Origin of the sequence: Streptomyces smyrnaeus, assembly GCF_017676345.1 — a bacterium.
GTDB lineage: Bacteria > Actinomycetota > Actinomycetes > Streptomycetales > Streptomycetaceae > Streptomyces > Streptomyces smyrnaeus.
The window spans coordinates 1-114,448 of record NZ_JAFFZM010000006.1 but is presented as its reverse complement, the minus strand read 5'-3'; the positions used below and the strand labels follow the sequence as shown (position 1 = coordinate 114,448).

Genomic DNA, 114,448 nt, shown 5'->3' with positions numbered 1-114,448 from the left:
GCCGTCGAGGCGGAGCTCCAGTTCGCCCGCGACCTGTGCGGTGAGGGGCTGCCCGGGATGAACACCGAGTCCATGCGCCAGTACCTCCAGGCGGTCGCCGACCAGCGGCTGCGCCGGCTCGGCTTCGCCGAACGCTACGGGGCGAGCAACCCGTTCTCGTTCATGGAGCTCCAGAACGTCCAGGAGCTGACCAACTTCTTCGAACGGCGGGCGTCGGCCTACCAGGTCGCGGTGGAGGGTTCGGTCTCCCTCGACGACGACTTCTGACCGCCCCGTCCCCGTCGCCCCTGCGGGCGACGGGGACGTTCGAGGTGCGGCCCGCACATGGCCCGCACAGGCGGTGGTGGCCCCTGGCCCCTACTCGTTGGGAACCGTCTCGTAGCGGGGCGTGCCCTCGGCCATCTGCTTGAGCACGTCCTTGCGCTCCCGCTTGGAGAGCCGGTCGATGTACAGATACCCGTAGAGGTGATCGGTCTCGTGCTGCAGACACCGTGCGAAGTACCCGGTGCCCTGCACCACGATCGGCTTGCCCTGCGCGTCCTGGCCGCGCACCACGGCGTGGTCCGGCCGTGCGAGCGGGTGGTAGGCACCGGGCACGGACAGGCAGCCCTCGCTGCCGTCGTCCAGTACCCGCCGCTCGGCCGGGAGCTGTTCGAGCACCGGGTTGCAGACGACGCCCACGTGCCGCACGCCCTCGTCGTCGTAGCAGTCGTAGACGAAGACCTTCAGATCGACACCGATCTGGTTGGCGGCGATACCGACCCCTTCGGCGGCGCGCTGGCTGGCGAACATGTCGTCGATCAGCTCGGCCAGCCCGTCGTCGAACTCCGTCACGTCCTTGCACTCCCGGTGCAGCACCGGGTTGCCGACGACGGTGATGGGCCGGGCCGTGCCCCGGGCGGTGTGGGCCTCCTCGCGGGCTGCCGCGTCCGTCACGTCGTCGACGAACTCACCCTCGGCGGTGGCGGCCGACTCCGCCGTCGTTTCCTGCTGCTGCGCCATGCCGTCGTACGCCTTCCTGCGACCCGTTGACCGTGAACCGGTGAGAGCTGAGATCCGCCGTCGGTACGGCTGAGCGCCGTGCCGGAACAGCCGAGGACCGTGATGGCTCGCCCTACAGGGTACGGGCCCTCCGCCGGAGGCTCAGCAGACCTCCTCCAGATCCCGCCACTCACGGGTGTCGGGACTGTCGGCGACCCAGCCGTCCAGCAGCCCGCGCACCAGCGCGGCAGGTGCCGCCAGCCCGCACTCGCGCTCGGGGACCCACAGCTCACCGGGGCCGCCCTGCGTCATATGGCCCAGTGGCCCGGGGTGGCCGGGCGAGCTGTGGTCGTGCGGGTCCAGATGCACGGTGCCGTCGCCCTCGTCGGCGGGCATGGCGCTCTCCGAGCAGGCGCGGCACAGCAGCCGCACCGAGGAGGACCAGTCCTCGGCGGCGAACCCGGCGTCTGCCGCCAGCCGCTCCAGCGCGTCCCGGTCGCTCTCCGTGGCGGCCTCCACCAGCACCACCCAGGTGGGTACCGGGGACGGGGCCCACAGCTCGATCTCGTCGAACACCGGGTAGGAGGGCCCCGCAGCCGTGGTGCGCTCGCCGTGCGGAACGCCGTCGTGCAGCACGACCTCGCCCCAGCGGCGCCCCGAGGAGGGCAGCGGAATGCTCTGGATCTCCATGCGGGCCGGGTCGATACGGCGGCCCCACACGACCTCCGCCTCGCCCTCCGGGGAGAGCCGCACCGCGGCACTGCCCAGCTGCATACCGGTGGGCTCCTCGGCCGCGGCAGCGCCGTGCGAGGGCCCGGACACGTGCAGCCCGTACGCCTGCCAGGCCCGGCGCGCCAGGGGCCAGTCCTGCAGCGCGGTGGCCGCGATGCCCACGTTCCACCAGTCGGGCGCCCCGGCCTCCCGGTCCAGCAGCGCCACGGCACGCAGGCCCGCTGTACGCGCCTGCTCCCAGTCGTGCCGGAACTTGTGCAGCAGCGCGAGGTTGAACCAGGACTCCGAAAGCCACGGCTCCAGGTCGGCGGCACGGGTGAGCAGAGCGCCCGCGTCCTCGTAGCGCCCGTCGCCGATAAGCGTGAACGCACGGTCCGTCGCCTGCCGCCACGAGGCGGAGGGACGGTGCCGCACCTTGCCGAAGATCCTCACTGTGCTCCCGCCGATCCCGCCGTTCCGCCTGTCCTGAGGCCCGGCTCTGCGCCCGGCCTGCTGTCTGCCGATGGGTCCCGTATGCGGAGGGCGCCACGCGCCCTCCCCCGGCCTTCGGCCGGAGGTGTCTCCACGCCTGTCGCGGTTCCCCCCTTCGCATCCAACCATGCCCGCTCGGGTGCTCGCTCATTACCCGTGCGTCAGACATCCGCAGCCCGGGCCACCACCCGCGACAGCGCCTCCACCACGCGTGGTTCGTGGTCACGCCCGGTGGCGGTACGCAGTGCGCGCAGGGCCTGCTCGCGCGCCGCGGCGTCCGCCGTGTGACTGCCCGCGAGGAGGTCGTCGTACGCGTTGACCGTACGGAGGACACGAGCAGTCACCGACTGTTCGCGGTACGGGTCCGCCTGGGCCTCCACCGCGGACGCCACCCGCCAGCGGACGCCGGCCTGCCGCAGCACCGCGCCGCCGAGCAGCGCGATACGGCGCTGTCTGCCCGGTTCCAGTGCCGTCGTGGCACCGCCGGGCACCGGCTCGGCCAGCGAGAGCTGCCCCACGTCGTGCGTGAGGGCCGCGTACTCCAGCGCGGTGAGTTCCCCGCCCGCCAGCCCCAGCTCGCGCCCCACCGCACGGCTGAGCTCCGCCACGCGGCGCGCATGCCCGTGCGGCGTGCAACCGGCCACCTCGGGGGCGCGTGCGAGGGAGGCGAGGGTGCGCCGGTGGGTCGCCCGTACGGAGGCGCGACGGCACAGGGCGAACTGCATGACGAGCAGCGGCGCGCAACACAGCGGCAGCGCCCACAGCCCGGCCACCGCCACGGCCAGCGCGAGCAGCACGGCGGTGGCGGCGAGGGCGGGCACGGTGCCGAGGCGGGCGAGCAACTCCTCCCGCACCGCCCGCCCGTAGCACCCCTCGGAGCCCAGCGCGGCGGTGGCGGCGGCGAGCAGGGCGTCGAGACACCCGACGCACAGTGCCAGGGCCAGCAGACACAGCGTGAACAGCCCGCCCGGCTCGACGGTACGGCCCAACCAGCCCGACCCGTACAGCGCTTGGCCGCACACCGCGGCACCTCCCACTCCGAGTGCCAGCCGGGCGGGTGCCTGGGGCGGCGGGGCCTGGCCGAGCGCGACATGCGGAGTCAGCCCGACGAGGGAGCCGACGAGGGCCACCGCGACGGCCTGTGCCGCGCCGTGCCCCGCCGGGGTACCACCCACCTGGCCGCAGAGCGCGTAGCCGAGCGCCCCGGCGCCGGACAGCAGCCCTGTGGTACGTACGCCCACGCGGTCTTCGGACAGCCGCACGCGGGCCAACTCCCCCACGGCGACGACCAGTCCGAACGCCAGCGCCACTCCGGGCCGGGTCACCCCGTGCCACAGGACGATGCCCAGCGCGGCGCCGGCCACCAGCACGGCCGCCCCGTAGGCGGCTGCGACCAGCCGTGCGGCCGTCCGCCGCGTCATACCGCGACGCCGCTGCCGGCCGCCGCCCCGGCCGCGCGATCCGCGCCCCGATCCGCTTCGCGGTGTGCTTCCGGGGCCGTGGGCGGCTCCTGGCAGGGGTCGGGAGCCTCGGCGAACGGCCAGCCGTGGCGGCGCAGCGCGCGGGTGAGGGCCGCGACCATCCGGGGGTCGAACTGCGTGCCGGCGCACCGCTCCAACTCCTCCAGGGCCGCCGCGACAGGCCGGCCGGGGCGGTAGCAGCGGGTGGAGGTCATCGCGTCGAACGCGTCGGCCACGGCCACGATCCGCGCCGCCTCCGGGATCTGCTCCCCGGCCAGCCCGCGCGGATAGCCGGTGCCGTCCATCCGCTCGTGGTGGTGGAGGACCGCCGCGCGGGCCTCACCCAGGAAGTCGAGTCCGCGTACGATCTCGGCCCCGTGCTCGGGGTGCTGTTCCATGACGCGGCGCTCGGCGGGGGTGAGCGGGCCCGCTTTGCGCAACAGCCGGGCGGGAACGCCGAGTTTTCCGACGTCGTGCAGGATCCCCGCGCAGCGCAGCGTCTCGGTCCGCTCCTCGTCCAGGCCCAGCTCGCGGGCGATCAGCACGGCCGCGAGGCCGACCCGTTCGCCGTGGCCCCGGGTGTAGCGGTCCTTGATCTGCACGGCCTGGGAGAGCGCCTGTACGGCGGCCTGCCGGGCCAGATGTTCGGGGCGGTGCCGTCGCAGGCTCCACCAGGCGAGCCAGACGGGTCCCACCGCGAGCAGCGCGGCGAGCGCCCCGTAGGCGCTGCGCCACAGGACGACTGCCACGGGCACGGTCAGCACGCACGTCACAGCGAGCGCCGTGCGGCTCTCCTCCGGCGCGCTCTCCCCCAGCCTCCGACCGCGGGGTGCTCCCCGCCCGGCGGCTGCTGCCGTCGCGGCTGCAGCCGCCTGCCCCACCCGTCCCGCCGACCTGGCCGTCGCTGCTGTTCGGGCTGTTGCCGCTGTTGCCGCGGTTGGCGGCGCCGGTGCTGTCGGCGGTGTTGCCGCGGTCGCCGCCGGTCCCGCCGCTCCGCCCGTTTCGGCCGTACGCATCGTGAGCCGCATCGCGAGCCTCCTCCCCACCTCTCACGTGGCGGGGAGACTAGGAGCGGCGTGCGGACCGGTTGGCGGCCTTCGGGCGCGTTCCCCCGTACGAGACGGCAGGCACTCACCCGAAGGAAGGAGAAAAGGAGGAACCGCTGGCGGTTGTGCGCCCGATGCGCACCATCGGGTCAGGCGGGGTTCTTGTCGTCCTCGGAGCCGACGGCGTCGACGGTCTCCATCTCGGGGGCATCGGCGGTCCCGGACCCGGCGGAACGCACGCCCTCGGCCGAGGCCCCGTCCGCGTCCGCATCCTCGGGGGCCTGGCCCTGCCGGATCACCTCGATCCGGCCCATCACCTTGGCCCGCAGGTCCGACGGGACGTCGTCGTGCCCGCAGCAGCGCTTGACGAGCTTCTTCACCTCGCGCTCCAGCCCGTACTTCTCGAAGCAGGGCGAGCACTCGTCGAAGTGCTCCTTGAACTTGGCGCAGTCGCCCTCGGGCATCTCCCGGTCGAGGTACTCGTAGAGGTGGTCGAGGACCTCAGAGCAGTCCGTCTCGTGCGGCTCTCCGCAACTCATGAGCCCGAGCCTTTCCGGTCTTGCGACCCGTCCGCCGCGGCACCGGCCGGGACCAGGCCGCGCTCTTGCGCATAGCCCTCCAGCATCTCCCGAAGCTGGCGCCGCCCACGGTGCAGACGGGACATCACCGTACCGATGGGTGTCCCCATGATGTCGGCGATCTCCTTGTACGCAAAGCCCTCGACGTCGGCGAGGTAGACGGCGATGCGGAACTCCTCGGGGATGGCCTGGAGTGCTTCCTTCACATCGGAGTCCGGCAGGTGGTCGAGCGCCTGCGCCTCGGCCGAGCGCAGCCCGGTCGACATGTGCGACTCGGCGCGCGCCAGCTGCCAGTCCTCGATCTCCTCCGCGGCGCTGCGCTGGGGCTCGCGCTGCTTCTTGCGGTAGGAGTTGATGAAGGTGTTCGTCAGGATGCGGTACAGCCACGCCTTGAGGTTGGTGCCCTCACGGAACTGGTGGAAGGACGCGTACGCCTTCGCGTAGGTCTCCTGCACAAGGTCCTCGGCGTCGGCCGGGTTCCGCGTCATGCGCAGCGCGGCGGAATACATCTGGTCGAGGAAAGCGAGCGCGTCCCGCTCGAAGCGCGCACTGCGCTGCTCCTCGGTCTCCGACGCCTGTGTCTCCTGCTGTGCGCTTGAGCCGCCTTCGGTCCCGGTGACCGGACCCACCTCCTCCAACGTCGTGGCGAGCCCGAACGAGGACCCGCTCGAATCGGAGAATAGACGACGATCGCCACCGCCCGCCGCTTGAATCTTCACGCCTGAGGACAATGCCATGGTGGCCCAGTCCAGGTCAGCGGCCCGCGGACGCTGGGGGCAAGCGACAGAACCCATCTGGGCGGCTCCCTTTCCTTCGGCTGGAGAGGTGTGGATGCATCTCACATTCGTCTCCGGTCGCGGATCGCCTCCGCAGCCGGATATCGGGTCCAACCACCGGAGCCCGCCGATCATTCCCGATCCGCCACCGGTCTTCCGGGACCCGTCTTCCGGCCCGCGGACGTTCTCACCCGCCGACGAGCCACCGGGTGACGGCGCCGGTGACCACGCCCATCGCCTCCTCCTCGGTCAGCGCGGCCGACTTCGGCAGCGCGAAGCCGTGGTCGGCGTAGGGCACCTCCACCAGGCTGGTGCCTTCCGGGAACTCGGCGGGTCGCCCGAACGGGTCGCGCCCACCCTGGACGACCAGCACCGGCAGCCCGACCCCGGCCAGCTCGTCGGCACGGGACTTCTCCGGCTTGCCCGGCGGATGCAGCGGGAACGACAGCGCGAGCACCGCCTGGGCGCCCAGCTCCCCCGCTGTACGGCAGGCGACACGGGCGCCCGCGCTGCGCCCTCCCGCGACCACCGGCAGCCCCGGCAGCGTCAGTGCGGGCCACAGGGCGCTCCAGGCGGCGTCCAGCGTCCGGGGGGCCGGTGCCACCTTCTTGCCCGCCACCCGCCAGGGCTGCTCCACCAGTGCCACGGTGACGCCCTCGGCGGGCAGCGCCGCGGCCAGGGCCCGCAGGTCCCGCGCCTCGATCCCGCCGCCCGCACCGTGCCCCAGGGCCAGCACCGTGTGCGCCTTCCGCCCGGCGGGGTGCCAGGTGATCCGGGCCTCCCCCACGGGCGTGGCCACCTTCTCGACCCGCTGCTTGCCGTCCTGCCCGGCTCCGTCGCCGTCCTTGTGACCGTTCATACGCGCATCGTGCCCCAGAGAAGCGCGCCGCAGAGAAGCGTGCCCTGGAAAGCCTCAGAGAAGCGCGCCCTAGAAAAGCGTCTCCTCTTCGGGAGCGGGCAGTTCCTTGAGCAGATGGGGGCCGTTGTTGCGGACGTTGCTGACGTCCGTGGAGACCGGGTGGGCGCGCAGCAGCCCGCTCGGGGGCGGGGCCAGCAGTTCGCGCAGCTCCTCGCTGTCGGTGCGGGAGGGGTCCAGCCAGGCGTCCCAGCGGTCGGGGGTGAGCATCAGCGGCATCCGGGGGTGGATGTCGGCCAGCGACCGGGGGCCGCCCTCGCTCAGCTCCTCCGCGTTGGCCAGCGGGGTGGTCTCCGCCGCCGTGGTGATGACGGTGCACGTCGTCCACCAGGCCCGCGGATGGTCGTCCGGCAGCGTCTTGTCCCGCCAGAACTCGTACAGCCCGGCCATCGCCATCACCGGCTGCTCGTTCGCGGAGCCGTCGGCCGCCGCCGGAGCGATGAAGTACGGCTGTTTGCGGGGACGCTTGCGCTTGCCCTCCTGTTCGAGCTTCAGCTCACCCTGTGCGGTGACCCACTCGTAGTAGCCGTCGGCGGGCAGCAGGCAGCGGCGCGCGGCGAACGGGCGGCGATAGGCGGGCTTCTCGTGCACGGTCTCGGCGCGGGCATTGATCATCTTGACGCCCATGTCAGGCGTCTTGGCCCACCCTGGCACCAGGCCCCACTTCAGGGGCCGCAGCTGCCGTACGGGCCGCTGGTCGTCGCTGCCCTTGACAGGGCGGTCGAGCACCGCGTGCACCTGCTTGGTGGGTGCGACGTTCCAGTCCGGCGCCAGAGCCTCTTCGGGCTCCCACTTCTCCACCTCGAACAGCCGGGCCAGATCCTCGGCCCCCCGGCTCGCTGCATACCGTCCGCACATGCCTGCAAGACTGCCACGGCACGACGGGCCGTCGCCGTGCGTTGACGGACACGGAGGGGACACGCACCCCACAGCAGGCGAGGAGAACACCCCGAACATGGACAACGCGAGCATCACGGACGTGTGGGACCGGGTCGTGGGCAGCCAGCCGGACCCCGAGCAGTGGCTGGTGCTGGTCACCGGCCTCGTCGCGCTGCTCGCGGTGGCACCTCACGGGGTGTGGCGCATATCGCGGAACGCGGTCACGATCGCGCACGAGGGCGGGCACGGCCTCATAGCCCTGGTCACCGGTCGCCGGCTGGACGGTATCCGGCTGCACTCGGACACCTCCGGGCTGACGGTCTCGCGCGGCAAGCCGCACGGCATAGGCATGGTGCTGACCGCCGCCGCGGGCTACACCGCTCCCCCGCTGCTGGGTCTGGGCGGCGCCTGGCTGCTGGCCGCCAACCACATCACCGCGCTGCTGTGGGGTGCCACGGCGCTGCTGGTGGCCATGCTGGTGATGATCCGCAACGCCTACGGGGTGCTGACCGTCGTCCTGGCCGGCGGCGCCTTCCTGCTCGTCTCCTGGCTGACCGGTCCCCAGGTGCAGGCGGCGTTCGCCTATGTGGTCGTGTGGTTCCTGCTGCTGGGCGGGGTGCGGCCGGTCTTCGAACTCCAGGGCAAGCGCCGACGGCAGGGGATACGGCGCGGAGCGTTCCGCTCCGGTGGCGCGGTCGCACCGGGCATGCCGGACTCGGACGCCGACCAACTCGCGCGGCTCACCCACGTCCCCGCCGCCGGCTGGCTGTTCCTCTTCCACGCGGTCTCGCTGTGCTCCCTCATCGGCGGCGGACGCTGGCTGCTCGGCCTGTGAGGCGGGTCGGCGGTCGCTGATCAGGCCGTACGGCAGCCATTACAGTGGCCCCATGACCGACCAGCGCACCAGCCCCGCAGACTCCGCACTCTGGCCCGCCCCCTCGGCTCCGGGCCGTATCGAGGCGACCGTCACCGTGCCGGGATCCAAGTCGGTCACCAACCGGGCCCTGGTGCTGGCCGCGCTCTCCTCCGAGCCGGGCTGGCTGCGCCGCCCGCTGCGCTCCCGCGACACCCTGCTGATGGCCGGCGCGCTGCGCACCATGGGCGTGCAGATCGAGGAGACGGTCTCCTCCGCCTCCTCCGCCGTCGCGGCCCACGGCGAGCACGCCGCCGGCGGGCGCCCCGGCGGTGAGGCGTGGCGGGTCATCCCGACCACGCTGCGCGGCCCGGCGACGGTGGACGTCGGCAACGCGGGCACCGTGATGCGCTTCCTGCCCCCGCTGGCGGCACTGGCCGAGGGCCCGATCCGCTTCGACGGCGACCCCCGCTCCTACGAGCGCCCCCTGCACGGCGTCATCGACGCCCTGCGTACGCTCGGCGCGCGGGTCGAGGACGAGGGGCGCGGCGCGCTGCCGATGACGGTGCACGGCAACGGCTCGCTGGCGGGCGGCCCGGTCGAGATCGACGCCTCCTCCTCCAGCCAGTTCGTGAGCGCGCTGCTGCTGTCCGGTCCGGGCTTCAACCAGGGCGTCGAGGTCCGTCACACCGGCCGCACGCTGCCCTCCATGCCGCACATCCGGATGACGGTCGACATGCTGCGCGCCGCGGGCGCCCAGGTGGACGCGCCCGAGGACGGCGGAGCACCGAACGTGTGGCGGGTGACGCCCGGCGCGCTGCTGGGCCGCGACCTGACGATCGAACCGGACCTGTCCAACGCGCAGCCCTTCCTCGCCGCCGCGCTGGTCACCGGCGGCCGGGTCACCGTCCCCGACTGGCCCGAACACACCACACAGCCCGGTGACGCGCTGCGCGAGATCTTCACCGCCATGGGCGGCTCCTGCGTGCTGGACGAGCGCGGTCTGACCTTCACCGGCAGCGGCCGGATCCACGGCATCGACATCGATCTGGGCGAGGTGGGCGAGCTGACGCCGGGCATCGCCGCCGTGGCGGCGCTGGCGGAGGGCGAGTCGGTGCTGCGCGGCGTCGGCCATCTGCGGCTGCACGAGACGGACCGGCTGGCGGCGCTGGTGAAGGAGATCAACGGCCTGGGCGGCGATGTCACCGAGACCGAGGACGGTCTGCGGATCCGGCCCCGCGCGCTGCACGGCGGTGTCTTCCACACCTACGACGACCACCGGCTGGCCACGGCGGGTGCGGTGCTCGGCCTGGCGGTCGAGGGCGTCGAGGTGGAGAACGTCGCGACGACGTACAAGACCCTGCCCGACTTCCCGCAGATGTGGGGCGGCATGCTCGGCCTTCCGGCGGCAGCCGGGGCCGGAGCCCGAGCCGGAGAGAGAGCCTGAGAGGGCGCCCGCGATGCGCCGCTACGGCAAGCACACCGACGAGGACGACATCCGCGTCCGCCCCTCCCGCCGCGGCACCCGCCCGCGTACCCACACCCGGCCCAAGCACGAGGACGCGGCCGAGGGCCTGGTGCTGACCGTCGACCGGGGCCGGTTGACCTGTCTGGTGGAGGGCCGCACGATCACCGCGATGAAGGCCCGCGAGCTGGGCCGCAAGGCCGTGGTGGTGGGTGACCGGGTGGCCGTCGTCGGCGATCTGACCGGTGCCAAGGACACCCTGGCGCGCATCGTGCGGGTGGCGGAGCGCACCTCGGTGCTGCGCAGGACGGCGGACGACAACGACCCGTACGAGCGCGTCATCGTGGCCAACGCCGACCAGCTCGCCGTCGTCACGGCGCTGGCCGACCCCGAGCCGCGTCCCCGGCTGATCGACCGCTGCCTGGTCGCCGCCTTCGACGCGGGGCTGGAGCCGCTGCTCGTTCTCACCAAGTCCGATCTGGCGCCTGCCGAGCCGCTGCTGGAGACGTACGCGCCGCTGGGGGTGCGCTATGTCGTCACCAGCAGGGACGACTTCACCCCCGACGGCTCGGGGGCCGAGGCCGTCCGCGAGATGATGCGCGGTCAGATCACGGTGTGCGTGGGACACAGCGGCGTCGGCAAGACGACGCTGGTCAACGCACTGGTGCCGGAGCGGCAGCGCGCCACGGGCGTGGTGAACGCGGTGACCGGTCGCGGTCGGCACACCACGACCTCGGCGCTCGCGCTCCCGCTGCCGCCCTCCCCCGTCGGCGAGGACGGCTGGGTCATCGACACTCCAGGCGTGCGTTCCTTCGGGCTGAACCACATTCAGCTCTCGCGCGTCATCCACGCGTTCCCCGACCTGGAGGCGGGCACCGCGGAGTGCCCCCGGGCGTGCAGCCACAACGAGCCGGGCTGCGCGCTGGACCAGTGGGTCGCCGACGGGCACGCCGACCCGGCCCGACTGCACTCGCTGCGCCGCCTGCTGGCCACACGGGAGAGGCGCGAAGGGGACTGATCGCTTCCGTCCGGCCGCCGCTGCATACTGGTTTGCCTGCGCTTGACCTTGCCCCCGGAAGGGGCCCCGGCGGGAGCGACGAGAGGAAGTGCCCATGGCGTGGCTGCTGGTGATAGTCGCGGGGTTGCTGGAGACCGGCTTCGCCGTGTGCCTGAAGCTCTCGCACGGCTTCACCCGGCTGTGGCCCACGGTCGCCTTCTGCGCCTTCGCGCTGGGCAGCTTCGGTCTGTTGACCCTCTCGCTGAAGCGGCTGGACGTGGGGCCCGCCTACGCGGTCTGGACGGGGATCGGCGCCGCGGGGACGGCGATCTACGGAATGGTCTTCATGGGCGACGTGGTCTCCGCGCTCAAGCTGGTCTCCATCACACTGGTGATCGTCGGCGTGATAGGGCTGCAGCTGTCCGGCAGCGCGCACTGAGGTGCCGCCTCCGACCGCCGCTGTACGGGCTTACGCCTGATGGGCCAGCAACGCACGGACGACCTCGTCCACGCGCCCACAGGGCTCCTCGTCCCCGGGGCCCTGCAAAGGAGCGACGACGTACGAGAGGGCAACCCGTAACCCCACCTCGTAGGCGCGCTCCACCTCCCCCCGGTCGAAGCCCTCCCGCAGCGGCCCGCCCACGGGCACGCGGCGGGCCTCCTCCAGGCCCGACACCACCCGGCCGTGCAACGCGGCAGCGAGCTTCCCGGGCGCCGTACGGGTCGGCAGCGGCATCCGCGTCTCCAAGCAGCCGGTGAGCGCCGCACCCACGATCGGCTCCGTGCGCGCCGTGCGCAGCACCCACTGCGCGGCGGCGGCGCAGCAGCCGGCCGGGGCGTGGCCGCTGCGGCACGCTTCTGCCGCGGCGCGGGCCGCACCGTCCAGGAAGTCCTCCAGCACCCGTTCGACGAGCGCGGCGCCCAGCCCCTCCTTGCTGCCGAACTCGTTGTAGAGCGTCTGCCGTGACACCCCGGCGGCCGCGGCGACATCGACCATCCGCACGACCGACCAGGGGCGTGACCGCACCGCCACGTGGGCGGCGTCCAGCAGGGTCTCGCGTGCAGCAGGCATCGTCGCCTCCACAGACCGACAGCCCGGAGTGCGGCAAAGAATTGACGCACCGCCAAGAGGTGTCAATACGCGGCGCACGCGCATGGCCCTGTGGTGGGGGGATTCCTCGCTCGATACTGTTCGGCCATGCTGGACTATCACGATGATCTGCGTCTCGCCCATGTGCTGGCCGACGCCGCCGACGCCGCGACCATGGAGCGGTTCAAGGCTCTCGACCTGAAGGTCGAGACCAAGCCGGACATGACGCCGGTGAGCGAGGCCGACAAGGCGGCCGAGGAGCTGATCCGCACCTCGCTCCAGCGCACCCGGCCGCGGGACGCGGTGCTGGGCGAGGAGTTCGGCAGCGAGGGCCACGGGCCGCGCCGCTGGGTGATCGACCCGATCGACGGTACGAAGAACTATGTGCGCGGTGTGCCGGTGTGGGCGACGCTCATCGCCCTGATGGAGATGGGCGAGGGCGGCGACCGGCCGGTCGTCGGCGTCGTCTCGGCCCCCGCGCTCAACCGCCGCTGGTGGGCGGCGAAGGGCGCCGGCGCCTACAGCGGCCGCAGCCTGTCCAAGGCCACCCGGCTGGAGGTGTCCAAGGTCGCCGAGGTGCGGGACGCCTCGTTCGCCTACTCCTCGCTGCACGGCTGGGAGGAGCGCGGCATGCTGGGCGGTTTCATGGACCTGACCCGGGACTGCTGGCGGACCCGCGGCTACGGCGACTTCTGGCCGTACATGATGGTCGCCGAGGGATCGGTGGACATGTGCGCTGAGCCGGAGCTGTCGCTGTGGGACATGGCAGCCAGTGCGGTCATCGTCGAGGAGGCGGGCGGCAGCTTCACCGGGCTCGACGGGAACCCGGGACCGCACAGCGGCAATGCGGCGGCCTCCAACGGCCTGCTGCACGAGGCGCTGCTGAACTATCTGACGGCCTGAATCGCACTGACGGCCGGGCGGATCCGACCACTCGTCCGGGTGGTCCGTACACGCGTCCTTGTTGTGGCCTCCCTCACATGTGAACATGAGAATTCGCTCGCTTGTGACCTTGTGAACCACTTCCCGAGCAGCGCTCCGCTCCTCGGGAAGCCGTTCCGCCAAGGAGGTAGCCCCCTCATGTCCGGACACGTCCAGCACGCCATGAGCACCGTGGTCCTCACCATCGGCCCAGCGCACACCCTCCGTCAGGCAGCCCAACTGATGTCGGCCCGCCGGGTCGGCGCCGCCGTCGTCCTCGACCCCGACACCAGCGGGGTCGGCATCCTCACCGAGCGCGACATCCTCGACTCCCTCGGCGCCGGCCAGGACCCGGACCGGGAGCGCGCACACGACCACACCACGACGGACGTGGTCTTCGCCTCGCCCCACTGGACGCTGGACGCGGCGGCGCGGGCCATGACGCGTGGCGGCTTCCGCCATCTGATCGTGCTCGACGAGCGGGAGCCGGTGGGCGTCCTCTCGGTCCGCGACATCGTCCGCAACTGGTCCGACAGCCGCGTCCCGGTTGCGCCGGAGACCGCGGAGGAACTGGCGGTCTAGCGCACCCGGCCACCCCGCCGGGCCCCAAAGGGTCCGGCGGACCCACCGGAGGGACCAGGACGCACCGGAGGGACCGGAGCCCCATGGCGTCCGGTCCCTCCGGGTTCGTACGGCGAGCGGTCGGTCAGCCGCGCAGGGCCTGGACCGCGGCCTCCAGCCGCTTGCCGTAGTCGGGGTCCGCCTTGCGGAAGTTCTCGATCGCGCGCTGGGCGATGTCGTCCCGGGAGACCCCCGCGATGGCGTTCGCCAGGTTGTCGATCAGCCGTGCCTTCTCGTCCTCCGACATCAGCCGGTAGAGGTTCCCGGCCTGGACGAAGTCGTCGTCCTCGGCGTGCGAGGGAGCCGGGCGCTCCTCGGTGGTGCCGCTGACCGGCAGCGGCTGCCACAGCGCCCGGCCGGTCTCGGTCGGCGCGCCGAAGCTGTTCGGCTCGTAGTTCTTCGCCCCGCCGTGCCGGCCGTCGTACATCACACCGTCCCGGCCGTAGGAGCGGGCCTTCGTCGCCTTGGGCTCGTTCACCGGCAGCAGGTCGGCGTTGATGCCGACGCGGTAGCGGTGGGCGTCGCCGTAGGCGAACAGCCGGCCCTGGAGCATCTTGTCCGGGGACGGGCCGATGCCCGGCACGAAGTGGTGCGGGGAGAAGATCGACTGCTCGACCTCGGCGAAGATGTTCCGCGGGTTGCGGTTGAGCTCCAGCTTGCCGAACTCGATCATCGGGTAGTCCTCGTGCGGCCACACCTTGGTCAGGTCGAACGGGTTGAAGCGGTAGTTCGCCGCCTCGGCCGCGGGCATGATCTGGACGTACGCCGTCCAGGTCGGGTACTCGCCCCGCTCGATGGCCTCGCGCAGGTCGCGCTGGTGGCTGTCGGGGTCCTTGCCCGCCAGGACCTCGGCCTCCTGGGCCGTCAGGTTCTTGATGCCCTGGTCGGTCTTGAAGTGGTACTTGACCCAGAAGACCTCGCCGGCCTCGTTGGTCCACTGGAAGGTGTGCGACCCGAAGCCGTCCATGTGCCGGTAGGACGCCGGGATGCCCCGGTCGCCGAACAGCCAGGTCACCTGGTGGGTCGACTCGGGCGACAGGCCCCAGAAGTCGAAGACGTTGTCGGGCTCCTGCGAGCCGGTGTACGGGTCGCGCTTCTGCGTGTGGATGAAGTCGGGGAACTTGATGGCGTCCTTGATGAAGAACACCGGCGTGTTGTTCCCGACCAGGTCGTAGTTGCCCTCTTCGGTGTAGAACTTCAGCGCGAAGCCGCGGGGGTCGCGCACCGCGTCCGCCGCGCCGAGGTTGCCCGCCACCGTGGAGAAGCGCAGGAAGACCTCGGTCTCCTTGCCGATCTCGGAGAGGAACTTCGCCCGGGTGTACTTGGTCACATCAGCGGTGACGGTGAACTTGCCGTACGCGCCCGCGCCCCGGGCGTGCACGATGCGCTCTGGAATGCGCTCGCGGTTGAAGTGGGCCAGCTTCTCCAGCAGGTGCTGGTCCTGAACGAGCACGGGGCCGCCCGCGCCGGCGGTCTGGCTGTTCTGGTTGTCCGCGACCGGAGCACCGGCTTCCGTCGTCATGGGTCCGGCCGTCTCGTCCTGCACGGTCACGTGCGCCTCCTGTGCTTCACATCTGTCCTGTGGGCCAACCACCCGCAACTCTACATTGGACTTTGTCTAAGTCAAGAAGGGGCCGAATTCCATACGCATTCTGCTCATGGACATACCACTGCTAGGCTGGAGGCATGAGTGACCTGCTGGAACGGCTCCGTGATCGCGGTTGGCGACTCACCGCACAGCGGCGCGTCGTCGCCGAGGTGCTCGACGGCGACCATGTGCACTACACGGCGGACGAGGTGCACGCCCGCGCGGCGGACCGCCTGCCGGAGATCGCCCGTGCGACCGTCTACAACACGCTGAGCGAGCTGGTCGCTCTCGGGGAAGTACTCGAGGTGAGCACCGACGGCCGCGCCAAGCGCTACGACCCGAACGCCCGCCACACCCATCAGCACCTGGTCTGCTCCCGCTGCGGGACGATCCGCGACGTCCATCCCACGGGCGACCCGCTGGCGGCCCTGCCGGAGCAGGAGCGCTACGGCTTCGCCATCGCCGAGGCCACCGTCACCTACCGGGGCGTCTGCCCGAACTGCAACGACTCCTGAACGCCTGCCGCGCCTCGGCGCGGAACCGCGAGACGGCCCGCACCCTGGCAAGGGTGCGGGCCGTCTTGTCGAAGGGCGTGGGCCGCTCTCGCGAAGGGCGCGGGCCGCTTTCGTTCTGTGAAAGGGCGTGGACTCAGACATGACGAAGGCCCGGATCCTTGGATCCGGGCCTTCGTCCTTCAGTAGCGGGGACAGGATTTGAACCTGCGACCTCTGGGTTATGAGCCCAGCGAGCTACCGAGCTGCTCCACCCCGCGCCGTTGTGTGCACAACTCTAACGCGGGCCGACGACCAGTGCAAATCGAGGTCCCAGGGGCTGCTGGGGCAGCCGGTGGAGCACAGCTGAGGGGCAGGTGGGGCTCAGGCCGTCAGTTCCGAGCGGAGCGCGTCGCGGAGCCTGGCGGCGCGTTCGGCCACCTCCGCCGGACCGAGCTCCACGGCACGGGCGCACCAGAACTGTCCCTCGTCCAGTTCACCCTTACGGGCACTGATCAAAGCCAACCGCAGCGCCGCCCTGCCGTGCCCGGCCTCGGCGGCGCGGGTCCACCACAGTGCCGCCTCCGGCTCGCTGCCCTCGCGGGCCAGCAGCAGCCCCAGGTTGAACGCACCGTTCGGGCTGCCCGCCTCGGCCGCGGCGCGGTACCAGCGTGCGGCGTCGACGACCTCGCCCCGCGCGGCGGCGCACATGCCCAGCCGCACCTGGGCGCGGCGGTGGCCGTGCTCGGCGGCCCGCTCGTACCACTCCTCGTACTCGGGTCTGGCGCCGTCCGGGCGGCCGAGCTCGTGTTCCGAGCCCAGCTCGCCGCTGCCGCGCCGGGTGACCCGCTCCAGCAGAGCGCCCAGCCGGAAGGCCCCCTCGACACTGCCGCCGCCCGCCGCGCAGCGCAGATGCCGCTCCGCGGTGTGCAGTTCGCCCTCGCGCAGCAGCGCGATGCCGACCTGCAGCGCGGCCTCCGCGTGACCGGAAGCCGCCGCACGCTCGTACCAGGCGCGCGCGGTGCGCTCGTCGCCGCGTCCCGCGTGCAGGATGCCGAGGTTGAAGGCGGCGTCCACGCTGCCGGCCTCGGCGGCCTTGGAGAACCACGGCTCCGCGCCCTGCGAGTCACCGCGCTGCAGCAGCAGCACGGCGAGCGCGTTGGCGGCCTCCCGGTGCCCGGCGTAGGCGGCCCGGCGGTACCACTGTTCGGCCTGCGCGGTGCGGCCCTGCGCCGCGCACAGCAGGCCCAGATTGAACGCGCCGTTGTCGGAGCCGGCCTCCAGCGCGACGCGGTACCACCGCTCGGCGGCCTGCCGCTCGCCGCGGTCGGCGTGCAGCGCGCCCAGCGCGTTGGCCGCGTTGCCGTCGCCGTTCTCGGCGGCGCGACGCCACCACACGGCGGCGCTCTCCTCGTCTCCCGCGTCGCGCAGCAGAAAGCCCAGCGCGCAGGCGGCCCGCGCCTCCCCGTCCTTGGCGGAGGTCAGATACCACCGGCCGGCTTCCTTGAGCTCACCACGGCGTTCCAGGACCGCGCCCAGCCGCAGCGCCGCCCTGCGGTGGCCGCGGGCGGCGGCCTGCCGGAACCAGCGCTCGGCCTCCTCCTCGGCCTCCTGTGCGGCTGCTGCGCCGCTCTCGCCCTTGGCGGCCAGTTCTTCGGCTCGTGCGCTCACCAACTGCGCCACGCGGTAGGCGGCTTCTCTGTGCCCCCGCTCGGCGGCGGCCCGGAACCACTCCTCGGCACCGTCCTCACCGTGGTGCTCCAGCAGGTCCGCGAGCGCGTACGCGCCCAGCGCGTGCCCGGATTCGGCGGACTGCCGCAGCCAGTAGTGCGCCGCGGGTTCGTCGCCGCGCTCCCGGTGGTAGCGGCCGAGCGCGTGCGCGGCGGCGGCGGAGCCGGCGACGGCGGCGGTACGCCACCATCCCGCGGCCTCTTCCGTGTAGCCCCTCTGGTGCAGCAGTACGCCGAGATTGTTGGCGGCCGCGCGGTCCCCCGCCGCGGTGGCGGCACGCAGATGCGGCTCGGCGCCGTCCAGGTCTCCCCGGCGCAGCAGTTGAGCGCCCAGCACACTGTCGGCCCCGGCCTTGTCCGCCGTCACCGTCGCGGTCGTGTCCGCCGTCTTCCTCCCGACTGTCGCCGCCCTCTCGACTGCCGCGGTCTGCATGGCTGCTGCGGTCTGCTCGGCTGCGGTCTGCTCGGTGTACTCCTCCACACTCAGGCCCGGACCGGGACGTACCGGGTCCGTCAGCCTTGCTTTCTCCCCCATAAGCTCCATCGTCGCACCACCTGCAACCCGCGTACACCTGGTAAACCGCAGCCAGTGAGGTCACTTCAGAGGTTTGTCGACTTCCCGACGTAGAGATACTCCAAACCCATGGGCCCGACTGTCCCCCGGACAAGCGAAGAGGCCCGGAGTCAGTTGACTCCGGGCCTCTTACCTGTGGTAGCGGGGACAGGATTTGAACCTGCGACCTCTGGGTTATGAGCCCAGCGAGCTACCGAGCTGCTCCACCCCGCGCCGTTGTGTGTACAACTCTACACCACTCCACGGGGTGATCCGACCAGCTACTCGTTGCCGGCGGACGCCTCCTTGTCGCCGGACCCGTTCTTGTCCTCGGACCCGTTCTTACCGTCGCCCTTCTGCTCGGCCTCGGCGGCCTCGCGCAGCGCGTCCTCCAGCGCCTTCTGCTGCTTTCCGTACTCTTCCCAGTCGCCCTTCTCGCGGGCCTTCTCGCTCTTGTCCCACGCGGACTGGGCGTCCTGAAGAGCCTCCTCGACCGTGGCGTTGGGCGGCGTCTCTTCCTTGTCCTGGTCGTCTCCCGGCCCGGTTCTCTCGCCGCCCTTGTCCCGGCCCTCGGTGTCGAAGATCTTGTTCAGCGCCTGATCGAGACTGTCCTCGAAGGCGATGCGCTCGTTGTAGGCGACGAGCACCTTGCGCATCCGTGGGTAGTTGGTGTCTGCACCCCGGACGTAGACCGGCTCCACATAGAGCAGCCCTCCCGCCATCGGCACGGTCAGCAGATTGCCGTACTCGACCTCGGAGTCACCTCGCTTGAGAATGTTGATCTTGTCCGCGATGACCGGGTCGGAGTTGAACTTGCTCTGCACCTGCGACGGTCCGGCGACCGTCGTGTTGGGTGGCAGACGCAGGATTCTCATCTTCCCGTAGTCACTGCTGCGCGCTTCCGCGTCGACGGCCATGAACGCACCGAGCGTCTCCCGCTTGTTCGGGTTGAACGTCGTCGTCAGCTGGAACTGCTGTTCCTTCTGCCCCGGCATCTTCATGCTCAGGTAGTACGGCGGTACCGCGTTGCCCTTGTGCGTCGGGTCGTCCGGGACCTGCCAACGCTCACTGCCGCTGTAGAACTGCGACGGCGAGGTCACGTGGTAGGTCTGCAGCAGATCACGCTGCACCTTGAACAGGTCCTGCGGGTAGCGCAGGTGATCCATCAGATCGTCGCTGATGGCGCTCTTGGGCTTCACCGTGTCGGGGAACGCCTTCATCCACGTCTTCAGTACCGGGTCCTTCTTGTCCCACTGGTACATGTCGACCTTGCCGGTGTAGGCGTCCACCGTCGCCTTGACCGAGTTGCGGATGTAGTTGACGCGGTTCTGCTGCGCGACGACCGCGCGCTGCCCGTCCGTCAGCGAGTCCTCCGTGGTGTCCCCCAAGGTCGTACGCGACGAGTAGGGGTAGCCGTTGGAGGTGGTGTAGGCGTCGACGATCCACTTGATGCGGCCGTCGACCACCGCCGGATACGGGTCGCCGTCGATGGTCAGCCAGGGTGCGACCGCCTCGACGCGCTCCTTCGGGGTGCGGTTGTACAGGACCCGGGAGCCCTCGCCGATCGCCCCCGAATAGAGGATCTGCGGCTCGTTGAAGTTGACCGCGTAGGCGGCCCGGTTGATCGGGTTGGAGAGGTTGACGCCGCTGTCGCCCTTGTAGGTGTAGGTCTTCTCCCCGTTGTCGTCGGCGTAGTCGAGCTCCTTCTGGGGCCCGCCGACGATGGAGTACTGCGTCGTCTTCTCGCCGTAGTAGATCCGGCCCTGGTACTTGCCCAGATCGCCCTCGGGCGGCAGGTCCTTCTCCGTGAAGTCCGGAGCGCCGTCCTTGTCCACCGAGGTGCCCTTGGCGGCGACCATGCCGAAGCCGTGGGTGTACTTGAAGTGCTCGTTGATCCAGTTCTTCTCCGGGATACCGCTGGTGTTGATCTCCCGGAGGCCGACGACGGTGTCCTGCTCCTTGCCGTCCTTCTCGTAGCGGTCCACATCGAGCGTCGCCGGGAACTGGTAGTACCCGCGCACCTGCTGCTTCTGCTGGAAGGTCGGGGAGACGACGTTCGGGTCCAGCAGCCGCATGCTGGCGGTGGTGTCGGCCGCGTCCCGCAGCTCCTCGTTGCCGGCCTTGCTGGTGCCCTTGTAGTCGCGCACCTCGGCGTCATCGATGTCGTACGCCTTGCGCGTCGCCTCGATGTTCTTCTTGATGTACGGCGTCTCCTTGGCCTGCTCGTTCGGCGCGACCTGGAACTTTTGCACCAGCGCCGGGTAGAGCCCGCCGATGAGGATGGCCGAGAGCACCATCAGCCCGAAGCCGATCACCGGAAGCTGCCAGGTGCGGCGCCAGATCGTCGCGAAGAACAGCAGTGCGCAGATGATCGCGATGATGAACAGGATCGTCTTCGCCGGCAGATAGGCGTTGGCGTCGACGTACTTGAGGCCCGTCCAGCTGTCGGTCGACTTGAAGTCACCCGACTTGACCGCCAGTCCGTACCTGTCCAGCCAGTAGGCCACCGCCTTCAGCCCGACGAAGATCCCCAGCAGCACCGACAGGTGCCCGGTCGCCTGCGCCGTCGCCCGCGCGCCCGGGGTCGTCACACGCAGCCCGCCGTAGAGGTAGTGCACCAGCGCGGCCGCCAGCAGCGAGAGGATCGCGGCGGCGAAACCGAAGCTCAGCAGGAAGCGGTAGAAGGGCAGATCGAAGGCGTAGAAGGAGATGTCCTTGTGGAACTGCGGATCCTTCGAATGGAACGAGACGCCGTTGACCCACATCAGCCAGGTACGCCACTGGCCTGCCGCGGAGGCACCGGAGATCAGCCCCACCAGGGCCGTGATCCCCAGCAGCACCCACTTCTTGTAGGGCGCCAGCCCCATGCGGTACCGGTCGAGGCTCTGCTGCTCCAGCGACATCGCACTCAGCGGCGGACGCAGCCGGTGGGCCAGCCAGATGTTGAAGCCCACGGCCACAGCCATCAGCACACCGAAGACGGCGAACAAGCCGATCTTGGTCCACAGGGTCTTGGTGAAGACCGAGCTGTAGTCGACGGAGCGATACCACAGCCAGTCCGTCCAGAACCCGGAGAACATGACGAAGAGCATGGCCAGAACGACCAGCACGCCCGCTGTCATCAACAGCGTCCGGGCACGCCGGGAAGGCCGGCCCACTCTGATCCGTGGCCCGGAGGGACCCCCTGAGCCCCGGTCCGGCATCTGGAAAGCCAAGGTGCGCACCTCAAAGATTCGCAGTTTATGAAGCGATGATGCTGGGCCCGCATCGTAAGGCCCATCTAGGCAACTTACTCAAGCTTTACCCAGTTCCCGTTTCCGGGGTCCGAGTCATGTTTTCCGGAGCGGAGACGGCACGATATGGGGATGGACAACCTCTCTCCCGAGGGCACGCCCCTCGCCTCCGGCCCCCTGACCCGCGCGGTGCTGGAGATCGACGAGTACGCGTCCGGGCTCGGCTGGGACCAGCCGGCGCGGCTCTTCGCCCTGGTGGACACCGAACGGCTGCGGACCGAGGAGCCCGGCCTGGCCGGTCAGCTGGGCCTGGACCAGCAGCCCGACGGCGACCGGGGAACCTCCTTCACCCCCGTCGAACAGGACGAGATCCCCGCCGACGCGCCGCTGGACGAGTTCCTGGGCACCATCGCCTGGCCGGAGGCCGTCGACGGCTGCGCGGTGACCGTGGAGCGGCTGATGCTGCCGCCGTCGGCAGAGGCCGCCGTGCCCGAGGACCTGGACGACGACCAGCTCGCGCGCTGGGTCGCCGAGCACCCCGAGCGCAGCGAGGTACGGATGACGGTGGCGGTCCTACGGGGCGGTGAGCGGGAGTCGGCGCTGCGGCTGCGGGAGAAGGACTCCCCCACCGAGGTGCTCACCGGCGCCGACCTGGTCCCCGGCCTGGCGGAGGCACTGGCCGCGACGTTCGAGGAGTGACGCTGCGCGAGCGGCGTCGCACAGCGGGGTGACGCCGAGCAGCGGCGCCTCCGCGGAACGGACCGGGGGCACCTCCGCGAGCCGGCGCGGGGCAGGCTCGCAGCGGTGCGGGCCGGACGGCAGCAGCCTGTTCGGACTTGGGGCGGGGGTGGCGGACCGGGCGGGGAGAGGGCGGCGGCTCAGTGCGCCTTGCACTGGGTCAGCTCGTCCGTCTTGCCGCTGCGGATCTTCTTCAGCGAGCTGAGCGCATCGTCCATGGAGGAGGTCTTCACCAGGGTGAGCCCGTCGGGCTTGTCCTTGGCGGCCGTGGCGCAGTTGCCCGCCGGGGTCAGGAAGTACTCGGCGCCCTTGTTGCGCGCTCCGACGGTCTTCATCTGGATCCCGCCGATCTCCCCCACCTTGCCGGTGTCGTCGATCGTGCCGGTACCGGCGACGAACTTCCCACCGGTCAGATCGGTGGGCGTGAGCTTGTCGACGATGCCGAGCGCGAACATCAGTCCGGCGCTGGGGCCGCCGATGTCGGCGAGCTTGATGTCGACGTCGAACGGGAAGGTGTGCCCCACCGCGGGCTGGATCCCGACGACCGCACGACCGTCGTCCGCGGCCTTCCTGGTGCCGACGGTGATCTTCTCGGCGTCCTTGGAGGACGGCTTCTTGCCCTTCTTCTGGGCCGCCTTCGCCTTGGCCGCCGGGATCACCGTGAAGGTGACCTTCTCCCCCGGCTTGTGCTGGGTGACCAGCTTGCCGACGCTCTCCGGCCTGCCGACCGGGGTGCCGTCCACCGCCGTGATGACGTCGCCTGCGTGCAGCCGCTTGTGGGCGGGAGCGCCCTTCTCGACGGAGCCGACGAGAACATGGGTGCTGACCGGGACGTTCAGTTCCTTGAGGGCCGCGGCCTTGGCGCTCTCTTGGGAGGCCGTGAACTCCTCGGCGTTCTCCTGGTCGACCTCCTTGGCCGACTTGTCGTCCGGGTAGAGCGTCTCGTGCGGGACGACCAGGCTGTCGTGGCGCACCCAGCCGGAGAGCGCCCCGAAGAGGGTCATCCTGTACTCGGCGCCGGTGACGCGGACGGTCGTCATGTTCAGATGCCCGGAGGTGTCGTACTCCTCCGGGCGCCCGTCCCGGCCGGGCTTGTCCTTCACATTGAGTACGGGATCGCCGTCATGCTCACCCAGCGTGTTCACTGTCGGGCCCGGTGACATCTCGGCGTAGGGCACGTTGATCAGTGCTCCGACGCAGAACATCGTTATGAGCAGCAGCGCAGAGGTCAGCAGGGTCGCGGTGCGGCGAGGCATGGCACGACAGTACGGGAAGGGTCTGTCAGCCTGCTTCCCGGGCCGGTCCGTCCGTGGACGAGTGGGCCGACGCACCCGCGGAGGCGAGTTCGGCGTCCCGCCGCAGTCTCCACCGCCGGGCACCGCGCCGCGCTTCCGTACCGTCCGCACCGTCCGCCCCGGCTGCGACATCGGCCCCCGTTCCGGTGCCCGCCGCGGCGTCGGGGGCGGTGCCTGCCGCACTGGAACGTTCCATCGCGGCGCGGAAGCGTTCATAGCCGGCGACGCCCGCGGCGTCGGGCGTCTTGGTGCGGCGCCGCCCGACCCAGCTTCCCCACAGGCTCGCGGCCACAGCGGCGACCAACGGAATCAGCAACCAGGCGAGAGCCGCCATCTGGAACCTCCCGACCCCTCGTAGGTGCCTCCGGGCACACGGCCCGGCGACCGGCAGACCGGCCGATGAGCAGATTAACCGTCGGTTTCTCAACGGTCCGGTGCCGGAACCGGTTACGCAACCGGAACGAGCCGCACTCGCGTGCGCTCTCGTAGTCAGTCGAACGGTCCCGGGCAGCGGAGAGTTCCCCGGCGGGAGCTGCTCCCCCGGCGGGACCGGGCAGCCGTCAGCGGGACCGGGAGGCTGCGCGGCGCGCTAGACGCCCACCCACTCCTCGGTACCGTCGGAGAACGTCTGGTGCTTCCAGATCGGAACCTCGTGCTTGAGGTCGTCGATGAGTGTGCGGCAGGCGTCGAACGCCTCGGCACGGTGCGGACAGGAGACGGCCACCACCACGGCCAGGTCCCCCACCTCCAGGTCACCGACCCGGTGCACGGCCGCGAGGGCGCGTACCGGATGGTCGGCGACGACCTTCTCGGCGACCCGGCGCAGCTCGGCCTCGGCGCTGGGATGCGAGGAGTAGCCCAAACGAGCGACGTCGGTGCCACCGTCATGGTTGCGGACGGTACCGACGAAGAGCGCCGTGCCCCCTGCGGCCTGGTCGCCGACCGCGGCGAAGACCTCGTCCACGGACAGGGGCGCCTCGCGGATCGCCAGCAGCCGGATGGGGTCCTCGGTCCCCAGCTCGCCCGGGTGGTCGGAGTGCTTGCCCCGGCGGCCGGAACCGTCGGCAGCGTCGTACGTCTGTGCCATGCCGGTCATGCTGCCCTACCTGTCGCCGATCCGGAACACCCGACTGCTGCACCGCTCGCGGGTCGCCTCGGGCGCCATTCCGGCCCACGTCGACCCCGTCCGATTCCGTGCCGTCCGGGTCCTTCTCGTCCGGGCCCTTCCAGTCGGTTCGTTCCCGTCCGGTTCGCCGGTTGCTGCTGCGCCGTTTTGCTCGCGTCGGCTCGCTGTTGCCTCGTCGCTCACAGCCCGCGCCGCTTGCGCGCCCTGCGCACCAGTGCGGCGGTGCCCAGCAGTGCGACTGTCGCGCCCGCGGCTCCGGCCGCTGTCGCCGCCTCCGTACGGCCCAGCCGCCGCCCGGCGACCGTGTGCCTGCCCGAGACCTCCTCCAGGAGCGCGGCCAGGACCTCCTCGTTCGTCCAGCGGGGACGCCAGCCCGCGTCGTGCAGCCTGCTGCCACTGATGACCCAGGGATACATGGTGTAGGCGAGGTCCGCCGCGGGGGACGGAGTCAAGCCGAGACGGTGCAGCCGGGAGGCGGCGCCCAGGGCGACGGTGGAGGGCAGCTCCATGCGCCGCATGCCGGTCAGCTGCTCGACCTCCTCCTGTTCCAGCCAGCCGTCGCAACCGACCACCATCTCGCCCTCGACCTTCTCCAGCGCCGCGTACTCGAGCGCCGTGACCAGGTCCTCGACATGGCAGAACTGCCAGCAGGGCCGCGATCCGGCGACCACCAGGAGACGCGGCGACTCGAAGTGCCGGGTCAGCGTGGTGTCCGATCCGGCGCCGACCAGCACGGTGGGGCGCAGGACGGTCACATTGAGACCGGGGTGTGCGCGGGGCGCGCGGTGAGCCAGGCGCTCGATCTCCAGCAGGTCGCCCACGCCCGTCGCATCCGCGGTGGCCCGCAACTCGGCGTCCTCCGACAGCGGCACGTCGTTGTCCTGCAGCGCGCCGTACACCATCGCCGAGGTGCACAGCACCACCCGGTGCACACCCGCCGCTGCCGCCGCGGTCAGCACCGTCTGGGTGCCCCGCACGTTGTAGGCGGTGCGGGCCGCCGGGTCGGTCTCCAGGTCCAGGTCGAGCGCCAGATGGACGACGACGTCCACCGGGTCCCCGTCGCCGCGCAGCCGGTCGGCGATGGCCGGGTCCCGTACGTCCAGGGTGTGCCACTGGGCCTCGGTCACCTCGCCGCGGCGTTCATCCAGGGCGATGACCTGCTTGATCTCCTCGGAGGCCGCGAGCCGCTCGGTGAGCAGCGCGCCGACCCCTGCGGCGGCGCCGGTAACGGCGACGGTCGGGGTTCGCGCTGCGCGAACGTGGGACTCGGAGGAACTCACCGGGCGTCTCCAGTGGTTGTTTCTGGTACGAGGTGCGCAGGCTCCATCCTGCCTGACTGGTGTCTAGGCTGGGGGCAGAGCCGACAGATCGCACCCAGGACATACCGACGCAGACCCAGACCGCACCCAGGACACGCAGACCGTCCCGGAACCACAAGACCGTCCGACGAGACAGAGCCGAGGAAACCCGTGAGTGACACCCCATTCGGATTCGGCGTACCTCCTGAGGAGCCCGAGGACGGGGACGACGGCAAGAAGAAGCCGGACGGCGGCCAGCCGAACCCGTTCGGTTTCGGCGGCCCGGGCTCCGGTGGCGCCGACAACCCGTTGGCAGCCATGTTCGGCTCGCTGGGCGGCGGGCAGGGCCAGCTCGACCCGAGCGACCTGGGCGCCGCCTTCCAGAAGCTCGGCCAGATGCTCTCCTACGAGGGCGGCCCGGTGAACTGGGACATGGCCAAGGACATCGCGCGGCAGACCGTGGCCGCGGGCGCCCAGGACGGCTCCAAGGACGCCTCGGTCGGCCCGCACGACCGTGCGGCCGTCGAGGAGGCCGTGCGCCTGGCAGACCTGTGGCTGGACGGCGTGACGTCGCTGCCGTCCGGTTCCGGCTCGGCGGTGGCCTGGAGCCGCGCGGAGTGGATCGAGGCCACCCTGCCGGTCTGGAAGGACCTGGTCGACCCGGTCGCCGAGCGCGTCGGTGCCGCCATGGGAGATGTGCTGCCCGAGGAGATGCAGGCCATGGCCGGCCCGCTGCTCGGCATGATGCGCTCCATGGGGGGCGCCATGTTCGGCACGCAGATCGGGCAGGCGCTCGGCGTGCTCGCCGGCGAGGTCGTCGGCTCCACCGACATCGGACTCCCGCTGGGACCGGCCAACAAGGCGGCACTGCTGCCGGTCAACATCGAGGCACTGGGCAAGGGCCTGGGCGTCCCGCAGGAGGAGGTGCGCCTCTACCTGGCGCTGCGGGAGGCCGCGCACCAGCGGCTGTTCGCGCACGTCCCGTGGCTGCGCTCGCACCTCTTCGGCGCCGTCGAGGGGTACGCGCGCGGCATCAAGGTGGACACCGCCAAGCTCGAGGACGTGGTCGGCCAGATCGACCCGCAGCGCCCCGAGGAGCTGCAGGAAGCGCTGCAGCAGGGCATGTTCCAGCCCGAGGACACCTCGGAGCAGAAGGCGGCTCTCGCCCGGCTGGAGACGGCGCTGGCGCTGGTCGAGGGCTGGGTGGACGCGGTGGTGCACGCGGCGGCCGAGCCGCACCTGCCGTCCGCCTCCGCGCTGCGGGAGACGCTGCGCAGGCGGCGCGCCTCCGGCGGCCCCGCGGAGCAGACCTTCTCGACGCTGATCGGTCTGGAGCTGCGCCCCCGTCGGCTGCGTGACGCCTCCAGGCTGTGGGCCTCGCTGGCGGACGCCCGGGGCGCCGAGGGGCGGGACGCCCTGTGGGAGCACCCCGACATGCTGCCCACGGCTGCCGACCTGGACGACCCGGACGCCTTCGTCCACCACGAGCACGCGGACTTCTCCGAGCTCGACAAGATGCTGGGCGACGCGGCCGCGGGCTCGGCGGAGGAGCGGTCCGACGAGCGGTCCGACAAGCACTCCGGGAGCACCAAGGGTGACGCCGAGGGCGCCGCGGGCGAGGGCGACGGCGACACCGAGGGCGGCGAGGGCAGCGAGGGCGAAGGCCGGCGGTGAGCGCACCTGCGGACGGTCTCCGCGCGGACGCGGAGCGCGTGCTGAAGCAGTGGCGGAGCCAGGCCGCCGACCCGGAGCAGGAGCAGCTGCGGCAGGAGTATCTGCGCCACATCGCCGACCGGCCCGACGGCATGTGGAAGGCGTGCTCGGCGGGGCACATCACCGCCAGTGCGCTGGTCGTGGACCCGCTGAACGACCGTGTGCTCCTCACGCTGCACCGCAAGCTGGGCATGTGGCTCCAGATGGGCGGTCACTGCGAACCCGGCGACACCACCTTGGCCGGGGCCGCGCTGCGGGAGGCCACCGAGGAGTCGGGGATCGCCGGACTCACACTGCTGCCCGGCGGCCCGCTCCGGCTCGACAAGCACCGCACGCCCTGCGCCTGGCACCTGGATGTCCAGTACGCGGCCCTCGCGCCCGAGGGGGCCGTCGAGACGATCAGCGAGGAGTCGCTCGACCTGCGCTGGTTCGGCTACGACGAGGTGGCGGAGGCGGCGGACGAGTCGGTGGTGCGGCTGGCCCGGCTCGCGGCCACAGCGGCCACCGTCAGCCCTCGTCCGGACCCTCTCCCCTGACCGGCTGGTGCGGCAGCCGGTCGGCTGCCGCGACACCTTCCAGATAGCCACGAGCCCGCTCCGTGCGCGGATACGCCTGCAGCAGCCGCCAGAACCGCGGGCCGTGGCCGGGCACGAGCAGATGCGACAGCTCGTGCAGCAGCACATAGTCGATGACGTACTCGGGCATGCCCTGCAGCCGGTGGGAGAGGCGGATACTGCCCTCGGCCGGGGTGCAGGAGCCCCAGCGGGTGTTCTGGTTGGTCACCCAGCGGACCGAGGCCGGCCTGGCGTGGCCGTCGAGATACTGCTCGGACAGCTGCTCGGCGCGCCGGGCCAGGTCGCTGTCGTCGAGCATGCGCCTGCTCTCCTGGGCGGCGAGCTTGTCGAGCATCACACCGACCCAGCGCGCCTCCTCGTCCGCCGTCATGCGCGCCGGAAGCAGCACAACAGTGCGGTCTCCCTCCCGATAGGCGGAGACCGTGCGGCGTCGGCGCGTGCTTCGGCGCACCTCGACCGCGCTCTGGCTGGTGCTGTTCAGCGGCTCGGCGGACACGCCAAGACGTTACCCGCTGCCAACGGCGGAAGTCCCGCCTCCAGAGTTGTTCGAGCGGGAAAGGCGACAAGAGTCGTGGCACGGCCGGAGCGAGCGACCCACGGTCGTATGACTAATGCCGGTACCTGTGGACAACCGGCTCCGCCGAATCGGCCGGTGAAGGCATGCTGTCCGCAGTGATCGACGGCCGAGCCGGGTCGAGTCCCGGCACCTCAGGGGGGAACGTGCACCCGATGATCAAGCCCGCGCTGCGGCGGGGCTGGCGAGACAGGCAGACGGTGCAGTGCGGAATGGCACCCGCCCACGCGGTGCTGCTGGGGCCGGTGAGCGACGCGACGGCGGCCTTCATCGAGCTGATGGACGGCACCCGCAGCATGGAGCGGCTGCAGCAGGAGGCCCGCCTGCTGGGGCTGGCGCCCCAGACGCCGGCGAAACTCACCGAACGGCTCGCCGCGGCCGGTGTGCTGGACGACGCCACGGCCGACCGCGAGGCCGCGGCGAGCGTCACCGACCGGCTGCGCCCCGACCTGGCCTCGCTGTCGGTGGTGCACCGCGAGCCGGGCGGCGGCGTGCGCAGACTGGCGGCACGGCGGGCCGCACGAGTCCAGGTGCGCGGGCTCGGCCGGGTGGGCGCCACGGTGGCCGCCACCCTGTCGGCGGCCGGGGTGGGCCAGGTGGATGTGGTGGACGGGGGCGTGGTGGAGGAGTGGGACACCGCGCCGGGCGGGGTGCCGCCGGAGCACGTGGGCACGCGCCGCGATGTGGCGGCACGCGGCGTGGTGCGCACCTCCCGCCCCTGGCGCAGCCGCTCGCGATCCGAGGTCGGCCTGGTCATCGTGGCGCCACGGGACGGGCTGGACGCCTACGCGCCGGACCCGGAGACCGCCGAGCGGTTCATGGACGCGGGCACTCCCCATCTGTACGGCGGGGTGGTCGAGGCCACCGGAGTGGTGGGGCCACTGGTGCTGCCCGGCTCCTCGCCGTGCGCCCAGTGCCTGGCACGCACCCGCGCGGAACGCGAGCCGAGCTGGCCGATGCTGGTGGGGCAGTGGCGGACGGGCAGCAGGCGGCGCACGGGGGTCCCCGCCTGCGACACCGCGCTGGCCACCATGGTGGCGGGCGCCACGGCCTCCTACGCGCTGAGCTATCTGGACGGGGACGGTGCCTGCGCGGTCGGCTACCGCCTGCGGTTCGCACTGCCGCATCTGCTGCCCGACACCGAGCAATTCACCGCACACCCGGAGTGTCCATGCGGTGCCGCTTCGGTGAGTGCCCCACCCGCGGACTCACGAATGGCCGGATGCAAGCGACAATGACCGGGTGGCCGACGTCCTCGGTGCTGTCTCGGTTGAGCTGTCAGGGAGTTGGAGGGACGCATGTCTGATCTTCCCCGCAAGGCGGTGACGCGCACGGCCAAGCTGGCCGCCCTGCCGCTGGGCTTCGCGGGTCGCTCCGCCTGGGGGCTGGGCAAGCGCATCGGGGGCATCTCCGCGGATCTCGTCGGCCAGGAGCTGCAGCAGCGGACCGCCGAGCAGCTGTTCAAGGTGCTGGGCGAGTTGAAGGGGGGCGCCATGAAGTTCGGGCAGGCCCTCTCGGTCTTCGAGTCCGCTCTCCCCGACGAGCTGGCGGGTCCCTACCGCGCCACGCTGACCCGTCTCCAGGAAGCCGCTCCCCCGATGCCGGCCGGCACCGTGCACGGAGTGCTGGCGGAACAGCTGGGCGAGGAGTGGCGGGAGTATTTCACCGAGTTCGACGACAAGCCCGCCGCGGCCGCCTCCATAGGCCAGGTCCACCGGGCCGTCTGGCACGACGGGCGGGATGTCGCGGTGAAGGTCCAGTATCCGGGCGCGGGTGAGGCGCTCGTCTCCGACCTGACCCAACTGGGCCGGTTCGCCCGGCTGCTGGGCCCGCTGATTCCGGGTATGGACATCAAACCGCTCATCGCCGAGCTGCACGACAGGATCACCGAGGAGCTGGACTACGGCCTGGAGGCAGATGCCCAGCGCAGCTACGCGGAGGAGTTCGCGGAGGACGGGGATGTGGTCGTCCCCCGAGTGGTGCACCAGGCGGATCAGGTGCTGGTGTCGGAGTGGCTGGAGGGCATACCGCTCTCGGAGGTGATATCCGACGGCAGCCGCGAGGAGCGGGACCGGGCAGGCCAGTTGCTGAGCCGCTTCCTCTTCTCCGGAACGGTGCGCACCGGGCTGCTCCACGCGGATCCGCATCCAGGAAACTTCCGGCTGGTGACCTCGGACAGCACCGAGCCGGAGGAGTGGCGCCTGGGCGTGCTGGACTTCGGCACCGTCGACCGGTTGCCCGAGGGATTGCCGCCGGTCATCGGCGAGGTGCTGCGGATGACGCTGGAGGGCGACGCGGAGACCGCCTATGAACTGCTGCGTGAAGAAGGCTTCGTCAAGGACCAGATAGAGCTGGAGCCCGAGGCGGTGCGGGAGTATCTGCTGCCGATCGTGGAGCCCGCCTGTGTCGAGGAGTTCACCTTCAGCAGGGAGTGGCTGCGCGGACAGGCGGCCCGGGTGGCCGACCCCCGCTCCCCGGCGCACCAGTTGGGACGGCAGCTGAATCTGCCGCCGTCGTATCTGCTGATCCACCGGGTGACGCTGAGCACGATCGGCGTCCTGTGCCAGCTCGGGGCGACGGTGCGGATGCGGGAGGACATGGAGACCTGGGTTCCCGGCTTCGCTCCCCCTGCGCCGCAGGGGCCGCAGGGGCCGCAGGGGCCGCAGGGGCCGCAGGGGCCGCCGCAGGAGGACGAGCCCGGCAAGGAGGCCTCCGGGGCACAGCCCGCGCCGGAGCCCGGCGAGCCGTCACACGTCGCACTCTGAGGCGCCCGCCCGGTCGAGGCCCACGCGGTCGGGCCCCTCACACACAGGCGCAACGACCGCAGAGCCGGGGCACAAACGGCGAGAGCCGGGGCGGCTGCCCCGGCTCTCCGGTCGTTCAGGTCACTGCATGACGGCCATCGCGAGGGCACGCCGCGCGCGGAGGGTGGCGCGTTCGGCCCGGCGCTGGAGGCGACGAGCGGTCACCAGTCGCAACGCCCTGCGTTCTGACTCGGCCTCGTGCAGCCTGTCCTGTATTTGTGCCCTGGCCAAACTTTCTGGCATGAGTTGCATGTCACGGGTCCTGTTCTGCCGGACGACTGTCGCGTCCGCGTGGGTACGTGCGGTGGTCTCGTGGATGGGTGTCATCGTCGGGTCCTGCTTCGTGAGGTGGCGCGTGCGCGGGTCCAGCGCCGACGGGCTGTCGATCGTTCCGGCAACCGCCTTGCGGCGGGCGGGCGATCCATGACGACGGGAGCTCATGCCGTCACCGGGTTCTTACGGGGACGGCCCCGCGGACGCTTCCGCGGAACGACAACGCCCTGGACGAACAGCTCGCCGCCCCAGACGCCCCAGGGCTCGCGGCGGTCCTTGGCGCCGGCGAGGCAGGCCTCACGCAGCGGGCAGGTCTGGCAGAGGGACTTCGCGTACTCGACGTCCGCGGGGGACTCGGCGAAGAAGACCTCCGGGTCGTAGGAGCGGCAGGGCACGTCGACACCGAGCCGCTCGATGGCGTCGTCGAGCTCGGTGAGGGTGATCTGCGGGGCAGTCAAGGAGTCCTCCGTGGTGGGATCAGGCGGCAGAGAAGGCGCGGGGCGCAACGTGTCGGGGTGCGTCTCGGTGTCCACTGCGGTGCTTCCTGTCTGTTGTGTGTCTGTTGTCATGTCGGGCCGGCTGGTGGCCGGTCGGGGCAAACAGAAGGGCCGCGGATCCCGGTGTGGGTTCCGCGGCCCTGGAAGGTGCCGACCTGATCTCGCCGATCAGGCTGGATCTCTCCAGGGTCGGAGGCCACGGAAGGCCCACATCGTGTAGCGCTGCGTCTTCTGGCGTCCTTCGCCGGCACCGTTGGCCGCGGAGCCGCTGGCAAAGGCCACTGCCTGTGCCTGTGCTGCTACCTCGGGTGCCTTGGTCGGTCGCTCATTGCCACCCAGGACGACGCCGGACAGACCAGTGCCGTGGGGACGGGAGCCGAGCAGGCAGGCGCGAATGACCGAGTGATCGGTCATTTTGAGCTGGGAAATGATCGTGGCCACTGGTCTCGCCTCCTCTCGGCGTCTCGGGGACCCGCCGCCAGGCCGGTCCGGAAATCTTCAGGACTAAGTACAGCATGGAAGAGGGGGAGCGAAAAGGCCCGCCCTCTCCATGTCCGGAAGGCTATGAGGCTCCGTACGGCGCGCGCAAACTATTTTTCGCGGCTTTCTGTCACAGCTTCTGTGACAGAGGACGAAGGCCCTGTGTTCCTCTCCCCCTCCCCCCTCCCACCCCACCCCCTCCCTCGTTCTGGTTCCGGGTCATTCGCGTCGTGGAGCGTCCTGTCCGGGGTCCGTCGGCAGTTCCTCGCCCGCGCACAGGGCCAGCACGTCGGCGCCGAACTGCTGGAGCTTGCGGCTGCGGACCCCGGAGATGCGGGAGAGCGCGGCCTCGTCGTCGGGCACCGCCTCGGCGATGGCGAGGAGGGTCTTGTCGGTGAATACGCAGTAGTCCGGCTGTCCCAGCAACGCGGCCTGCCGTGCCCGCCACTGCTGCAGCCGCTCGTACAGCACCTCGTCCAGCTCCGAGGGGCAGTCCTCACAGCGCATCAGCTTCACCTCACCGGGGTCGGTCAGCGAACGCCCGCACACCCGGCACCGTGCCGGGGACCGCCGCACCCGCCCGCGGCCGGCGACCGGGCCGCGGTCGAAGCCGCCGCCGGTGACGCTGCCGCTGACGGCTCCCGTCGCCGCCCGCCGTGCGCCCGCGCTCGTGCCGGGGCGCAGGCCCGTGAGGAAGCGGCTGGGCTGTCTGCTGGGACGGCCGCCCGGGGAACGGGCGAGGGACCACGAGAGGGTCAGCACGCGGCGGGCGCGGGTGATGCCGACATAGAGCAGTCTGCGCTCCTCCTCTATCTGCTCCTCGGTCCTGGCGTAGGTGATGGGCAGCATGCCGTCGGTGAGGCCCACCACGAAGACCGCGTCCCACTCCAGGCCCTTGGCCGCGTGCAGCGAGGCGAGTGTGACGCCCTCGACGGTGGGGGCGTGCTGGGCTCTGGCCCGTTCATCCAGCTCGGCGACCAGATCGGAGAGGGTCGCCTCCGGGTGGGCCGCTGCGAAGTCCACGGACAGCCGCACCAGCGCGGCCAGCGACTCCCAGCGGTCTCTCACCGCTCCCGATCCGGCGGGGGGCTGCGGGGCCCAGCCCTTGGTGCCGAGCACGGCACGCACCTGGGAGGGCAGATCGACCGCGTCGTCCAGCAGCGCGTCGTTCCCGCCGGCGCGGGCTGCGCCACGCAGCACCACGAACGCCTCGCGCACCTCGGGGCGTTCGAAGAAGCGCTCGGCGCCGCGCAGCTGGCAGGGGACCGACAGGTCGGCGAGGGCCTGCTCGTAGACCTCGGACTGGGCGTTGATGCGGTAGAGCACGGCGATCTCGCTGGCGGGGACGCCGGAGGCGATCAGATCCCGCACCCGCCGGGCGACCCCCTCGGCCTCCGCCGGTTCGTCGGCGAACTCGGCGCAGACCGGCTCGGGTCCCGGATCGCGCTGGGAGACGAGTTCCAGGCGGTGTTCGGCGGCGCGGCCGTGTGCCTGGGCGAGCAGTCCGTTGGCGAAGTGGACCACCTGGGGGGTGGAGCGGTAGTCGCGGACCAGTTTCACGACGGTGGCGCTCGGGTGGCGGGTGCGGAAGTCGAGGAGGTGGTCGGCGGTGGCACCGGTGAAGGAGTAGATGGTCTGGCTGGCGTCACCGACCACGCACAGGCTCTCCCGCTCCCCCACCCACAGCTCCAGCAGCCGCTGCTGGAGCGGGCTGACGTCCTGGTACTCGTCCACCACGAAGTGCTGGTACTGCCCGCGAACCGTCTCGGCGATGTCCGGGCGGTCCTGGAGGATGCCGACGGTCAGCAGCAGTACGTCCTCGAAGTCGATCACTGAGCGCTCGCGCTTGAGCTGCTCGTAGAGGGCGTAGATACGGCTGATCTCGGCGGGGTCGCGGGGGGCGGCGCGACCCGCCTTCGCGGCGGCGGCCGGGTAGTCCTCGGGAACGGTCTGGGTGACTTTGGACCACTCGATCTCGCTGGTGACGTCCCGCAGCTCGGTGCGGTCGAGCCGCAGGCGGCAGCGGGCCGCGGCTTCGCCGACGAGTTGGGCCTTGCGCTCGATCAGCGGCGGCAGCTCGCCACCGACGGCACGGGGCCAGAAGAACTGCAGCTGGCGCAGTGCGGCGGAGTGGAAGGTGCGGGCCTGTACGCCTTGGACGCCGAGCTGGCGGAGCCTGCCGCGCATCTCGCCGGCGGCCCGCTGGGTGAAGGTGACGGCCAGCACCCCGGCGGGGGGCAGGATGCCGGCGCGGACGCCGTAGGCGATGCGGTGGGTGATGGCTCTGGTCTTGCCGGTGCCTGCACCGGCGAGTACGCATACCGGACCGTGCAGGGCCGTCGCCACCTCGCGCTGCTCGGGGTCGAGCCCTTCGAGCACCGCGTCGGGGGAGTCGGGAACCTGCGGGAAGAGAGTGGAGTCCGTTGCTGCTGTCACCCCGCCATGCTGCCAGCCGCCGGGCGGGGCGGTGACGGGGTTGTCCACAGCCGGGGTTGTTTGTCATACAAGCGGTGTGACCCTGTCCGCTCCCTCGGGGATTTCCGCCCGTTACCCCTGGGGGGAATGGTCCGGTGCCTGCGCGCGTTCACTGGAGGCACCGGACGAGACGAAGGAGCACTGGAGAAGATGGCGGGCACTGTGACGATGTACAGCACCACCTGGTGCGGCTACTGCCGTCGGCTGAAGGGCCAGATGGAGCGCGAGGGCATCGCGTACACCGAGATCAACATCGAGCAGGACCCCGAGTCGGCGGCCTTCGTCGAGAAGGCGAACGGCGGCAACCAGACGGTGCCGACCGTTCTGTTCCCCGACGGCTCGACGCTGACCAACCCCTCCCTGGCGCAGGTCAAGGAGAAGATCGGCGGCTGACCCGCTCGCGGGGCCGCCGGTGGACGGTCGGCCCCGCGGGCCCGGGCCCGGCCCGCCGCCCGATCGTGGCGGCGGCTCGGCCGCCTCAGTCGTGGCGGCGGGGCTTGGGCAGCGGCTGTCCGTACCAGCGTTCGACCAGGCGGGCCGCGATCGAGATTCCGGCGGGTGGGAGCACCTCGCCGGTCTCGATCGCGGCCCGCAGGTCGTCGCGGGAGAACCAGCGGGCCTCCTCGATCTCGTCCCCGTCCACCTTGATACGGGGCGAGGTGGCGCGGGCCATGAAGCCCAGCATCAGGCTGGAGGGGAAGGGCCAGGGCTGGCTGGCGACGTAGCTGACGGGGCCCACGGCCACGCCGGCCTCCTCGGCGACCTCGCGGCGTACCGCGGCTTCGATGGACTCGCCCGGTTCGACGAAGCCGGCGAGCGTCGAGAACCGGCCCTCGGGCCAGTGCACCTGGCGGCCCAGCAGTGCGCGGTCCTGGTCGTCGGTGACCAGCATGATGACGGCGGGGTCGGTGCGCGGGTAGTGCTCGGCGCCGCAGGCCGGGCAGCGGCGGATGTGCCCGGCTGCCGCGATGACGGTGCGTTCGCCGCAGCGGGAGCAGAAGCGGTGGGTGCGCTGCCAGTTCTCCAGGCCGATGGCGTGGACCATCAGTTCGCTGTCGCGGTCGCAGAGCAGGGGTCCGGCTTCGCGCAGTCCGGCCGGGCGGGCGATGTCGTCCATCCTGCCGGGCAGTGAGTCCTTCTGGAGTGCGAAGTAGCGCACGCCCTCTTCGTCTATGCCCAGGAAGTAGCGGTGGGCCTCGGTGAAGGGCGCGTCGAAGGAGGGCATCATGACGAGTTCCGTGGTGCCGTCCTCCTTGTCCTCGATCAGGGCCTGTCCGCCGGAGACCACGAAGACGCGGGTGCTGGGGTGACTCCAGGCCGCCGCCAGCCATGCCTCGTCCAGCCGGTGGTGGGAGGCGCGGTCGATGCCTCCTGTGGTGGTGAGGCTGATGGGTTGCTCGTCGGCCGCTGACGCGACGGTGGAGCCGGTGTGCGGGGCGGTGTCCGTGGCGGGCTCTCCGGTGGAACGGTCGGTCGAGGTCGGGATGGTCACTTCTGCTTCCTACTCCCCCTGGGTCGGGGCTCCCCGCCCGGTGGCCGGGTCGGGGGGCGGTTGGCGAGCGTTCGTGAGTCGGGCGGCGGGGCGGCTCGTTCCGGGCGGTCGCGCTGCCGGAGCAGCCGCTGTCAGCCGCTCCAGTGTGCCGCGAGGTCGTCCCACAGGTATGCGGCCGTCTCGGCCCCTTTGAACAGCAGATCGAGTTCGACCTTCTCGTTGGGCGCGTGCCAGCCGTCGGAGGGGACCGAGATCCCGAGGAACAGAACGGGGACGCCGAGAGCGTCCCTCAGGTCGGCGGCCGGTCCCGAGCCGCCCTCCCGGGTGAAGCGGACCGGGGTGCCGAAGGCGCGCCGCATGGCGCGGGTGAGGGAGCGCAGTGCGGGGTGGTCGAGCGGGGTGAGGCAGGGGCGGGTGGCGCCCCAGAAGGTGATCTCGTGCCGGATGCCTGCGGGGAGGCGTGCGGCGACCCATTCCCTGAGCGACTGCTGGATCTTCTCCTCGTCCTGGCCCGCGACGGTGCGGAAGGACAGCTTGAGCTCGGCGCGGGAGGGCACGATCGTCTTGCCGCCGGGGCCCTGGTAGCCGCCGCTGATGCCGTTGACCTCCGCCGTGGGGCGGGCCCAGACGCGCTCCAGGGTGGTGTAGCCGCGCTCGCCCAGTGTCGCCTCCGAGTGGGCGGCGCGCAGCCAGGCCTCCTCGTCGAACGGCAGCTGACCGAAGAGGGTGCGTTCCTCCTCGGTCAGCTCCACGATGCCGTCGTAGAAACCGGGGAGGGTCACCCGGCGGTCGTCGTCGTGCAGGGCTGCGGCGAGGCGGGCGGCCTCGGTGGCCGGGTTGGGAACCGCACCGCCGAAGGAGCCGGAGTGCACGTCCTGGCCGGGCCCGTACAGGTCGATCTGGCAGTCGGTGAGCCCCCGCATGCCGGTGCAGACGGTGGGGGTGTTCTCGTCCCACATGCCGGTGTCGGAGACGACGACGGCGTCGCAGGCCAGGCGCTGGGCGTGGGTGCGCAGCAGTGCGGGGAAGTGCGGGGAGCCGGACTCCTCCTCGCCTTCGATCAGCAGCTTGATGCCGACAGCCGGCGCGGTGCGGCCGGTGGCGGCCAGATGCGCGCGCAGACCCAGGGCGTGGAAGAGCACCTGCCCCTTGTCGTCGGCGGCGCCGCGCGCGTAGAGGCGACCGTCGCGCTCCTCGGGTTCGAACGGTTCGCTGTGCCAGCCGTCGGTGCGGACGGCGGGCTGGACGTCGTGGTGACCGTAGACGAGGACGGTGGGTGCCGTCGGGTCGTCGCAGGGCCACTCGGCGAAGACGGCGGGCGCTCCGTCGGTCTCCCAGACCTCGGCGACGGGGAAGCCCGTCGTGCGCAGGGTGGCCGCGAGCCAGTCGGCGCTGCGCCGCACATCATCGGCACGCCCCGGGTCGGCGGAGACGGAGGGGATGCGCAGCCAGGCGGACAGGTCGGTCAGAAAGGCGGAACGCTGCTCTTGGATGAAGGTCCGGACCGCGCTGTCCGGGGGAGCCGGGGTGGTGCTCATGCCATCGAGCCTAACCGGCGTCGGGTGATCAGCCGTCAGCCGGAGGGTTCCCCGGTTCCTCGGGCAGCGCGTCCGGGCCGTCCAGGTGTACGTCGCCCAGCAGCAGCCGCTCCAGTTCTGCGCGGCCGGGCAGCGCCTCCGGCCGCACCAGCTCACCGCTGCGCACGTAGAGGAACGCCGCGCCGACCGAGGACAGCGGCACCCCTTCCTGCTCGGCCCAGGCGAGCCGGTAGACGGCGAGCTGGAGGGGGTCGGCGTCCTGGCCGCGACCGGTCTTCCAGTCGATGATGTCGAACGTCACACTCCCGTCGGGGCCCCGGTCCCGGTAGACGGCGTCGATCCGGCCCCGGACGACCCGTCCGGCGAGTACGAGCTGGAAGGGCGCCTCGACACGGTGGGGCGTGCGCTGCGCGTAGGGAGTGCGTTCGAAGGCCTCCTTGAGGGCCGCCAGGTCCCGTTCGTCCGCGATGTGCGGCGGCTCGCTGCCGTAGGGGCCCTCGCCCTCGGCGCCGGGCAGCTCGTCGGGGCCGAGCAGCGGCAGCGGCAGCTCTTCGAAACGGGACTCAACCCAGGCGTGGAACCGGGTGCCCCTGCGCGCTGCCGCAGGCCGCGGCGGGCGCGGCATGGGGCGGGCCAGTTCCCGGGCGAAGCCTTCCGGATCGGCTGCCAGGCGCAGCAGCTGGGAGGCGCTCAGTGTGCGCGGCAGGGGTACGTCGCGTACTGCCGCGCGGGAGCGGCGCAGTTCGCCTGTGAGTGCCTCCAGGTCGCGGTCCCAGGCGGCGACCAGCCGGGCCTCCTCGGGGCTGAGCTCTTCGGCTGCCGGATCGGTGCCCTGGTTCGCCGCCGTGGTGTTCGGGTCCGGGGCGGGTGCGGCCAGGTACGACTCCACCCGCGCCGCCGCCTCGCGCCGCAGCGCCAGTGCGGTCTCGTCCAGGGGCAGCGGCCAGACCCGCTCTTCCGCCGGCTCCGCCAGCGCGGGGTTGACCGCGCCCTCTTGCGGAGGATCGGCCCAGTGCTCGACCTCGCCGTGCGCCGGGTCGGCCTCGCAGTGGGCGCGCAAGGCCTCCAGGAAGGCGGAGGGGCCGCGCGGGCGCTTCTGGGAGGGGCCCCACCAGTGCCCCGATCCCAGCAGCAGGCTGCGCGGGCGGGTGAAGGTGACGTAGCCGAGCCGCAGCTCCTCCGTCGACTGATGGGCACGCAGCGCGTTCTCGTGCTCCTTGAGCCCCTTCGCGTTCCACTCCGGCCGGGGCGGGAGCGTATCGGCGTCACCGCGCAGCGCGTAGGGCAGCACCTTGGGCTGGGTGAGCCAGGTCTCGCGGGCCTGTTCGCTGGGGAACTGCTTGGCGACCAGGCCCGGCACCGCGACCACGTCCCACTCCAGGCCCTTGGACTTGTGCGCGGTCAACACCTTGACCGTGTTCTCGCCGCCCGGCAGTGAGCTGTCCAGCCCCTTCTCGTACTGCGCGGCAGTGCGCAAGAACGCGAGGAAGGCCAGCAGGGTGGCCTCGCCGTCCAGTGAGGCGAAGCCCGCTGCGATGTCGAGGAACTGGCCGAGCGTCTCGCGCCGCCGGGCCGCGACGGCGTGCGGGGAGGCGGCCAGCTCGACCTCCAGCCCGGTGACGGTCAGCACCCGGTGCAGCACGTCCATCAGCGGGTCGGCAAGCGAGCGCCGCAGATCGCGCAGCTCGGCCGCGAGCCGTGCGAAGCGGACCCGGGCCTGGGCGGAGAAGGGCAGCTCGTCCTCGTACCCGTCGGCCTCCAGGAAGGTGTCCAGCGCGTCGGCCAGGGAGCGCACTTCCGCCGGGTCGGCACCTTCGACGGCCGCGGCCAGTCGCTCGTCCGGATCGTCGCCCTCGCGGCTGCGCTGGTGCGCCACGAGCAGCGCCGCGCGGCGGCCGAGCAGCGCCAGATCGCGCGGGCCTGTCCGCCAGCGCGGCCCGGTCAGCAGTCGCACCAGCGCGGCGTTGGCGGTGGGGTCCTGCAGCACTTCGCAGACGGCCACCAGATCGGCGATCTCCGGCAGGTGCAGCAGCCCGGACAGGCCGACGACCTCCACGGGCAGATCCCGCTCCACCAGTGCGCCCTGGATCTCGGCGAAATCGGTGGCACTGCGGCACAGCACGGCGATCTCGCCGGGCGGGGTGCCGGTACGCACCAGATGCGCCAGCGAGTCGGCCAGCCAGGCGATCTCTTCGGCCTGGGTCTCCATCAGCGCCGCACGGACCAGTCCCTGCCCCTCGGCACCGGGGGCGGGGCGCAGCGCCTCGACTCCCTCGTGCCGCTCGCGCAGTGGCGCTGCCAGGTCGTTGGCGAGGTGCAGCAGACGGCCGCCGCTGCGCCGGTTCTCGCTCAGCGACTGGCGGCGGGCCGGGGTGCCGTCGGCGTGCGGGAAGTGGTGCGGGAAGTCGTCCAGATTGGCGACGGAGGCGCCGCGCCAGCCGTAGATCGCCTGGCAGGGGTCCCCGACCGCGGTGACGGGGTGTCCTGTGCCCTGTCCGAAGAGCCCGGCGAGCAGTACGCGCTGTGCGACGGAGGTGTCCTGGTACTCGTCCAGCAGTACGACGGAGAACTGCTCGCGCAGCGCACGGCCCACCTCCGGCATCCCGGCGAGCCGTGCGGCCAGCGCGATCTGGTCGCCGAAGTCGATCCGCTCCTGTGCCTGTTTGCGGGCGCGGTACTCCTCGACCAGGCCGAGCAGTTCCTGCCGGGCGAGCGTCGCCTGGGGCACCTTGCGCAGCTTCTCGTTGGTCAGCCGGGTCCCCTCCAGCCCGGCGAGCAGCTCGGCGTTGTGTTCGCGCAGCTGTTCGGGGGTGACGAGGTGTTCGGACAGCTCGGCGTCGAGCGCGAGCAGGTCCTCCACCAGTGCCGGCACGGACTTGGTGAGCGCCTCGAAAGGGCCCTGGGCCGCGCGCAGCACCCCGGCGGCGAGCTGGAACCGGGTGGCGTCGGCCAGCAGCCGCACGGTCGGCTCCAGGCCGAGCCGCAGCCCGTGCTCGGTCAGCAGCCGTCCGGCGAAGGCGTGGTACGTGGAGATCTGCGGCTCTCCCACCTCGGCGCCGTCCGCCAGGCCGTCGCCGGCGCCGTCGAAGGGCGCCGGGTCGGATCCGGTGACACCGGCGCGCAGCAGCGCCTTGCGTACGCGTTCGGACAGCTCACCGGCCGCCTTGTTGGTGAACGTCAGCCCCAGGACGCGGTCGGGGGCGACCTGCCCGGTTCCCACCAGCCACACCACGCGGGCGGCCATGACGGTGGTCTTCCCCGAGCCCGCGCCGGCCACGATCACCTGGGGAGCGGGCGGCGCGGTGATGCAGGCCGTCTGCTCCGGGGTGAACGGGATACCCAGCAGCTCGGCGAGCTGTCCTGGGTCGGTGAGCGGTGCGGGCACTCGTAAGACGCTAGCGCTCGCGGCTGACAGATCACCGCCGGGCCGGACGATGCGCCCGCCCGGCGGCGGAAGGCCCAAGGGGTGGCCGGTGGGCTCCGCCCGGGCGGCTCACCGGGCGATCTGGTCACTCGACGATCTGGCGGCCCTCCGGGCGGGCGGAGCAGGACGTGCGGAAGGAGCAGTGTGTGCAGTGCTGCCCCGGCGAGGGGGTGAAGCGCTCGTCCAGTACCCGCGCCGCCGCGGTGGCCAGCAGCTCGCCCACCCAGTCGCCCCCGGTACCGTCCCCGGGCTCCGGTGCCGGCTCCCCCTGCCGGTCGACCGGCTCCTGCTGCTGGACGACAGGCAGCGTGTCCCCGCCGTCGCGCTTGGCGGCGCCGAGCCGCAGCTGCACCAGTTCGGCACCGCCCGGCCGCGGGCGCGCTCCGCCGAACAGCTCGTCGGCGGCGCCCTCCCGCAGGGCGAGCTGGTAGACGGCCAGCTGGGGGTGGCGCTCCACCTCGGGCCCGGTCGGGCGGGTGCGGCCCGTCTTGAAATCGACCACATAGGCGCGCCCCTGGGCGTCCCGCTCGACCCGGTCCATGCTGCCGCGGACGCGGACGGCGTGCTCACCTGCCCGCAGCGTGACATCGAATCCGTGTTCACTGCCGACCAGCTCGCGGCCCTCACCGCGCTCCATGACATGCCAGCGCAAGAAGCGCTCCAGGGCGGCGCGTGCGCTCTCCTTCTCCTGCCGCGACTTCCACGGCGCGTCGAAGGCCAGCCCGTCCCAGACGGCGTCCAGCCGCTCCATGAGCACCGACAGGTCCGCCGGACTGCTGCCGGAGGCCACCTCGTCGGCCAGTACGTGCACCACGTTGCCGAAGCCCTGCGCTGCCGTGGCCGGCTCGTCGGCCTTCACCTCACGGGCCAGGAACCACTGCAGGGAGCAGGTGCGCGCCAGCTGTTCCAGCGCGCTGCCCGACAGTGCGACAGGTGCGTCGAGCTCGCGCAGCGGCACGCTGGAACGGGTCGGCTCGGCCAGCCCCCACCAGCGCTGCGGATGCGCCGCCGGGACGAGCGGATAGCCCTCCTCGTCCCGCTCGGCCGCGAGCCTGGCCAGCCGCCGCGCCGCCGCGTCCCGCAGCGCGGGCGAGGCCGCCGGGTCGACGGTGGTGGCGCGCAACTCCGCGACCAGTGCGGACACCGACAGCGGGCGGCGGGGGCGGTTGCCGACCGGCTGCGGCTCGACACCCAGTTCGGCCAGGAACCGTGAGGGCTGGTCGCCGTCCTCCGCCTGGGCGCGGACGGCGGTCACCACCAGGCGCTCCGCGGCGCGCGTCGCCGCGACGTAGAACAGCCTGCGCTCCTCGGCCAGCAGCGCCCCCGGGGACAGCGGCTCGGCGATGCCGTCGCGCCCGATGCGGTCCGCCTCCAGGAGAGAGCCGCGCCGCCGCAGATCGGGCCACAGGCCTTCCTGCACCCCTGCGACCACGACCAGCCGCCACTGGCGGCCCTTGGCGCGGTGCGCCGTCATCAGCCGTACCGAGTCAGGTCGTACCGCACGCTGGACAAGGGTGTCGGCGGCGATGTCCTGGGCTTCCAGCTCGTCCAGGAAGTTGAGCGCGCCCCGGCCCCCGCCGCGCTCCTCGGCCCGTGCCGCGACGGCGAACAGGGTGCAGACGGCATCCAGGTCACGGTCCGCGTTGCGGCCGGACGGGCCGCCCCGTCGGGCGGCCCGCTCCAGCCGGTCGGGCCAGCTCGTGCCGTTCCACAGCTCCCACAGCGCCTCTTCCGCCGTGCCGCCCCCGGCGAGCAGTTCGCGGGTCTTGCGCAGCAGCAGCCCGAGGCTGTGGGCGCCCTCGACGGACCGGCCCGCGGGTGCGGCGCCGGTGGCACCGGCGTGCGGGGTGTGGGCCACCAGCCGTTCGGGCTCGGCGAGGGCTTCGGCCAGCAGTTCGTCCGAGGGGCGCGGCACCTTGGCCCCCGCGGCGCGCTCCTCCTCGCGCAGCGCCCGGCCCAGGCGGCGCAGGTCGGCGGCGTCCATACCGCCGAGCGGCGAGGTCAGCAGCGTCAGTGCCGTCTCCGTGCCGAGCACGGCACGCTCCTCCAGCGCGCCCGTCGCCGCCACGCGCAGCGCCGTCAGCAAGGGGGCGACGGCGGGTTCGTGGCGCAGCGGGACGTCGTCGCCGTCCACCTCCACGGGTACCCCGGCGGAGATGAGGGCGCGCCGTACGACGGGCAGGGAGCGGCCGCCCGCACGCACCAGTACCGCCATCTCGCCCCAAGGGAGGCCGTCTTCGAGGTGGGCGCGGCGCAGCAGATCGGCGATGTTGTCCAGTTCCGCACCGGCTGTCGGAAAGGTGAGGACCTCCACGCGGCCGTCGGCCCCGGCGTCGTTCCCCGCGCTGTCGGACCGGGGAGCCGGCCGCAGCCCACGGTGGGCGCGTACGGCATCGGCGGGGAGCCGGGTGAGCGGCATCCGGGCCGTCAGCTCGCGGGTGGCGGCCAGCAGCCGGGCGCCGGAGCGCCGTGCGGTGCGCAGCACATGGACGGGCGCGGGAGCACCGGAGCGCTGCCGGAACAGCTCCGGGAAGTCGAGGATGCCGTTCACGTCCGCGCCGCGGAACGCGTAGATCGACTGGTCCGGGTCGCCGAACGCCACCAGCGTGCGTGCCCCGCCACCGGCCAGGGCGCGCAGCAACCGCACCTGGGAGGGGTCGGTGTCCTGGAACTCGTCCACATAGATCGCGTCGTAGGCGGCGTGCAGCCGCGCGGCGACCTCCTCGCGCTCGGCGAGCAGGACCGCACGGTGCACGAGTTCGGCGTAGTCGAGCACGCCCTGCATATCCAGTACGTCCAGATATTCGGCGAAGAACCCGGCAGCGGCTCTCCAGTCGGGGCGGCCCGCGCGGCGGGCGAAGGCGTCCAGCGCGGCGGGCCCCAGGCCCAACTCCCGGCTGCGCGCGAGCACCGCCCTGACCTCGTCGGCGAACCCCCGGGTCGTCAGACAGGCGCGCAGTTCGTCGGGCCAGCGCACCGTCGCGCGGCCCCGGCGCTCCAGTGCGAGCTGCCCTTCGAGCAGTTCCCTGATGTGCAGGTCCTGCTCGGGGCCGGTCAGCAGGCGCAGGGGTTCGGCGAACAGATCGGCGTCCTGGTGCGCGCGCACCAGCGCGTAGCAGTACGAGTGGAACGTCGTCGCCTGGGGGGCGCGCGGTGTGCCGCCCAGCGCGCCGCAGCCGGTCTCCGCCGGGGTGCGGCCGTCCGGCGCGACCGCGACCGTGGCCGCCTGGCGCGGCAGCCGGGCAGGGGCCGCCTCCCGTGCGAGCCGGTCGGTCATCCGGTCGCGCAGATCGACGGCGGCCTTGCGGCTGAAGGTCAGCACAAGGATGCGTTCGGGGTCCATGCCCTCCCGCACCCGCGCCGCGACGGCCTCGACCAGGGTGGTGGTCTTGCCCGTGCCCGGACCCGCCAGGACGAGCAACGGGCCGCCGCGGTGGTCAACCACAGCGCGCTGCGCCGCGTCAGAGGCAGGGAAATCGAACGGTTCCGCAGCGGTGCGCACCAGCCGGTACGCACCGGGCTCGCGGGGCCGCTGATGCGCGTCGGCAGTAAGGGAGGAACTCACGTGGATCGCCTTGGGGAGGGTCTGTGCGGAGTGGTACAGACGCTACGCCGGCGGACACACGTGTCGCAGCGCATCGCTCTCGTACCCCGTACGGCTGCTGTACTCCGTACGGACTGTCCAGCGCATGGGGCCTGTGGGCATGACGGAAGCTGGGAACTGTGAGGAGCCGCAGTGCGGGATCACCCGTCCTTGCCGTCCCAGCGGGCGCGGCGTATGTCGATGCGCGGAATGTGCCCCTGGCGGCGGGAGGCGGCGGTGGGCTCGCGCAGCGGGGTGCCCTCCGCGTGGTAGTGCGCCAGGGCCTCGCGCTCCTGCCCCGGCAGTGGCACGCCGTCCGCGCGCACCACACGCCACCAGCAGACCGCGCCGCCGTACAGCGCCATGACCCTGCCCACCTGGCGCGGGCCGCCCTCCTCCAGCCACTCCGCGATGTCCCCGTAGGTCATCACCCGGCCGGCCGGGATCAGCTCGGCGACCTCCAGTACGCGGTCCGCGTAATCGGGCAGCTGATCCCCCTGCCCGGGGGCCAAGGGAATGGGCGCGTGCGCCTCCCGGGGCGCGGCGGGGCCGCCGGGCAGCTCCTCGTGTCGGGGGGTTCCAGCCATGCGGGCCATCGTGCCGCATGCCACCGACAGCGGTGCCACCTCGTCCACGAACGGCCTCGAACGGTGACCCACAAGCGGTACCCAGCCGTTGCCGATTCGTCCCTCACACCCCCGGAATGCACCCTCGTGCTCCCGGCGGCCGCCCCCTCGTGCCACCATCTTCCGGGCGGTGACGAGTGATACGGGACCAGGACGAGACGGCAGCAGCGGGACAGCGGCACGGTGAGCCCGGCAAGGAGGGCGCACCCGCCGCCGACAGTGCTGCCCGGTCCGCCGGGGACGCCGAGCACGAGTCCGCGGGGCGGAAGCCCGCCGCAGACCAGCCGCACGCCGACCAGCCGCCCGGGCAGCCGTCCGACCGGCCCCCGGACGAGGACGGGCCGGACGGAGACGGGCCGGACGAAGGGAAGCCGGACGAGCCGAGCGCCGGCGAGCAGGAAGCGGGCGGGACAGGCCCGCACGAGGAAGCCCCCGGCGAGCAGCCGGAGGCCGTCGCGGAGGGGGACCGTATCGAGATCGAGAGCGATGAACCGCTGCTCTCGGCGCGGGTGCACCGCCCCTCCGACCTGCTGCGCATGGTGCTCGGCCTGCTGGGCATCGCGCTGGTGCTCATCATCGCGAACTTCGCGCACGGCACCACCGCCGGGCTCGAACAGGACATCGACAAGGGCACGGCGGAAGCTCCCGATCTGCTCATCAGCCTGACCGGGCTGGCGTCCAGCATCGCGGTACTGCTGGTACCCGTCGCGTTCGCGATCGAACGGCTGATCAAACGGGACGGACTGCGGATCGCCGACGGGGTACTGGCCGCCGTCCTGGCGCACGGCGCCTCCCTCGCCGTTGACCTGTGGGTCGCCCAGGCGGCGCCCGACTCGATCCGGGACGCGCTGACCAAGGCCATCACCCCGCAGGACGCCACCACCCCGGTGCACAGCTACCTCGCACCGGTCATCGCCTATATGACGGCAGTCGGCATGGCACGCCGCCCGCGCTGGCGGGTGGTGCTGTGGGGCGTGCTGCTGCTGAACGCGACAGCCGTCCTGGTGCCGGGATACACGACGGCGTTCTCCATCGTGGTCACCGTGCTGATCGGCTGGACCGTCGCCTACGGCACGCTCTACGCGGTCGGCACCCCGAACGTCAGGCCGACCGGCCAGACGCTGCTGGCGGGACTGCGCAGGGTCGGCTTCAAGCCCGTCAGCGCGCTGCGCATGGAGGAGGCCGGCGAGGCCGACAAGCGGGACCACAACGACCGGGGGCGCCGCTACCGCGTGACCTTGGAGGACGGCCCGCCGCTCGATGTGACCGTCGTCGACCGCGAGCAGCAGGCACAGGGCTTCTTCTACCGGGTCTGGCGCCGGCTGGCGCTGCGCGGCATCACCCAGCGGCGCAGTCTGCAGTCGCTGCGACAGGCGCTGGAGCAGGAGGCGCTGCTCGCCTACGCGGCCATCTCCGCGGGCGCCAACGCACCCCGTCTGATCGCCACGTCGGAGCTCGGCCCGGACGCGGTGATGCTCGTCTACGAGCACATCGGCGGCCGCAGCCTGGACGCGCTCCCGGACGAGGAGATCACCGACGAACTGATGCGCACGGCGTGGCGCCAGGTCAGGGCACTGCAGTCCCGCCGTATCGCCCACCGCAGGCTGGTCGGGGACGCGCTGGTGGCGGACCGCTCCGGCACCGTCTATCTGACGGACCTGCGCGGCGGTGAGATCGCGGCCGGTGACCTCATCCTGCGGATGGACATCGCACAGCTGCTGACGACACTGGGACTGCGGGTGGGCGCCGAGCGGGCCGCGGCGACCGCCGTGGACGTGCTCGGCCCCGACGCGGTGGCCGACAGCCTGCCGCTGCTGCAGCCGATCGCACTCAGCCGCAGCACCCGTACCACTTTGCGGCGGCTCGCCAAGGAGCGCGCCGAGCGCGAGCGCGAAGCCGTCATCCAGGCGTCCCGGGCGGGCAGGGGCACCAAGGCGCGGGAGGAGGCCGCGGAGAAGGCGGCCGGGAGCCGCGCACACCGCAAGTCGCTGCGCGCGGAGAAGAACGCCGAGAAGAAGGCGATAGACGAGGCGCTGGAGGAGGCCCGCGAGGAGGATCTGCTGGCCCAGATCCGGCAGCAGGTCCTGCGCATCAGGCCGCAGGCGCCCATAGAGCCCGCGCGGCTGGAGAGGATCAGGCCGCGCACTCTGGTCAGCTTCATCGCGGGCACCCTGGCCGCCTACTTCCTGCTCACCCAGCTCTCCCAGGTACCGCTCGACAAGGTGCTCGGCGCCAACTGGGCGTGGGTCGGCGGCGCGGTGCTCTTCTCCGGACTGACGTATGTGTTCGCCGCGATGGCGCTGCTGGGCTTCGTCCCGGAGAAGGTCTCCTGGTGGCGGACGGTACAGGCGCAGGTGGCCGGCTCCTTCGTGAAGCTCGTCGCCCCCGCGGCGGTCGGCGGTGTCGCGCTCAACGCCCGCTTCCTCCAGCGTTCAGGGGTGCGGCCCGGACACGCGGTGGCGAGCGTGGGCGCCTCCCAGCTGTTCGGACTGGGCAGCCACATCACCTTGCTCCTGCTGTTCGGCTACATCACCGGGACCGAGCACACTCCCACCCTCTCGCCGTCCCGCGCGGTCATCGCGGGGCTGCTGACGGCGGCGGTGCTGGTGCTGATCGTCACAGCGGTGCCGGCGCTGCGGCGGTTCGTCTCGAACCGGGTGCGCTCGCTGTTCGCAGGCGTGGTGCCGCGGATGCTGGACGTGGTGCAGCGCCCGCAGAAGCTGCTCACCGGTGTGCTGGGGATGCTGCTGCTGACGCTGGCGTTCGTGATGTGCCTGGACGCGTGTGTGCGGGCCTTCGGCCACGAGACGAGCTACGCCAACCTCGCCGTGGTCTTCCTGACGGCGAACGCGCTCGGCTCGGCAGCGCCCACCCCGGGCGGGCTCGGCGCCGTCGAGGCGGCGCTGATCGCCGCGCTCATCGCCTTCGGGGTGCCGAAGGAGGTGGCGACCCCGGCGGTGCTGCTGTTCCGGCTGCTGACGCTGTGGCTGCCGGTGCTCCCCGGCTGGCTCTCGTTCACCCAGCTGACGCGCAAGGGCGCGCTCTAGCCGACACGCCGACCCCGCGCCGGAAACCACCCGTACGCACCACACAGCGCGCCGGGGACCGGTGGACGTCCGCACGATGAACGTCCCACCACCTGCCGGGAGGACGTCCCATGCGCCATTCCCGCTCCCTGCGGCCGGGTGCCGCCCTCGCAGCAGCGCTCATAGTGGCCGCTGCCGTGACGAGCGGCTGCGGCAGCGGCGGCCCGGACGGCACCAGGAAGAGCACGGCCCGAAGCGGCGAGACGAGCTCGTCCCCCTCCCGGAGCGCCTCCCGCTCCCCGTCCCCGCCGGCCACCGGCTCTGCGGGCCGCACGGCCGAAAACGACACCCCGCCGCTGCCCGAATCGCTCACCGGACAGCAGCCGCACTGGTCGCCGTGTCCCCCGCCGAACGCGGCACAGGGCAGCGACACCGGCTCGCCCTCCCCGCTGCCGGGAGACGCACGGTGGGAGTGCGCGGAACTGCGGGTGCCGCTGGACTACAGCAAGCCCGAGGGCCGCACCATCGGCATCGAGATGATCCGCGCCCCCGAACGCAAGGGCGGCGGCAAGCGCATCGGCTCCCTGCTGTTCAACTTCGGCGGCCCAGGCGGCTCCGGGGTGGCCACGCTCCCCGCCTTCGCCGAGGACTACGAGAAGCTGCGCGGCCGCTACGACCTGGTGAGCTTCGACCCGCGCGGGGTGGGACGCAGTGAGGGCGTCAAGTGCCTGAGCGACGGCCGGCTGGACGCCTACTTCGCCGCCGACTGGACGCCGGACACCGATGCCGAGGAGCGCCGCCTCTTCGCCCGCCAGAAGTCCTTCGCGAAGGGCTGCGAGAAACGGGCCGGTGCGCTGCTGCCGCACCTGACGACCCGGAACACGGCGCGCGACATGGACTTGATGCGGCATGTGCTCGGCGACCGGAAGCTGCACTACTTCGGCATCTCCTACGGCACGGAGCTGGGCGGCGTCTACGCGCACCTGTATCCGCAGCGCGTGGGCCGCGCCGTCTTCGACGCGGTGGTCGACCCCACCACGACACCGGTACAAGGCTCGCTCAGTCAGACCAGCGGCTTCCAGCTGGCGCTCGACAACTTCCTGAAGCACTGCGCGGAAACCGGTGAGGAGTGCCCGGTCGGTGAGGACCCCGCGAAGGCCGGACAGCGCATCACCGACCTGCTGGCCGATCTGGACGCCGAACCGATGCCCACCGACAGCGGCCGCAAGCTGACCGAGTCACTGGCGGAGGGCGGCATCGCGCAGGCCCTGTACGCGAAGGAGACCTGGGAGCTGCTCACCCAGGGGCTGGAAGAGGCGCTGGTGGACAGCGACGGGTCGACGCTGCTGCTGCTCGCCGACGCGCTCAACGGGCGCAACCAGGACGGCACCTACAGCACCCTGCAGTCGGCGCTGACGGCGATCAACTGCGCGGACAACAAGCAGCGCTACGGCAAGCGGGAGATCACCAGCCGGCTGCCCGCCTTCACCGACCAGTCCCCGGTCTTCGGGCCGATGTCCGCCTGGGGGCTGGCGTCGTGCCACGACTGGCCGGTCCGGGGCGACTGGGCGACACCCAAGGTGCGCGCCCCGGGCTCCGCCCCGATCCTGCTGGTCGGCACGACGGGCGACCCGGCCACCCCGTACGGGGGGACGCGGGCGATGGACAAGGAGCTGGGCAAGGATGTGGGCGTCGAGGTGACCTACCGGGGCGAGGGCCACGGCGCGTACAACAGCGGGAACTCATGCGTGCGCAAGGTGGTCGACGGCTATCTGCTGCGCGGCCGGGTCCCCCAGGACGGCACGGACTGCCGCTGACCGGAAACGCGTCGGGGCAGCGACCGGCAGGGCGTCGGGGGCAGCGACCGGAAACGCATCGGGGGTGGCGCGGTCGGCATCCCGACCGCGCCACCCCTCGCGGCGCAGCAGCCGTCAGGCTCCCCGGTGGCTCAGTAGACCGGCTTGTCCGGCTCGATCTGGTTGACCCAGCCGATGACACCCCCACCGACGTGCACGGCGTCGGAGAAACCGGCGTTCTTCAGCACGGCCAGGACTTCCGCGGAGCGGACGCCCGTCTTGCAATGCAGGACGATCTTCTTGTCCTGCGGCATGTCCTGCAGCGCGTTGCCCATGAGGAACTCGTTCTTGGGGATCAGCCGCGCGCCGGGGATCGAGACGATCTCGTACTCGTTCGGCTCCCGCACATCGATGATGTCGACGCTCTCGCCGTCGTCGATCCACTCCTTGAGCTGCTTGGGAGTGATCGTGGAGTCGGCGGCGGCCGCCTGCGCCTCGTCGGAGACCACACCGCAGAACGCCTCGTAGTCGATGAGCTCGGTGACCGTGGCGTTCGGGCCGCAGACCGCGCAGTCGGGGTCCTTGCGGACCTTGACCTGGCGGTAGGTCATCTCCAGGGCGTCGTAGATCATCAGGCGGCCGACCAGCGGGTCACCGACACCGGCCAGCACCTTGATGGCCTCGGTCACCTGGATGGAGCCGACGGAAGCGCACAGCACACCCAGCACGCCGCCCTCGGCGCAGCTGGGCACCATGCCGGGCGGCGGGGGCTCCGGGTACAGGCAGCGGTAGCACGGCCCGTGCTCGCTCCAAAAGACGCTGGCCTGGCCGTCGAAACGGTAGATCGAACCCCATACGTACGGCTTGTTCAGCAGCACGCAGGCGTCGTTGACCAGGTAGCGGGTGGCGAAGTTGTCCGTGCCGTCCACGATCAGGTCGTACTGCGCGAACATCTCCATCACGTTGGAGGAGTCCAGCCGCTCCTGGTGCAGGTTGACCTGGGTGTAGGGGTTGATGCCCAGCACCGTGTCCTTGGCCGACTCCGCCTTCGACCGGCCGATGTCCGACTGGCTGTGGATGATCTGCCGCTGCAGGTTGGACTCGTCGACCTCGTCGAACTCGACGATGCCGAGCGTTCCCACGCCGGCAGCCGCCAGATACATCAGGGCGGGCGAACCGAGGCCGCCCGCGCCCACACAGAGGACCTTCGCGTTCTTGAGCCGCTTCTGACCTTCCATCCCGACATCCGGGATGATCAGGTGACGTGAGTACCTGCGGACCTCGTCGACGGTGAGCTCGTCGGCTGGCTCGACCAGGGGTGGCAGTGACACGGAGACTCCGATGGTCGGTGGGACGTGCGGGAAGTCACCCGCCCGGGGGCGGGCCGTTCCTCTCGTAACACTGCCACGCGCTATCTCATTCCGAGACACCTGGTCCAAGGCACGAGACGATCTCGTCCCAGTAGCCGGGCAGGGCCGCCCATGGGTCCTGTCCCCTGTCCCGGGTCCGATCGGTGAAGCAGACGGTGCCCGCGCCCTGCCAGCGGGCGATGCGCAGCGCCTCCTCCAGATGGGTGCGCGGCAGCGAGTGCACCAGGTGGCAGAAGCACTCGGCGGGGTACGCCGCCGTCCACTCCTCGCACTGCGACCAGCGGTAGTCCGCCCAGCTTCCGGCGTAGGTGACGAGCTGGTCGGCGCATTGCAGATAGTCCGGATGCGGGTGGAAGCCGGGCGCCAGCACCAGCCGCCCGCCGTGCCCGCCGTCGGCACCGCCGCACAGCGCGCGCAGGGTCGCGGTGAGGCGCTGGGTGTGCCCCAGCCGGGCCGGGTCGCCGGGGCAGTGCGCCAGATAGAAGCCGTCGACCCGGTACCAGTCCAAAAATCGGTGTGCTTCGGAGACCAGCTCACCGAATGTCCGTGCACCGTCTTGCATGTCGAGACGGCCCAGTACGGCGACGCCCGCGGAGCGCAGCGCCGCCGCCGCGGGGGCGCAGAAGGGGTCGGGCCGTGCGCCAGGCCCGCCGTCCCCGACGTCCAGCACCGCCCAGTGCAGCGGCCCCGCGACGCGGTCCGGTCCGGGTTCGGCGCCGAGGCCCGGCCGGGTCAGCTCCGCCCACTCCATCGGCGCCAGCATCGGATGGGCACAACCCGGCACTCCCAGCCCCAGCCGCTGTCCGACCGCACCGCCGATGTCACCGGCCGGACGAACCTGCCCGGGAGGTGTCGTCAGATACGGCATGCCGCCTCCATCCAGATGTCGGCCAACGACTCCTCCAGACCGATCCGGGGCCGCCAGCCGAGCCGGTCACGCGCGGTGCGCACATCCGCCTGCTGCCAGGCGCCGCAGCCGTCGGGGTACGGATACGAGGCCTGCTGCGGCTGCGGAGGGTGGGCCTGGACCGCATGCGGACCGTGCGCCTGCGCGGGGATCACGGGAGCGCTGCCGCCCAGCCCGCCGCCCATCGCGCCCGGACCACCGGGACCCGTGGGGCCTCCCAGTCCGGCCGGACCGGCGGGGCCTCCCGGACCGCCGACGACACCGGCCGGGTGGTGGCTCTCCCCTGCCCCCGGTCCGGGCGGGCCGCCACCCTGCTCGTGGACGGCCCCCGCGTACCCGGCGACACGCGCCAGCAGGGACGCGGCGTCACGCAGCCGCACCGCCCTGCCGGTGCCGATGTTGACGATGCCCTGCGCCGCCGAAAGGGAGGCGGCGTGCACGGCACGCGCGACGTCACGGACGTCGACGAAGTCGCGCTGCGCACTCAGCCCGCCCAGTTTCAGCTCGCTGTCGCCCTGCTGCATCGCCCGCCGCATCGCCTCCGCGACCCTGCCCAGGGGCGAGCCCGCCGGGGTGCCGGGGCCGATCGGTGAGAAGACCCGCAGCACGACGGCGTCCAGCCCGGAGGCGAGTACCAGTTCGGTGCCGGCCAGCTTGCTCACACCGTAGGGCCCTCCGGGGCGCGGCACCGCGTCCTCACCGGTGGAGGAGCCCACCTGCGAGGGGCCGTACTCGGCGGCACATCCCACGTGCACCAGACGGGCGCCGCAACCGCTGCGGCGCAGCGACTCGCACACGGCCGCGGTGGCCACCACGTTGTGCCGGATCAGCTCGCGCCCGTTGCCCCTGGTGGTCCCGGCGCAGTTGATGACGACGCCGGGGTGCACCGCGTCCAGGAAGCGGGTGAGGGCGCCCGGGCTCCCGGTGGACAGGTCGAAGCGGACATCCGCCTCGTCGCCCCGGCCGAGGGCGGTGAGCTGTACGGCGGGGTCGGCCAGCAGCCTGTCGGCGACGAAGCGGCCCAGGTATCCGCTGGCGCCCAGCAGCAGCACTCTCATCGTGCGACCTCCCCGTGCGAGAGAGAAGTCCGGCGCCGCCGCACGCTGGTGTGCGGTCGTCGCCCGGCGGTGCCACGGTGTGCCAACTGCGGGTGGGTCATGGGGGCTTGCTCCTTGTCGATGTCGCACGGGCGGGTCCATAAGCCCGTGCCGGAACGAGGGATCGGGGGCGGCCCTGCGCTCATGCGGGCACCGCCTCCCGGTGGTGTGCGGAGGCGCCGGCCAATGCGACGGCCGCGTACGCCAACAGAACGAGGGCAGCGCAACCGCAGGCGGCGACGGGGACGGCCGCGGCTGCCTGATGGGCGCTCAGGGCCTCGACGGGTCGGCCCAGCACCGCCAGCCCCGGCAGCCGTGCGACCGGTACGGACAGCAGCGCCGCGGCCTGCAGACCGCAGGCGACGGCCGGCCCGGCCGAGGCCGCGCGCCGGAAGCCGTGCGCGGACAGCAGCAGCGCGGCGAACAGCAGCATGCCGAGGGCGCCCGCGCCGACCGCGGCGGACCGCCAGGTCTCCTGCACCTCCTGGCCGCCTCCCGGTACGCCGGGAGCGGCCGGGGCGCCGGACAGGGCGAGAGGGCCACCGACGAGGGCGTGGGCCGCCCACTGGAGCACCGGGAGGCTCACCGCGACGGTGCACACGGCGAGCACCAGCAGTGGCCGGGCACCCGCGGCGAACTCCTCCAGACTGCGGCTGCCCGCCAGCCTGCGCCGCGCCGCTCGTGCGAAGCCGCGCGCACACCAGACGGCAGGCGCGACCGCCAGCGCGAGGCCCAACGTGAGACCCGGCGAGGGCAGGCGCGGGGCACCGCCCGGCAGCAGCTCCGGCCCACCGGCCAGGAGCTGTTCGAGCAGCCAGTCGCCGTAGAGCGCGTATCCGGTCAGCCAGCAGCCGGAAAGGAAAAGGGTGGTGGGAAAGGCGGAGCCGCCGACAGCACGCGGAACGCGGGGCACGAGGCGGACGGCCACGATGACGCTGCCCAGCACCGCAGCCGCACCCAGAGCGCACAGGGCGGCGCGCACAGCCGGAGGGCTGCCGCCCAGCACGACGAGCCAGGCGAGCGTGCCGGCGCACAACAGTCCGGGCAGCAGTGGCAGAACGAGCGTCGCGCACCAGGAGAACAGCCGCTGTCCCGGTCCGGGCCGCGACTGCTGCGGCCACCCGGCATCCGGCGCGGTGGGCGGGATGCCGGGCCAACTGCCCGCCACAGCGCCGCTCCCGGCGTCGTCGGTGCCTTCGGAGTCCATCGCGCTTCCGGCGGTCGCCGCGCATTCGGTGGTCGCCGCGTCGCCTGTCTTCTTGCTGCTCCCCGTGTTGCTGCTCCTCGTGTTCTTCGCGCTTTCCGGGCTCTTCGAGCTGTCCGGGCTCCATGCGATCCCCGTGTGCGCCGCGCGCGATCCGGGGTACGGGGCGCGCGCGTACAGCTCTTCGGCGAGGGAGAAGACATCGCGGTGGCGGCACCGGGCAGCCGTCCGGTCCGTGATCCCGCTGGCCTCCAGGCCGGCGGCGATCTCCAGCGGATCGACGGCGCACTCGCACAACGCGCGATGCCGGCGCAGCAGTACGCGCACGGGATCGCCGGGCGCGGGACGGGTCGTCACGGTGCTGTCGCCTCCCCGGGTTCGGCTCCGACGGCTGCCCGCTCGACGGCGGGGCGCTGCGAGGCGGCGCCCTCGCGCGCCGTGCGGTCCGGACGGGCCCAGCTCGGTACGTACGCGGAGCTGCCTTTGGTGGTCCGCGTCCCGCTCGGGCGGCGAGCGGGGCGGCTGCCCGGGCGGCGCCCTTCCGGGCTGTTGGCGGCGCTGCCCGGCGCACCGCTCTCGGCGCCGTTCACGGCACTGCTCGAAGCGCCGCTCACCAGGCCACTGGATGCCGCGCTGCCGCTGCGCCGCGCTGCGGCCGCTGCCCAGCGGCCCGGCAGATGGGATTCGGCGGGGTGGGCGAAAGGGTGCACCTGGTCCTTCGGCCGGGCCTCCTCGGCCGGGGCGCCCTCCCGGCCGACCGGGTGCCGGGACATCAGTTCCAGGTAGATGCCGCGGAACGCCTCGATGTTCTGCCGCACCGTGAACAGCTCAAGCGCCCGCGCACGCGCGGCGGCGCCCAACCGTGCGGCGCGCGCCGGGTCGCGCAGCAGTGCGGTGCAGGCGTCAGCCAGCGCCCCGGGGTCGCGTGGCGGGACGAGGAGCCCGGTCCCGCCGACGACCTCCGGGGCGGCCCCGACATCGGTGGAGACCGTGGCCCGGCCGCAGAACATCGCCTCCACCAGCGACACCGGGAAGCCCTCCACCACGCTGGAGAGCACCACGACTCCGCCCAGCGCATAGGCGTCCGCCAGGGTGGGCACGGCAGGGCCGCCCAGCTCCTCGAAGGTGACCGGTTCTGCCCCGTCCGCCGATCCGTGGGGGAAGAGCCGCGCCGCGAGCGCGCGGCAGTGCGCCGTATAGGCACCGTCCCGCTCGGCGGCACCGTCGTGGGCGGCCGGCCCGTGCGGGGTTCCCGGTCGGCCCCGCGAAGCGCCTCCTCCAGGTGGGGGCGCCGAGGGCTCCGTACGGCCGCTCGCCCCGCCCGTCTCGACGATCCGCAGCCGGGCCTCGGGCACCGCCGCCCGCACCTGGGCGAAGGCGTGCAGCAGCGTGCCCAGGTCCTTGGCCGGGCCGCCGGCGCCCACCCACACCAGCGTGGGCCGTGCGGGGGGCCGCGCGCCGTCGGGCGGCGGCAGCAGCGTGGTCTGCTCGCCCACGGTCTCGAAGGGAGCCGCGTCCATGCCGGGATAGACGGTGCGCAGCCGCTCGCTGTCGGCACCGCAGCGTTCCTGCCAGCGCCGCGCGTGGGAGTTTCCCGGGGTGATCAACTGCGCCTGGGCGTACGCCTCGCGGGCGAGCCGCCGTTGGAAGGAGGCGAGCAGCGCGCGTACGGGGGCGCCCGCAACCCCGCGCGCAACGGCGCCGGCGGCGCTGGTCAGGTAGTGCTCGCGCAGCCGCACGCCGTACTCCGTGATGAGCAGCGGCACCCCGTACGCCCGCTTGGCCAGCAGTCCGGGCAGCGCGGCGGGGCCGGCTCCGACGGCGTGGCACAGATCGGCGGCCGACAGCCCCGGTTCCTGCCCCCGCTGCCCGTACCAGTCCAGTGAGAGGGGGCGCAGGGCCCGCTCCAGGCGCTCGACCACGGCCAGCAGATCGGGTACCTGGGCGGCGTGTGCGGCGGGGAGCGCGCCGGGCGCACGGCAGACGGACTCCAGGATGCGCACGGCGCTCTCGGAGCGGAGCGCGGTGGCCAGTCCGCCGCGCTCGGCGGCGAGTTCGGCGAGCCCGTACAGGCCTGCGGCGAAACGGTCCGCCTGCCCGGTGGAGGGATCGGCGTCCGTCTCGGTGCGGCAGACGGCTTCGGCCAGCGCCGTGAAGTGTTCGCGGAAGCGCCGCTTGTCCCGCCGCCCGTAGGAGCCGCACGCGAGCCCGCGTACGCCCCCGGTGGCGGGCCCCGGGCCCCACAGCGGCGCGGTGCGCACCCGGGCGACATTGGGGGGCAGGGCGCACCAGCCGGCCTCCTCCTGCCGGGCGCTGCGGCTGAGGGCGAACAGCGCGAACTCGTGGCCGTCCAGGCCGCGCAGCAGGCGGTCGCACCACAGCGCGGACTCACCCCTCACATAGGGGTAACCACCCTCCGTAAGCAGTGCGATGCGCACGTGCGCACCCCCGATCACTCTCGTGGCGTGTCGCGCGCCTGACGCGGCTCGGCGCGTGGCGCGGCGGTAGGACGTTGAAGACGCACCAGACGCTATGCGTGCGCCCCCACCGCGTGCTGGACGGTTGTCCGTCACGCCACCGGAAGGGGTGAACACCCGTGACTTTCGCGCGAGTCGCGCGTTTGCACGCCCCGGACCGGCTGTCGGACGGGGCGGCGCGCCCTAACCGCGGGGGTACGGCCAGGCGTTGATACGGCAGGTCTTGCCGCGCGTGGTGAGGTACTTGGTCTGCTGCATCATCACCGGCGCGAGCTTGCCGTCGGCCGAGCAGCCCACGTGCCCGTGGCCGAGCCGGTGGCCCACCTCGTGGTTGACGAGCATCTGCCGGTAGGCGTGCATCCGGTCCGGACCGTAGGTCTCGGCACCACGCGCCCACCGCCAGGCGTTGATCATGATGCGCTCGGTGGCCGCCGAGTCGCAGGAGACCTTCTCCTCGCTGGTGTCCAGGCCCGATTTGGCGCACCACACATCGGTGGTGCCCGGACTCGCCAGGGTGATGACGAACTTGGCCTTGCCCGAGGAGACCCGCTCGAAGCTGCGCTTGCCGCCGTGCGCCCAACTGCGCTCGTCGTTGAGCGTCTTGTGCACCGCCTGTGCGAACAGCTTGCCGTCCAGCGGCAGCCCGTTCTCGATGTCCACGCGGTAGCGCACCACCTCGCCCTTGCCCGGGCCCTTCTCGTGACCGGGTACCGGGCTGAACCTGCCCGATCCCTTCAGGTCGTCGGCCAGCGGGTACTGGCGGGCCATCTTGGCCTCGTACGTGTCGGGCTCGCTCCCCGGGGTGGGACGCGCCCCGCGATCGGCACGCTCGTGGTCGGTCGGGACGTCCGGGTCGCTCGGCGTGCGCTCGCCGGTCTTCAGCCCCCGGTCGGAGTCCCCGGCACTGTGCTCGCCTCCCGCCACCTGCGCGGCGACGACGACGGCGAGCACGGTGGTGATGGCAGCGGCGACGATCCCGGTGGCGGTACGGGCGCGGCTGCCCTTCTTCCGTGAGCCCGGTTCCGGTGCCGGCGAGGTCCGCGACGGGCCGGTGGGAGGCTCGCCGGCAGCGCCGTCCCGGTGCTCTCCGGTTTCCTGGCGCGGGGTGGGCCCGGGCGGTACGACAGCCGCGCCGGCGGCTCCTGCCGGGTTCCTGCCGGGCGGGACGGCGCCGGGGGCACCCGCCGCGAAGACGTCCTCCTCGAAGGCGTCCAGATACTCCTGACGCGGCCCACCGGGCTGCTGCCGCTGTCGGGGCACCTGGCCGTGGGCCGGGCCCTGTCCCGGGCCGCGCCCGTACCCCTGACCGACCCCGCCGCCGGCGGCGTCGGAGCGGGTGGCACGCCGGTGGGGAGCGGTGGGACCGCCCTCCGGGTGCTGCGGGTGGCCGCCGCGGGCGGGCTGTTCGTCCGGGAACACCGGTACGCCGTGCGCCGGGGTGCCCTGCTGTCCGGGAAGGCCCGGGTGCCGCCCGTACTCCGGGGGTGCGGCGGGCGACGGCCCGGATGGGGCGTCGGGTGCGCGGCCGGGACGCGTCCGGGCAGCGGCGGCGGGGCCGGGGTGCTCGGGTATCTGGGAGCGTTCCTCTCTGCGCCCGGTTACAGCCTTGCCCTTGCGGCTATGGCGTCCCACTAGTCACCTTCCGGGGTTGCCGGGGCCTGCCTGCCGGCACCGGCGGCGGAGTCGTCCGACCGCTGCGTCGCCGTGTCCGCGTCGTCGATCAACTCGCGAACCGCACCCGCGACGATCTCGGGGTACTCCATCATGGCGACGTGGCCCGCGTCCGGCAGTGTGAGCAGCCGGGAGTCGCGGAAGGCGGCCGAAGCGCGCCGCGCCATACGGAAGGCGACCAGTTGGTCGCGCCCACCGTAGACCAGAAGGGTGGGTGCCAGCACCCGCTCGGCCTGTCGCCACAGCGCGTGCTGCCCGCCCAGTGTGTAGGCGTCGACGATGCCCCGCGTGGAGCGGACCATGGCGTCCCAGAAGTACGGCAGTTCAGCCCTGCGCGCGTACTCCTCGACGGCTGCCGCGAAGTCCTCGGGCGAGACCCGCGCGGGGTCGCCGTAGCAGAGGCCGAGTACGCCGCCGGTACGCCGTTCGGCGGGCCAGTCCCGGGTCAGCCTGCAAAACAGCGAGGCGATGCCGGGTATCGCCAGCATCGCCGTCGGCCAGGCGGTGCGCTGCGGAGGGATCTCGGGCAGCGCGGGCGAGACGAGCGTCAGTGTCCGAACCAGGTCGGGCCGCACGGCCGCCACCCGGGTCGTCACCGCGCCGCCCAGCGAGTTGCCCAGCAGGTGCACCGGGGCGTGGCCGCAGGAGTCCAGATAGCGGATGACGGCGCGGGCGTGCCCGGAGACCGAGTAGTCGCCGTTGTCGGGCGGCGGGGAGTCACCGAAACCGGGCAGGTCGATCGCCTCGCCGCGCACATCGGGAGCGAGCTGCCGCATCAGCGCTGACCAGTTCAGGGAGGAGCCCCCCAGACCGTGCACGTACAGCGCGGCCGGACGGCTGTCCTTCTCCGGGGCCTCGCCGTCGTCCCGCCGGCCCCGTACGGCCAGCGTCAGTCCGGGCAGCGAGACCGTCCGCAACGTCTCCTGCTCCCCGACGCGGGACCGCGTGAGCGAGGGATGCGGGGCAGCGGTACGGGCCGCGGAGGCGGGGGCTCCCGGCTGCTCGGTGGAGGACATGGAGCAATGTTACGAGACGATCACACGCGCCCTCACGTGTTCACCGTCACAAGAAGAAGCACACTGGTGTACAGGGGAGGTACGGGCACTCGCCCGTCGCGACCACCACCGGGGAACGCCGGAGAGCATGCGCAGGGAAGCAGGAGGCATGCGGCGTGCGCCCCCGGTGACCCGCTCGTAGTCTCGTAAGTAGGGCCCGCGCACTCGGGCCCCGCCTGGAAAGGGGAGCCGGCATGCCTGTCGATCCGACCGATCCGGAAACCATCGACCCCTATGACGCCTACGACGCCTATGACGCCTATGAGGAGGAACCGGAAGGACCCGGGACCCCTGAGGCCCCCGAGGCGGACGCGGCGGAACAGCAGGCCGACCTGCTGGTGCAACGCGACGACCCGCTGACCGGACACAGCTACCACGAGGTCGATCCGGCCGACGCGGCGGAGCAGGCCCGCGTGGTGGAGCTGAACGAGGACGAGTACCGCTGACGCGTACCGATCCAGTACCGATAAGAGGACGAGTGCCGCCGAAGCGCCGTCGGATCCGGTACACCGGAGGGAACGGAAGCGGACACCGGAGCGAAAATTTCGTGGGCCGGGAAGCTACCACCCCCGTTACCGAAAAGTACGATGGCGGCGCAGCGCAGCTCGCGCTCAGAAACATTCAGGGAGGCGGCGTGACAGCCATCGAGCAGACCGAGGCGCGCCCGCGTGGCACGCGTCTGCCCCGACGGGCGCGACGTAACCAACTGCTGGGCGCGGCTCAGGAGGTCTTCGTCGCGCAGGGCTACCACGCGGCGGCGATGGACGACATCGCCGACCGTGCCGGAGTCAGCAAGCCGGTGCTCTACCAGCACTTTCCGGGAAAGCTCGAGCTGTACCTCGCGCTGTTGGACCAGCACTGCGAGGCGCTGCTCCAGGCCGTCCGCACGGCTTTGGAGTCCACCACGGACAACAAGCAGCGGGTGGCGGCGACCATGGATGCCTACTTCGCCTTCGTGGAGAACGAGGGCGGTGCCTTCCGGCTGGTCTTCGAGTCCGATCTGACCAACGAGCCGGCGGTACGCGAGCGCGTGGACAAGGTGAGCCTGGATTGCGCCGAGGCCGTCAGCGAGGTCATCTCCGAGGACACCAAGCTGCCGGCCGAGCAGTCGATGCTGCTGGCCGTGGGGCTGTGCGGGATGGCGCAGATCACCGCGCGCTACTGGCTGGGCGCGGGTCAGCAGATCCCGCGGGACGCCGCGGCCAAGCTGATCTCCTCGCTCTCCTGGCGCGGCATCGCCGGGTTCCCGATGCAGTAGAGACGCGGTGCGGCTACGGCAGGAAGCGGTGGCGCAGCACACAGGGGGCGCGGTTGTTCGCTGCCGGCGTGCGACCGCGCCCCCTCTGCGTCCCTGCTGAGAGCTAGGGTTGCTCCGTACGGCGCGGCTGACCGCGCATCGCATCCCGGGCGTCGCCACGGGATACCAGGACAGTCGGAGGGACATAGCCGTGGAGGTCAAGATCGGCGTGCAGCACGCGCCTCGCGAGATCGTCATGGAGAGCAAGCAGACTCCTGACGAGGTCGAGAGCACGGTGGCGGCTGCACTGGAGAAGGGCTCCGGCATGCTCAGCCTCACGGACGAGCACGGCCGGAAGATCCTGGTCCCGTCGGACCGCATCGCCTATGTGGAGATCGGTGAGGCGTCGGGCCGCAGGGTGGGCTTCGGCGCGATCTGACCAGGCGGCGCCGCCCCGGCGCACGCGGGGGCGGCGCACGGGACGCGTGCACGGGAAACGCACAGGTGTACCCCCCTGAGCGGCGCAGGTGAAAGCAGGCGACGGCGGTCGCGGGATTCGTCCCGCGACCGCCGTTTCAGCTTCCGTACCCGAGGGGAGGACGGGAGCGACCGCGGACCGCTGGTGCGCGGACCCGCAACCGGCCCCACCCGAGGAGGTCCTCATGGTCTGGGAGGCTCTCGGCTCCGCAGCCCTCGGCTTCGCCCTCGCGCTCGTCGCGGCCAGGCGATTCCCCGCGCGGCTCCCCGACCGGCGGCTGGTGCTCGCGACGGGCCCCGTCGCCGCTCTCGTCGGCGGACTCATCAGCCACACCGTGCTCGGCCCCGGCCACCTGGTGGTGACCTGGTGCGTGGCGCTGGGCTTCAGCACGGCGCTGCTCTCGCTGCTGCTGCGGGACGATACGCCCCGACGCCGGCAGTGGCGCCAGGACGCCCTGCGCACCGCCCCGGCACCCGCACCCGCGGGGGCGGGTGCCGGGTTCGCTCAGCACTCAGGCTTCCGGCAGGACGCGGGCCGCGGGCAGGCCCCGTCCCTCAGGCGGCAAGGCCGAGGGCGGCCATCCGCTTCGTATGGGCCTCGGTGATCCGGGAGAACATCTTGCCGACCTCCGCGAGGTCGAAGCCGTCGGCCACCCCGCCGACCAGCATCGTCGAGAGCGCGTCCCGGTCGGCCACCACCCGCTGGGCCTGGGAGAGCGCCTCCCCCATCAGCCGCCGCGCCCACAGGGCCAGCCGCCCGCCCACCCGCGGGTCGGCCTCGATGGCGGCGCGGACCTTCTCCACGGCGAAGCTGGAGTGCCCGGTGTCGTCCAGCACACTCAGCACCAGGGCGCGGGTGTCGGCGTCGAGCCTGGCTGCCACCTCGCGGTAGAAGTCGGAGGCGATGGAGTCCCCCACATAGGCCTTGATCAGCCCCTCCAGCCAGTCGGACGGGGCGGTGAGGCGGTGGAAGTCGTCCAGCGCGGCGGCGAAGGGCTCCATGGCGGCCGTGGGGTCCTCGTCGATCCGGGCCAGCCGCTCCCGCAGCTTCTCGAAGTGGTGGAACTCGGCGGACGCCATCGAGGCCAGCTCCGCCTTGTCCGCGAGGGAGGGTGCCAGCTTGGCGTCCTCGGCGAGCCGCTCGAAGGCCGCCAGCTCTCCGTAGGCCAGCGCACCCAGCAGATCGACGACCGCGGCCCGGTAGGTCGGGTCCGCCGACGCCTGCTCCCAGCTCTGGGTGGCGATCGAGGTGGCGGGGGCGGACTCGGAACCGGCGGCCCCGCTGTCGGCGGCCCCGGATTCGGCGGCGGTCTTGTCAGGCGTCTCCATACCTCGCACGATAGCCCGCAACCGCAGGTCGGGAAGGACCTGTCCGGTTCCCGCCGGTCCCGGTGAGCTCCGGGGTGAGCTCGTACACAGCGATAGCCCCGATACAGATGCGCGGATCCGGGGTACAGTGATATTGAGTCCACCGGATGGCGTGGACTCACTGCATGCATGAAATGCGGATGCCCGGTCGGTGGCCCGATCGGCTCCGACCCGACAGCCTTCCGCCGGGCCGTGCTCCCCGCACGGGCCGCGCCGAGAGGGACCGCTCGCGCAAGTGAGGCGCTTGAGCGGGAGACAGTGGTCCCGCGCCGCTAGGCGGGCCGCAACGACGGCCGCTTGGTCGCGGTAGATCCTCTCCTCGCTCCGTCGGCCCACCCAGAAGCTGGGTCGGCCGGACGCCGTAGCCGCATTCGCGCGTCACACAGAAGAGGCAAGCATCCTGTCCACTACGTTCAGAGATCTCGGAATCCTCCCCGAGACCGCCGAGGCACTCGAAGCCGTCGGCATCACATCCCCCTTTCCGATCCAGGAGATGACGCTCCCGGTCGCCCTCGCCGGCACCGACGTCATCGGTCAGGCGAAGACCGGCACCGGCAAGACGCTGGGGTTCGGGCTGCCGCTGCTGGAGTCGGTCACCGTCCCCGCCGATGTCGAGCTGGGCCGCGCCAAGCCCGAGGAGCTGACCGAGGCCCCGCAGGCACTCGTCGTCGTCCCCACCCGTGAGCTGTGCCAGCAGGTGACCAACGACCTGCTCACCGCCGGCAAGGTGCGCAATGTCCGCGTCCTGTCGATCTACGGCGGGCGTGCCTACGAGCCCCAGGTCGAAGCGCTGAAGAAGGGCGTCGACGTGGTCGTCGGCACGCCCGGACGGCTGCTGGACCTGGCGGGCCAGAAGAAGCTGCGGCTGTCCGAGATCAGGACGCTCGTCCTGGACGAGGCCGACGAGATGCTCGACCTGGGCTTCCTCCCCGACGTCGAGAAGATCATCGAAATGCTGCCGACGCGGCGCCAGACGATGCTCTTCTCCGCGACCATGCCCGGCCAGGTCATCTCGCTCGCCCGCCGCTACATGAGCCAGCCCACGCACATCCGCGCCACGGCGCCGGACGACGAGGGCCAGACGGTGGCGAACACCACCCAGCACGTCTTCCGCGCCCACTCGATGGACAAGCCGGAGATGGTCTCCCGGATCCTGCAGGCCGAGGGCCGGGGCCTGGCGATGGTCTTCTGCCGCACCAAGCGCACGGCGGCCGATGTCGCCGAGCAGCTCTCGCGGCGCGGCTTCGCGGCCGGCGCCGTCCACGGCGACCTGGGTCAGGGCGCCCGCGAGCAGGCGCTGCGCGCGTTCCGCAACGGCAAGGTCGACGTGCTGGTGTGCACGGACGTCGCCGCGCGCGGTATCGACGTCGACAACGTCACGCACGTGATCAACTACCAGACCCCCGAGGACGAGAAGACCTATCTGCACCGCATCGGCCGCACCGGCCGCGCGGGCAACTCCGGCATCGCGGTCACGCTGGTCGACTGGGACGACATCCCGCGCTGGCAGCTGATCAACAAGGCGCTGGACCTGGACTTCAACGACCCGGAGGAGACCTACTCCACCTCGCCGCACCTGTACGAGGCGCTGCAGATCCCTCAGGAGGCCAAGGGCGTCCTGCCGCGTGCCGAGCGCACCCGGGCCGGGCTGGCGGCCGAGGAGATCGAGGACCTGGGCGAGCCGGGCAACCGCTCGCACGGCAAGTCCGGCAGGTCCTCCGCCGCGGCCGCCGAGCGCACTCAGCCGGCGCGCAAGCCGCGCCAGCGGCGGCGCACGCGGGGTGCGCTGCGCTCCGACGAGTCCGGCGGCGCCGGTGAGACCGGTCAGGACGCCACCGGCTCGGCCGGGAGCGCCGCGCGGCAGGCCGTCGCCACCGCCGAGGGCGCTCCGGGCGCCGAGGCGGGCGAGGGCGGTGCCGCACGCAAGCCCCGCCGCCGTCGGCGCACCCGTGCCGGAGCCACCACCTCCGAGGCCGGGACGAAGGCCCCTGCCACCAAGGAGAGCGGCGAGGCCGGCCAGGCCGCCGTCGCCACGGACGAGGCGCCCCGCAAGCCGCGCCGCCGCAGGACGCGCTCCGGCGGCGCGAGCAGCCGCACCGCCGGTACGGCGCAGTCCGCGGAGGGCTGACCGCCGACCTCGGCACCACCCGGCAGCACACGGCCCGGCATCCCCTCGTGGGTGCCGGGCCGCTCGCTGTCCGGCGCACCGGCCCGCCGGTTGCCGGCCGACGCGGGCGTTGGCGCGGCCGCGTTGGCCAGGCCGACGCGGGCGTTGGAGGCGGAGGGTGGGCTGCGGGTAGCGTCCTGGTATGAGCAAGCCCCCCTTTCTCGCACTGCCCGAGGGCGTGCGCGCGTACCGGATGGCCACCGCACGCGGGGAGTTCGCCGTGCACGACACGGGCAGCCCGGGCAGGAGCAGCACTGGCCGCACCGTGCTGCTGCTGCCCGGATTCACGGGCAGCAAGGAGGACTTCATCGGGCTGCTGGAGCCGCTGGCGCGGGCGGGGTTCCGAGTGGTCGCGGTGGACGGGCGGGGGCAGTTCGAAACCGGTGGGCCGCGCGAGGAGGCCGCCTACACGCAGCTGGAACTGGCCCGGGACGTGCTTGCGCTCGCGACCGTACTCGGCCTCGACCGGCCCGGCACGGTGCATCTGCTGGGCCACTCGCTGGGCGGCCTGGTCGCGCGCGCCGCGGTGCTGCTGGGCGCCGCGCCGTTCGCCTCCCTGACGCTGATGAGCAGCGGTCCGGCCGCCGTCTCGCCCTCGCAGCAGGAGCGCGTCAGGACGCTGCTGGGTGCGATGGAGACCATGAGCATGGCGGCGATCTGGGAGGTCATGCAGGAGCTCGACCAGTCGGTCGGCTCCGCGGGTGAGGCGCCCTATTCGCAACGGGAGGTGGAGGAGGCGTCCGCGGCGATGGAGGAGTTCCTGCGCCGCCGGTGGCTCGCCAACGTGCCCGAGCAGTTGTCCGCGACGGGGCGGCAGCTGCTCGCCGAGCCGGACCGGGTGGGGGAGCTGGCCGCGCTGGAACTGCCGTTCCATGTCGTCTCGGGCGCGGAGGACGACGCCTGGCCGGTGCCCCTGCTGGACGGCATGGCCGAGCGGCTCCGGGCCCGCCGTACCGTCGTCGCGGGCACCGGCCACTCCCCCAACGCGGAGCGGCCCGCCCCGACGGCGCGGGCCCTCGCGGACTTCTGGCTCAGCCTTTCCCCTGGATGAACTGGGTGATGCCGCCGGCGATCTGCTGGACGGCGATGGCCGAGAGCAGCATGCCCGACAGCCGGGTGACGAGCACGACGCCGCCGTCCTTGATGACGCGGATGATCAGCAACGAGTAGCGCATCACCAGCCACAGCACCAGGTGCATGGCCACGATCGCCGTCCATACGGACAGCCGGCCGCCCCAGCCGTCCGCGCGCTGCACGGCCAGGATGACGGAGACGATCGCGCCGGGCCCCGCCAGCAGCGGCATACCCAGCGGCACGAGCGCCACATTGACGTCCTTGGTCTGGGTGGGCTCGTCGGACTTGCCGGTCAGCAGGTCGAGTGCGACGAGCAGGAGCAGCAGCCCGCCGGCGACCATCAGCGCCGGGATGGAGACGTGCACATAGTCGAGGATCTGCTTGCCGCAGATCCCGAACAGGGCGATCACCCCGAACGCGACAGCTGCCGCCTGCCACGCCATCCGGCGCTGGACCTTCACCGGCCGCCCCGAGGTGAGGCCGAGAAAGATGGGGGTGATGCCGGGCGGGTCCATGATGACGAAGAGGGTGAGGAAGACGGACCCGAAGAGCGCTGTGTCGAACACGGTGGTGCCTGTGCCTTGCTGAGATGGAACGGGACGGGGGGAAGACGAGGGACGACGGGGAAAGGGCGAGCCGGGGCTTCGGAGCGCAGGCGCCGGACGGCGCGGGCTCGCCCGGCGCGTGCGCCGGGCGCGGATGTGCTCGGCGCGCCCTGCCCTACGGGGGCTCAGGGCATACGGGACGCGGGCGCGCTCACGCGGGTGGGCGCGGCGTGACGCGCAGAAGCCGCCCGCGGTCCCCACGGGGTCCGGTCGGGCGGGAGAAAGTGCTGCCCGGCTGCGGTCAGCCCGTGACGGGTGTCGCGCCTGAGCCGCGTGCGGCGATCTCGGCGTACACCTCGGGCGCGGTGGTGAAGTCGCCGAGCGCGAGGGGTTTGCGGCTGCCGTGGTAGTCGCTGGAGCCGGTGGCCAGCAGTCCGAGGTCGGCGGCGAGACCGTGCAGCCGTTCGCGGGTCCTGGGGTCGTGGTCGGCGTGGTCGGCTTCGACGCCGTCGAGTCCGGCCGCCGCCAGATCGGCTATCGCGCTCTCCGGGACGCACTGGCCACGCTTGGCGGCCAGCGGGTGGGCGAAGACCGCGACTCCGCCGGCCCCCTTGATCAGCCGCAGCGCGTCGAACGGATCCAGCTCGTGCTTGCTGACGTAGGCGCGCCCGTCGCCCGCGATCCACTCCTCGGTGAAGGCGTCGGAGACGGTTTCGATGACGCCTTCCTCGACCATGGCCTCCGCGATGTGCGGGCGCCCCACCGAGCCGTCGCCCGCGATGCGCAGGACCTGTTCCCAGCTGATGGGCACGCCCAGGTCGCGCAGCTTGCCGACCATCGCCTGGGCGCGCGGTACCCGGTCGTCCCGTACCAGCTCGCGTTCGCGGGCCAGTTCGGGCTCGGCGGGGTCGAAGAGGTAGGCGAGCATGTGCAGGCTGATGCCGTTCAGCCGGCAGGAGAGCTCGGCGCCGGTCACGAGGGTGAGTCCGGCGGGCAGGGCGGCAGCGGCCTCGGCGTGCCCGGCCACGGTGTCGTGGTCGGTGAGCGCCACCACGTCCAGCCCGGCAGCGGCCGCGTTGCGTACCAGTTCGGCGGGGGTGTCGGTGCCGTCCGAGGCGGTGGAGTGGGTGTGCAGGTCGATGCGCACTTCGACGGACTCCGAAAGGTGGACGGCGGGGTGTGACGAGCTCATGGCGAGCGCTCACCAGGATAGCCGTACCGGCGCGGCGCCCCTTCCGGGCCGGGTGGTGCCGGTCAGGAGATCAGTCGGGGCGACAGCGCGCCGCAGGGCACCAGCTCCACCTCGGCTCCCGCGTCCCGCAGGTCGGTGAGCACCAGCTCGTCGTAGAGCAGCAGGCCCGATTCCTGGGGCCACACGATGGCCCACAGCCACAGTCCGCAGGCCTCGCCCGCGAAGACGGCGCGGTCGTCGGGCGCGCCGCTGACGTGCCAGAGCGGCGTGGGGTGGCCCGCGGCATGGACCTTGGCCTGCGGGGGCTTGCCGGCGCAGATGGTGGGTCCGGGGTCGGGGCCATCGATACCGGCGTACCGCGCGCCGAGCCCGACGCCCAGTTCCTCGGCGATCAGCAGCAGTTCCCCCGGGCCGCCGAGCGGGGCCGGGCCCGAGCAGGCGACGGCGGTGGCCCGGCCGCCGCTTCTGTCGTCCCCCGCGCAGGCGACGCCGGTGAACAGCCACCCCACCGGGAGCGGCCACGGCATCCATACGGGCACCTGCGTGCGGCCCACCACGACGGCGAGCGCCTCGACGCTGGGCGGGAGGACCGGCTGGAGCGGGTGCACGGCGCCGTGCATGCCGCACTGCCAGGTGTCGGCGAAGAGACCGGGCGCCCTGACCCGGCCACCGCACTTCGGGCAACTGGGTTCGCCCCTCATGAGGCCTAACGGTGCTACCGGGCCGCCCTCCCGTCAAGGACGATCACCCACCTGGAGCCAGGGCCTGACCTGCACGGTAAGTGAGGGCCAGAGAAAAAGGGGCGATGACCTGCTGATCATATAGATGTAATTTGCATTAATTAGAGTGGCTAATTTATCGTGTGCACACACCAACTATTTTTCCGAACGAGAACCGACAAGGAGCGGCAGGCATGAGTGCTGATCCGTTCGACGAGGGCGCGACGAGCCTCCTCCGTCAGCCGAAGGCCGTATGGGCCACGGCGGGCGCCTCCGTCGTGGCCTTCATGGGCATCGGCCTGGTCGACCCGATCCTCCCCTCCATAGCGAAGGGTCTGGAGGCCACCCCGAGCCAGGTCTCCCTCCTGTTCACCTCGTACTTCCTGATCACCGCGGTGGCGATGCTGGTCACCGGTTTCGTCTCCAGCCGGATCGGCGGCCGCAAGACGCTGCTGCTCGGGCTGGCGCTCGTGGTGGTCTTCGCCGGGCTCTCCGGCACCTCGCACTCCGTCGGCGAACTGGTCGGCTTCCGCGCCGGCTGGGGCCTGGGCAACGCACTGTTCGTCTCCACGGCGCTCGCGGTGATCGTCGGGGCCGCCGCCGGAGGGAGCGCGGCGGCCATCCTGCTGTACGAGTCCGCGCTGGGCCTCGGGATGGCCTGCGGCCCGCTGCTGGGCGCCGTCCTGGGCGACGCCAGCTGGCGCTTCCCGTTCTTCGGCACGGCCGCGCTGATGGCGATCGGTTTCCTGGCCATCACCGCGTTCCTCAAGGAACAGCCCAGGCCCGCACGGAAGACCTCCCTGCTCGACCCGGTCAGGGCGCTCGGTCACGGCGGGCTCGCCTCGGCCGCGGCCTCGGCCTTCTTCTACAACTACGCCTTCTTCACGGTCCTGGCGTTCACGCCGTTCGTGCTGAACATGTCGCCCTACCGCTCCGGAGCGGTGTTCTTCGCCTGGGGCGTACTGCTGGCGGTCTTCTCCGTACTGATCGCGCCGCGCCTCCAGGAGCGCTTCGGCTCGCTGCGGGTGCTGGGCGCCTCCTTGGTGCTCATGGCCGGCGACCTGGTGGTGCTGGGATACGGCAACCACGCCGTGGCCATCGCCTGCACCGTGGTCTCGGGAGCCTTCATCGGCCTCAACAACACCGTGTACACCGAACTGGCCCTCGGGGTGTCGGACGCGCCCCGGCCGGTCGCCAGCGCGGGCTACAACTTCGTGCGCTGGTTCGCCGCCGCCGCTGCGCCGTTCCTGGCGCCCAAGATCGAGGAGTGGACCGACCTCCACATCCCGTTCGTGGTCGCCGCCCTGGCCGCGCTCGCGGGCGCCGCGATCGTCGGCGTACGGCGCCGGGCGCTGACGATGGAGGCCGCCTCGCACTCCGCCGCGAAGGCGGGCGGCCCGGCGGCGGTGGCCGACGAGGCCGAACCGGCCCCGGCCGGGTGATGCGGCACCGCCGCCGCGAAAGAGGGTTACAGCGGCACCGCCCCGCGCAGCGGATCGCGAAGGTCCGTCTCGTGGCGGAGCCACTGCTCGCGCAGCGCGTCCGCCCCATGGACGCGCTTCCACGCGGCCTCGGCCGGTGTCATGGGCAGCAGGGGCAGGAACCGGACCGGGTCGCGCTGCTGGGGGTGCCCACCGGCGGTGGCCGGCGGCGGATCGAGGGGCAAGTCCTCGACGAGCCCGCCGGGTTCGGCGACGAGTACGGAGGTGAAGGGCGCTCCCGGCCACAGCGGCTCGCCGGTGTCCAAGGAGGCGCCCGGCGCCACGACGACGCCTTCGACCTGCGGCGAGGCCGCGAGCACGGCCAGCGGCCGCAGCACCTTGTCGGTGTCGGCCACCCCGGCCCGTACGGTCAGCAGCAGTTCGGCGCGCGGCCCCGCCTCGGGGTCGGCCAGCGCCTGGGCCGGGTCGGTCATCGGTGCGGCCGACATGCCGAGGGTGGCATAACGCACAGTGCCCGCCTCGGCGTCCAGGAACCGCAGCACCTCGATGCGCTCGGTTCCCAGAAAGGTGACCGAGGCCCGGGCGTCGGGTTCGCCGAAGGTCCAGCGCAGCCGGGAGTCGACCAGAGTCAGGACGTCGTTCATCCGGCGAGCATAGAGCGCGGTACGCGCGCGTCCCGGGGCGGACCGGCACGTTACCGGCGTGCGAGCAGACGGCAAAGGCCTGTCAGGATCGGGGGCGACGGGCACAGGGACCGTTCCCGCAGTGCTACCGTTGTCTGCCGGTCAAGGCGTGTACACATCGTCCCCCACAGGGGCCCGGCCGGAGGAGGTGGGACTGACATGGATCCGAGTCGACCGTGCAGTACCAGCCGCTCTTCCTGCCCGGCAGCGACCGCGCCATTCAGGCCCTGAGCACCTTCGGTCCTGATTTTCCCGCGGCCATGGGGCGCACCTTTTCCCGAGGACGGGATACCCGCCTTCGGGAGTGCGCACGGCGGAAGAGCGTCCGCGTTTCGCAGTTTCGCATTGTTCCGTCTGTCAGCATCCGCCGTCGTCACGGCTTGCGTGTGGTGCCCGCTTTGCGGACCTCCGGTGGTGGCCCGTAGGCCCCCGTTCCGGGCAGCACGACGCTCGACCTGTGTCACGGCGGCATGGCACGGCACCGTGGAGGGCCTCATGTCGATGATCCGAGAGCTGCGCGCCGCAGTGCGCCCGGCCCTGCGTAGGGACAACCGTTCGGGATACGGCGTCGGGTACGAGCGCATCAGTGCGGCCGGCGCCAGCAGCGCCGTCGTCGACTGCGGCGCCTACCTGGACGGCCGCCGGGACACCGCGCATCTGACCCCGGCCCAGGCGCTTCGCAAGGTGCGGTCGCCGGAAGGGCAGAGCCGGCACGGCTTCGTGTGGATCGGTCTGCACGAGCCGACCGAGGAGGAGTTCTCCGACATCGCACAGGAGTACGGTCTGCACCCGCTGGCCGTCGAGGACGCGGTGCACGCCCACCAGCGCCCCAAGCTGGAGCGGTACGACGAGAGCCTGTTCACCGTCTTCAAGACGATCCACTACGTCGAGCACGCCGAACTGACCGCCAACAGCGAGGTGGTGGAGACCGGCGAGGTGATGTGCTTCACCGGCCGGGACTACATCATCACCGTTCGGCACGGCGGCCAGGGCTCGCTCCGGGCGCTGCGGCACCGTCTGGAGGACGACCCCGAGCTGCTGAGCAAGGGCCCGTCCGCCGTACTGCACGCCATCGCCGACCAGACCGTGGACGGCTATCTGGCGGTGGCCGACGCCGTGCAGGACGACATCGACGAGGTGGAGATCGATGTCTTCTCCGACCGCTCGGGCAGCGGCAAGCGCGGCGGGGACGCGGGGCGGATCTACCAGCTCAAGCGCGAGGTGCTGGAGTTCAAGCGCGCCGTCTCACCGCTGATGCGGCCGATGCAGACGCTCAGCGAGCGGCCGGTGCGGCTGATCGACCCGGACATCCAGAAGTACTTCCGCGACGTGGCCGACCACCTCACCCGCGTCAACGAGCAGGTGCTGGGCTTCGACGACCTGCTCAACTCGATCCTGCAGGCCAACCTCGCCCAGGCGACGGTCGCGCAGAACGAGGACATGCGGAAGATCACCGCCTGGGCCGCCATCTTCGCGGTGCCGACGATGATCGCCGGGATCTACGGCATGAACTTCGACTACATGCCCGAGACGGACTGGAAGTACGGCTACCCGGCGGTGCTGCTGCTGATCCTCGCCATCTGCTACGGCATCCACCGGGGTTTCAAGCGCAACGGCTGGCTGTAGCCTGCGGCCATGAGCGTGACGCCGCAGCCGCCCGACAGCCATCTGAACCGCGCGCTGATCGAGGAGACGGCCAAGAAGTCCGGGCTCGTATGGGTGCGCGGCCCCCAGGGGCCGGCGCGTGGCCTGTGGCATGTGTGGCACGAGGGGGCGGTGTGCCTGGTCGGCGATGGCCCCCTCGAACAGCCGCTCGACGACCTGGGGCTGACGGACGGCGGCAGCGCCACCGTCACCGTGCGGGGCAAGGACAAGGGCGCCCGCCTTGCCGTCTGGACGGCACGGGTACGCGAGCTCGCACCGCACGGCGAGGAATGGCAGGCGGCCGTCGGCGAGTTGAAGGGCAAACGCCTCAACGCGCCGGACGCCGACACCATGACCGAGCGCTGGGCCGCCTCCAGCCGCGTCCTGCGGCTGGAGCCGGTGGGCGAGCCGCTGGAGCGGCCCGGCGCGATGCCGCACGACGCCCAGTCCGCACCACCGCTGCCGACCCCGGCCACCACCCGGCGGCCCCAGCCGGCCGGGCTGCCGCGGCTGCTGTTCCGCCGCCGGAAGAGCCGCGCCCCCGAGTGACCCGGGCCGCACCGGGCCGGTGCTGCCCCACGCGCCGCGCCGGTGCTGCCCCGCGCGCCGGGCCGACGCCCCGCGCGCCCGGTGCCCCGAGGACGCGCCCCGAGTGCTCCCGGGCGGCCGGTCAGCCGCTGTGCTTCTCCGGCGAGATCTTCTTGCCGTAGTCGACGGTCTCCTCCTTCTTCGGCGCGTGCAGCGGGAAGCCGTCGTTCCAGTCGCTCAACCGCACCGTCCCCGCGCCCCCCGCGCGACGCAGCCGCAGCGGGTAGGGGTCGCCCTCCAGGGAGACGTCCACGGTGCCGCCGCGGCCCTTGCCGGCCGTCACACGGATCGCCCGGGTACCGGCCACCGTGGCGCGCTCCCCCGTCTCGCGCTTGCCCTCCATCGTCAGCAGGCCGTCCAGCAGCGTGTCCATGTCGGTGAAGACGCTCAACTGCTTGTACGCCGGGTCCTGTTCGGGGACCTTGACGTACTTGCCCTTGAGTTTGGCCGCCGCGGCGATGTCGCTCTTGCTGGGCTCCTTGCCGCCCTCCTGCCGGGCCCAGAAGTCGGTGCCCGCCTTCAGATAGAGGTCCCGGCCCGAGCGCAGCAGTTCGAAGGTGGGGCCGCCCTCGGCGGACACCTCGCCCACGCCACCGCTCTCCTTCAACCGCATCTCCAGGCGGTAGGTCTGCCCCTTGCTGACGACATTGCCGGAGACCCGTACGGCCTTGGCCCGCTCCGCCGCCGCCTTCGCCTTCCGCTCGATCTTGGCCGCCGACAGCTTGCCCACCCCGTTGGTGCCCTCGTCCGGGTCGCCGTCTCCTCCTCCGCACCCGCTCAGCGCCGTACTCGCTCCGACGCAGAAGAGAGCGAGCAGCGCTGCACTCCGGGGTGCGCGGGCGCGTCCAGTCACGGGCGTTCCTCCTGTGCTCGGCGGCGGCAGAGGGCACCCTACCCGGACGGACGCGGCTGCCCGGAAGGCAGCCGTCCGGACCATCGGGCTGCGGCAGCTGTGGCGCCGGTCACGTTAGCCTGAATCCGTCATATATCTGAAAGAGTGGTGAAAGCCGCAAAGGCATACGGATATGCGCTGGAGCAACAATCGGTCGGTGCGGCCGAGGAGGGCAGGCAGCTCATGGCAGCGAGCGCTCCACGGGTCTTCGTCTCCCACCTGGCCGGTGTCCCCGTCTTCGACCCCAACGGCGACCAGCTCGGCAGGGTCCGCGACGTGGTCGCCCTGCTGAGTGGCCGCCGGCGGCTGCCCAGCGTCCTCGGGCTGGTGGTGGAGGTCGTCAGCAGGCGCCGGGTCTTCCTGCCGATGACCCGGGTCACCGGAGTGGAGTCCGGGCAGGTCATCACCACCGGGGTGCTCAACATCCGGCGCTTCGAGCAGCGCCCCAACGAACGGCTGATCCTCGGCGAGCTGCTGGACCGTCAGGTGACCCTCCGGGAGACCGGCGAAGAGGTGACCGTGCTCGATGTCGGTCTCCAACGGCTGCCCGCCCGCCGGGACTGGGAGATCGACCGGCTGTTCGTCCGCAAGGGACGCAAGGGCGGCGGGCTGCGCGGCAGACGCGGCGAGACACTCACCGTCGACTGGGAGGCGGTGACCGGCTTCAACCTCGAGGAACCCGAGCAGGGCACCGCCAACCTGCTGGCCACCTTCGAGCAGCTGCGCCCCGCCGACCTGGCCAACGTGCTGCACCACCTGTCCGAGAAGCGCCGGGCCGAGGTGGCGGCGGCACTGCACGACGACCGGCTCGCCGACGTCCTCGAAGAGCTGCCGGACGACGACCAGGTGGAGATCATCGGCAAGCTCGCCGACGAGCGGGCGGCCCTCGTCCTGGAGGCCATGGACCCGGACGACGCCGCCGATCTCCTCGGCGAGCTCCCGGAGGCCGACAAGGAGCGCCTGCTGGACCTGATGCAGCCCCAGGAGGCGGCGCCGGTGCGGCGGCTGCTCAGCTACGAGGAGGGCACCGCGGGCAGCCTGATGACGACCGAGCCGATCGTGCTGCGCCCGGACGCGAGCGTCGCCGAGGCGCTGGCCCGGGTGCGCAACGAGGACCTGTCGGCGCCGCTTGCGTCGCAGGTCTACGTGTGCCGCCCGCCGGACGAGACGCCCACCGGCAAGTACCTGGGCATCGTCCACTTCCAACGGCTGCTGCGCGAACCGCCCTTCGCGCTCGTCGGCGCCCTGGTCGACGCCGATCTGCGCCCGCTGCCGCCCACCGCCTCGGTGCCGGCCCTGACGAGCTATCTGGCGGCCTACAACATCGTCTCGGCGCCCGTGGTGGACGAGGGCGGCCATCTGCTCGGCGCCGTCACGGTCGACGACGTACTGGACGACCTGCTGCCCGAGGACTGGCGCGAGGCGGCGGCGGTGGGCGGACTGCCCGGCTTCGCCCCCGGCCCCGGCGAGGAGCACCAAGTACGAGGGAGCGGGAGCGGCGATGGCTGAGCGGGAGGGGCCGCGACTGGACCTGCCGCGCACGCCCCGGCGCACACTGCTGCCGACCTACGACCCGGACACGTTCGGGCGGGCCTCGGAGCGGATCGCGCGGTTCCTGGGCACCGGCCGCTTCCTGCTGTGGATGACGATCGTGATCATCGTCTGGATCGGCTGGAACATCGTCGCCCCGGTGGGCTGGAAGTTCGACGAGTACCCGTTCATCTTCCTGACCCTGGCCCTCTCCCTCCAGGCGTCCTACGCGGCACCGCTCATCCTGCTCGCGCAGAACCGCCAGGACGACCGGGACCGGGTCAATCTGGAGCAGGACCGCAAGCGCAACGAGCGCAGCATCGCCGACACCGAGTTCCTCACCCGTGAGATCGCCGCGCTGCGGATGGGCCTGGGCGAGGTCGCCACCCGCGACTGGATCCGCTCGGAGCTGGCCGAGATGGTCAAGGAGCTCGAACAGAACGACCGCGGAACCGCGGGAACCCGGGAGCCGGTCCGCAACCGGGAGAGTGACCAAGACCGCTGACCGGCCGCTTAGGAGAGCCCCCCTACCCGGCCGTACCGCCCACCCGTCACCCGACCCCCGCCCCTTGTCCGACACGCTTCGCGCGGCCGTACCATTCATGCATGGCTACCGAGACCCAGGACACCCACCCCACCGAAGACGCGGTGCGTGCGGCGCTCGCGACGGTGAACGACCCGGAGATCCACCGGCCGATCACCGACCTGGGGATGGTCAAATCCATCGGCATCGCGCCCGACGGCGCGGTCGACGTCGGGGTCTATCTGACGGTCTCCGGCTGTCCGCTGCGCGAGACCATCACCGCGAACGTGACCGAGGCCGTGCAGCGCGTGCCCGGGGTCACCTCCGTGGCGGTCGAGCTGGACGTGATGAGCGACGAGCAGCGCCGCGAGCTGGCCGCCTCGCTGCGTGGCGGCAAGGCCGAGCGGGAGATCCCCTTCGCCCAGCCCGGCTCGCTGACCCGCGTCTACTGCGTGGCCTCCGGCAAGGGCGGCGTGGGCAAGTCGTCGGTGACGGTGAACCTGGCCGCGGCGCTGGCCGCCGACGGACTGAAGGTCGGCGTCGTGGACGCCGACATCTACGGCCACTCCGTCCCCCGCATGCTGGGCACGGACGGGCGCCCCACCCAGGTCGAGGACATGATCATGCCGCCGTCCGCACACGGCGTGAAGGTCATCTCGATCGGGATGTTCACCCCGGGCAACGCCCCGGTCGTCTGGCGCGGCCCCATGCTGCACCGCGCTCTCCAGCAGTTCCTCGCCGACGTCTACTGGGGCGATCTGGACGTGCTGCTGCTGGACCTGCCGCCCGGCACCGGTGACATCGCCATCTCGGTCGCCCAGCTGGTCCCCAACGCGGAGATCCTGGTCGTGACGACCCCGCAGCAGGCGGCGGCCGAGGTCGCCGAGCGTGCGGGCTCCATCGCGGTGCAGACCCACCAGAAGATCGTCGGCGTGATCGAGAACATGTCCGGCATGCCGTGCCCGCACTGCGACGAGATGGTCGACGTCTTCGGCACCGGCGGCGGCAAGCAGGTCGCCGAGGGGCTGACCCGCACGACCGGCGCCGAGGTCCCGGTACTGGGCGGCATCCCGATCGACATCCGGCTGCGCGAGGGCGGCGACGAGGGCGAGCCGGTGGTCCTCAGCGACCCGGACTCCCCCGCGGGCAAGGCGCTGCGCACGGTCGCCGACAAGCTCAGCTCGCGCCAGCGGGGCCTGTCGGGCATGTCGCTGGGCCTCACCCCGAGCAACAAGTTCTGAACAGCCGCACGGCAGTCGCCTAGGCAATGCCCGGCAGCACGCATGGGCCCCGTACGGAGATCTCCGTACGGGGTCCATGCGTGCTGGGTGGCCGGGCGGCTGCGTGGGCCCGCGGCGCGGTCAGTCCTGCTCGTACTCGGTGATGTCCTTGACCACGGCGAAGCCGAGGCCGTACGCGCTCATCCCGCGCCCGTAGGCGCCCAGGTGGACGCCCTCCTGGGCCGAGCCGGCGAGCACCCAGCCGTACTCGGACTCGCGGTAGTGGAAGTCGGTGGGGACACCGTCCACCGGCAGCGAGAGGGAGGACCAGCCGGAGCCGTCCAGGTCGTCGGCGAGCTCCCAGGCGACACCGGTCTGCTGGTCGAGCCAGTCCTGCCGCAGACTGCGGTCCATCTCCATCGGGAAGCTGCACGAGAGCAGCCCCGAGCCCGCCAGCCAGGCGGCGGTGGAGACGGAGGTGGCCTCCAGGGTGCCGGTACCGTCCGCGCTGCGCCGCACCGGGCGGCTGGCGAGCGTGACGACGACGGCGAAGCTCTGGTCCTCGGGCGTGGTCTCGGCGCGGAGGGAGGGCTCCTCGCCGTGACCGGTGGAGCCGTGCTCGACCGTGCCGTCGGCCGCCGTACCGACCTGCATCAGCCAGCGCGGCCCGGTGAAGGCCGCGTCCAGGCCGTACCACGGAAAGGCTGCCAGCAGATAGTCGTCCACCGCCCGCCGCGCACCCGGTACTCCCTGCGCGGCGGGCCCGGATTCACCGGCTAGCCGACTCGTCGTCTCCATGTGTGCGACGCCTCCTCATTGCCCTGTTGCCTGGGCAGCCGAGCTCCTCGGACGGCGACCCCCGACACTGGGAGGATAGCCACACCGGTCCGCCGTGTCGGTCATGCCCGGTGGATCAGGACGTGGTGCGGGTGGCGAGATGGTCGGCAAACGCCGTAGATGTCCCACTGCGGCGAACGCCGAGGTGACGCGATCGTTGCCTGATGAGGCGTCAGGTGAACCTCATGTCGCGTCCGCGTCGAACGGCGGCGGGTCACTCTTGCGCAGCACATCCCCTTGCACCGGACGGCCGTTCACCCCGTCGGAGGCGTGCTTGGTGAGGTCAGGGCCCTGCTGCCCGGCCGGCTGGGCGCTCTTCTTGACCGTGTCGACCTTGCCGGAGCCGCCGTTGCGGCCGGCGGCGCCACCTGCGGACTCCGTGCCGTTGACCGCGTCGGTGACTTCGGCCAGATCCTTGCGCAGGTCGAAGCTGTTGCTGATCTCCTTGATGCCCAGATCGTCGTTGTCCAGCAGATGCTTGCGCGCGAACGTCTTGGGGTTGAGGTCCTCAAACTCGAAGTCCTTGAACTCCGGTCCCAGCTCGTTCCTGATGTCCTCCTTCGCGCTGTCGGAGAACTGGCGCACCTTGCGGATGAAGGCGGAGACGTCCTGGATCACCTTGGGGAGCTTGTCGGGGCCGAAGACCAGCACGGCGAGCACGATGAGCGCGACCAGCTCCAGTGGTCCTATATCGAAGAACACCGCGCAGCTCCCTCACTCCGTCCACGGCTCCTGCAGCCAGGTGTCACGGTACCCGCCCACGCCCCGCCAGCGGGAGCCCGCCCTCTCCCCCGCGCCCGTCCCCGCTGTCAGCCGGTGGCGGAGCCGAGCGTCACGCTCACGGTCCGCTGTGTGCCGTCGGCTCCGCCGCGCCGGACGGTCAGCTCCAAGGCATCTCCGGGACGGTGGCTGCGGATGCGGACGATCAGCTCTTCCCCGCTGGTCACCAGCTTGTCACCGACCTTGGTGATCACATCGCCCTCCTTCAGCCCCGCCTTGTGGGCCGGTCCGCCGCGTACGACCGCCGCACCGTTGCCGCCCGCGCCGCCGATCCGCGCCCCCTCGCCCTCGTACTCCGTGTCGAGATAGACACCGATCACCGGGTGGGTGGCCCGGCCCTCGTTGATCAGCTCCTCGGCGACCCGGCGGGCCTGGTTGACCGGGATGGCGAAGCCCAGGCCGACGCTGCCACCGCCTGCCTCGGCATCGGGCATTCCCGGGTCGCCGCCCCCGCCCTTGATCGCGCTGTTCACCCCGATCACCCGTCCTCGGCCGTCCACCAGCGGGCCCCCCGAGTTGCCCGGATTTATCGGGGCGTCCGTCTGCAGCGCGTCCACATAGCTCAACTCGCTGCCCGGCTCCCCGCCGCCCGCCGTGATGGGCCGCTCCTTGGCGCTGACGATGCCGGTGGTGACCGTGCCTTCCAGGTCGAAGGGCGCGCCGAACGCGATGACGGGATCGCCGACCCGGACCGCGTCGGAGTTGCCCAGCGGCAGCGGGGTGAGCCCGGAGACGTGGGAGACCTTGACGACGGCCAGGTCGTAGCCGCCGTCGCTGCCGATCACCTCGCCGGTCGCGGTCTGGCCGCCGTTGAAGGTGACCCGCACCGCGCCGCTGCCCTCGGCGGACTCGACGACATGGTTGTTGGTGAGGATGTGGCCGCGCTTGTCCAGTACGAAGCCGGTGCCCGTCGCCTCGGCCCCGCCACCGGCGGCGTGCAGCGTGACGACACCGGGCAGGGTCCGGCGCGCGATGCCCGCGGTGCTGCCCTCGGGGCGCTCGCCGCCCTCTCCCGCGGGCCCTGCCGCGGTCTGCGGCAGCTCCACATCGCTCACCGTGCCGTTCCGCTCGATGTACGCCCCGATGAGCCCGCCCGCGCCGCCCGCCACCAGCGCCAGGACGAGACCGCCGACGACGAGGCGGGAGGCGCGGCGCGGCCGTTGCGGGGCCTGCTGGAGGGGCAGGGCGGGCTGGTGGACCGTCGTCCCGTCCTGGAGCGGGTCCGGGCCGGGCGCGTCGGTGCGACCGCCGTCGAAACCGTCCTCGAAGCCGCCGCTGCCACCGGCACCGCCACCGCTTCCGTCGACGGGCACCCCGTAGGGCGGCGTGGTGGTGCCGGACGGCAGGGTGACGCCGTGCGGCGGGGTGGCTGCCGGGCGCTGGACGGGCGGCGCGGGAGCCCAGGGGCCGGGTCCCCCGTACGGGGGTGTGGAGTAGGGGTCCACACCGTGCAGCGGCTCGGGGCGGGCGGACGGCACGGAGGCGGCTGCCGCCGTCTCTTCAGGGCCGTCCGGCGGGCTCGACGCGTCCTGTGCCGGGCCGGCCACTCCGGCAGCGGTCGCCCGTGCGGACTCGGCCGCGGGCTCGGCCCGCCCGGGCGGGGCCCAGCGTGGTCGGCTCCACCACTTCGGCTCCTGCCTGGTGGCTTTCGGCTCGTCCATGCTCTCTCCAGCTGGTCACCCGCACTCTCACCCTCGCCCAGCCGCCTGCGCCGGACCGACGGCCCGGGTCACCGCCGGACGGAATCCGGCAAGGCGCCCCGGGAGCTCCGCCCCGGCTGGGCTTCAGGGTTGTCGAGAGGATTCAACCAGGAACGCGGCGCACCGCACAGCGGGCGTCAACGCGGCACCGCGTCAGCGTCCGCCCGGACTCGGCGCGGCGGCCGAGGCGGAGAGCGAGCCCGTCGCCGCCGGAGCCCGGCCGGGGAAGGAGCGCAGCACGGACGGGTCGTGCCGGGTGGCAGCCCCGGCGAGCCGTAGCTCGGCGGACGGCTCCCGCGTGCCGCCGGACAGCAGGGACGCCGATCCGCGCAGCGAGCTCAAGGTCCCGGCGGCGCCGTCGTGTCCGTACCCGCCGGAGGCAGGTGAGACGCGCGGCTGCTTGAGCAACGAGAGCGGTGAGGGCGCCGAGCGCTGCAGCAGGCTCACGGGGGCGGTCAGCCGGGTGCTGGGGGCCGCCGCACCGTGCGAGGCGAGGGGGGCGAAGGTCGGGCCGGAGTCCGAGGCGCGGGTGCTCTGCGCCCCGCCACGCGGCTCGCCGCCGCGCCGCCGCACGTCCCGGGAGGCACCGGACCCGGACGTGGCGCTGCGCACCGAGTTGGCGGAGGGGTTGTCGCCCCCGCCCGCCCCGGCAGAGGTGGTCGTCGCACCGGACGCCAGCGTGCCGCCGAGAGCCAGCGCCGCCAGCGAGAACGCACCCGCCGCGGCGAAGGCGAAGCGGCGCCCGCGGGAGGCGGAGCGCTCCCGCTCCGCCCGGTCGGTCCGCTCGGTGCGCTCCAGGGTCGGCATCTCGTGTATCCGGAAGCCGCGCTGCGGGGTGAGCGGGCTGCGCCCGCCGCCCCGGCCGGCCGGAAGATGGTCGAACACCCACCCGGAGCGGCCGGCACCGCCCGGCAGCGCGGTGGCGGCGAAGGCGCTGCCCGGCGCTGCTTCCCCGTCCGAGGAGCCGCCCGGCGCACCGGGACCGGGATCGATGTCGTCGAGGCCCGGCGCGCGCAGACCGCTGTCCGCCGGCAGCCCCTGCAGCCGGGCGAGGAGCCCGGCGGAGGGCGGAGGCGGCGCCGCGTCCGCGAAGACGTTCTTGAGCCGGCGTTGCGCGTCGGCCTCGGCCTTGCACCCCTGGCAGGTCGCCAGGTGGGCGAGGACCCGCTCGCGCGCATCATGTCCGAGCTCGCCGTCCACGAGGGCGGCGAGGCGGTCTCCGAGGTGGTGTTCGGCGGAAGTCACCCCGCGCTCACCTCGCCCGTCCGGGCCGTCGGCACCACCGCGCTCAGGGTGCGCTGCTGCTCGGCCCTGGCGGCGGGCGAGCGGTGCTGGAGCGCCTTGCGCAGGTGGGAGCGGCCCCGGTGGATCCGGCTGCGGACGGTGCCCAGCTTCACCCCGAGGGTGGCGGCGATCTCCTCGTACGACAGGCCTTCGATGTCGCAGAGCACCACGGCGGCGCGGAACTCGGGCGCGAGGGTGTCCAGGGCCTGCTGGACGTCCGCGTCGAAGTGGGTGTCGTTGAAGTGCTGCTGCGGGGTGGGCTCACGGCTGGGGAGCCGCTCGGCCGCGTCGTCGGCGAGCGCGTCGAAGCGGATGCGCTGCTTGCGGCGGACCGTGTCCAGGAAGAGGTTGGTGGTGATGCGGTGCAGCCAGCCCTCGAAGGTGCCTGGCGTGTAGGTCGACAGCGACCGGAAGACGCGGACGAAGACCTCCTGGGTGAGGTCCTCCGCGTCGTGCTGGTTACCGGTGAGGCGGTAGGCGAGCCGGTAGACCCGGGCACTGTGGGTGCTGACGATCTCCTCCCAGGAGGGAGGGGTCCACGCCTGCGCGTCCGCATCGGTCGCGAAAGTCGCCGTGGTCGCGGAGTCGGCGGTGCGGGACTGGTCAGCGGTGTCGGTCACGGATTTCGGCTGTGCCGTCGACCTGCGGAATCTTGAGAAGACTCGGCGGTCCCGGCCTGCAGCCGCACCTCCCCTGTCGGCTCTGGTGGTGTCCACTGGAGCCCCTACCATAGCCACATCTCCCGTTAGCTCCGGATAAGAAAATTTGCCCGGCTTTGCCGACCGCCCCTTCCGCGGTCCTGCCTCCTCAACGCCCAGTCCCATCAGCAGGTTCCCGGGCCAACGGATACAGTCACGATTGCGTGGAGGACGGGGACAGGAGAGGGCCATTACCGGCAACCGGCAGACGAGCTGGGGGTTCGCCGACGCATACGGCGCCGAGCTGGTCGAGAACGCCGAGAGCGAAGCACTGCGCTGGGCCCGCGACCGGGCCCAGGACGCTGGGCTGCGCACGGTCTCCCCTGCCACCGGAGCGGCGCTGCGGCTGCTGGCGGCGGCCGCCGGAGCCAAGGCGGTCGCGGAGATCGGCACCGGCACCGGCGTCTCCGGGCTGCACCTGCTGCACGGCATGCGGCCCGACGGGGTGCTCACGACGGTCGACATCGAACCGGAGCGGCAGCAGTTCGCACGTGAGGCCTTCCGCGCCGCCGGATTCATCGGCACCGGGGGCAACAGGGTGCGGTTCATCCCCGGCCGGGCGCTGGACGTACTGCCCCGGCTCGCGGACGGCGGGTACGACCTGGTCTTCTGCGACGGCGACCGGACGGAGTGTCTGGACTATCTCGGCGAATCGCTGCGGCTGCTGCGCGACGGCGGACTGATCTGCTTCGCCGGGGTGTTCGCCGAGGGCCGTGCGGGCGAGGCGGCGGCGCAGCCCCCCGAAGTGCTGCGGATGGGCGAGCTGTTGCGCACGGTGCGGGAGAGCACGGTACTGGTGCCCTCGCTGCTCCCGGTCGGCGACGGGCTGCTGTGCGCGGTCAAACGCGGTGAGTGAACGACGTATGACGCGGGGCTGTCGGCTGCCGGGCGCAGACGGTGAGGGCAGTAGGGACAGCGACGTCCGTGGGGACGACGGGAGAGAGGCGGTCGCGGCCCGGCGCACCGGGACACTACGCCGCCCCGGGGTGCACGCGCTGCGCGTGCACCCCGGGGCGGCGGTCTGCGAAAGGGATCAGCCGCAGACCTTCTTCAGTTCCTCGCCAAGCGCCGTCGCCTCATCCGGTGTCAGCTCGACGACGAGTCGCCCACCGCCTTCGAGCGGAACGCGCATGACGATGCCCCGCCCCTCTTTGGTCACCTCGAGCGGGCCGTCGCCCGTCCGCGGCTTCATGGCCGCCATGCTCGTTCCCCTTCCTGAAACCAGCCGATCGCGCCGGGGGTCCCGTAAGCGGGCACAGTTTCACCGGCATCGAACACATTGCTTCCCGCCCATTATCCCGCATCGCAGGACCCGATGACCAACATCGGTCCACATCTCTTCTTCCTCGACCACTCATAAAACCACCCAATGCGGTGATCAGCCCCGGATGCTCCCCCGCTTCCGCTCCACCGGCGGTTCCCGGCCGTTAGACGCAGGTCACATCCGGCGGCCCCCACAAGCGGGTGCGTGCCCTGTGCGGGCCCGATGATCTACGCCATGCTGAGCACATGTCCGACACCGTGCGCTACGAAGTGAACGAGGGCCTCGCGACGGTCACCCTCAACCGCCCCGACGCGATGAACGCCCTCGACAACGAGACCAAGGTCGCCCTGCGGGACACCCTCCGGCGGGCCGCCGACGACGACGCGGTCCGTGCCGTGCTGCTCACCGGCAGCGGCCGGGCCTTCTGCGTGGGCCAGGACCTCAAGGAGCACACCGGATCCCTGGAGCGGGTCGGCGGAAGCGCCCTGAACACGGTCGAGGAGCACTACAACCCGATCACGCTGGCACTCGCCGGAATGCCCAAGCCCGTGGTGGCGGGGGTGAACGGGGTGGCCGCCGGAGCCGGGGCGGGCTTCGCCTTCGCCTGCGACCACCGGGTGATGGCGGACACCGCTGCGTTCAACACCTCCTTCGCCGGAGTGGCGCTCTCCGCCGACTCGGGCGTCTCCTGGACCCTGCCGCGGCTGGTGGGCCCGAGTCGGGCCGCGGAGCTGCTGCTGTTCCCGCGCAGCGTCAAGGCGGACGAGGCGCTGGAGCTGGGGCTGGTCAACCGGGTGGTGCCCGCCGCCGAGCTCGCCGCCGAGGCCGAGGCCGTCGCCCGCACGCTCGCCGAGGGGCCGACCGCCGCCTATGCCGCGCTCAAGGAGTCCCTGGCCTACGGCTCTTCCCACTCCCTGGCCGAGACGCTCGACAAGGAGGCGGAACTCCAGGTGCGGGTCGGCGGTTCCGCGGACCACCGCATCGCGGTGGAGGCGTTCGTGAAAAAGGAGCGGCCCCGCTTCACCGGCCGCTGACCGGCGCACCCCCGGCGGGCTGCTGCGGACTGCACCAGCAGTCCGCCAGGTGGTCGTCGACCAGACCGCACGCCTGCATCAGCGCGTACGCGGTCGTGGGGCCGACGAAGCGGAACCCGCGCTTTTTCAGCTGTTTGGCCAGCGCCGTGGACTCGGGCGTACTGCCGGGCACCTCCGCCGTCGTACGGTGAGCCCGGCGAGAGGCCGGGTCGGGGGCGTACGACCACACGAGGCGGTCCAGCTCCCCCGGTGCCCACTCCGCGGCCACCCGGGCGTTGGCGAGCGCGGCGCCGATCTTGGCGCGGTTGCGCACGATGCCGCTGTCGGCCAGCAGCCGTCGCTCGTCCTCCTCGGTGAACCGCGCGACAGCGGGGATGTGGAAGTCGGCGAAGGCGGCACGGAACGCCTCGCGCTTGCGCAGGATCGTCAGCCAGGACAGGCCGGACTGGAAACCCTCCAGGCACAGCCGCTCGAAGAGCGCGTCGTCGCCGTGCACCGGCCGGCCCCACTCGGTGTCGTGGTAGGCCGCGTAGTCCTCCGGCGTGGTGCCCCAGGGGCAGCGCAGCCGGCCGTCCGGCCCCGGCCGTGCCCCGCCCTCGATCTGGGCGGAAACCCTCGTCGTCTCCGGTTCGGTGGTCATCTCGCGTCCCCCTCCGGCCCTTCCGCGAACGGGCCCGCGTCGCTTTCTTCGGTCCGCTGCCCGGTCCGCTGTCCGGTCTGCGGCAGCCCCGGCTCGGCCGGGCGGCCCTCCCCGGGGTGACCCGGCTCCGCGCGGCCCATCGCGACGGCCTGGGCACCGGCCAGTGCCGACTCCAGTTCGGCGATCCGTGCGTCCCGCTCGGCGATTTCGGCGCCGAGCCGGTCGAGGACGTCGTCGACCTGCTCCATGCGGTATCCGCGCACCCCGACGGCCAGCCGCAGCCCGGCGACATCCGCGTGGGTGACGGGGCGCTCGGGCGGCAGCGGCTCGTCCAGCAGATCGGGAGGCGCGTCGGTGAGCCCGCCCGTCGCGCCGCGGGTCCCGCTGCCGGGCCGGTCACCGCTCCCGACGATGGCGAGCGTCACCGCGGCGACGACCACGACAAGCGAGAGCAGCAGGAACACGAACACGGATCGACTCCCCGAGTGGTTGCCGGATGTGGGCCGACCCTGATCGTGCCACGGCCCGGTGACAGCTATGGTCGGCGGCGGGGATCGGTGCACGGGCCACGCGGGTGCGGGCAGCAGGCGGGCACCGTCGAGAGGAAGAGGATGGCTGATGCTGCGCCTGGGCACGCGCGAGTTCGGTGAGCGGGAACCGGTGATCATGGCGATCGTGAACCGGACGCCGGACTCCTTCTACGACCGCGGCGCCACCTTCCGCGACGAACCCGCGCTCGACCGGGTCGAGCAGGCGGTCGCCGAAGGCGCCGCCGTCATCGACATAGGCGGAGTGAAGGCCGGCCCGGGCGACGAGGTGACGGCCGAGGAGGAGGCGCGGCGCACGGTCGGATTCGTCGCCGAGGTGCGGCGGCGCTGGCCGGACGTGGTGATCAGCGTCGACACCTGGCGGCACGAGGTGGGCGAGGCCGTCTGCGAGGCGGGCGCCGACCTGCTCAACGACGCCTGGGGCGGAATCGACCCCCGACTGGCCGAGGTCGCCGCACGGTACGGAGCCGGGCTGGTGTGCACCCACGCGGGCGGCGCCGAGCCCCGTACCCGCCCGCACCGGGTGGCGTACGAGCCGGCGGCGGATGCCGGGGCGCAGGGCGCGCGGGGCCCCAGCGGAGTGGTCGACGACATCCTTCGGGTGACGCTCGGGCTGGCCGAGCGGGCGGTGGAGCTCGGGGTGCGCCGGGACGGCATCCTCATCGACCCCGGACACGACTTCGGCAAGTCCACCCGGCACTCGCTGGAGGCGACGCGGGAGTTGACCCGGCTCACGGAGACGGGCTGGCCGGTGCTGGTCTCGCTGTCCAACAAGGACTTCGTGGGCGAAACGCTGGACCGCCCCGTCAAGGAGCGGCTGATCGGCACCCTGGCGACCACCGCCGTCTCCGCCTGGCTCGGTGCGCGGGTCTACCGGGTGCACGAGGTGGCGGAGACCAAGCAGGTGCTCGACATGGTGGCCTCCATCGCGGGCCACCGTGCACCTGCGGTGGCCCGCCGCGGGCTCGCCTAGCCCTCTCGGGCAGCCTGCCTTCTGCGTTGTTCCGGTGCCAGGGTGCCCCCTGCCTGTCCGAGGCGGACTGCACGCCTGTTGTGGCTGTGGGGGTGCCCCCAGCCTTCGGGCACGCCCGGCAGGCCCTAGCCGCCGACCTCCTTGGTCACCAGTGCGACGGCCTCGTCGACGTCGTCGGTGACGTGGAAGAGCTCCAGGTCCCGTTCGGAGGCCTTGCCGCCCTCGACGACGGAGCCGCGCACCCAGTCGATGAGGCCCTTCCAGTACTCCGTGCCGTACAGCACGATCGGGAAGCGGGTGACCTTCTGGGTCTGCACCAGGGTCAGCGCCTCGAACAGCTCGTCCAGCGTGCCCAGCCCGCCGGGCAGGACGACGAAACCGCTGGCGTACTTCACGAACATCGTCTTGCGGACGAAGAAGTACCGGAAGTTGATCCCGATGTCGACGTACTTGTTCATGCCCTGCTCGAAGGGGAGCTCGATACCGAGCCCCACCGAGGTGCCGTCCGCCTCCAGCGCGCCCTTGTTGGCCGCCTCCATCGCCCCGGGGCCGCCACCGGTGATGACGGCGAAGCCCGCCTCGGCCAGTGCCCGGCCGATACGGACGCCCTTGTCGTACTCGGGCGCGTCCACGGGGGTGCGGGCCGATCCGAAGACGCTGATGGCCGGCCCGAGTTCGGCCAGGGCTCCGAAGCCCTCGACGAACTCGGACTGGATGCGCATCACCCGCCAGGGGTCCTGGTGGATGAAGTCTGAGGGGCCCGCGGTGTCCAGCAGCCGCTGGTCCGTGGTCCCCGGCTGCACCTGGTCGCGGCGGCGCACGACAGGGCCCAGCCGTTGTTCCTTCGGCTCCTTGCCGGGTCCGTCGGTCATTTACGACACTCCTTCCGCCTGCGATCTTTCCGCCTCAGGGTATGCGGACGGCGAAGGGGACCGCCGGGTATTCGCACGTCCGGCAGCCGTCGGTTCGCTTACCGGCAGATGACCGGGCGGCGGACCGGTGGCCGAACGGCGGCGGACCGGTGGCCGAGCAGCAGGCCGGGCGCCGGCCGAGCAGCGGCCGCCCGGCGTCCGGGTCAGGCGGTCAGCCAGCTGCGCAGCCGCTCCTCGCACCGGGTGATGAGCGCGGTCTCCACCCGCTCGTCCCGCTTGTGGGCGAGGTTGGGATCCCCCGGACCGTAGTTGACGGCGGGTACCCCCAGCGCGCTGAAGCGGGAGACGTCGGTCCAGCCGTACTTGGGCTGCGGCTCACCTCCCACCGCCGCGAGGAAGGCGCGGGCCGCCGGGTGCGAGAGGCCGGGCAGCGCGCCGGGCGAGCTGTCGTCCACCTCGAACTCCTCGATGTCGCACCCGGCGAACACCTCGCGCACATGCTCCAGCGCCTCCTGCTCGCTGCGGTCGGGTGCGTAGCGGAAGTTGACCGTGACGGTGCACAGGTCCGGGATGACGTTGCCCGCCACCCCGCCCTCGATACCGACGGCGTTGAGGCCCTCCCGGTACTCCAGCCCGTCGATCACCGGCCGCCGCGGCCGGTAGCCGGCCAGCCGCTCCAGCACCGGCCCGGCGGCGTGGATCGCGTTGGCGCCCATCCAGCCGCGTGCCGAGTGCGCCCGGATGCCGCGCATGCTCAGCCGCACCCGCAGCGTGCCCTGGCAGCCGCCCTCGACCTGGCCCTGGGACGGTTCGAGCAGCACGGCGAAATCGCCCGCCAGCCAGTCGGGGTGGGCCGCCGCCACGTGCCCGAGGCCGTTGAGGTGCGCCGCGACCTCCTCGTTGTCGTAGAAGACGAACGTCAGATCGCGGTTGGGTTCGGGCACCGTCGCGGCGATCCGCAGCTGCACCGCCACGCCCGCCTTCATGTCGCTGGTGCCGCAGCCCCACAGCAGCCCGTCCTCGTCCAGCCGGGAGGGCACGTTCTCGGCGATCGGCACCGTGTCGATATGACCCGCGAGGATGACGCGTTCGGCCCGGCCGAGGTCCGTGCGGGCCACGACGTTGTTGCCGTACCGGTCGACGCTCAGGTGGGGCAGTCGGGAAAGTGCCTCCTGGACGGCGTCGGCGAGCGCCTTCTCGTTCCCGCTCTCGGAAGGGAAGTCCACCAGCCGCGCGGTGAGCCGGGCGGCGTCCTGCTGCAGGTCGAGTGCGCTGTGAGGCATGCCCACACCCTACGGCGGCAGCAGCGCGGGGCGCGGCGTGCCCCGTGCCGCAGGCGCTGTCGCCCCCAGCGGCTACCTTGGAGCGCGTGCCCCACTCACGATCGGCCCGCCCGCCACGCATGCCCGCGGGCATGTCCCGACCCGGGGGCCGCGGCAGGCTCTTCAGGATCGCCGTGGCCTGCGCCGTGCTGCTCGCGGTCACCGCGTACATCGCGGTACGCGGACTGTCGGGGCAGGACGGCGCGATGTGCACCGTGCGCGCCACGGGCGACAAGGACACCGGCTCCGACACCTCCGGCGCGTCCGGCACCCCGGGCGGCTCCGCCGCCTCCTCCGACCCCGCGCAGACCTACGAACTCACCCCCGTGCAGGCCGCCAACGCCGCGACCATCGCCGCGGTCGCCTCCCAGCGCGGGCTGCCCGAGCGGGCGGTGACGATAGCCCTGGCCACGGCCATGCAGGAGTCGCAGCTGCGCAACATCGGCCACGGGGACCGCGACTCGGTCGGTCTCTTCCAGCAGCGCCCCTCGCAGGGCTGGGGCACTCTGGAGCAGATCCAGGACCCGGTCTACTCGGCGGACCGGTTCTACGACCACCTGGTGAAGGTCCCGGGCTACTCCCGGCTGCCGCTGACCGTCGCCGCCCAGCGGGTGCAGCGCAGCGGATATCCGCAGGCGTACGCCAAGCACGAGATGAACGCCACCCTGCTGACGGGTGCGCTCACCGGCCGCCGGCCTGCCGCACTCACCTGCACGACGGGCGGCCAGGGCACGGCCGAGCCGGGGAACCCGAAGGACGTACGCGAGCGGCTGGTGCGGGAGTTCGGCCGGGACGTGCTGGCCGATGGCACCGGCACACTGACCGCCCCGGCGGCGCGCGGCAGCGCGGCACACACCGCGACCCGCCCCGCGGCGCAAGCTCCCGCGCGTACCACCGCACGCGCTGCCGCCCGCACCACCGCGCGGGCCGAAGCGCACGCCGCCGCGCGGGCCGAGAGCGCGCCCACCGTCTCGGTGCCCGCACACGGCCGGCGCCAGGGCTGGGAGCTGGCCCACTGGGCGGTCGCCAACGCCGCCGGGCTGCACATCGAGCGGATCTCCTACGGCGGCTTCCTATGGACCGCCGAGCGCTCCGAGGACGGCTGGCGCAAGGTCGGTACGGGCGACGCGAAGAGCGGCGGGAGGGACCGCACCCGGGACGGTGCGGTGGAGCTGCGGCTCGTCACCGGTCACTAGTCCAGCCCTTCCCCCGCAAGGACGAAGCCGGTCCACAAGGGTGGACGTTTCTTCCCTCGCGCGGCGGTCGCCGCGAGGAGTGAACCCGTTCGGCGAATCGTGCCTGGCAGCGGCCCTTTCGGCTCCTCCGGTACAGGTCAACCGCCTGCGAGGAATGCCCAGTTTGACGGCTCGCGCGGCAAACCTGGATTGCCAATCCTTTACCCGCGTCCCCCGCAACCTCCATGGCACTTGGGCCGATAGGCACTGCGTCTGACCGGGGGACCCCGGCTGACACGCCAAGAACCCCTCTCCGTCAAAGGAGCACCATGTCCAACCCCCTCACGCGCCGGATCGCCCGCACCGCGCTGCTGACGGCAGCCGGCGCTGCCACCGTCGTCGGTGCCGCCGGAGCCGCGAGCGCCGTGGAACTGCCCGCGAGCCCCGTGGGCGGGGTCAGCAACCTGGACGGCGAGGGCGTCGGCAACACGCTGGACAAGACGGCCCGCGACACCACCACGCTCGCCGGTGAGACCGGCGGCGAGGCCGTCAAGCAGGCCGTGCCGGCTGCCGGCCGTACCGTGGGCAAGACCGGTAGGACCGTGGCCCCGGCCGCGCAGCACCTGGCGGGCAACGCCGTCGGCGAGGCCGGTGACGTGCTCGGGCAGGCCGCCTCGGCCGCCGCCGACACCCGCCTTCCCTCCACCACCAACCTCGGGGGGCTCCCCCTCGGCTGAGGCGTCCCCGGTCGAGGGGCGTTCCCCGCAGTGGTTGCCGGTCCCGCCCGTGCGGCCGGTCCCACTGCGCGGAGGCCACGAAGGGGCCGCCCGGACCTCACCGGTCCGGGCGGCCCCTTCGCATGTCCGCTACTCCCGCAGCCGAAGGGCGGCCGCGGCGACGCGCTCGTCCGTGGCGGTGAACGCGACCCGTACGTGCCGTGCCCCCGCCGGGCCGTAGAAGTCGCCCGGGGCGACGAGGACCCCGCGCTTGGCGAGGTCGGCCACGGTGTCCCAGCAGGACTCGTCCCGGGTGGCCCACAGATACAGGGACGCCTCGCTGTGCTCGATCCGGAAGCCCGCGGCTTCCAGCGCTCCGCGCAAGGCGGTACGCCGGGCGCGGTAGCGCTCCCGCTGTTCGGCCACGTGGTGGTCGTCGCCGAGCGCCGCGACGGCCGCCGCCTGTACGGGGGCCGGCGTCATCATCCCGCCGTGCTTTCGGATCTGCAGCAGTTCGCCGAGCACGTCGCTGTCACCCGCGATGAACGCGGCGCGGTAGCCGGCGAGGTTGGAGCGCTTGGAGAGGGAGTGGACGGCCACCAGGCCCGCGTAGGAGCCGCCGCACACCTCCGGGTGCAGTACGGAGACCGGCTCCGTCTCCCAGCCGAGCTCCAGGTAGCACTCGTCGCTGACGACCAGCACGCCGTGCTCCCGCGCCCAGGCGATGACGGCGCGCAGCTTCTCGGGGGGCAGCACCTGGCCGGTCGGGTTGGAGGGGGAGTTGAGCCACAGCAGCGCGAGCCCGGCCGGGTCCAGCTCCAGGGGGTCGTCGTAGGCGATGTGGTCGGCCCCGGCGAGCCGGGCGCCGACCTCGTAGGTGGGGTAGGCGAGCCGGGGGAAGGCCACCCGGTCGCCCGGGCCCAGGCCGAGCTGGGTGGGCAGCCAGGCCACCAGCTCCTTGGAGCCGACGACGGGCAGCACGTTCCGGTCGGTGACGTCCTGCGCGCCCAGTCGGCGCTCGCACCAGCCGGTGAGCGCGTCCCGCAGCGCCTGGGTCCCCCACACGGTGGGGTAGCCGGGGCTGTCGGCCGCCTCGGTCAGCGCGCGCCTGACCAGCACGGGTACCGGGTCGACGGGGGTGCCGACCGACAGGTCGACGATGCCGTCGGGGTGCCCGGCGGCGGTGGTCTTGTACGGCTCTAGCCGGTCCCAGGGGAAGGTGGGGAGGCGGTCGGAGACGGAGGGCATGGTGCTCGCTTTCCAAAAGACAGCCGGTTCTCGAGGACAGCCGACCGGTACGGCCCCGAACGCCGCAGTCCCGTACGACAGGACGCTGGCGTCGCCGTACGGGACTGCTGAGGAGCTACTCGTCGTGCCAGTGGCTCACTCGCGGGGTGCGCCCGTGGGTCACTCGTCGTGTTCCTGGGGCGGAAGCGCGGCGATGAGCGGGTGGTCCTTCTCGATCAGGCCGAGCTTGCTGGCACCGCCGGGAGAGCCGAGGTCGTCGAAGAACTCGACATTGGCCTTGTAGTAGTCCTTCCACTCCTCGGGAGTGTCATCTTCGTAGAAGATGGCCTCGACCGGGCAGACGGGCTCGCAGGCACCGCAGTCGACGCACTCGTCCGGGTGGATGTACAAGGACCGCTGGCCCTCGTAGATGCAGTCGACCGGGCACTCCTCGATGCAAGCCTTGTCCTTCAGGTCGACACAAGGCTCCGCGATGACGTAAGTCACGCTGTCGTTCCTCCTCGTTAGGGCTGGCGGGCCGGTGCCCGGCTCCGCCGCGGGCGCGCGGGAGCGCTCTTTCGCTTCGGACGGCGGCGATGCCCACACCTAGTATCTCCGTTCGCGGAGACAAGACGAACAGGAGGGGCGATCAGAACTGTGGAATTCACCACGGGCGGACGCTTGGAGGTCCGCATCACCCCTTCCGACGTGGGCAGACGTGTCTCGGTGCGGTCGTTGACGGCGGCGGGAGAGCCGCGCGGACGATTCACGGACACGCTCGGCATTCTCACATCGTGGACCGGGGGCGTGCTCAGGATCACCCGACGCGATGGTGAGCAGGTCGAGATCGAGGAGGCATCGATGGTCGCTGGAAAGGTCGTACCCCGCACTCCGGCGCGCCGCCGGGGGCTGCCCGCCGCCGATGTGGTGGAACTCGTCACCGTCGCCGCCAGGGGCTGGCCGCCGGTCGAGTCGGAGCAACTGGGCGGGTGGACGCTGCGGGCCGCGGGCGGTTTCACCTCGCGGGCGAACTCCGTGCTCGTCCTGGACGATCCCGGGCTGCCGCTGCAGGCGGCCCTGGAGCGGGTCACCGCCTGGTACGGCGAGCGCGGGCTGCCCGCGCGGGTGCAGATCGCCGCCGAGAAGGACGCGATCCTCGCCGGTCGGCTGCGCGAGCGCGGCTGGACGGCCGAGCGCCACGCGTTGATACAGGTCGGCGCGCTGGCCCCGCTGGCCGACAGGGAGCCGGACGAAAGGGTGCTGTTGCACCGCGCGCCGGACGAGCAGTGGGTCTCCCTCTACAACAGGGCGGACGACGGCGGGCTCTCGGACGCCGCGCGGAAGGTGCTGGCGGGCGGGCCCTCGGTGTGGTTCGCGACCGTGCTCGACGAGGACGGCTCCCCCGTGGCGATCGGGCGGTGCGTGGTGGACGGCCGCTGGGCCGGGTTCGCCGCGATAGAGGTCGCCCCCCGGCGGCGTCGGCAGGGGCTGGCGCAGGCGGTGACGGGCGAGCTGGCCCGCGCCGCGCTCGCCGAGGGCGCCTCGGCCGCCTATCTGCAGGTGGAGCGGGACAACGCGGCAGCGCGTGCCCTCTACGAGCGGCTGGGGTTCGCCGACCACCACGCGTACTTCTACCTCCGCGCCCCGCAGGACTGAGATGGGCGGCGGAAACGGTGTGGACGGCGAGGGTGTCGGCGACGAGGGGGCACGGAGCGCGGTCAGGCGGCGGTTCGCCGAGGCAGCCCGCGAGGAGCGCCCCGATCTGGCGCTGCTGTGCCTGCTGATCGGCGCGGAGGCGGCCCTCGGCACCCAGAGGAACGCGACCGGGGACGCGACCGGGGACACGACCGGCGAGCAGGAGCACACGGCGGACGACGAGTCGGCCCTCGACCGGATCGTGGACGAGGGGCAGGCGGAACTCGACCGGCTGGCCGGACTGTTGCCGTTCGAGCGCGGCCGTACCCCCGCCCAGTGGGCGCGCACGCTGCAGCAGGTGCTCGGCGAGGAGCAGGGGTTCGGCGGCTCCTCCTCGGACTACCAGCGGCTGGAGTCCTCGCTGCTGCCCGAGGTGCTGCGGCGGCGGCGCGGCCTGCCGATCCTGCTGTCGGTGGTCTGGACGGAGGTGGCCCGCCGCGCCGGTGCCCCGGTGTACGGGGTGGCGCTGCCGGGACACTTCGTGGTGGGTTTCGGTGACCCCGGCGCCTCCCATGTACTGGCCGACCCGTTCGCCGGAGGCAAGCAGCTCGACGAGGAGGAGCTGTCCGTCATGGTCGCCGGTGCCACCGGGGGGACGCCGCTGTCGGCTGCCTCACTGCGGCCTGCCGGACCGCTGGAGACCGTGCTGCGCATCCTCAACAACATCCGCGCCTGGGCCAGCCCGCGGCCCGAGCAGTCCGGTGTGCGTCTGTGGGCGGTCGAGCTGTCCCTGCTGCTGCCGCACCACCCGGGCAGGCTCCGCTTCGAGCGGGCGCAGCTCCTGGTGGAGCGGGGCGAATTCATCCGGGGCGCCCGGGAGATGGAGGAGTACGCGGATATCGTCGCGACGATGGAGCCCAACGCGGCGGAGAACGTACGCCGGGCGGCTCGGGCGGCTCGGGCCCGGTTGAACTGACGCCGCGGTGTCGGACTACAGCCAGCCCTTGTCGCGGGCGATACGGACGGCCTCGGTCCGGTTGCGGGCGCCGGTCTTCTGGATGGCCGTGGACAGATAGTTGCGGACCGTGCCGTGCGACAGGTGCAGCGCCGCGGCGATCTCGGCGTTGGCCGCGCCCTCGCGGGCCGCGCTCAGCACATCGCGCTCCCGGTCGGTGAGCGGGCTGGCGCCCTCGGCGAGCGCGGCTGCGGCCAGCCCCGGGTCGATGACGCGCTCGCCTGCCCGCACCCGGCGTACGGCGTCGGCGAGTTGTGCCGCGGGCGCGTCCTTGACCAGGAACGCGTCGGCGCCCGACTCCATGGCGCGGCGCAGATAGCCGGGCCGGCCGAAGGTGGTGAGGATGACGACCTTCAGCGAAGGGTGCGTCGCCCGCAGCCCCTCCAGGGCGTCCAGACCGCTCAGACCGGGCATCTCGATGTCCAGCAGCGCCACGTCCGGCCGGTGGGCCGCGACCGCGTCCAGCACCTCGTCGCCCCTGCCGACCTGGGCGACGATCTCGATGTCCGGTTCCAGGCTCAGCAGCGCGGCGAGCGCCTCGCGGACCATCGCCTGGTCCTCGGCGAGCAGCAGTCTGATCACCGCCTCAGGGTAGCGACGGCACGGTGGCGCACAGAGTGAAGCCCCCGTCCACGCCCGCCGAGGTCGACAGCGAGCCGCCGACCGGCTCCAGCCGCTCCCGCAGCCCGCTCAGCCCGTTGCCCTCGCCCGCACCGGTGGGGCCTTTGCCGTCGTCCGCGACGGTGAGCCGCAGGACCCGCCGACCGTGACCGCCCGGAGCGCCGTCGCCGTCGCAATCCCGCAGGGTCACCGTGCAGTGGGTGGCGCCGCTGTGCCGTACGACGTTGGTGACCGCCTCGCGCAGCGCCCAGGCCAGCGCCGCCTCCTGCTGGGGCGCCGGCCGTACGGGCGGCGGCCGGTGCGGCAGCTCGGCGACGACGCCCGCCGCCTCCAGCGCGGTACGGGCGCCCGCGAGTTCGACGGCGAGGGTGGGGCGCCGGTAGTCGCCGATCGCCTCGCGGACATCGACCAGTGCCTGCCTGCTGACGCGTTCGATGTCGGCGACCTGGGTGGCGGCCTCTTCGGGGCGTGCGGGCAGCATCCGGCCCGCCAGCTCGCTCTTGAGGGTGATCAGGGACAGCGAGTGCCCCAGCAGGTCGTGCAGGTCCCGGGCGAGACGCAGCCGCTCCTCGTTGGCCGCCAGCTGCGCCACCACCGCCCGGGTCTCGCGCAGCTCCCGCATCGTCAGGATCGTCTTGCGCGCGGAAATCAGCGCGAAACCGGCCAGCACGCAGGGGATCACGAGGCCGGACCATCCGCTCCACGTGGGCCGGGCCCCGAAGTCCGTACCGACCGCCACCAGCGCCAGCACGCACGCCGCCACGCCCGCCACCGCGTGCCGGGTGGGCAGCACGGCGCCGATCGCCACCGCGACGTAGACGAACAGCACCAGCCACAGCTCGCTCGCCGTGAGGGAGAGGACGAGGGCCAGGCCGTAGAGGAAGAACAGGAGCGGATACACCACCCGCAGGGGAAAAGGGGTCTTGATGTGCCGGTAGACGAGCGTGAGGTAGGCGGCGAGGAACGCCACGAACCCGGCCACCGCACCGGCGAGTGCCGGACCGCTGTGGTCGCCCGTCCACAGATCGCTCACCGGGCCGCTGAGGAAGACCATCCAGACGCAGATCATGGCGATCCGGAACCGCTTGCGGCGCCGGGTCTCCAAGGCGTCCCCGAAGGCCGGGACCCGGTCGCCCGCGCGGTTCGGCCGCAGGTCGTCCACGGCCGGGCCGGCGCCCTCTCCGGCCGCGGCCGGCCGCCGGGTGTCCGCCATGCCACGGTTCCTCATGTTGTGCGTGTCCTTACGTCGTACCTGGAGGCATCATGCCTTCCGGGTGTCCTTGCGGTAGAGCCAGGCGGCCACTGCGGCGAAGAGCACCAGATAGCCGAGCAGCAGCCCCGCGTCGGCCAGGTGCGGTGCCTCGCCGACCTCCACGGCCCGGCCCAGCCCGGTGTAGGCGTAGGTGGGCATCCATTCACCGATGTGCCGCACCCAGTCGGGGAGGCTCGACATCGGCAACCACAGCCCGCCGGTGAACGCCAGCCCGAAGTAGAACAGCATCGTGATCGGCCGCACCGCGTCCCCCGTCGCCAGATAGCCGATGGCCACCCCCAGCGCGGCGAAGACGAAGCTGCCGGCCCACGAGCACAGGGCGACGGCACCCCACTGCCACGCTGCCAGCCGTACGTCCATGACGGTGGCTCCGGTCAGCAGGACCAGCAGGATGGAGGGCAGGCTGACGGTGGCGGCCGAGGCGATCTTCGCGGTGACATAGCCGCGCCCCGGCAGCGCGGTGAGCCGCAGCTGCCGTACCCAGCCGGTCTCACGCTCCTTGGCGATGCGTTCGCTGTTGCCCATCAGCACGGCGGTCATCGCGCCGAAGGCGGCCATGGCGACCATGTAGTACAGCTTCAGGTCCACCGGCAGGCCCGGCATGTTCCCCGTGGTGTCCCGGCCCGCGATGATCACGTAGAGCACCGGCGGATAGATCACCGAGAAGAACATGAACTTCTTGTTGCGCAGCGAGCGCGTGATCTCCAGCTTGACGAGGGTCTTCACTTGGTGCCTGCCTTGTTCTCGGTCACCCGGTGGCCGGTCTCCTCGGCGCGGGTGGTGAGGGTGACGAACGCTTCTTCCAGGCCGAGCCCGGTGACCTCCAGGCCGCGCGGGTGGAGCCCCAGCGCGTAGAGCGCGTGCACGGTGGCGTCCGCGTCGGTGCAGCGCAGCCGTACGGTGGCACCGGCCAGGTCGAGTTCAGCGACTCCGGGCAGGGCACGCAGCTGGGCCTCCAGCACCCCGTCGGGCACCGCGTCCAGCGTGAAGCCGACCCGGCGCACGCCCGCCATGGCCTTGATCCGGGCTGCGCTGCCGTCGGCGAGCAGCCGCCCGCGGTGCAGCACCAGTACCCGGTCGGCGACCTCGTCGGCCTCCTCCAGGTAGTGGGTGGCGAACAGCACCGTGCGGCCCTGGGCGGCCTGCGCCCGCATGGCCGACCAGAAGGCGCGGCGCGCGGTGACATCCATGCCGGTGGTGGGCTCGTCCAGCACGATCAGATCGCTGTCCCCGGCCGTGGCCAGCGCGAACCGCACCCGCTGTTCCTGGCCGCCGGACAGCTTGCCCACCATCCGGTCGGCCAGCTCGGTGATCCGGGCGTCCGCCAGCACCTGTTCGGCCGGGTACCCCCGCGGGTGCAGAGCGCAGGCGAGCTCGACCAGTTCGCGGACCCGTACGCCCTCCATCAGCCCGCCGGACTGGAGCATGGCGCCCACCCGGCCGCCCGTCACCGCCTGCCGCGGTGTGGTCCCGAACAGCCGCACCCGGCCACCCGGGTCCGGGTTGCGCAGTCCGAGCAGCAGGTCGAGCGTGGTGGACTTGCCCGCCCCGTTGGGGCCGAGGAGGGCGACGGTCTCGCCGGGGTGAAGGCTGACGGTCAGTCCGTCGAGTGCCCGGACGGTGCCGTAGGTCTTACTGGCCGAAATGAACTCCACGGCGGGGGCCGTGGCGCGGGTCGATGTCATGCCCCCAAGACTCGCCGGAGACCGGGTGCCCGGGGCAGTGTCGGCAGTCGTGACCTGGGGCTGACAGATGTCACCTCCCCCGGGTGACAAGGGGCGTACGGACCCGGTACACGGGCCCGGCGCACGGGCCCATCGTGCGAGCCCGGGATACGAGCCTCGGCTACGAACCGGCGTACGAGACCGGGCGAGCAGGCACTCGCCGCCCGGACGCGCCCCGCACCGGTCGCCACGACCAGGGGCGCCCCGCCACCTCGGCGGGACGCCCCTGGGTCGGTCCGGTACCCGGCTCGGCGGGAGCCGGGGTCAGCGGGAGCGGGTCGCCGGGACCTCGGCGACGCGCTGGGCCGGCTCGGGCGGTGCCTTCTTGCGAAGGGCCTCCACCATGGCGGCCGCCGCGTGCTTCGGCGTCATCTTGACCGTCCGGGCGCCGCCGTCGACCACCACGTTGTCGAACGCCGAGCCGTAGGTCTCCTTCAGCTTCGCGGTGTCGATGACCGGCTGCAGCTTTCCGTTGCCGCTCGCCTGCATGGTGAGGAACTTGCCGATCGTCTTCTGGCTGTAGGGGACCTTCACATCCCCGGCCTTCAGATAGACCCAGCCGGACATCGCGGTACGGCCGAAACCGTTCACCGCCTTGTCCAGCTCGGCCTCGGTCACCTTGGGCTTGCGTACGGGGCCGGGCAGCTCGACCGGTTCGTTCTTGCCGGAGACGGCGCGCTGCACGAAGGCCTTCTTCAGCGCGGCGGGCGCCTTGTCGATGTCGACGACCTTGTGCGGGCTGCCCTCGACGGCGACCGCCTTGCCGCCCGTGAACTTGACCATGCCCTCGGACGGGGACTTCGCCTCGGCCTTGGCGAGGACGGGCTTGAGCGCGGCACGCACCTTGGCCTCGTCCACCTTGATGGTCGGCTCGGCCTCGCGGGTCCGGCCCATGAGGGAGCCGATGACGGAGACCGGGTTGTAGTCCCGGCCCGCGGCGGAGCGCACGGTCGCCTCCGTGTCGAGGGCGACCCCGGCGACGCTGGGCTTGAGCTCCGTCCGGCCGCCACTCGTCTCGATCTTGAACGGCTCCTTCGTCCGGTCGCCCAGTTCGGCGTCCAGCTTGTTGACGGCCTCGTGCTTGCTCAGCCCGCCGATCTCCACACCGAGCACCGTGGTGCCCTTGGGGACGTCCGCGTGGTCGAGCAGCAGCCCCGTGCCGTAGGCGACACCGAGGACGCCGACGACCGCGGCCCCGACGAGCACCAGCTTGGAACGGCCGCCCTTCTTGGCCGGCTTGGCGGCCTTCGTGCCGCTCTGCGCGGACGGCGCGCCGGGGGCTCCGGCACCGGGCGCGGGGGACGAGGGGCCGGGCGGCGGCACGCCGGGGCCGCCGGGCTCGCCCGGATCGCCCGTCTGCGGGACGCCGCTGACCATGGTGTCGCTCGACAGCCGCGCCTCGCTGCCGGGCGCGCCCGAAGGCTCCGCGCCGGCGGCTGCGAAGGGGCTCGCCCCGGTGCCCGCGCCCGGACCCGTGGTGGGCGTACCCGGGCGGTCAGCCGCACCGGCGCCCGGCACCATGGGCGTTCCGGACGGGGGCGTACCGCCGGGGCCGGCCCCGGGGACGCCGTGGGAGCCCGGACGGCCGTGGCCGAACGCGTCCGGTCCTGAGGCCCCCCGCCCCTGGTCGGCGCCGGGAGCGTGCGCGCCGGGAGCCCGGCCCGCACCGAAATCGGGGCCCGCGCCGGAGCCCTGAGCGGCGCCCGGTGCCGCCAGGGAGCCGGGGGCGGCGCTGCCCGGGGTGGGCGGTACGCGCATGTCACCGGTGGCCGGGCCCGTGGTGGGGCCGGCGGGCCCGCCCGGCGGGTTCTGCCCGAAGTGCGGCACGCCGTCGGGCGGCGTGTCGGTCGGGCCGGCTCCGCCCGGGAAGGCAGGCCCGGCTCCCGGCGCACCGGGAATCCCGTGCGTACCGGTCGACTCGGGAATCCCGTGCGTACCGGTGGACTCGGGAACCCCGTGCGTACCGGTCGACTCGGGCCCCGGCCCGGAGTAGTACGGCAGATCGCCACGGTCCCCAGCCCCGGCACCGGCACCAACACCGCCCCCACCGCCTGCACCGGGTGCCGCGCCGGAGCCGGGGCCACCGGCTGCCGGGCCGGACGGCGCCGACGTGCTCTTGGGCGGCTTGCGCGGCGCGAACCAGTCGCTGGTCCGCTGGGTGAACTTCTCCTCCGCCCCGGAGGCGTCGTCGGAGCCGGAGCCCGTTCCGCCGCCCCCGCCCACGCCCGCGCCCGCGGACGCCGAGGCAGCCGGCGGGGCTTCGGAGCCACCGCCCGGCGCGGGCGGGGGCACGGCGGCGGGGCCCGTGCCGCCCCCGGTCGCGCGCTTGCCCGCGCCGAGGTCCACGGTGCCCTTCGACTCCCGGCCGCCGGAGCCGTCCTCCGTTCTGTCGGACGTGCCCTCCTCGCCGTCGTCCGCCACCGGCGTACGCATCACCACGGGCGGAATCGGCCGTGAGCCGGGGATGTTGATGCGGATGCGCGTGGTGAGCGTCGTCTCCGTCTTCGGCTCGTCCGGCTTGGACCCGGCCGGAGGTGGGACATTCCGGTCGTCCTGGCCCGCGCCGGAGCCCGAGGCGCCGTACGGCTCGGTCCCCGAGGGGTACGACGAACCGCCGCGCCGCTTGGGCCCGGAGGACGAACTGTCAGTTTCACGACTCAAAACAGGTACTCCCGGATGGATTCGCCGTCTTCCTGTTGGCCTGAAGGCGGCTCGCCGGCGCGCACCACTGTACTTGGGGCACAGGGCACCGACCCCGCGACCACCGAATCGCCCCGGTGACGGTCCTCTCAGCGGTTTTTGCCGACGGGCACGGGGGGCGCGGGCAAGGCGATCGTGGTACACATCACAGCCGCGAGCATGCCGCCGAACAGGTAGACATAGCCGGCGATTCCCGCGGCGAACAGAAAGTCGCCCTCGGCCCGCGAGGGGGTTGTCAGCAGCACCGCGAGCACCCACCCGGCGCCCGGGGCCGCGGCCCCCACCTTCGTACGGCACAGGGTGGCGCCGCCCCAGAAGACCCCGACGGCGGCGGCCAGCGCCAGCAGCAGCCCGAAGGGGAACCAGCCGCCCTGCACCAGGGTTCCGGCGACGCCGGTCAGCAGTCCGAGGACGACCAGTACCGCGTAGACCGCGACCCTGGCCCCGAGCGCGCGGGGCCAGGCGCTCCGCTCCGCCGTGCCGTTGCCGCTCACCGCGCTCATGCGTCCACCTCCGCGAACAGGTCGTCGGCCCCGGCCGGCGCCGCACCGTCGCGGTCCGCTCGCTGGAAGAACTCCGTCCCGCTCAGCGGCTGGGCCAGCCCGTTGGAGAGCGCGAAGACCGGACCGCGGGAGGTGTGGCGTACGGACACCTGGGTCTCGTGTGCTGCCATCGCCCTCGCCTTCGCCGCCACGTACGCGTCGGCCTCCACCGTGACATCGACCTCGGCCGCGCTGTCCACCACCCCCGGGACATCGTCCGGCTGTGCGAAGCCCGTTCTGCCCGTGAAGCCCGGAAAGGGAAAGACCTCACCGTCGTCGTCGGCGGCATGCAGCCGGGCGAAGCCCTCATCGAGCACGGGGCGGGGCACCACGTTCCAGTAGACCCGCTGGACCCGGTGCGGCTCGCCCTGCGAACGGCCGTTCTTCGTGGCGGCGAGTTCGACGGCGCGCATGGCGACGCGGTGGGCCTTGATGTGGTCCGGATGGCCATAGCCCCCGTCGGGCCCGTAGGTGACGAGCACCTGGGGGCGTACCTCGCACACCACGGCGGCGAGCAGCTGCGCGGCCTCGTCCAGCTCCGCCTGCCAGAAGCAGCCGGGGCGGTCGTTGGTCGGGGCGCCCATCATGCCGGAGTCGCGGTAGCGGCCGGGGCCGCCGAGGAAGCGGTGGTCGGTGACGCCCAACGCGCGCATGGCCGCCGCGAGTTCACCGATGCGGTGCGGGCCCAGGGTGTCGTCCTGGTCGGGCGCCAGATGGGCCAGCCCGTCCGGGATGACCTCGCCCTCCTCCCCCAGGGTGCAGGTGACGAGGGTGACGTGGGCGCCCTCCGCCGCGTATTTGGCCATGGTGGCGCCGGTGGTGATCGACTCGTCGTCGGGGTGCGCGTGCACCAGCAGCAGACGGCGCTCGGGGGCGGCCGGTGAGCCGGGGGCCGCCCCCGGGGTAAACGCAGCGGTCATACCCCCGAGCCTACGACGGACGCCGTACCGGCAGCCGACGTGGCCGCTCCGGACGGCCGCGTAGGCGCGGGAGCGAGGAGAGACGGGATGCGGACAGGAACCGGGTCAGAACTTGAGCTCCCCGATCATCCCGGCGACGTTGGTGGTCAGGTCGTTGATGGTGGGGGCCATCGACGAACTGGCCAGATAGAAGCCCAACAGCACGCAGATCACCGCGTGTCCGGCTTTGAGCCCGGATTTCCTGACGAGCAGGATGACGATGATCGCCAGCAGCACCACCGCCGAAATCGAGAGTGCCACGGCGGTTCACCTCCAAGTACGCACGGTCGGTACGGGATCGGTACGGGTCACACGGACACGGCAGCACGCCTCCGGCATGGAGGAGCCACCGGCTTCATACCCAGCACTCACCATGCGCAACGGATCATAATTATCCGCACGACCGCACGGCTCGGTGCACAGGTGCAGAGGAGGGGCGCATATTCAGTTCCAGCCAACTGCACACCACCCGACGATCTTCCCGGAGGGCACCCGGAGCGGATCACAGCCCGGCTCAAGCGCAGTACGGTCGGCCGCATGGCTACGACTTTCCCGCGGCAGCACGCGCGTACCCACCGATTCACACTTGGCGCTCCGAGGTCCTTCACAGTTGCCCCAGACGGCTCACGAGTAGCCTTTTTGCGCTCCCGCAGCGGCTCTGACCTGGCCCACCTGCTGTGGGTGCGGGATGTGGCGAGCGGCGAGGAGCGGATCGCGGCCGACCCCGAGGAGCTGCTGGGCGGCGCCGCCGAGGAGCTGTCCCCCGAGGAGCGCGCGCGGCGCGAGCGGAGCCGCGAGGGAACCGCGGGCGTGGTCGGATATGCCACTGACAGTTCCATGAAGATGGCCGCTTTCGCTCTTTCGGGTCGGCTCTTCACCGCCGACCTGCTCACCGGGAAGGCGGCCGAGCTGCCGACACCCACCCCCGTGGTGGACCCCCGGCCCTCCCCGGACGGACGGCACGTGGCCTATGTGTCGGGCGGCGCGCTGCGGGTGGCCGCCGTGGACGGCGAGGACGACCGGGCACTGGCCGGGCCCGAGCCCGGGACCGTCACCTGGGGCCTGGCCGAGTTCATCGCCGCCGAGGAGATGTCCAGGACCCGCGGATACTGGTGGTCCCCGGGCGCGGACCGGCTGCTGGCCGCACGGGTCGACGACGCCCCTGTGCAGCGCTGGACCATCGCCGATCCGGCCAACCCGCAGCAGGAGCCGACCCGGGTCGCCTATCCCGCGGCAGGCACCCAGAACGCCGAGGTCACCCTGCATCTGCTCGGCCTCGACGGGTCCCGCGTCCAGGTCGACTGGGACCGCGAGCGCTATCCGTATCTGGCCCGGGCGCACTGGTCGTCCGCCGGTCCGCCGCTGCTGCTCGTCCAGAGCAGGGACCAGCGCGAGGCCGCGTATCTGACGGTGGACACCGCCACGGGTGCGACTTCCGTCACACTCGCCGAATATGATCCAATCTGGCTTGAACTCTTCGGCGGGGTCCCGGCGTGGGCGCCGGACGGCGAGCTCGTCCGGATCACCGACGAAGGTGGCGCGGCACAGGGCGACCGGGCCGACGCGGCACGGGGCGGCGGAGGCGCACGGGTGCTCATGGCGGGCGCACGGCGGCTCACCTCCCCGGCGCTGCACGTACGGGCCGTTCTCGACATCGGGGAGGAAGACGTCCTCTTCTCCGCCTCGGAAGGCGACGGGGGCGGTGCGGCGGACCGCCGCGCGCCGGGGGACATCGGGGTCTACCGGGTGCCGCTGGCCGGTGGCGAGCCGGTGCGGATCGCCGACGAGGAGGGGCCGCACCTCGCCTCCGCCGTACGGGGCGGCGGGACGCTGGTCCTGTCGACCGCGGCCCTGTCCGGGCCGGGTGCGCGGGTGGTGCTGCTGCGGGAGGCCGACTCGGCGCGGCTGGGCGCCATCGAGTCGTACGCCGAGACACCCGTGCTCAGCACCGCGCCTCGGCTGCTGCACACCGGACGGCGCCGTATCCCGGCCGCCGTCGTCCTGCCCTCCGGCTACCAGGAGTCGGACGGGCCGCTGCCGGTGCTGATGGATCCCTACGGTGGGCCGCACGGGCAGCGGGTCGTCGCGGCGCACAACGCGCATCTGACGGCGCAGTGGTTCGCGGACCAGGGCTTCGCGGTGGTCACGGCGGACGGGCGCGGCACCCCCGGCCACAGCCCCGGCTGGGAGAAGGCCGTCTCGCGCCGGATCGCCGCCGTCACGCTGGAGGACCAGGTCGAGGCGCTGCACGCGCTCGCCGAGGACTTTCCGCTCGACCTGTCCCGGGTCGGCATCCGCGGCTGGTCGTACGGCGGTTATCTCGCGGCGCTGGCGGTGCTGCGGCGACCCGACGTCTTCCACGCCGCGGTCGCCGGAGCACCGGTGACGGACTGGCGGCTGTACGACACCCACTACACCGAGCGGTACTGCGGCACCCCGCAGGAGGACCCCGACAGCTACGCGGAGGCCTCACTAATCACCGACGAGGGGCTGTCCCTGGTGGACGAGGACAGCCCCCATCGGCCGCTGATGATCATTCATGGGCTCGCCGACGACAACGTGGTGGTGGCCCACGCGCTGCGGCTGTCCTCCGCGCTGCTGGCTGCGGGCCGCCGCCATGAAGTGCTCCCTCTCTCGGGGGTCACCCATATGGCAAGCGGCGCGGCGGTCGCGGAGAACCTGTTGCTGCTGCAGGTGGACTTCCTGAAGCGGTCGTTGGGGATCGCCGACTGACCGAGGAGGGGCTGCCCTGTCTGTGCGCTGCGGGCCGCAGGTGCTCCCCCAGCCTTCGGCCGGGCGGTACCCCCCGTGGTTGCTCGCGCAGTTCCCCTCCCCGGCAGGGCGAAGCCCTAGTGCGAACTGTCCTCCATCGCCTGGAGCGCCTTGTCCATGACGACGGCCTCCTCACGGGCGGCGGTCGTGGGCTCCTCGGGGAAGTGGCAGGCCGTCAGATGGTCCGGCTCGTTCCCGGGGAGCCGGACCAGCGGGGGCTCCTCGGTGGCGCACTTGTCCTGGGCCTTCCAGCAGCGGGTGCGGAAGCGGCAGCCCGAGGGCGGGTTGATCGGCGAGGGCACGTCGCCGGCCAGCCGGATCCGCTCCCTGGCCTCCGGTCCCTCCGACGCCGCCTCCTCGTGCAGCACGGCTTCCGGCACCGCGGACAGCAGCGCGTGCGTGTAGGGGTGGCGGGGACGGTTGTAGATCGCCTCGCGCTCACCCACCTCGACGATCTTGCCGAGGTACATCACCGCGACCCGCTCGGAGAAGTGCCGCACGATCGCCAGGTCATGGGCGATGAACACAAAGGCGATGCCCATGTCGCGCTGCACCTGCTGGAGCAGGTTGACCACCTGGGCCTGGATGGAGACGTCCAGCGCGGAGACCGGCTCGTCGGCCACGATCAGTTTGGGCTCCAGCGCGAGCGCGCGGGCCACACCGATGCGCTGGCGCTGACCGCCGGAGAACTCGTGCGGGAACCGGTTGTAGTGCTCGGGGTTGAGGCCGACGGTCTCCAGCAGCTCACGGATGCGCTTCTCCCGCCCGCCGGGCGGGTTGATCCCGTTGACCTCCATGGGGCCGCCGATGATGGTGCCGACCGTATGCCGCGGGTTGAGCGACGAGTACGGGTCCTGGAAGATCATCTGGATCTCGGAGCGGACCGGTGCCAGCTCCTTGCGCGACGCGTGGGTGATGTCCTGCCCCGCGTAGGTGAGCTTGCCCGCGGTGGGCTCCAGCAGCCGGGTCAGCAGCCGCCCCGTGGTGGACTTGCCGCAGCCCGACTCGCCGACGAGCCCGAAGCTCTCGCCCGCGCGCACGGACAGGTCGACACCGGAGACGGCCTGGACCTCGCCCACCTTCCGCTTGAAGGGGAAGCCACCCATGATGGGGAAGTGTTTGGCCAGGTTCTCGGCCTGCAGCAGCGGCTCCCCGGTACGCGCCGGCCGAGTGTCCTGCGGTTCGCCCTCGCCGGGCTCGGTCAGGGTGAGGTCATCGCTCATTGGTCTGTTTCTCCCTCTGCCTGTCCTAGCTCAGCCTGGGCTTGATCTGCTCGACGAAGAACGTCCGCTTCTGCTCCGCCGTCAGATGGCAGGCGGCACCCCGGCCGTCCGGCAGCGGCGGCCGGTCGGCCGTGCAGGACTTGCCGGCGACCTCGTCCACGAAGCCGCAGCGCGGGTGGAAGGGGCAGCCGGGCGGGGGTGCGAGCAGGCTGGGCGGGGAGCCGTGGATCGGTGAGAGCTCCTCGTTGACGTTCCCGGTCAGCCGGGGCATGGAGGTGAGCAGGCCCCAGGTGTACGGGTGCTGCGGGGAGCGCAGCACCTCGGAGACCGAGCCGCGCTCGACGGCCCGCCCGCCGTACATCACCAGGATGTCGTCGGCGACGTTGGCGATGACTCCGAGGTCGTGGGTGATGAAGACGATCGCGGAGCCGAACTCCTGCTGGAGGTCCTTGAGCAGGTCGAGGATCTGCGCCTGCACGGTGACGTCGAGCGCCGTGGTGGGCTCGTCCGCGATCAGCAGGTCCGGGTTGCACACCAGCGCCATCGCGATCATCGCGCGCTGCCGCATACCGCCGGAGAACTGGTGCGGGTAGTCGTTGACCCGCATCTTGGGGTTCGGGATGCCGACCTTGTCCAGCATCTCGATGGCCCGCAGATGCGCCTCGCGCTTGGAGACGCCCATGTGCTTGCGGTACGGCTCGGCGATCTGCCGCCCGATCGTGTAGTACGGCGAGAGGGCGGTGAGCGCGTCCTGGAAGATCATCGCCATCTTGTTGCCGCGCAGCGCCTCCAGGGTCTTCTCCCGGGCGCCCGTCAGCTCCTGGCCGTCCAGCATGATCTGCCCGGAGATGTCGGTGGTCCGCGGGTTGTGCAGGCCCAGGATGGACAGGTTGGTGACCGACTTGCCGGAGCCGGACTCACCGACGATGCCGAGGGTGCGGCCGCGTTCGACGTCGAAGGAGAGCCCGTCGACTGCCTTGACGGTGCCGTCCTCCGTGTCGAAGTGCACGTACAGGTCGCGCACCGAGAGGAAGGCGTCACCGCCGCCGTCACGCGGGGCCGGTACGTCGGCTTCCTTGGTCAGGGTGGTCATGTGCCGGTTCTCCTAGGACAGCCGCACGCGCGGATCGATGAACGCGTAGGCGGCGTCCACGACGATGTTGAAGAGGATGATGAAGGTGGCCGCGAAGAGCATCACGCCCATCACCATGGGCAGATCGGTGTTCTGCACCGAGTTGACCGCGAGAGTGCCGAGCCCGGGCAGCGAGAAGGTCCACTCGGTGATCATCGCGCCGCCGAACAGCGAACCGAGGTCGACACCGAAGATGGTGACGATCGGGATCAGCGAGCCGCGCCACGCGTAGCGGAAGAAGACGTACTTGCCCGACATGCCCTTGGCCCGGGCCGCTCTGACGTGGTCCTCCTGCAACTGTTCGATCATCGAGGACCGGGAAAGACGGGTGTAGTTCGCGGTGAAGATGATCTGGACGACCATCCAGGGGATCAGCAGTCCCATGAACCAGCCGGCCGGATCCTGGGTGAGCGGGACGTACTTGGGCTGGTCGAGCAGCTCCAGGTTGTAGACCACCAGCGCCAGCACCAGCGGGCCGATGAAGTAGATCTGCATCGAGGAGAGCACCAGCGACATCGAGCTGAACGCCTTGTCGATGACGGTGCCCTTCTTCCAGGCGGCGATCATGCCGGCGCCCAGACCGATGGTCAGGAAGACCACGGCACCGCCGACGGTCAGCGAGACGGTGGTGGGGAAGCGGTCCAGGATGGTCTGCCAGACGGGGTCCTGGTTGGCGAAGGAGTAGCCGAAGCACGGTGCCGGACAGTCCCCCACGTTGAACTGGCGTCCGGCGACGATGCCGACCATGAAGTGGAAGTACTGGACCGGGACCGGCTCGTCGATGCCCATGTTCTTGCGGATGACCGCGAGCGCGTCCGGCGTGCAGTTCTTGCCGCAGGCCAGCGTCGCCGGGTCCCGTGGGACGGCGTAGAAGAGGAAGAAGGTGACGGCGCTGATGATCAGCAGGATCACCACGGCGCCGAGCGACCGGCGGATGAGAAATCGCAGCATGACGGAACGCAGCTCTCGTGCGACAGCGGGATCGAGACGTACGGGACGGAACCGGGGCGGGTCGCCCGGGGCTCCGCCGCCCGGCCTCGACGGGCCGGGCGGCGGAGTCGGCGCCTGGGGCGCGGTGCGTTACTTCTTCACGTAGAGCGACGTCGGGTTGAGGTCGTGCAGCCGCTCGTCGAAGTAGGCGCCACCGATCTTCGAGCCGGAGATCTGGATGGCCTTGTAGTAGTGCATGGGCACGGCGGGGACGTCCTCGACGAGGATCTTGTCCGCCAGCTTCTGCCACTCCTCGGCGGCCTTGTTCGCGTCGGACATGGCGCGGATGCGGTCCATCTCCTTCTCGAACTTGGGGTTCTTGTGGTGCGAGTAGTTCGCGGAACCGTCCTGGACCTGACGCCCGTCGAACAGGTTCGGAACGACGGTCGAGGAGCTCGGCCAGTCGGCACCCCACGAGTTGTGGTAGATGTCGTAGCCGTTCTTGACCTTGCCGATCTGGTCGTAGTACGTGTCCGCGATGATGTCCTTCTTCTGGACGTTGAACCCGGCCTTCTCCAGGTTCTGCGTCGCAGCCACCGCGAACTGCTGCCACTCGGGAGCGTTCTGGTAGGCGAAGGTGAGCTTCATGCCCTTCTTGCCGGACTCCTTCAGCAGCTTGGCCGCCTTCTTGACGTCACCCTGCGGGTTCTTCAGCTTGTTGAAGGGGTCGGTCTTCTTGTGGCCGACCAGCGTCGGGCTGATGTAGTTGCCCGCCATCTCACCGCCGCCTGCGCCACCGAAGGCCGAGACGATGGACTGGTTGGGGATCGCGTAGGCGATGGCCTGCCGGACCTTCTTGTTCTTGATCCGGTCCATGTTGATGTTCAGGTAGCTGACGTAGGACTGGAAGCCGCCGACGGTCCGCTTCTTGATCTCCGGGTCGGTGCGCACCTTCTGCAGGCTGGAGGCGTCGACCTGGTTGGTGAAGCTGGTGGCGGTCTGGTTCTCACCCGCGTCGGACATCAGCCGCTTGGTGGAGTCCTCGAAGGAGACACCGAACTGGATGTTGAACGCGTCCGGGTACTGGTTGCGCGCCGGGTCCGTCTTCGGGTCCCACTCGGGGTTGCGGACCAGTTTCATGCTCTTGCCGGACTTGAACGAAGCGATCTTGTACGGGCCGGAGCACAGCGGCTTCTTGTCGTACTTCTCCTTGGTGTCCTTCTTCTCGGACACCACCGCGTAGCCGGCCATCGCCAGCGCGTAGGGCAGCTCGGCCTGCGGCTTCTTGAAGTGGAAGACGATGGTCTTGTCGTCCGGCGTCTCCAGGACGCTGTCGGGCAGGTGCTTGCCCTTGTAGGGGCCGTCCTTGAGCATCTTGCGGTAGTCGGTGCCACCGGTGTCGGCCAGCCACTGCTGGACGAAGGTGGGGCCCTCGGTGATGAACGGGGCGAACGTGCGCTCGATGGTGTGCCGGACGTCCTTCGAGGTGATGGTCGAGCCGTCCTCGAACTTGATGCCGTCCTTGAGCTTGTACGTCCAGGTCTTGCCGCCGTCCGACTTCTTCCCGCTGTCGGTGGCCAGGTCGCCGACGACCTCGTACTCGTCGTTGCTGACCTTCTTGTAGGTGGTCAGACCGCGGTGGATCAGCGTGGCGAGCGCGCCCTCGTCGCTGACGTAGATCTGCGCGGGGTCCAGATGCGCGAAGCTGTCGCGCTGCAGCACCTTGATGGTCCCGCCCTTGCGGCCGCCCTCGACCTCCTTGGCCGGGCCCTTGGACGCGGCTTCGTCGGCGAAGGTGTAGGAGACGTCCTGGCCCTGCTGCTTGGCCTTCTCCTCCTTCTCCGTGTCGTCGCCTCCGCCGCCGCTGCTGCACCCGGTGAGGAACAGCGCTCCGGCGGCGAGCGCCGCGAGGGAGGCACGCGCCGTGCGTATGCTCACTCTGCTCATGGTGGTGTCTGCACCTGCCTGTCGGTTGTCCGTCGCTGCCTGACTGATGCCGTACGGGGTGGCAGCACCCCCCACCACTCGGTCGCGCCTGGCCCTCATCGGCCCGACTTGGGATCGAATGCGTCCCTGACCGAGTCTCCGAGCAGGTTGAAGGCGAGGATGAAGATCACCATCGCGCCGCCCGGGAAGAACATGTAGGTGATGTCGCTCTGGTAGATCTCGGCGCCCTTCGCGAACATCCGGCCCCAGTCGGGGGTGGGCTCCAGCAGACCGACACCGAGGAACGAGAGCCCCGCGATGGCGGTGACGTTATTGGGCAGCATGTAGGTGGCCTGCACCAGAATGGGCGTGACGAGGTTCGGCAGCAGCTCCTTGCGGACGATGCGGCCCGACGGGGTGCCGGCGACCCGCGCCGCCTCGATGAATTCCCGTTCCCGCAACGACAGCGTCTGGCCGCGCAACAGTCGTGCCAGCGTCATCCAGCCCAGCAACCACATCACGTAGACGAGCACGCCGGCCCGCAGCCAGGTCGGCATCTCGTCCCGCGGGTCCACCAGCAGCGCCCCGACCACCGGCGTGAAGGCCACGAAGAACAGCTGGTTGGGGAAGGACATCATCAAGTCGGTGAAACGGCCGAGGAAGTAGTCGACCTTGCCGCCGAAGTAGCCCCCCGCGACGCCGATGATGATGGCCGTCAGCACCGACAGCAGAGTGATGATCACCGCGAGCGCCAGCGAGTTGCGGATTCCGTAGAGCAGCTGGGTGAACACGTCCCGGCCCAGCCCCGGCTCCAGCCCGAACCAGAACTCGCCGTCGATGCCGCCGTTGGGCTTCACCGGGTAGAAGTTCTCGTTCAGCAGACCGGGCCTCAGCTGCCCGTACCGGGTGTAGGGGTCCTTGCCGTAGAGCCAGGAGATCACCGGGGCCAGCGCCGCGATCAGGAAGAAGGCGAGCACGATGCACGCCGAGATCACGCCGGTGCGGTCGCGCTTGAAGCGCATCCACATGAGCTGGCCGGGGGATCGGCCCGCGAGTTCGGCCTCCTTGGCAACTCGCGTAGAACTCAGACCGGGGTCGTCGGGACCAGGGGTGTCGGCCCCGGCTGCCGCAGCCTGGGAAGTACTCGTCATCGCGTGTGTGCTCCCGCGCTCAAATCTCGCCGGAACCCGAATCGTTGGGCGTGATGCGGGTGGGTTGAGCCGGACTTTCGCAAGCCAATTACGTGGCAGTCAAGAGGTGTTGGCCAGGCTGGCCGCCCACCGACGCTTTCTTGAGCGAACGTTGCGCAGATCGAGGTCGCAACGTGCTTGACATCACAGCTGCCGAGCGGACATAGCATAATAAGTATCAAGGAAACGCCTTAACGAACCCGCAACACGGTCGACGTCTCACCGATATCCGAAGCTGCCGCTGCGAAGTGCGTACGGCGCGCAACTCCCCCGTGCGGCTGGTTTGATGGCGTTCCCATGCGCGAGCGGTGTGCGCCGTGCGAACATGGGCGCGCGGTCGCATCGGCGTGCGTCGCGGCACCGGGGGGCGCTTGTAGCCGCACGGCGATCACAGGTAGACACGGGTGGATCTGGGACGTCGCGACACCGCACACACGGGGGGCCGAGCATGGGCCAGGACAGGACGCTCGCGCGCGGCGCGCGCGCCTTCGGAGCACTGCTGACAGCCGCGCTCGCGCTGATCAGCCTGGCCTGGATCATCCGGGACTTCACCCAGGCCCGCGAGGTCGTCGACGTCTGGTGGAACTGGGCAGGGCTGCCGGCCCGCGCCGAGGACGGCGTGTGGGTCACCTCCTTCCTGGAGCCGACGCTGCTGCTGCTGTACTCGGTCGCCGCCGTGACCGCGTTCCGCTCCTCCTCGTCCGCGGCGATACTCACCTGCACCGGTCTGCTGACGGTGGCCGTGCGTACGCCCGGCCTGTGGAACCTCAACGCCGACTGGATGCAGGGCGTCTCGGACGGACTGCTGAGCAAGGTCCTCTTCAGTACCATCGCTGCGGTCGTCATCGGTGCCGCGCTGATCGTCACCGCCGTCGTCGGCCGCCGCACGGCCCCGCCCCTCTCCGGCGGCTACGGCTACGGCGGCCCGTCCCGCTCCGACCCCGCCGACGAGCCCCCTGCCGGCCCCACCAGGGGCGGCGCCGTCGCCGCCTTTCTGCTGCTGGGCTCCGGCGGTGTGGTGCTCGCCGCATGGGAGATACGCGCCTGGAACCAGTACGGATGGGACCGCTACGAGCAGACGCTGACCGGAGAGCGGGCCATCGTACGACTGCTGGACGCACCCTCCGGTTGGGTGCTGTGGGCCGTCGTCCTGCTCTGTCTGGTCACCGCCGTCGCGGCGCTGGCGGGTGTCCCCTTCTCCCGGCCCCTCGGCCTGATCACCACCGCCCCCCTGCTCGGTATCGGCCTGTTCGCCGTGGCGTTCGGTATCAAGACGGAGCTGTTCGAGCACTTCGGCGATCTCGGCTTCGAAGCCCAGCTTCGGGTGCTCACCAGCGCCTTCGAGGTCGTCACCGGCTGCGCCGTACTGCTGTCCCTCTCCCGCGGCGAGCAGCGTGACTCGCACACCCTCTCGCAGTACCGGGGCGGCACCGCCCGCTACGGAACCTCTCCGCAGACCTGAGGGCCCGCGCCGCTCTCAGCCGGCCACCGGCGGTACCACCGCGGCCCGTTCGGCGGCGAAATGGCAGGCCGAGGGGTGGTGCACCGGCTGCTCGGGGAGGGTGTCGGCGAAGTTCTCGGGCACGGCCAGGGCCGGCTCCTCGACCACGCAGCGCTGCTGGGCCTTCCAGCAGCGGGTGCGGAAGTGGCAGCCCGAGGGCGGGTTGGCGGGCGAGGGTACGTCGCCTTCCAGCACGATGCGTTCCCTCCCGGCCTCCGCCTCCGGGTCGGGGACCGGGACGGCCGACAGCAGCGCCTGGGTGTAGGGGTGGGTGGGGTGCTCGTAGATCTCGGTCTCGGTGCCGATCTCCATGATCTTGCCGAGGTACATCACGGCCACCCGGTCGGAGATGTGGCGGACGATGGACAGGTCGTGGGCGATGAACATGCAGGAGAGCCCGAACTCGTCCTGCAACCGCTCCATCAGATTGACCACCTGG

Annotated in this window: 101 protein-coding genes, 2 tRNA genes and 1 pseudogene (1 of these 104 cut by a window edge); 37 read left to right on the top strand and 67 right to left on the bottom strand. The window is 72.0% G+C overall.

What is annotated here, in order from left to right:
* On the top strand, window positions 1-267 hold the 3' portion of the coding sequence (locus tag JW613_RS11920) for a ribonucleotide-diphosphate reductase subunit beta (RefSeq protein ID WP_209210777.1). Its footprint begins 765 nt before the window's first position; only the last 267 of its 1,032 coding nucleotides appear in the window; its start codon lies beyond the left edge, outside the window; the stop codon is at window positions 265-267.
* Between the two features lie 90 nt (window positions 268-357).
* Here JW613_RS11920 and def read toward each other — a convergent pair whose 3' ends face one another.
* From def to JW613_RS11880, 8 genes and pseudogenes are all read right to left on the bottom strand, one after another.
* Window positions 358-1,002: a peptide deformylase gene (def, locus tag JW613_RS11915; RefSeq protein ID WP_209210776.1), complete on the bottom strand. Its 645-nt coding sequence runs from the start codon at window positions 1,000-1,002 to the stop codon at window positions 358-360.
* A gap of 141 nt (window positions 1,003-1,143) precedes the next feature.
* On the bottom strand, window positions 1,144-2,145 hold the full coding sequence (locus JW613_RS11910) for a tetratricopeptide repeat protein (RefSeq protein WP_209210775.1): 1,002 nt from the start codon (window positions 2,143-2,145) through the stop codon (window positions 1,144-1,146).
* Window positions 2,146-2,345: 200 nt separating this feature from the next.
* Window positions 2,346-3,605: an HD-GYP domain-containing protein gene (locus JW613_RS11905; protein ID WP_209210774.1), complete on the bottom strand. Its 1,260-nt coding sequence runs from the start codon at window positions 3,603-3,605 to the stop codon at window positions 2,346-2,348.
* A 38-nt stretch (window positions 3,606-3,643) separates the two neighbouring features.
* Window positions 3,644-4,384, bottom strand: a pseudogene (locus JW613_RS11900) (HD-GYP domain-containing protein); the annotation flags it as partial.
* Window positions 4,385-4,839: 455 nt separating this feature from the next.
* On the bottom strand, window positions 4,840-5,229 hold the full coding sequence (rsrA, locus tag JW613_RS11895) for a mycothiol system anti-sigma-R factor (protein WP_209210773.1): 390 nt from the start codon (window positions 5,227-5,229) through the stop codon (window positions 4,840-4,842).
* On the bottom strand, window positions 5,226-5,897 hold the full coding sequence (locus JW613_RS11890; protein WP_180289947.1) for a sigma-70 family RNA polymerase sigma factor: 672 nt from the start codon (window positions 5,895-5,897) through the stop codon (window positions 5,226-5,228). The genes rsrA and JW613_RS11890 overlap by 4 nt, the downstream gene beginning before the upstream one ends.
* 334 nt (window positions 5,898-6,231) lie before the next feature.
* Complete coding sequence (locus JW613_RS11885; protein ID WP_209210772.1) at window positions 6,232-6,903, bottom strand: alpha/beta hydrolase family protein; 672 nt, start codon at window positions 6,901-6,903, stop codon at window positions 6,232-6,234.
* Between the two features lie 69 nt (window positions 6,904-6,972).
* Window positions 6,973-7,818 (bottom strand): SOS response-associated peptidase, encoded by an 846-nt coding sequence (locus JW613_RS11880; protein ID WP_209210771.1) that lies wholly within the window; start codon window positions 7,816-7,818, stop codon window positions 6,973-6,975.
* Between the two features lie 97 nt (window positions 7,819-7,915).
* Here JW613_RS11880 and JW613_RS11875 point away from each other — a divergent pair, with 97 nt between their 5' ends.
* The 4 genes from JW613_RS11875 (at window position 7,916) to JW613_RS11860 (ending at window position 11,593) form a co-directional block, all read left to right on the top strand.
* Window positions 7,916-8,674, top strand: coding sequence for a M50 family metallopeptidase (locus tag JW613_RS11875; RefSeq protein ID WP_209210770.1), 759 nt, complete (start codon window positions 7,916-7,918; stop codon window positions 8,672-8,674).
* A gap of 52 nt (window positions 8,675-8,726) precedes the next feature.
* Entirely contained in the window at window positions 8,727-10,139 is a 1,413-nt protein-coding gene (aroA, locus tag JW613_RS11870; protein ID WP_209210769.1) for a 3-phosphoshikimate 1-carboxyvinyltransferase, read from the top strand.
* Window positions 10,140-10,152: 13 nt separating this feature from the next.
* Window positions 10,153-11,175: a ribosome small subunit-dependent GTPase A gene (gene rsgA / locus JW613_RS11865; RefSeq protein ID WP_209210768.1), complete on the top strand. Its 1,023-nt coding sequence runs from the start codon at window positions 10,153-10,155 to the stop codon at window positions 11,173-11,175.
* Window positions 11,176-11,269: 94 nt separating this feature from the next.
* The gene (locus JW613_RS11860; protein ID WP_099883994.1) at window positions 11,270-11,593 is read left to right on the top strand and encodes a DMT family transporter; all 324 of its coding nucleotides are present in this window, start codon (window positions 11,270-11,272) and stop codon (window positions 11,591-11,593) included.
* 30 nt (window positions 11,594-11,623) lie between these two features.
* On the opposite strand, the gene JW613_RS11855 is transcribed toward JW613_RS11860, so the two are convergent.
* Window positions 11,624-12,226 (bottom strand): TetR/AcrR family transcriptional regulator, encoded by a 603-nt coding sequence (locus tag JW613_RS11855; protein WP_099883992.1) that lies wholly within the window; start codon window positions 12,224-12,226, stop codon window positions 11,624-11,626.
* Between the two features lie 126 nt (window positions 12,227-12,352).
* On the opposite strand from JW613_RS11855, the gene hisN reads away from it, so the two are divergent.
* Both hisN and JW613_RS11845 read left to right on the top strand, forming a co-directional pair.
* Entirely contained in the window at window positions 12,353-13,147 is a 795-nt protein-coding gene (gene hisN, locus JW613_RS11850) for a histidinol-phosphatase (RefSeq protein WP_209210767.1), read from the top strand.
* Between the two features lie 177 nt (window positions 13,148-13,324).
* Window positions 13,325-13,747: a CBS domain-containing protein gene (locus tag JW613_RS11845; protein ID WP_209210766.1), complete on the top strand. Its 423-nt coding sequence runs from the start codon at window positions 13,325-13,327 to the stop codon at window positions 13,745-13,747.
* A 124-nt stretch (window positions 13,748-13,871) separates the two neighbouring features.
* On the opposite strand, the gene JW613_RS11840 is transcribed toward JW613_RS11845, so the two are convergent.
* Window positions 13,872-15,308 (bottom strand): catalase, encoded by a 1,437-nt coding sequence (locus tag JW613_RS11840; RefSeq protein ID WP_209210943.1) that lies wholly within the window; start codon window positions 15,306-15,308, stop codon window positions 13,872-13,874.
* A 164-nt stretch (window positions 15,309-15,472) separates the two neighbouring features.
* Here JW613_RS11840 and JW613_RS11835 point away from each other — a divergent pair, with 164 nt between their 5' ends.
* Window positions 15,473-15,889, top strand: coding sequence for a Fur family transcriptional regulator (locus tag JW613_RS11835; protein WP_209210765.1), 417 nt, complete (start codon window positions 15,473-15,475; stop codon window positions 15,887-15,889).
* Between the two features lie 183 nt (window positions 15,890-16,072).
* On the opposite strand, the gene JW613_RS11830 is transcribed toward JW613_RS11835, so the two are convergent.
* From JW613_RS11830 to JW613_RS11815, 4 genes are all read right to left on the bottom strand, one after another.
* A tRNA-Met gene (locus JW613_RS11830) sits at window positions 16,073-16,146 on the bottom strand.
* A gap of 103 nt (window positions 16,147-16,249) precedes the next feature.
* Window positions 16,250-18,130 (bottom strand): tetratricopeptide repeat protein, encoded by a 1,881-nt coding sequence (locus JW613_RS11825; RefSeq protein ID WP_372447932.1) that lies wholly within the window; start codon window positions 18,128-18,130, stop codon window positions 16,250-16,252.
* A gap of 175 nt (window positions 18,131-18,305) precedes the next feature.
* A tRNA-Met gene (locus JW613_RS11820) sits at window positions 18,306-18,382 on the bottom strand.
* A 47-nt stretch (window positions 18,383-18,429) separates the two neighbouring features.
* Window positions 18,430-21,351, bottom strand: a complete 2,922-nt coding sequence (locus JW613_RS11815; RefSeq protein WP_245225497.1) for a UPF0182 family membrane protein — start codon at window positions 21,349-21,351, stop codon at window positions 18,430-18,432.
* A 162-nt stretch (window positions 21,352-21,513) separates the two neighbouring features.
* Here JW613_RS11815 and JW613_RS11810 point away from each other — a divergent pair, with 162 nt between their 5' ends.
* Entirely contained in the window at window positions 21,514-22,080 is a 567-nt protein-coding gene (locus JW613_RS11810; RefSeq protein ID WP_209210762.1) for a PPA1309 family protein, read from the top strand.
* Window positions 22,081-22,259: 179 nt separating this feature from the next.
* Here JW613_RS11810 and JW613_RS11805 read toward each other — a convergent pair whose 3' ends face one another.
* The 4 genes from JW613_RS11805 to JW613_RS11790 form a co-directional block, all read right to left on the bottom strand.
* The gene (locus JW613_RS11805; protein ID WP_209210761.1) at window positions 22,260-23,375 is read right to left on the bottom strand and encodes a YlbL family protein; all 1,116 of its coding nucleotides are present in this window, start codon (window positions 23,373-23,375) and stop codon (window positions 22,260-22,262) included.
* Between the two features lie 25 nt (window positions 23,376-23,400).
* Entirely contained in the window at window positions 23,401-23,748 is a 348-nt protein-coding gene (locus JW613_RS11800; protein ID WP_209210760.1) for a hypothetical protein, read from the bottom strand.
* Between the two features lie 255 nt (window positions 23,749-24,003).
* Window positions 24,004-24,501, bottom strand: coding sequence for a molybdenum cofactor biosynthesis protein MoaE (locus tag JW613_RS11795; protein ID WP_245225438.1), 498 nt, complete (start codon window positions 24,499-24,501; stop codon window positions 24,004-24,006).
* 218 nt (window positions 24,502-24,719) lie between these two features.
* On the bottom strand, window positions 24,720-25,820 hold the full coding sequence (locus JW613_RS11790; protein ID WP_209210758.1) for an SDR family oxidoreductase: 1,101 nt from the start codon (window positions 25,818-25,820) through the stop codon (window positions 24,720-24,722).
* A gap of 189 nt (window positions 25,821-26,009) precedes the next feature.
* Here JW613_RS11790 and JW613_RS11785 point away from each other — a divergent pair, with 189 nt between their 5' ends.
* The gene (locus JW613_RS11785) at window positions 26,010-27,512 is read left to right on the top strand and encodes a zinc-dependent metalloprotease (protein WP_209210757.1); all 1,503 of its coding nucleotides are present in this window, start codon (window positions 26,010-26,012) and stop codon (window positions 27,510-27,512) included.
* Window positions 27,509-28,087, top strand: a complete 579-nt coding sequence (locus JW613_RS11780) for an NUDIX hydrolase (RefSeq protein ID WP_209210756.1) — start codon at window positions 27,509-27,511, stop codon at window positions 28,085-28,087. The genes JW613_RS11785 and JW613_RS11780 overlap by 4 nt, the downstream gene beginning before the upstream one ends.
* On the opposite strand, the gene JW613_RS11775 is transcribed toward JW613_RS11780, so the two are convergent.
* Complete coding sequence (locus tag JW613_RS11775; RefSeq protein WP_209210755.1) at window positions 28,059-28,622, bottom strand: M48 metallopeptidase family protein; 564 nt, start codon at window positions 28,620-28,622, stop codon at window positions 28,059-28,061. The two genes, JW613_RS11780 and JW613_RS11775, sit on opposite strands and share 29 nt — an antisense overlap.
* A 233-nt stretch (window positions 28,623-28,855) precedes the next feature.
* Between JW613_RS11775 and JW613_RS11770 the strand changes: the two genes are divergently transcribed.
* Together JW613_RS11770 and JW613_RS11765 are read left to right on the top strand one after the other, a co-directional pair.
* Window positions 28,856-29,938 (top strand): ThiF family adenylyltransferase, encoded by a 1,083-nt coding sequence (locus tag JW613_RS11770; RefSeq protein WP_209210754.1) that lies wholly within the window; start codon window positions 28,856-28,858, stop codon window positions 29,936-29,938.
* 60 nt (window positions 29,939-29,998) lie between these two features.
* Window positions 29,999-31,465: an ABC1 kinase family protein gene (locus JW613_RS11765; protein ID WP_209210753.1), complete on the top strand. Its 1,467-nt coding sequence runs from the start codon at window positions 29,999-30,001 to the stop codon at window positions 31,463-31,465.
* 120 nt (window positions 31,466-31,585) lie between these two features.
* Here JW613_RS11765 and JW613_RS11760 read toward each other — a convergent pair whose 3' ends face one another.
* From JW613_RS11760 to JW613_RS11745, 4 genes are all read right to left on the bottom strand, one after another.
* A complete protein-coding gene (locus tag JW613_RS11760) occupies window positions 31,586-31,945 on the bottom strand; it encodes a putative WhiB-interacting protein (protein ID WP_245225436.1) in 360 nt (119 codons plus the stop codon).
* Complete coding sequence (locus JW613_RS11755; RefSeq protein WP_099883960.1) at window positions 31,942-32,310, bottom strand: WhiB family transcriptional regulator; 369 nt, start codon at window positions 32,308-32,310, stop codon at window positions 31,942-31,944. The genes JW613_RS11760 and JW613_RS11755 overlap by 4 nt, the downstream gene beginning before the upstream one ends.
* A gap of 132 nt (window positions 32,311-32,442) precedes the next feature.
* Entirely contained in the window at window positions 32,443-32,715 is a 273-nt protein-coding gene (locus tag JW613_RS11750) for a hypothetical protein (RefSeq protein ID WP_209210752.1), read from the bottom strand.
* Window positions 32,716-32,973: 258 nt separating this feature from the next.
* On the bottom strand, window positions 32,974-35,190 hold the full coding sequence (locus tag JW613_RS11745; RefSeq protein WP_209210751.1) for an ATP-dependent DNA helicase UvrD2: 2,217 nt from the start codon (window positions 35,188-35,190) through the stop codon (window positions 32,974-32,976).
* A gap of 189 nt (window positions 35,191-35,379) precedes the next feature.
* On the opposite strand from JW613_RS11745, the gene JW613_RS11740 reads away from it, so the two are divergent.
* Window positions 35,380-35,622, top strand: coding sequence for a mycoredoxin (locus tag JW613_RS11740; RefSeq protein ID WP_099883954.1), 243 nt, complete (start codon window positions 35,380-35,382; stop codon window positions 35,620-35,622).
* A gap of 85 nt (window positions 35,623-35,707) precedes the next feature.
* Here the strand turns inward: JW613_RS11740 and nudC are convergent, their stop codons facing one another.
* The 5 genes from nudC to JW613_RS11715 all read right to left on the bottom strand — a co-directional run bounded on the left by nudC (window position 35,708) and on the right by JW613_RS11715 (window position 45,853).
* Window positions 35,708-36,619: an NAD(+) diphosphatase gene (nudC, locus tag JW613_RS11735; protein ID WP_209210941.1), complete on the bottom strand. Its 912-nt coding sequence runs from the start codon at window positions 36,617-36,619 to the stop codon at window positions 35,708-35,710.
* A gap of 233 nt (window positions 36,620-36,852) precedes the next feature.
* Window positions 36,853-38,259, bottom strand: coding sequence for a dipeptidase (locus JW613_RS11730; RefSeq protein ID WP_209210750.1), 1,407 nt, complete (start codon window positions 38,257-38,259; stop codon window positions 36,853-36,855).
* Between the two features lie 28 nt (window positions 38,260-38,287).
* Window positions 38,288-41,644: an ATP-dependent helicase gene (locus tag JW613_RS11725; RefSeq protein WP_209210749.1), complete on the bottom strand. Its 3,357-nt coding sequence runs from the start codon at window positions 41,642-41,644 to the stop codon at window positions 38,288-38,290.
* A 124-nt stretch (window positions 41,645-41,768) separates the two neighbouring features.
* Window positions 41,769-45,248 (bottom strand): ATP-dependent helicase, encoded by a 3,480-nt coding sequence (locus JW613_RS11720; RefSeq protein ID WP_209210748.1) that lies wholly within the window; start codon window positions 45,246-45,248, stop codon window positions 41,769-41,771.
* Window positions 45,249-45,427: 179 nt separating this feature from the next.
* Window positions 45,428-45,853, bottom strand: coding sequence for an MGMT family protein (locus JW613_RS11715; RefSeq protein ID WP_209210747.1), 426 nt, complete (start codon window positions 45,851-45,853; stop codon window positions 45,428-45,430).
* A 176-nt stretch (window positions 45,854-46,029) separates the two neighbouring features.
* Between JW613_RS11715 and JW613_RS11710 the strand changes: the two genes are divergently transcribed.
* Together JW613_RS11710 and JW613_RS11705 are read left to right on the top strand one after the other, a co-directional pair.
* Entirely contained in the window at window positions 46,030-48,939 is a 2,910-nt protein-coding gene (locus JW613_RS11710) for a lysylphosphatidylglycerol synthetase family protein (RefSeq protein ID WP_209210746.1), read from the top strand.
* 110 nt (window positions 48,940-49,049) lie between these two features.
* Complete coding sequence (locus tag JW613_RS11705) at window positions 49,050-50,735, top strand: alpha/beta hydrolase (protein WP_209210745.1); 1,686 nt, start codon at window positions 49,050-49,052, stop codon at window positions 50,733-50,735.
* A gap of 131 nt (window positions 50,736-50,866) precedes the next feature.
* Here the strand turns inward: JW613_RS11705 and moeZ are convergent, their stop codons facing one another.
* The 7 genes from moeZ to JW613_RS11670 all read right to left on the bottom strand — a co-directional run bounded on the left by moeZ (window position 50,867) and on the right by JW613_RS11670 (window position 60,456).
* Window positions 50,867-52,045: an adenylyltransferase/sulfurtransferase MoeZ gene (gene moeZ / locus JW613_RS11700; RefSeq protein ID WP_209210744.1), complete on the bottom strand. Its 1,179-nt coding sequence runs from the start codon at window positions 52,043-52,045 to the stop codon at window positions 50,867-50,869.
* A gap of 85 nt (window positions 52,046-52,130) precedes the next feature.
* A complete protein-coding gene (locus JW613_RS11695) occupies window positions 52,131-52,952 on the bottom strand; it encodes a spherulation-specific family 4 protein (protein WP_209210743.1) in 822 nt (273 codons plus the stop codon).
* On the bottom strand, window positions 52,940-54,049 hold the full coding sequence (locus JW613_RS11690; RefSeq protein ID WP_209210742.1) for an SDR family oxidoreductase: 1,110 nt from the start codon (window positions 54,047-54,049) through the stop codon (window positions 52,940-52,942). Before JW613_RS11690 ends, JW613_RS11695 begins: the two co-directional genes overlap by 13 nt.
* 181 nt (window positions 54,050-54,230) lie before the next feature.
* Complete coding sequence (locus JW613_RS11685) at window positions 54,231-55,649, bottom strand: hypothetical protein (RefSeq protein WP_209210969.1); 1,419 nt, start codon at window positions 55,647-55,649, stop codon at window positions 54,231-54,233.
* Window positions 55,646-57,730: a DUF3492 domain-containing protein gene (locus JW613_RS11680; RefSeq protein WP_209210741.1), complete on the bottom strand. Its 2,085-nt coding sequence runs from the start codon at window positions 57,728-57,730 to the stop codon at window positions 55,646-55,648. Before JW613_RS11680 ends, JW613_RS11685 begins: the two co-directional genes overlap by 4 nt.
* A 222-nt stretch (window positions 57,731-57,952) precedes the next feature.
* Complete coding sequence (locus tag JW613_RS11675) at window positions 57,953-59,401, bottom strand: DUF3152 domain-containing protein (protein ID WP_209210740.1); 1,449 nt, start codon at window positions 59,399-59,401, stop codon at window positions 57,953-57,955.
* Entirely contained in the window at window positions 59,401-60,456 is a 1,056-nt protein-coding gene (locus JW613_RS11670; RefSeq protein WP_209210739.1) for an alpha/beta fold hydrolase, read from the bottom strand. The genes JW613_RS11675 and JW613_RS11670 overlap by 1 nt, the downstream gene beginning before the upstream one ends.
* Before the next feature lie 233 nt (window positions 60,457-60,689).
* On the opposite strand from JW613_RS11670, the gene JW613_RS11665 reads away from it, so the two are divergent.
* The 4 genes from JW613_RS11665 to JW613_RS11650 all read left to right on the top strand — a co-directional run bounded on the left by JW613_RS11665 (window position 60,690) and on the right by JW613_RS11650 (window position 62,814).
* A complete protein-coding gene (locus tag JW613_RS11665; RefSeq protein ID WP_209210738.1) occupies window positions 60,690-60,941 on the top strand; it encodes a hypothetical protein in 252 nt (83 codons plus the stop codon).
* Window positions 60,942-61,129: 188 nt separating this feature from the next.
* Entirely contained in the window at window positions 61,130-61,753 is a 624-nt protein-coding gene (locus tag JW613_RS11660) for a TetR/AcrR family transcriptional regulator (RefSeq protein WP_209210737.1), read from the top strand.
* 190 nt (window positions 61,754-61,943) lie between these two features.
* Window positions 61,944-62,171 (top strand): DUF3107 domain-containing protein, encoded by a 228-nt coding sequence (locus tag JW613_RS11655; protein WP_099883930.1) that lies wholly within the window; start codon window positions 61,944-61,946, stop codon window positions 62,169-62,171.
* Between the two features lie 223 nt (window positions 62,172-62,394).
* Entirely contained in the window at window positions 62,395-62,814 is a 420-nt protein-coding gene (locus JW613_RS11650) for a hypothetical protein (RefSeq protein WP_209210736.1), read from the top strand.
* Here the strand turns inward: JW613_RS11650 and JW613_RS11645 are convergent.
* A complete protein-coding gene (locus tag JW613_RS11645) occupies window positions 62,765-63,538 on the bottom strand; it encodes a ferritin-like fold-containing protein (RefSeq protein ID WP_209210735.1) in 774 nt (257 codons plus the stop codon). The genes JW613_RS11650 and JW613_RS11645 overlap by 50 nt on opposite strands.
* Window positions 63,539-64,070: 532 nt before the next feature.
* Between JW613_RS11645 and JW613_RS11640 the strand changes: the two genes are divergently transcribed.
* Window positions 64,071-65,705: a DEAD/DEAH box helicase gene (locus tag JW613_RS11640; protein WP_245225433.1), complete on the top strand. Its 1,635-nt coding sequence runs from the start codon at window positions 64,071-64,073 to the stop codon at window positions 65,703-65,705.
* Window positions 65,706-65,886: 181 nt separating this feature from the next.
* Window positions 65,887-66,795 (top strand): alpha/beta fold hydrolase, encoded by a 909-nt coding sequence (locus JW613_RS11635; RefSeq protein WP_209210734.1) that lies wholly within the window; start codon window positions 65,887-65,889, stop codon window positions 66,793-66,795.
* Here JW613_RS11635 and JW613_RS11630 read toward each other — a convergent pair.
* The 3 genes from JW613_RS11630 to JW613_RS11620 form a co-directional block, all read right to left on the bottom strand.
* Window positions 66,776-67,384 (bottom strand): MarC family protein, encoded by a 609-nt coding sequence (locus tag JW613_RS11630; RefSeq protein WP_099883922.1) that lies wholly within the window; start codon window positions 67,382-67,384, stop codon window positions 66,776-66,778. The genes JW613_RS11635 and JW613_RS11630 overlap by 20 nt on opposite strands.
* 280 nt (window positions 67,385-67,664) lie before the next feature.
* Window positions 67,665-68,510, bottom strand: a complete 846-nt coding sequence (locus JW613_RS11625) for a PHP domain-containing protein (protein WP_209210939.1) — start codon at window positions 68,508-68,510, stop codon at window positions 67,665-67,667.
* A gap of 107 nt (window positions 68,511-68,617) precedes the next feature.
* On the bottom strand, window positions 68,618-69,256 hold the full coding sequence (locus tag JW613_RS11620) for a DUF6758 family protein (protein ID WP_209210733.1): 639 nt from the start codon (window positions 69,254-69,256) through the stop codon (window positions 68,618-68,620).
* Between the two features lie 212 nt (window positions 69,257-69,468).
* Between JW613_RS11620 and JW613_RS11615 the strand changes: the two genes are divergently transcribed.
* Window positions 69,469-70,716 (top strand): MFS transporter, encoded by a 1,248-nt coding sequence (locus JW613_RS11615; protein ID WP_209210732.1) that lies wholly within the window; start codon window positions 69,469-69,471, stop codon window positions 70,714-70,716.
* A gap of 26 nt (window positions 70,717-70,742) precedes the next feature.
* Here JW613_RS11615 and JW613_RS11610 read toward each other — a convergent pair whose 3' ends face one another.
* A complete protein-coding gene (locus JW613_RS11610; protein WP_209210731.1) occupies window positions 70,743-71,360 on the bottom strand; it encodes a suppressor of fused domain protein in 618 nt (205 codons plus the stop codon).
* A 534-nt stretch (window positions 71,361-71,894) separates the two neighbouring features.
* Here JW613_RS11610 and JW613_RS11605 point away from each other — a divergent pair.
* Window positions 71,895-73,025 (top strand): magnesium and cobalt transport protein CorA, encoded by a 1,131-nt coding sequence (locus tag JW613_RS11605; RefSeq protein WP_099883912.1) that lies wholly within the window; start codon window positions 71,895-71,897, stop codon window positions 73,023-73,025.
* Window positions 73,026-73,034: 9 nt separating this feature from the next.
* Window positions 73,035-73,592 (top strand): hypothetical protein, encoded by a 558-nt coding sequence (locus tag JW613_RS11600; RefSeq protein WP_209210730.1) that lies wholly within the window; start codon window positions 73,035-73,037, stop codon window positions 73,590-73,592.
* A gap of 121 nt (window positions 73,593-73,713) precedes the next feature.
* Here the strand turns inward: JW613_RS11600 and JW613_RS11595 are convergent, their stop codons facing one another.
* Window positions 73,714-74,484, bottom strand: a complete 771-nt coding sequence (locus JW613_RS11595) for a hypothetical protein (RefSeq protein WP_180289753.1) — start codon at window positions 74,482-74,484, stop codon at window positions 73,714-73,716.
* A gap of 222 nt (window positions 74,485-74,706) precedes the next feature.
* Between JW613_RS11595 and JW613_RS11590 the strand changes: the two genes are divergently transcribed.
* The 3 genes from JW613_RS11590 to JW613_RS11580 all read left to right on the top strand — a co-directional run bounded on the left by JW613_RS11590 (window position 74,707) and on the right by JW613_RS11580 (window position 77,817).
* Complete coding sequence (locus JW613_RS11590; RefSeq protein ID WP_209210938.1) at window positions 74,707-76,032, top strand: magnesium transporter MgtE N-terminal domain-containing protein; 1,326 nt, start codon at window positions 74,707-74,709, stop codon at window positions 76,030-76,032.
* The gene (locus JW613_RS11585; protein ID WP_099883906.1) at window positions 76,025-76,558 is read left to right on the top strand and encodes a DUF1003 domain-containing protein; all 534 of its coding nucleotides are present in this window, start codon (window positions 76,025-76,027) and stop codon (window positions 76,556-76,558) included. Before JW613_RS11590 ends, JW613_RS11585 begins: the two co-directional genes overlap by 8 nt.
* A 101-nt stretch (window positions 76,559-76,659) precedes the next feature.
* Window positions 76,660-77,817: an Mrp/NBP35 family ATP-binding protein gene (locus JW613_RS11580; protein ID WP_209210729.1), complete on the top strand. Its 1,158-nt coding sequence runs from the start codon at window positions 76,660-76,662 to the stop codon at window positions 77,815-77,817.
* A gap of 120 nt (window positions 77,818-77,937) precedes the next feature.
* Here JW613_RS11580 and JW613_RS11575 read toward each other — a convergent pair whose 3' ends face one another.
* The 5 genes from JW613_RS11575 to sigE form a co-directional block, all read right to left on the bottom strand.
* Window positions 77,938-78,594 (bottom strand): hypothetical protein, encoded by a 657-nt coding sequence (locus tag JW613_RS11575; protein WP_099883902.1) that lies wholly within the window; start codon window positions 78,592-78,594, stop codon window positions 77,938-77,940.
* Between the two features lie 222 nt (window positions 78,595-78,816).
* Window positions 78,817-79,335, bottom strand: coding sequence for a sec-independent translocase (locus JW613_RS11570; RefSeq protein ID WP_209210728.1), 519 nt, complete (start codon window positions 79,333-79,335; stop codon window positions 78,817-78,819).
* A gap of 107 nt (window positions 79,336-79,442) precedes the next feature.
* Window positions 79,443-81,074, bottom strand: coding sequence for a S1C family serine protease (locus JW613_RS11565; RefSeq protein WP_209210727.1), 1,632 nt, complete (start codon window positions 81,072-81,074; stop codon window positions 79,443-79,445).
* A gap of 192 nt (window positions 81,075-81,266) precedes the next feature.
* Window positions 81,267-82,358 carry an anti-sigma factor family protein gene (locus JW613_RS11560; protein ID WP_209210726.1) on the bottom strand — a complete coding sequence of 364 codons (1,092 nt, stop codon included), beginning with the start codon at window positions 82,356-82,358 and terminating at the stop codon, window positions 81,267-81,269.
* Window positions 82,355-83,128, bottom strand: a complete 774-nt coding sequence (gene sigE, locus JW613_RS11555; protein WP_209210725.1) for an RNA polymerase sigma factor SigE — start codon at window positions 83,126-83,128, stop codon at window positions 82,355-82,357. Before sigE ends, JW613_RS11560 begins: the two co-directional genes overlap by 4 nt.
* Before the next feature lie 127 nt (window positions 83,129-83,255).
* Here sigE and JW613_RS11550 point away from each other — a divergent pair, with 127 nt between their 5' ends.
* On the top strand, window positions 83,256-83,951 hold the full coding sequence (locus tag JW613_RS11550) for an O-methyltransferase (protein WP_099883892.1): 696 nt from the start codon (window positions 83,256-83,258) through the stop codon (window positions 83,949-83,951).
* Window positions 83,952-84,128: 177 nt separating this feature from the next.
* On the opposite strand, the gene JW613_RS11545 is transcribed toward JW613_RS11550, so the two are convergent.
* Window positions 84,129-84,296: a DUF3117 domain-containing protein gene (locus JW613_RS11545; protein ID WP_016469583.1), complete on the bottom strand. Its 168-nt coding sequence runs from the start codon at window positions 84,294-84,296 to the stop codon at window positions 84,129-84,131.
* Window positions 84,297-84,604: 308 nt separating this feature from the next.
* On the opposite strand from JW613_RS11545, the gene chcB reads away from it, so the two are divergent.
* Window positions 84,605-85,393, top strand: coding sequence for a 2-cyclohexenylcarbonyl CoA isomerase (gene chcB, locus JW613_RS11540; protein WP_209210724.1), 789 nt, complete (start codon window positions 84,605-84,607; stop codon window positions 85,391-85,393).
* Here chcB and JW613_RS11535 read toward each other — a convergent pair.
* On the bottom strand, window positions 85,380-86,033 hold the full coding sequence (locus tag JW613_RS11535) for a DNA-3-methyladenine glycosylase I (protein WP_209210723.1): 654 nt from the start codon (window positions 86,031-86,033) through the stop codon (window positions 85,380-85,382). The two genes, chcB and JW613_RS11535, sit on opposite strands and share 14 nt — an antisense overlap.
* Window positions 86,030-86,503, bottom strand: a complete 474-nt coding sequence (locus JW613_RS11530) for a DivIVA domain-containing protein (RefSeq protein WP_209210722.1) — start codon at window positions 86,501-86,503, stop codon at window positions 86,030-86,032. Before JW613_RS11530 ends, JW613_RS11535 begins: the two co-directional genes overlap by 4 nt.
* Window positions 86,504-86,651: 148 nt before the next feature.
* Here JW613_RS11530 and folP point away from each other — a divergent pair, with 148 nt between their 5' ends.
* Entirely contained in the window at window positions 86,652-87,554 is a 903-nt protein-coding gene (folP, locus tag JW613_RS11525) for a dihydropteroate synthase (RefSeq protein WP_209210721.1), read from the top strand.
* Between the two features lie 125 nt (window positions 87,555-87,679).
* Here the strand turns inward: folP and JW613_RS11520 are convergent, their stop codons facing one another.
* Both JW613_RS11520 and dapE read right to left on the bottom strand, forming a co-directional pair.
* The gene (locus JW613_RS11520; protein ID WP_099883881.1) at window positions 87,680-88,426 is read right to left on the bottom strand and encodes an LOG family protein; all 747 of its coding nucleotides are present in this window, start codon (window positions 88,424-88,426) and stop codon (window positions 87,680-87,682) included.
* A gap of 203 nt (window positions 88,427-88,629) precedes the next feature.
* Window positions 88,630-89,709 (bottom strand): succinyl-diaminopimelate desuccinylase, encoded by a 1,080-nt coding sequence (dapE, locus tag JW613_RS11515; RefSeq protein ID WP_209210720.1) that lies wholly within the window; start codon window positions 89,707-89,709, stop codon window positions 88,630-88,632.
* 119 nt (window positions 89,710-89,828) lie between these two features.
* Between dapE and JW613_RS11510 the strand changes: the two genes are divergently transcribed.
* Together JW613_RS11510 and JW613_RS11505 are read left to right on the top strand one after the other, a co-directional pair.
* A complete protein-coding gene (locus tag JW613_RS11510; RefSeq protein WP_443742840.1) occupies window positions 89,829-90,944 on the top strand; it encodes a VldE C-terminal domain-containing protein in 1,116 nt (371 codons plus the stop codon).
* Between the two features lie 308 nt (window positions 90,945-91,252).
* On the top strand, window positions 91,253-91,660 hold the full coding sequence (locus JW613_RS11505; RefSeq protein WP_209210719.1) for an ATP-binding protein: 408 nt from the start codon (window positions 91,253-91,255) through the stop codon (window positions 91,658-91,660).
* A 129-nt stretch (window positions 91,661-91,789) separates the two neighbouring features.
* Here JW613_RS11505 and dapC read toward each other — a convergent pair whose 3' ends face one another.
* Complete coding sequence (dapC, locus tag JW613_RS11500; protein WP_209210718.1) at window positions 91,790-92,887, bottom strand: succinyldiaminopimelate transaminase; 1,098 nt, start codon at window positions 92,885-92,887, stop codon at window positions 91,790-91,792.
* Between the two features lie 159 nt (window positions 92,888-93,046).
* Window positions 93,047-93,373, bottom strand: a complete 327-nt coding sequence (gene fdxA, locus JW613_RS11495) for a ferredoxin (protein WP_016469573.1) — start codon at window positions 93,371-93,373, stop codon at window positions 93,047-93,049.
* Between the two features lie 150 nt (window positions 93,374-93,523).
* Here fdxA and JW613_RS11490 point away from each other — a divergent pair, with 150 nt between their 5' ends.
* Together JW613_RS11490 and JW613_RS11485 are read left to right on the top strand one after the other, a co-directional pair.
* Window positions 93,524-94,522: a GNAT family N-acetyltransferase gene (locus tag JW613_RS11490; protein ID WP_209210717.1), complete on the top strand. Its 999-nt coding sequence runs from the start codon at window positions 93,524-93,526 to the stop codon at window positions 94,520-94,522.
* 1 nt (window position 94,523) lies between these two features.
* A complete protein-coding gene (locus JW613_RS11485; RefSeq protein WP_209210716.1) occupies window positions 94,524-95,477 on the top strand; it encodes a transglutaminase-like and tetratricopeptide repeat-containing protein in 954 nt (317 codons plus the stop codon).
* A gap of 15 nt (window positions 95,478-95,492) precedes the next feature.
* On the opposite strand, the gene JW613_RS11480 is transcribed toward JW613_RS11485, so the two are convergent.
* From JW613_RS11480 to JW613_RS11445, 8 genes are all read right to left on the bottom strand, one after another.
* Window positions 95,493-96,098, bottom strand: a complete 606-nt coding sequence (locus tag JW613_RS11480) for a response regulator transcription factor (RefSeq protein ID WP_209210715.1) — start codon at window positions 96,096-96,098, stop codon at window positions 95,493-95,495.
* A 4-nt stretch (window positions 96,099-96,102) separates the two neighbouring features.
* Window positions 96,103-97,350, bottom strand: a complete 1,248-nt coding sequence (locus JW613_RS11475; RefSeq protein WP_209210714.1) for a sensor histidine kinase — start codon at window positions 97,348-97,350, stop codon at window positions 96,103-96,105.
* Between the two features lie 48 nt (window positions 97,351-97,398).
* A complete protein-coding gene (locus JW613_RS11470) occupies window positions 97,399-98,136 on the bottom strand; it encodes an ABC transporter permease (protein ID WP_209210713.1) in 738 nt (245 codons plus the stop codon).
* Window positions 98,133-99,095: an ABC transporter ATP-binding protein gene (locus JW613_RS11465; protein ID WP_209210712.1), complete on the bottom strand. Its 963-nt coding sequence runs from the start codon at window positions 99,093-99,095 to the stop codon at window positions 98,133-98,135. Before JW613_RS11465 ends, JW613_RS11470 begins: the two co-directional genes overlap by 4 nt.
* 303 nt (window positions 99,096-99,398) lie before the next feature.
* The gene (locus JW613_RS11460) at window positions 99,399-101,795 is read right to left on the bottom strand and encodes a peptidoglycan binding domain-containing protein (RefSeq protein ID WP_209210711.1); all 2,397 of its coding nucleotides are present in this window, start codon (window positions 101,793-101,795) and stop codon (window positions 99,399-99,401) included.
* A 128-nt stretch (window positions 101,796-101,923) separates the two neighbouring features.
* A complete protein-coding gene (locus JW613_RS11455) occupies window positions 101,924-102,337 on the bottom strand; it encodes a DUF6113 family protein (RefSeq protein ID WP_099883859.1) in 414 nt (137 codons plus the stop codon).
* Window positions 102,334-103,296: an N-acetyl-1-D-myo-inositol-2-amino-2-deoxy-alpha-D-glucopyranoside deacetylase gene (gene mshB, locus JW613_RS11450; protein WP_209210710.1), complete on the bottom strand. Its 963-nt coding sequence runs from the start codon at window positions 103,294-103,296 to the stop codon at window positions 102,334-102,336. The genes JW613_RS11455 and mshB overlap by 4 nt, the downstream gene beginning before the upstream one ends.
* A 105-nt stretch (window positions 103,297-103,401) precedes the next feature.
* On the bottom strand, window positions 103,402-103,596 hold the full coding sequence (locus JW613_RS11445; protein ID WP_099883855.1) for a hypothetical protein: 195 nt from the start codon (window positions 103,594-103,596) through the stop codon (window positions 103,402-103,404).
* A gap of 276 nt (window positions 103,597-103,872) precedes the next feature.
* Between JW613_RS11445 and JW613_RS11440 the strand changes: the two genes are divergently transcribed.
* Window positions 103,873-106,068 carry a S9 family peptidase gene (locus tag JW613_RS11440; RefSeq protein WP_209210709.1) on the top strand — a complete coding sequence of 732 codons (2,196 nt, stop codon included), beginning with the start codon at window positions 103,873-103,875 and terminating at the stop codon, window positions 106,066-106,068.
* Between the two features lie 116 nt (window positions 106,069-106,184).
* Here JW613_RS11440 and JW613_RS11435 read toward each other — a convergent pair whose 3' ends face one another.
* The 5 genes from JW613_RS11435 to JW613_RS11415 form a co-directional block, all read right to left on the bottom strand.
* Window positions 106,185-107,330: an ABC transporter ATP-binding protein gene (locus tag JW613_RS11435; protein ID WP_209210708.1), complete on the bottom strand. Its 1,146-nt coding sequence runs from the start codon at window positions 107,328-107,330 to the stop codon at window positions 106,185-106,187.
* A 25-nt stretch (window positions 107,331-107,355) separates the two neighbouring features.
* The gene (locus tag JW613_RS11430; RefSeq protein ID WP_209210707.1) at window positions 107,356-108,423 is read right to left on the bottom strand and encodes an ABC transporter ATP-binding protein; all 1,068 of its coding nucleotides are present in this window, start codon (window positions 108,421-108,423) and stop codon (window positions 107,356-107,358) included.
* Window positions 108,424-108,435: 12 nt separating this feature from the next.
* A complete protein-coding gene (locus tag JW613_RS11425) occupies window positions 108,436-109,413 on the bottom strand; it encodes an ABC transporter permease (protein WP_209210706.1) in 978 nt (325 codons plus the stop codon).
* Between the two features lie 129 nt (window positions 109,414-109,542).
* Window positions 109,543-111,339, bottom strand: a complete 1,797-nt coding sequence (locus JW613_RS11420) for an ABC transporter substrate-binding protein (protein WP_209210705.1) — start codon at window positions 111,337-111,339, stop codon at window positions 109,543-109,545.
* A gap of 95 nt (window positions 111,340-111,434) precedes the next feature.
* Complete coding sequence (locus tag JW613_RS11415; RefSeq protein WP_245225428.1) at window positions 111,435-112,469, bottom strand: ABC transporter permease; 1,035 nt, start codon at window positions 112,467-112,469, stop codon at window positions 111,435-111,437.
* Window positions 112,470-112,956: 487 nt separating this feature from the next.
* On the opposite strand from JW613_RS11415, the gene JW613_RS11410 reads away from it, so the two are divergent.
* The gene (locus JW613_RS11410) at window positions 112,957-113,970 is read left to right on the top strand and encodes a hypothetical protein (RefSeq protein WP_209210704.1); all 1,014 of its coding nucleotides are present in this window, start codon (window positions 112,957-112,959) and stop codon (window positions 113,968-113,970) included.
* A gap of 15 nt (window positions 113,971-113,985) precedes the next feature.
* Here the strand turns inward: JW613_RS11410 and JW613_RS11405 are convergent.
* The coding region (locus JW613_RS11405; RefSeq protein WP_209210703.1) for an oligopeptide/dipeptide ABC transporter ATP-binding protein at window positions 113,986-114,448 on the bottom strand (463 nt) is incomplete at its 5' end.

Coding starts and splice junctions, on each gene's coding strand:
- JW613_RS11635 (WP_209210734.1), top strand. CDS start 65,887: ATGAGCAAGCCCCCCTTTCTCGCACTGCCCGAGGGCGTGCGCGCGTAC.
- JW613_RS11420 (WP_209210705.1), bottom strand. CDS start 111,339: ATGAGCAGAGTGAGCATACGCACGGCGCGTGCCTCCCTCGCGGCGCTC.
- JW613_RS11610 (WP_209210731.1), bottom strand. CDS start 71,360: ATGAACGACGTCCTGACTCTGGTCGACTCCCGGCTGCGCTGGACCTTC.
- JW613_RS11510 (WP_443742840.1), top strand. CDS start 89,829: ATGCCCGCGGGCATGTCCCGACCCGGGGGCCGCGGCAGGCTCTTCAGG.
- dapC (WP_209210718.1), bottom strand. CDS start 92,887: ATGCCCTCCGTCTCCGACCGCCTCCCCACCTTCCCCTGGGACCGGCTA.
- JW613_RS11455 (WP_099883859.1), bottom strand. CDS start 102,337: ATGAGCGCGGTGAGCGGCAACGGCACGGCGGAGCGGAGCGCCTGGCCC.
- JW613_RS11885 (WP_209210772.1), bottom strand. CDS start 6,903: ATGAACGGTCACAAGGACGGCGACGGAGCCGGGCAGGACGGCAAGCAG.
- JW613_RS11485 (WP_209210716.1), top strand. CDS start 94,524: ATGGGCGGCGGAAACGGTGTGGACGGCGAGGGTGTCGGCGACGAGGGG.
- JW613_RS11730 (WP_209210750.1), bottom strand. CDS start 38,259: ATGAGCACCACCCCGGCTCCCCCGGACAGCGCGGTCCGGACCTTCATC.
- JW613_RS11590 (WP_209210938.1), top strand. CDS start 74,707: ATGGCAGCGAGCGCTCCACGGGTCTTCGTCTCCCACCTGGCCGGTGTC.
- JW613_RS11740 (WP_099883954.1), top strand. CDS start 35,380: ATGGCGGGCACTGTGACGATGTACAGCACCACCTGGTGCGGCTACTGC.
- JW613_RS11880 (WP_209210771.1), bottom strand. CDS start 7,818: ATGTGCGGACGGTATGCAGCGAGCCGGGGGGCCGAGGATCTGGCCCGG.
- JW613_RS11855 (WP_099883992.1), bottom strand. CDS start 12,226: ATGCCTGCTGCACGCGAGACCCTGCTGGACGCCGCCCACGTGGCGGTG.
- JW613_RS11565 (WP_209210727.1), bottom strand. CDS start 81,074: ATGGACGAGCCGAAAGCCACCAGGCAGGAGCCGAAGTGGTGGAGCCGA.
- JW613_RS11770 (WP_209210754.1), top strand. CDS start 28,856: ATGATCAAGCCCGCGCTGCGGCGGGGCTGGCGAGACAGGCAGACGGTG.
- JW613_RS11615 (WP_209210732.1), top strand. CDS start 69,469: ATGAGTGCTGATCCGTTCGACGAGGGCGCGACGAGCCTCCTCCGTCAG.
- JW613_RS11760 (WP_245225436.1), bottom strand. CDS start 31,945: ATGAGCTCCCGTCGTCATGGATCGCCCGCCCGCCGCAAGGCGGTTGCC.
- JW613_RS11860 (WP_099883994.1), top strand. CDS start 11,270: ATGGCGTGGCTGCTGGTGATAGTCGCGGGGTTGCTGGAGACCGGCTTC.
- folP (WP_209210721.1), top strand. CDS start 86,652: ATGCTGCGCCTGGGCACGCGCGAGTTCGGTGAGCGGGAACCGGTGATC.
- JW613_RS11825 (WP_372447932.1), bottom strand. CDS start 18,130: ATGGGGGAGAAAGCAAGGCTGACGGACCCGGTACGTCCCGGTCCGGGC.
- JW613_RS11840 (WP_209210943.1), bottom strand. CDS start 15,308: ATGACGACGGAAGCCGGTGCTCCGGTCGCGGACAACCAGAACAGCCAG.
- JW613_RS11620 (WP_209210733.1), bottom strand. CDS start 69,256: ATGAGGGGCGAACCCAGTTGCCCGAAGTGCGGTGGCCGGGTCAGGGCG.
- JW613_RS11765 (WP_209210753.1), top strand. CDS start 29,999: ATGTCTGATCTTCCCCGCAAGGCGGTGACGCGCACGGCCAAGCTGGCC.
- JW613_RS11640 (WP_245225433.1), top strand. CDS start 64,071: ATGACGCTCCCGGTCGCCCTCGCCGGCACCGACGTCATCGGTCAGGCG.
- JW613_RS11670 (WP_209210739.1), bottom strand. CDS start 60,456: ATGTCCTCCACCGAGCAGCCGGGAGCCCCCGCCTCCGCGGCCCGTACC.
- JW613_RS11795 (WP_245225438.1), bottom strand. CDS start 24,501: ATGGCACAGACGTACGACGCTGCCGACGGTTCCGGCCGCCGGGGCAAG.
- JW613_RS11415 (WP_245225428.1), bottom strand. CDS start 112,469: ATGACGAGTACTTCCCAGGCTGCGGCAGCCGGGGCCGACACCCCTGGT.
- JW613_RS11410 (WP_209210704.1), top strand. CDS start 112,957: ATGGGCCAGGACAGGACGCTCGCGCGCGGCGCGCGCGCCTTCGGAGCA.
- JW613_RS11465 (WP_209210712.1), bottom strand. CDS start 99,095: ATGACATCGACCCGCGCCACGGCCCCCGCCGTGGAGTTCATTTCGGCC.
- JW613_RS11440 (WP_209210709.1), top strand. CDS start 103,873: ATGGCTACGACTTTCCCGCGGCAGCACGCGCGTACCCACCGATTCACA.
- JW613_RS11705 (WP_209210745.1), top strand. CDS start 49,050: ATGCGCCATTCCCGCTCCCTGCGGCCGGGTGCCGCCCTCGCAGCAGCG.
- JW613_RS11585 (WP_099883906.1), top strand. CDS start 76,025: ATGGCTGAGCGGGAGGGGCCGCGACTGGACCTGCCGCGCACGCCCCGG.
- JW613_RS11430 (WP_209210707.1), bottom strand. CDS start 108,423: ATGACCACCCTGACCAAGGAAGCCGACGTACCGGCCCCGCGTGACGGC.
- mshB (WP_209210710.1), bottom strand. CDS start 103,296: ATGACCGCTGCGTTTACCCCGGGGGCGGCCCCCGGCTCACCGGCCGCC.
- JW613_RS11845 (WP_209210766.1), top strand. CDS start 13,325: ATGTCCGGACACGTCCAGCACGCCATGAGCACCGTGGTCCTCACCATC.
- JW613_RS11520 (WP_099883881.1), bottom strand. CDS start 88,426: ATGACCGACGGACCCGGCAAGGAGCCGAAGGAACAACGGCTGGGCCCT.
- JW613_RS11695 (WP_209210743.1), bottom strand. CDS start 52,952: ATGCCGTATCTGACGACACCTCCCGGGCAGGTTCGTCCGGCCGGTGAC.
- JW613_RS11650 (WP_209210736.1), top strand. CDS start 62,395: ATGGTCTGGGAGGCTCTCGGCTCCGCAGCCCTCGGCTTCGCCCTCGCG.
- JW613_RS11575 (WP_099883902.1), bottom strand. CDS start 78,594: ATGGAGACGACGAGTCGGCTAGCCGGTGAATCCGGGCCCGCCGCGCAG.
- rsgA (WP_209210768.1), top strand. CDS start 10,153: ATGCGCCGCTACGGCAAGCACACCGACGAGGACGACATCCGCGTCCGC.
- JW613_RS11545 (WP_016469583.1), bottom strand. CDS start 84,296: ATGGCGGCCATGAAGCCGCGGACGGGCGACGGCCCGCTCGAGGTGACC.
- JW613_RS11835 (WP_209210765.1), top strand. CDS start 15,473: ATGAGTGACCTGCTGGAACGGCTCCGTGATCGCGGTTGGCGACTCACC.
- def (WP_209210776.1), bottom strand. CDS start 1,002: ATGGCGCAGCAGCAGGAAACGACGGCGGAGTCGGCCGCCACCGCCGAG.
- aroA (WP_209210769.1), top strand. CDS start 8,727: ATGACCGACCAGCGCACCAGCCCCGCAGACTCCGCACTCTGGCCCGCC.
- JW613_RS11715 (WP_209210747.1), bottom strand. CDS start 45,853: ATGGCTGGAACCCCCCGACACGAGGAGCTGCCCGGCGGCCCCGCCGCG.
- JW613_RS11905 (WP_209210774.1), bottom strand. CDS start 3,605: ATGACGCGGCGGACGGCCGCACGGCTGGTCGCAGCCGCCTACGGGGCG.
- JW613_RS11535 (WP_209210723.1), bottom strand. CDS start 86,033: ATGACCACCGAACCGGAGACGACGAGGGTTTCCGCCCAGATCGAGGGC.
- sigE (WP_209210725.1), bottom strand. CDS start 83,128: ATGGTAGGGGCTCCAGTGGACACCACCAGAGCCGACAGGGGAGGTGCG.
- JW613_RS11505 (WP_209210719.1), top strand. CDS start 91,253: ATGTCCAACCCCCTCACGCGCCGGATCGCCCGCACCGCGCTGCTGACG.
- JW613_RS11690 (WP_209210742.1), bottom strand. CDS start 54,049: ATGAGAGTGCTGCTGCTGGGCGCCAGCGGATACCTGGGCCGCTTCGTC.
- JW613_RS11580 (WP_209210729.1), top strand. CDS start 76,660: ATGGCTACCGAGACCCAGGACACCCACCCCACCGAAGACGCGGTGCGT.
- chcB (WP_209210724.1), top strand. CDS start 84,605: ATGTCCGACACCGTGCGCTACGAAGTGAACGAGGGCCTCGCGACGGTC.
- JW613_RS11810 (WP_209210762.1), top strand. CDS start 21,514: ATGGACAACCTCTCTCCCGAGGGCACGCCCCTCGCCTCCGGCCCCCTG.
- JW613_RS11435 (WP_209210708.1), bottom strand. CDS start 107,330: ATGAGCGATGACCTCACCCTGACCGAGCCCGGCGAGGGCGAACCGCAG.
- JW613_RS11605 (WP_099883912.1), top strand. CDS start 71,895: ATGTCGATGATCCGAGAGCTGCGCGCCGCAGTGCGCCCGGCCCTGCGT.
- JW613_RS11645 (WP_209210735.1), bottom strand. CDS start 63,538: ATGGAGACGCCTGACAAGACCGCCGCCGAATCCGGGGCCGCCGACAGC.
- hisN (WP_209210767.1), top strand. CDS start 12,353: ATGCTGGACTATCACGATGATCTGCGTCTCGCCCATGTGCTGGCCGAC.
- JW613_RS11800 (WP_209210760.1), bottom strand. CDS start 23,748: ATGGCGGCTCTCGCCTGGTTGCTGATTCCGTTGGTCGCCGCTGTGGCC.
- JW613_RS11600 (WP_209210730.1), top strand. CDS start 73,035: ATGAGCGTGACGCCGCAGCCGCCCGACAGCCATCTGAACCGCGCGCTG.
- JW613_RS11875 (WP_209210770.1), top strand. CDS start 7,916: ATGGACAACGCGAGCATCACGGACGTGTGGGACCGGGTCGTGGGCAGC.
- rsrA (WP_209210773.1), bottom strand. CDS start 5,229: ATGAGTTGCGGAGAGCCGCACGAGACGGACTGCTCTGAGGTCCTCGAC.
- JW613_RS11425 (WP_209210706.1), bottom strand. CDS start 109,413: ATGCTGCGATTTCTCATCCGCCGGTCGCTCGGCGCCGTGGTGATCCTG.
- dapE (WP_209210720.1), bottom strand. CDS start 89,709: ATGCCTCACAGCGCACTCGACCTGCAGCAGGACGCCGCCCGGCTCACC.
- JW613_RS11665 (WP_209210738.1), top strand. CDS start 60,690: ATGCCTGTCGATCCGACCGATCCGGAAACCATCGACCCCTATGACGCC.
- JW613_RS11815 (WP_245225497.1), bottom strand. CDS start 21,351: ATGCCGGACCGGGGCTCAGGGGGTCCCTCCGGGCCACGGATCAGAGTG.
- JW613_RS11475 (WP_209210714.1), bottom strand. CDS start 97,350: ATGGCGGACACCCGGCGGCCGGCCGCGGCCGGAGAGGGCGCCGGCCCG.
- JW613_RS11805 (WP_209210761.1), bottom strand. CDS start 23,375: ATGCCTCGCCGCACCGCGACCCTGCTGACCTCTGCGCTGCTGCTCATA.